This window comes from Rhodanobacter sp. G1 (assembly GCF_055397855.1).
In genome coordinates this window covers 1,637,137-1,748,887 of sequence record NZ_AP039674.1, presented here as the reverse complement: position 1 = coordinate 1,748,887, position 111,751 = coordinate 1,637,137, and the positions used below count along the sequence as shown (strand labels likewise).

Here is a 111,751-nt window from a genome sequence, read left to right as displayed (position 1 = left end):
AGGTCGAGGTAATGGTCGATCTCGGCGTCGGTGACGATGGTGCTGGCGTTGATGGCGTCCGGCAGCGCCTGCGTGGCCAGCGAGGCACGCACGTCGTCCTGGAACATCTCGGGCGTCTTGCGCTGCTCGGCCAGCAGGGTGCGGTAGGTGGCCGGATCGAACTGGCCGTTGACCTGGAACGCCGGGATCGCCGCGATGTAGTCGCGTACGGCCTGGTCGGGCACACGCATGCCCCAGTCCTCGTTGGCCTTCAGCAGCAGTTGCTGGTCGATCATGCCGTCCAGCACCTTGAGCTTCATCTCGGGCTTCTCGAACGCGTCCGCGTCGAAGTTGTCGCCCTGCTCGGCCTGCATCTGCTGGCGCAGCTGGTTCATGCGGGTCTGGAAGTCCTGCTGGCTGATCTCGTGCTTGCCCACCTTCGCCACGTAGGTGTCGGCGCGGGACGCGATGTAGCCCTCGATGCCGAAGAACGACATCGCGAAGGTGGCCAGGCCGAGAAGGACGGCGGCGGGCCACCCGTGCATCTTGTTACGCATTGCCTGCAGCATTGCCTACCTTCCTGCCTCTGTTGATCGGCGCGCGCGGCGCACGTTGCATGAACCCTTGGACGGCTGCCGCCGAGGCGGTGCCGAAACGACAAGGGCGCCGCTGGGGCGCCCTTGCGAACCGTGGCGGAGCGGACGGGACTCGAACCCGCGACCTCCGGCGTGACAGGCCAGCATTCTAACCGACTGAACTACCGCTCCACAGTTTTCTGGTGGGTGCTGTAGGGATCGAACCTACGACCATCGCCTTGTAAGGGCGGCGCTCTACCGCTGAGCTAAGCACCCGAAACCGAGCGTGAAGCCGCTCAGTTTAGGGCGTCCTTGAGCGTCTTGCCAGCCTTGAAGGCAGGAACCTTCGAAGCCTTGATCTTGATCGTCTCGTTGGTGCGCGGGTTGCGGCCGGTACGGGCGGCGCGCTTGCGCACGGTGAAGGTACCGAAACCCACCACCGACACGTCTTCGCCCTTCTTGAGCGACTTCTGCACGACTTCGACGAACGCATCGAACGCACGGCCGGCATCGGCCTTGGTCAGTTCGGCCTTGTCGGCGATGGCATTGATCAGATCGGTTTTATTCATTGAGAACTCCCTAGTACGTTTTGCGGCAGGCCCGCCCCGTGGCATGGGCGCGCGCAACCGCCGTGGATGGTTGGTACCCGCTGGGCGCCGTAACGCAACCCCGCATCGCGGACACGCACAGCCGGCGCCGGGATTGCGGTTCGGCCTTTATACCAGTGCGTTGCCAGGCATCGCAATACAAGGCGCAGCAAGGATTTAGGGCCATGTACGGCGGCCAACGAAACTTTTGCATCGCGCGAAGCACCGGCGGCACTTGCGGATTCCGCCGCAGCATGAAATGCAAGGCGCCGCGAACCGGCTCGCGGCTCGCGGCGCCTCGTCGCGCACCGGGTTCAGTGCGGGCGGATGTGCGACTCGGCGTCCTCGGCGCCGGCCTGATCCTCGTGCGTGGCATGCGTTTCCGGCTTCGCCTCGTTCGGCTGCAGCGGGCGTTCCAGCGCAATGTCCAGCACCTCGTCGATCCAGCGCACCGGATGGATCTCCAGCGACGAGGTGATGTTGGCCGGCATGTCGGCCAGATCCTTCTTGTTGTCCTCGGGGATGATCACCGTGGTGATGCCGCCACGATGCGCCGCCAGCAGCTTCTCCTTCAGGCCGCCGATCGGCAGCACGCGGCCGCGCAGTGTGATCTCGCCGGTCATCGCCACTTCCGAACGCACCGGCACCTTGGTCAGCGCGGACACCAGCGCGGTGCACATGCCGATGCCGGCGCTGGGGCCGTCCTTGGGCGTGGCGCCCTCGGGCACGTGCACGTGGATGTCGAACTTCTTGTGGAACTCGGGATCGATGCCCAGCCGATCGACGCGCGCGCGCACTACCGACAGCGCGGCCTGGATGGACTCCTTCATCACGTCGCCGAGCTGGCCGGTGTGCACCAGTTGCCCCTTGCCGGGCACCACGGACGCCTCGATGCTGAGCAGCTCGCCGCCCACCTGCGTCCACGCGAGGCCGGTGACCAGGCCCACTTCGTTCTGCTGCTCCTTGCGGCCGAAATCGAAGCGACGCACGCCGAGATAGTGGTCGAGGTTGGCCGAGTCCACCGCGATGCCCGCCGCGGCCTTCGCCTTGCCCTTCGCGACCTTTGCCGCCGCCGGCTTCGCCTTGCCCTTGGCCTTGCGCACTTCGCCCAGCATGAGCTCCTTCACCACCTTGCGGCAGATCTTGGAAATCTCGCGCTCCAGGTTGCGCACGCCGGATTCGCGCGTGTAGTAGCGCACGATGTCGCGCACGGCCTCGGCGTCCACGCTCAGTTCTTCCGGCTTCAGGCCGTTCGCCTTGAGTTGCTTGGGCAGCAGGTATTTCTGCGCGATGTTGAGCTTCTCGTCCTCGGTGTAGCCCTGGATGCGGATCACTTCCATGCGGTCGAGCAGCGGGCCGGGGATGTTCAGCGAGTTCGCGGTGGCGATCCACATCACTTCGGAGAGGTCGAGGTCGACTTCGAGGTAATGGTCGTTGAAGGCGTGGTTCTGCTCGGGGTCGAGCACCTCCAGCAGCGCCGAGGACGGGTCGCCGCGGAAGTCCATCGACATCTTGTCGATCTCGTCCAGCACGAACAGCGGGTTCTTGCTGCCGGTCTTGTTGAGGTTCTGCACGATGCGGCCCGGCATCGAACCGATGTAGGTACGCCGATGGCCGCGGATCTCCGCCTCGTCGCGCACACCACCCAGCGACATGCGGACGAACTTGCGGTTGGTGGCCTTGGCGATGGACTGGCCGAGCGAGGTCTTGCCCACGCCGGGCGGCCCCACTAGGCACAGGATCGGCCCCTTCATGGTGTTCACGCGCTGCTGCACGGCGAGGTATTCGAGGATGCGCTCCTTGACCTTCTCCAGGCCGAAGTGGTCGGCGTCCAGCACCTCCTGCGCCAGCGCGAGATCCTTGCGCACCTTGCTGCGCTTCTTCCACGGCACGCCGATCAGCCAGTCCAGGTAGTTGCGCACCACCGTGGCCTCGGCCGACATCGGCGACATCTGGCGCAGCTTGCCGAATTCGGCGCGCGCCTTGGCCAGCACCGCCTTGGGCATGCCGGCGTTCTCGATCTTCTTCTGCAGTTCCTCGATTTCGTTCGGGCCGTCCTCGCCCTCGCCCAGTTCCTTCTGGATCGCCTTCATCTGTTCGTTGAGGTAGTACTCGCGCTGGCTCTTCTCCATCTGCGACTTCACGCGGCCACGGATGCGCTTCTCCACCTGCTGCAGATCCATCTCGCCGTCGACCAGGCCGATCAGCAGCTCCAGCCGCTCGCCCACGTCGGCGATTTCCAGCACTTTCTGCTTGTCGGCCATGCGCACCGACAGGTGCGCGGCGATGGAATCGGCCACGCGCGAGGGATCCTCGATGCCGGACAGGCTGGCCAGCACCTCGGGCGGCAGCTTGCGGCTCTGCTTCACCAGTTGCTCGAACAGCGAGACCAGCGTGCGCGAGACCACGTCCAGCTCGCGCTCCTTGGCGCCGTAGACCGGCTCGATCACGCGCGAGCGCGCCACCAGCATGCCGCCGTCCTCGCGGCAGCCTTCGATGGTCACACGCGACTGGCCCTCGACCAGCACCTTCACCGTGCCGTCGGGCAGCTTCAGCAGTTGCAGCACGCCGGCCAGCGTGCCGACCTGGTGCAGGTCTTCCACTGCCGGATCGTCGATGTCCGGGCTCTTCTGCGCCACCAGCAGGATCTTCCGCTCGCCCTCCATCGCGCGCTCCAGCGCCCGCATGGACTTGTCGCGGCCCACGAACAGCGGGATGACCATGTGCGGATAGACCACCACGTCGCGCAGCGGCAGCACCGGCAGCGCATCGAGCATGGGGGATTTGGGGGCATTCTTGGCCATTGGGGGTTCTCGCGGGAATCCTATGGGACGGCCCGACACTGCGCCGGGCCGCATGACACGTCAAGTGGAGGCGAAACCGGGATTACTCAACCTGTGGCTGTACCTTTGCGATCGTCCATGATCGCGAGGATCAAACGGGCAGCCATCCATGGCTGCACTTTCAAATATCCTTTGCAATCGTCCACGGTCGCGAAAGTCGAACGGGCAGCCATCCATGGCTGCACTTTCAAAGTGCCCTTTGCGATCGTCCATGATCGCGAAAGTCGAATGGACGGCATCCATGGCCACGCTCCCGACAAAGCAAAACGGCTCCGGCGCGGACGCCGGAGCCGTGCTTGCGAAGCCTGCGGCGATCAGGCGGCGTTGCCGCCCTCGCCCGCCGCATGCTGCTGCAGGTTGCCGCGGTAGATCAGGTAGGGCTCGGCCTGGCCTTCGATCACCGCGTCGTCCACCACCACCTTGCTGACGTGCTCCAGCGAAGGCAGCTCGTACATGGTGTCGAGCAGCACCTGCTCCAGGATGGTGCGCAGGCCGCGGGCGCCGGTCTTGCGCTTGAGCGCCTTCTTGGCGATCGCCTGCAGCGCTTCGGGGCGGAACTCCAGCTCCACTTCCTCCATCTCGAACAGCTTCTTGAACTGCTTGGTGACGGCGTTCTTCGGCTCGGTGAGGATCTTCACCAGCGCCGGCTCGTCCAGTTCTTCCAGCGTGGCGATCACCGGCAGGCGGCCGACGAATTCGGGGATCAGGCCGAAGCGCACCAGATCCGCCGGCTCCACGTCGGCCAGCATCTTGCCGAGGTTCTGCGTGCGTTCCTTGCTGCGCACTTCGGCGCCGAAACCGATGCCGGTGGTCTCCGAACGCTGCTGGATCACCTTCTCCAGCCCCGCGAACGCGCCGCCGCAGATGAACAGGATGTTCTTGGTGTCCACCTGCAGGAATTCCTGCTGCGGATGCTTGCGCCCGCCCTGCGGCGGCACCGAGGCCAAGGTGCCTTCAATCAGCTTCAGCAGCGCCTGCTGCACGCCTTCGCCCGACACGTCGCGGGTAATCGACGGGTTCTCGCTCTTGCGCGAGATCTTGTCGATCTCGTCGATGTAGACGATGCCCGACTGCGCCTTCTCGACGTCGTAGTCGCACTTCTGCAGCAGCTTCTGGATGATGTTCTCGACGTCCTCGCCCACGTAGCCCGCTTCGGTCAGCGTGGTGGCGTCGGCGATGGTGAACGGCACGTTGAGCAGGCGCGCCAGCGTCTCGGCCAACAGGGTCTTGCCCGAGCCGGTGGGGCCGATCAGCAGGATGTTGGACTTGCCCAGTTCGACGTCGTCGCCCTTCTGGCGCGACTCCATGCGCTTGTAGTGGTTGTACACCGCCACCGCCAGCGCCTTCTTGGCGCGCGCCTGGCCCACCACGTACTGATCCAGCGATTCGCGGATTTCCTTGGGCTTGGGCAACTGGGTGCGACCGGAGGCGGCCTTCTCTTCCAGCTCCTCGCGGATGATGTCGTTGCACAGCTCGACGCATTCGTCGCAGATGAACACGGACGGACCCGCGATCAGCTTGCGCACCTCATGCTGGCTCTTGCCGCAGAAGGAGCAGTAAAGAATCTTGCCGCTGTCGCCGGCACGCCCCTGTCGGTCGTCGCTCATACTTTCGATTCCGCTGGTGAAACTAGTGGGTTATTCAGGTTGCGGCCCGAGAATAGCACAGGGCTCCGCGCCGGCTGGCGGACGCGGAAACCCATGGGCACAAATCATTGATGAGTGCGGCCATGGATGGCCGCCCGTTTGACTCTCGCGATCAGGATGATCGCAAGATCAGGCCGACTTGACCGTCTCGACGGCGCGACGATCCAGCACCGAATCGATCAGGCCGTACTCGCGGGCCGCCTCGGCGCTCATGAAGCGGTCGCGCTCCATGTCGCGCTCGATCCGGTCGAGCGGCTGGCCGGTGTGCTGCACGTAGATGTCGTTGAGGCGCCGACGCAGGTAGAGGATTTCCTGGGCCTGGATCTCGATGTCGGTGGCCTGGCCGCGGGCGCCGCCCGAGGGCTGGTGGATCATCACGCGCGAGTTCGGCAGCGAGAAACGCTTGCCCTTGGCGCCGGCCATCAGCAGCAACGACGCGGCGCTGCAGGCCTGGCCGATGCACATGGTGCTGACGTCGGGCTTGATGTACTGCATGGTGTCGTAGATCGCCAGACCCGCGGTGACCGCGCCGCCCGGGCTGTTGATGTACAGGTGGATGTCCTTGTCCGGATTTTCCGATTCGAGGAACAGCATCTGCGCGACCAGCAGGTTCGCCACCTGGTCGTTCACTTCGCCGACCAGGAAGATCACGCGCTCCTTCAGCAGGCGCGAATAGATGTCGTAGGAGCGCTCGCCGCGGGCGGTCTGCTCGACGACCATCGGCACCAAGTTGAGGTTCTGGATCGGTTCCATGGTCTGTGCGCTCTCTGGTTGATGTGCCTGGAGTATGCCATCGGGCCCGGCCTGCGCCAGGCCCGACGGGTGGACGCCTGTATCAGGCGCCCGCGGGGCGCATCACCTCGTCGAAACTCAGATCCTGCACGGTGGTGTTGGCGTGATCCGCCACCCACTCGGCCACCTGGTCTTCCATCACGCGGTTCTGCAGCCCAGACATCAACTGGGGGTCGCCGTTGTAGAGTTCAATGACCTTTTCCGGCTCCTCGTAGGTCGAGGCGATCGCAGCCAATTGCTCGGCCACGCGCGTACGGTCGATCTTCAGCTCCTGCTTGCGGGCGATCTCGCCCATCAGCAGGCCGGCGATCACGCGCTTGCGCGCCATCGGCAGCGCGGCCTCGACCAACTGCGGCGGCGGCTGCTGGCCGCGCGGCACGCTGCCTGCGGCCATCGCCCGCGCCTCGGACTGCACCAGCATGTTCGGCACGTCCAGCGAGGCGTGCGCGTCGGACAGCTTCTCGGCCACCTCGGACTTCAGGCGCCCCATCAGCGCGGCCTTCAGCTCACGCTCGAGGTTGGCGCGCACTTCCTTGCGGAAGTGCTCCAGGTCGCCGTCGGCGATGCCGAACAGCTTGGCGAACTCGGCGTCGATCTCCGGCAGCTTGGGCTCCTGCACCTTGACGATCTTGAAGCTCACCCTGGCACTCTTGCCGGCCAGGTTCTCGTTGCGGAAATCCGCCGGGAACTCGACGTCGGCCTCGTAGCTGTCGTCCGCCTTGCGGCCGGCCAGCGCCTCGTCCAGCGCCTTGAACAGGTTGCCCGCGCCCAGCACGCTGCCCGCGCGTTCCAGCCCTTCCGCCGGGAAGCGGTAGTCGCCGGCCTGCGCGGCGTACTCGAACATCACGAAATCGCCCTCGGCCGAGGCGCGCTCGACCTGCTCGAAGCTGCGGCGCTGCTGGCGCAGCGTCTCCAGCATCTTCTCCACGTCGGCATCGCTCACCGTCGCCAGCGGACGCTTGATCTCGAGCGCGGCGACGTCGACCGCCGGGAACTCCGGCATCACCTCGAAGGTGGCGGTATAGGCGATCTCGCCGTTCTCCGGCTTGCCGGTGGTGTCGATGGCGGGGTTGGCGACCGGCTGCAGCTTCTCCTGCGTCACCGCTTCGCGCAGCGTGCTGCCGATCAGGTCGGACAGCACTTCGCCGCGCACCTGCTCGCCGAAACGCTGCTTGATGACGGCCACCGGCACCTTGCCCGGGCGAAAACCCTTCAGGCGCACGGTGCGGCCCAGTTCCGCGATGCGCGCGCCTACCTGCGTCTCGTAACGCTCGGCGGGAAACTTCACCGTGAGCTTGCGCTCGAGAGTGCCGATGTTTTCAACCGAAACCTGCATGTCGTCTCCTGGAACCCGATGGTTGTGGCGCCCGGCAGGGCGCCCTGGCTGCAATTCCGCAGCACGGAGGAATCATCGCGACAGTGGTGCGAAAGGCGGGACTCGAACCCGCACGGGGGTTACCCGCCAGAACCTAAATCTGGTGCGTCTACCAGTTCCGCCACTTTCGCTTGTCGTGTCCGGCTCTCAAGGCAGAACCATGCCTATGCAGCCAGCGCCTAAGTCGATGATTACCCTGCGCTAAAGCGGTTCATTGTACGGGCGTGCCAAGCCGCAGCACAAGCACGCGACGCGCGCCCGTTTCGTCATCGCCACAAAGCGAAACGCCGACCACGAGGGTCGGCGTTTCGGTGTTGGTGGGCCGTGTAAGATTCGAACTTACGACCAATTGATTAAGAGTCAACTGCTCTACCAACTGAGCTAACGGCCCTGAAACTTGAATTTTGGGGTGAACGATGGGACTCGAACCCACGACGACCGGAATCACAATCCGGGACTCTACCAGCTGAGCTACGTCCACCATGAAAAGCGTTTAGTGGTGCGCCCGACAGGACTCGAACCTGCAACCGTCGGCTTAGAAGGCCGATGCTCTATCCGGTTGAGCTACAGGCGCGGACGCCGATTGCAGAACAGGCAGTGGTCGGGGCAGAGGGATTCGAACCCCCGACTTTTGCGTCCCAAACGCAACGCTCTACCAGACTGAGCTATACCCCGAACGAGCCCGCAACAGCCTTCATCAACGGAACCTTGGAATGCTACGGTCGACCCTGCCATCCGTCAAACCACGAGCATTGCCCAAGACACCTTGCCCACCATTCCCCGGATCGGTCACTGCCCGTTCCGGAGATGCAGAGCGAAGCGCGGATGCTTCGCCTTGCAGTACAAAATGGCGCGCCCGGAGAGATTCGAACTCCCGACCACCTAGTTCGTAGCCAGGTACTCTATCCAACTGAGCTACGGGCGCGCACTGAACTTGCCGTTTCGCCGGCCGGTTTCCCGAACCGCCGAAGCGAGGAGCGGAATTATTCAGGGTAGCGCATCGAAGGTCAACACCTTTTCATGAATTTTTTTCACGACGTCGCCGGCACCCTGTCCATCCCTCGTTCCGCCGCGCGTCGAACCCGCCCCTTCCGCCTCCTGCAAACGGCGAAGGGAGCGACCATGACCGCCCCCTTCGCATCATCCCGTGTTTGGACGTCTAGACGTCTAAATCAGGCGTCCAGCCCGGAGCGGCTCTGCGTGGCAGGATTGCCCACCGTGGAATCCTCGCTCTTGGGCGGCGGTGGCGGCGGCGTGGAGCTGCCGCCTGCGGCATTGCGGTTCCAGTCGGCGGGCGGCCCCGGCTGGCGGCCGGCCATGATGTCGTCGATCTGGCGCGCATCGATGGTTTCGTATTGCAGCAACGCTTCCGCCATCGTGTGCAGCTTGTCGATGTTGTCGGTCAGCAGTTGCGTGCTGCGCGCATAGGCACGATCCAGAATGCCGCGCACCACGCCGTCGATCTTGCTGGCGGTTTCGTTGGAGATGCTCTTGTGCTGGGTCACCGAGCGGCCGAGGAACACCTCGTCCTCGTCCTCGCCGTAGGTGATCGGGCCGAGCTCGTCGGACAGGCCCCACTTGGTGGCCATGTTGCGCGCCATCTTGGTGGCGCGCTCGATATCGTTGGAGGCGCCGGTGGTGACCTTGTCGGTGCCGAAGATCAGCTCCTCCGCCACGCGGCCGCCGTACAGCGAGCACAGCTGCGACTCGATCGCCACGCGGTTCATGCTGTAGCGGTCGCCTTCCGGCAGGTACATGGTGACACCCAGCGCTCGGCCGCGCGGGATGATGGTGACCTTGTAGACCGGGTCGTGCTCGGGCACCAGGCGGCCGACGATGGCGTGGCCCGCCTCGTGGTAGGCGGTGAGCTTCTTCTCGTCCTCGCTCATCGCCATCGAGCGGCGTTCGGCGCCCATCAGGATCTTGTCGCGCGCCTTGTCCAGATGAACCATGCGCACCTCGCGCGCGTTCTCGCGCGCGGCGAACAGCGCCGCCTCGTTGACCAGGTTGGCGAGGTCGGCGCCGGAGAAGCCCGGCGTACCGCGCGCGATGGTCATCGCGTCGACGTCGGCGGCCACCGGCACCTTGCGCAGGTGCACCTTGAGGATCTGCTCGCGGCCCTTCACGTCGGGCAGGCCCACCACCACCTGGCGGTCGAAGCGGCCCGGGCGCAGCAGCGCGGGGTCGAGCACGTCGGGGCGGTTGGTCGCGGCGATCACGATGATGCCTTCGGTGCCCTCGAAGCCGTCCATCTCGACCAGCAACTGGTTGAGCGTCTGCTCGCGCTCGTCGTGGCCGCCGCCGAGGCCGGCGCCGCGGTGGCGGCCCACCGCGTCGATCTCGTCGATGAAGATGATGCACGGCGCATGCTTCTTGGCCTGCTCGAACATGTCGCGCACGCGGCTGGCGCCCACGCCGACGAACATCTCCACGAAATCGGAACCCGAGATCGAGAAGAACGGCACCTTGGCCTCGCCCGCGATGGCCTTGGCCAGCAGGGTCTTGCCGGTGCCGGGCGGGCCCACCATCAGCACGCCGCGCGGGATCTTGCCGCCCAGCTTCTGGAACTTGCCGGGATCGCGCAGGAACTCGACCAGCTCGCCAACCTCTTCCTTGGCCTCGTCGCAACCGGCCACGTCGCTGAAGTTGACCTTGATCTGGTCTTCGCCCTGCAGCTTGGCGCGCGAACGGCCGAAGCTCATCGCGCCGCGTCCGCCGCCGCCGGACTGCATCTGGCGCATGAACCAGATCAGCACGCCCGCGAACACCAGGATCGGCAGCCAGCTCACCAGCAGGCCGACCAGCGAGAAGCTCTCGGCCGGATCCTGGCGCACTTCCACGCCTTTGTCCTGCATCTGCTTCACCACCGCATTGGTGGAGAAGCCCAGGATCGGCGCGACGGTGCGGTAGCTGGAACCGTCCTTCAGCTTGCCGCTGATGGTGGCCGGCTGGTCGGCGCTGATCACGGCGCTGGACACGTTGCCGTTGTCCACGCTCTGCGCGAAGGCGCTGTAGGCCATGTTGGACGACCCGCCACCGTGCGGGTTGAAGCTCTGGAACACGGTGAACAACACCACCGCGATGATCACCCAGAGCAACACTTGTTTTGCTGTTTCGTTCATGCGCGGTTCCCGCCCGGTTGCGCCGCGGCGGCCTTGCGGCCGGTCGCCAGCGCGTACACCTCGCGCGAACGTGCGCGCGAGGCCTTTGGTTTACGCATCGTCACGCGCGAGAAGTCCGCGCGCAAGCTGCGCAGGTAATCGTCGAAGCCCGCGCCCTGGAAAAGCTTGATCAGGAACGCGCCCCCCGGTTTCAGCCACTGCCGGGAGAAATCCAGCGCCAGTTCGGCCAGCGCCATCGCCCGGATCTGGTCGGCCAGGGCCACACCACTCATATTGGGGGCCATGTCGGACAGCACAAGATCCAGCTTCTGTCCCTCCAGCCGCGCCTCCAGCGCCTGCACCACGCTTTCCTCGCGGAAGTCGCCCTGCAGGAAATCCACGCCGGCGATGCCCTGCATCGGCAGGATGTCCAGCGCGAACACCTTGCCGCCCTCGCCCAGCCGCTGGCGCACCAGCTGCGACCAGCCGCCCGGCGCGGCGCCCAGATCCACCACGGCCATGCCCGGCTTGAGCAGGCGGTCGCGGTCGATCAGCTCCTCCAGCTTGTACACCGCGCGCGAACGCACGCCCTCGGCCTGCGCCTTCTTCACGTAGACGTCGTTGAAGTGTTCGCGCAGCCAGCCGGCGCTGCTCTTGCTGCGGCTCATGGGACGACATCGCTACAGGGGAATGGCGTGCATGATACCCTTTGACGCTCACTCACCGCGAATCGAAACCGCCGCATGGCCCTCTCCCCCTCGCAGATCCGCTACCTGCGCAGCCTTTCCCACGGCCTGAACCCGGTCATCCTGCTCGGCAACAAGGGGGCCAGCGAAGCCGTGGTCAAGGAACTGGGCTCGGCGCTGGAGATCCACGAACTGGTCAAGGTGAAGCTCTCCGGCGGCGACAAGGAAGAGCGCCAGGCGCAGCTCGACACCCTGCTGGCCGGCACCGGCGCCGAAGCGGTGCAGCAGATCGGCCACGTCGCCGTGCTGTTCCGCCGCAATGCGGACGAACCGAAGATCGCGCTGCCCCGCTGATGGACTTGTCGCTCGACCGGCCCGAGGGTTACCTGTTCGTGCGCCGCGTCGGCGAGGACGGCATCACCTTGATCGACCGCGAACTCACCGACAGCTTCCTGCTGGCGCCCGATCGCGCAATCGAGCATTGGCCGGTGCACGACGCCGCCACGCTGGGCGCCGAACACGTCGAAGCCCTGCTCGCCCTGCAACCGGAGCTGGTGCTGCTGGGCACCGGCGCGCGCCAGGTGTTCCCGCCCGCCGCCTTCATGGCCGGCTTCCTGCGCAAGGGCGTCGGCGTCGAGGCGATGGACAACGCCGCCGCCGCGCGCACCTACAACCTGCTGGCCAGCGAAGGGCGGCGCGTGGTGGCGGGGTTCGTGTTGCCGGCAGGTTGACGACAGCGAGCTTCAAACGCTGCGCCACGATCGACCCGAAGAGCCGTGTCTGATGCCCGGGAAGTGCTGTCCTGCACTTCCCGAGCTCGCCAAATCGGGCAAGCCCGCTTTGGCTCCGTCCGCCAATCACGAAGTGATTGACGGACGAGCGATCCATCCATGGATCGTTATTTCGCTGGCAGATAGCTCAGCGGGTCGACCGGATTGCCGTCCTTGCGGATCTGGAAGCCCAGTTCCACGCGCGATGCGCCGCTGGATCCCATCTGCGCGATCACCTGGCCGGCGCTGACGCGCTGGCCTTCCGTCACCAGGCGCTTGCTGTTGTGGCCGTAGGCCGACAGCAGGCTGTCGCTGTGCTTGATGATGACCAGTTCGCCGTAGCCGACCAGGCCGTTGCCGCTGTACACCACCACGCCGTCGGCCGCCGCGCGCACCGGGTCGCCGGCCTTGCCGGCGATCTCGATACCCGGCACCGCATCGCCGGGCGTGAAGCGCTTGATGATCTGCCCGTCGGCCGGCCAGCGCCACGTCACTCCGCCCGCTGCGTGCGAGCTGCCGCCCGCCGCCACGGGCGTCGGAGCCGGCGGCGGCGCGACGGGCTTGGCCACGCCAGCCACCGGCACCACGGTGCTCGCGGGCACGGCCGGCGCGGCAGTCGACGCCGTGACCGTTGCCGCGTGCGATGGCGCATGCGTCGTCGCAACGGCGCTCGCGGCCGAAGCCGGCGCCTCCGCAGGCACACTTTCGAATACCGGCGCGGACGCTGCCGGCGCAGCGGAAACAGGCGCGGGATTCGCCCGGGCAACCGCGACCGCCGCCCGCTGGGCCGACGCGCCACCGCTCGGCGGCGCCAGGCGCAGCTTCTGTCCCGGCCAGATCGTGTAAGGCGCGGCGATGCCGTTCCACTTCGCCAGGTCGCGGTAATCCACGCTGTTGCGGAAGGCGATCGAATACATGGTGTCGCCCTTCGCCACCGTGTAGCTGCCGCCCGGAACCGGCGTACGCGCCGCGGCAGTCGTGTGTGCGGCAGGCCCCCGGTAGCTCTGCTGTCCCGGAGCCGGCTCCACCACCACGGTGCTGCAGGCGGAAAGCAGCACGACGGCGAGCGCGAGCGGGAGTGCAAGGTATCGGTTCATGCGCGCCAGCATAGCGAGGCCTCCCTGTATTTTCATGCGGCGCTCAATGCCGCCAGATCCACCACGCCAGCAACACTCCGAGCAGCACCAGCACGATCCAGCCGATCCACTCGATGTACCGGTGCAGAACCTGCTCGGCGCGTTCGCCGAACAGCCGGATCAGCAGCGCCAGCAGCCATACGCGCTTGCCGCGGCCCAGCGCGACGCAACCGAGGAAGGGCAGCACCGGCACGCCCACGATGCCCGAGGCCCAGGTCACGAACTTCATCGGCACCACCGGCTGCAGGGCCGCGAGAATCAGCACGCCGAACAGGCCCCAGCGATGCTGCGCCATCTGCGTGCGCAGGCTCTGCACGCCCTGCTCGATGGGCGCCAGCAGGTGCAAGGTGCCGAGCAGCGGCTTCAGCGCCTCGAACGCCCAATGCCCCAGCATGTAGCCGACCAGTGCGCCAAGCAGCGAGAAAGCCAGGCTGATGTTCGCGTAGAAGAACGCCTTGTGCCGCTTGCCCAGCATCATCGGCGCCAGCATCACTTCCGGCATGATCGGGAAGATGAAGGCTTCGACGAAACTGAGCGCGCACAGGTAACGGATGGCGTGCGGGTGGCGCGCCCACGTCAATGCGCGGGCGTAGAGCTTGCCGAACAGGCGCATCAGCCGATGCCTCCGAGCAGCGGCACGAAGCTGACCGGGCCAAGCTCCTCCTGCACGAAATCGCCCTGCCCGTCGCCGCGCAGGCGGATCAGCACCTGGCTGCTGGGCGAGCCTACCGGGGCCACCAGCACGCCGGTGGGACTGAGTTGTTCGAGGATGCGGCTGGGGATGCTGTCGCCCGCGGCGGTGAGGATCACCGCATCGAACGGCGCCTCGTCGGCCCAGCCCAGCTTGCCGTCGTCGTGGCGCGAGCGGATGTTGGCGATGCCGAGCTGGCGGAAGCGCCGCCGCGCCTGGCGCAGCAGCTCCTCGATGCGCTCCACCGTGTAGACCTGCTCCACCAGCGCGGCCAGCACCACCGCCTGGTAGCCGGAGCCGGTGCCGATCTCCAGCACGCGGCCGGGCTTTTCCTTGCGCTCGTCGAAATGCTCGAGCAGCGCCTCGGTCATCCGCGCCACCACCCAGGGCTGGGAGATGGTCTGGCCGTGGCCGATGGGCAGCGCGGTGTTCTCGTAGGCGCGCGCATGCAGCGCCTGGTCGATGAAATGATGGCGCGGCAGGTTGCGGATCACGTCGATCACCCGCGCGTCGCGCACGCCGCTTTCCTTGAGCTGCGCGACGAGCCGGTCGCGCGCGCGCTGCGAGGTCATGCCCTCGCCTTTCAGTGCCGATGGCGGCAACGTGTGCATGTTCATCGCTCAAGCCGCCTTGTGGCCGGGCGCGGCCACGTCGGTGCCCAGCGACTGCACCCAACTGCTCACCTTTTCCAATGCCTGGTAGCGGGTGAGGTCGACGTGGATCGGCGTCACCGAGACATAACCGCGGCGCACCGCATCGAAGTCCGTGCCGGGGCCGGCGTCGTCCACCTCGCCCGCCGGGCCGATCCACCAGATCGGGCGGCCGCGCGGATCGGTCTGCGCGATGCACGGCTCCGCGCGATGGCGGCGCCCCAGCCGCGTGACCTCGAAGCCATGGATCTCCGCCCACGGCCGATCCGGCACGTTGACGTTGAGGATGGTGTCGGCCGGCAGCGGATCGACCAGCAGCCGGCGCATCAGCAGCAGCACCGCGTTCGCCGCCGAGTCGTAATGCACGCCGGCATGGTCGCGGCTGACCAGCGATACCGCGATGGCCGGCAGGCCGAGGAAACGCCCCTCCATCGCCGCCGACACCGTACCGGAATAGATCACGTCGTCGCCGAGGTTGGCCGAGTTGTTGATGCCGGACACCACGATGTCCGGCTCGTGCTCCAGCAGGCCGGACAGCGCCAGGTGCACGCAATCGGTGGGCGTGCCCGCCACGCGGTAGCGGCCGTCCTCCATGCGCAGCACGCGCAGCGGCGCGTCCAGGGTCAGCGAATTGCTGGCGCCGGAGCGGTCGCGGTCGGGCGCCACCACCGTCACCTCGCCCACTTCGCGCAGGCGCGCGGCAAGCACGTGGATGCCCCGCGCATCCACGCCATCGTCGTTGCTGACAAGAACTCGCATGCTGATCCGTGTTGTGTCGACCGCAGCGCACCGTCAAGCGACGTGCGCACCTTGCAACCTCCCGAGTTTACCGGAGCGACCCCATGGTTTCACGGATCGTCACGTGCATTGCATGCGAGCCGCCGCTTGCTAGCATCGGTACATGAAACGCCGCCCGCCAACCGCGATCAGCGAAGACGATGCCCGCCTGTTCCGCGAGGCCATCGGCGAGGTGCGCCACATCGACGCGCCAGTCGCACCGCCAGCGGCGCCCAAGCCTGCGCCGCGACCGCGCATGTTCGAGGCCGACGAGGCCGCCGTGCCGGGCGAGCTGCTGGAGATGGCCTTCGACCCGGCCACGCTGGAAGTGGGCGAGGAACTGGCCTACCTGCGCGACGGCTACCCGCCGAAGCTGCTGCGCCAGTTGAAGCGCGGCCAGTACAGCGTGCAGGACGAGATCGACTTGCACCAGATGAACGCCGCCGCCGCGCAGACCACCATCGCCGCTTTCCTCGCCGAAGCGAAACAGCGCGGCCTGCATTGCGTGCGCATCATCCACGGCAAGGGCCTGCGCTCGAAAGCCGCTGGCCCGGTACTGAAGGCGCTCACCGACCGCCTGCTGCGACGGCGTGACGACGTGGTGGCATTCGCCTCGGCGCGGCCCGCGCAGGGCGGTACCGGCGCGGTGATCGTGCTGCTGCGAGGGTGACGGGGCAACTTGGGCCATGGATGGCCCAACGTCTGGCAGGCGCATCGCGCCTGCCTGACGGAGCCCTGCGCAAGCGCAGGGCGAATCCCCGAAGTGCAGGATACACTTCGGGGATCAATCAAGCATGGCGCTGTTGCTCTCGCCTGACGGATGCCATCAAGCGAACTAAGGCGCAGCCGCCACCTCCCGCGCCACCACCGTGGCATACGCCCCTGCCGGCAACTCGAACGACAACTCCAGCGCATCGTCGGCCAGCCAATGCCAGCGCAGGTCTTTCGGCAGCAAGCGCAGCGGGCGGCGCTCCTGATCCATGCGCGCGGCGGCAAGGCCTTGCGCGAGATCGTCGTGCGCCGCGGCGATTTCGCGTTCCAGCGCACCGACCTCGCCCGTGGCAGGCGGCTCGCCCTGCCCCCATAGCGGGCCCGAGGGATGAATGTCGCCGCGCGCCAGGCGCTCGGCCAGCACGTCGCCGTACGGCTCCGGCCCGAACCACGAGCGCGAGCCGGCCAGCGACCAGATCTCGCCGTCCAGCGGCGCATCCCAGGTGCCACGCTCGACGCGCGCCGCGAGCACGCTGTTGAAGATCTGCGAGCGCGCGGCGGAAAGCAGGAAACCGCGCTTGTCGCGATCCACCCGGCGCCCCGCGAACATCGCACGCGCCTGATCCAGGTTGCCGCCTTCGCGACCGAAACGCTGCTCGCCGAAGTAGTTGGGCACGCCGCGCGCGGCGATGGCGGCCAGCACCTGCCCGGCGCGTTCGCGCTCGCCCTGCACCTCGCGCAGCACCAGCACGAAGCGGTTGCCGCGCAAGGCGCCGCGCTTGAGCTTGCGGCCATGACGGGTGGCGGCCAGCACTTTCACGTTCTCGTGCGGGAAGGCCGACCAGTCGGGATCGGGCTTACCGGCGAGTTGCACGGTGAAGGCCTGGCGGGTGACCGCGTGGCGATCCTTCAGGCCCGCATAGCCCACGGCCAGCGGCGGCACACCGGCGAATTTCGCCAGCTCCCGCGCCAGCCAGTCGGTGTTGGCGCCACGCTTCTCCACCCACAGCAACGCGTGCTCGCCGCTGCCGTCGGCGTCGTAGCCCAGGATTTCCTCGACGAGGAAATCCTCATGGGCAAGTCGAAGGCGCCCCGTCAAAGGCGGTGCCGCACCATGGGCAAAGGGAAGTTCGAAATCGGACATGGTTGCCTCGAAATGCAAAGTTGTCATCCCGGCGCAGGCCGGGATCCAGCAGCGATCATGCTTGCTCAAGCCGCACAGCAACTGGATTCCGGCCTGCGCCGGAATGACGAGCAAAAGCGCGGCCACGAATGTTCAAAATTATTCCGGACAACAGTGGGCCTGCGCCGGGATGACGAGCAAAAGCTAGCGACGTTCCAGCAACACGCAGGCCTGGGCGGCGATGCCTTCGCCGCGGCCGGTAAAGCCGAGTTTTTCGGTGGTGGTGGCCTTGACGCTGACCTGGTCGAGCCGGCAGCCGAGGTCGGCGGCCAGATTCTCGCGCATGGCCTGCGCGTGCGGGCCGACCTTGGGCGATTCGCAGATCACGGTGACGTCGGCGTTGCCCAGTGCGTAGCCGTGCTGCGCCATCAGCGCCGCGGCGTGGCGCAGGAACTGGCGGCTGTCGGCGTTGCGCCAGCGTTCGTCGGAGGGCGGAAAGTGCTTGCCGATGTCGCCCAGCGCCAGCGCGCCGAAGATGGCGTCGCACAGCGCATGGATCGCCACGTCGCCGTCGGAGTGCGCGACCAGCCCGCGCGCATGGGGAATACGCACGCCGCCCAGGGTGACGTGGTCGCCTTCGCCGAAGGCGTGCACGTCGAAGCCGTTGCCTATGCGCATGCTCATGCCGTCCTCGCCAGCAGGAATTCGGCCAGCGCGAGATCCGCCGCCGTGGTGACCTTGATGTTGTCCTCGGCGCCTTCGACCAGCAGCGGCCGGAAGCCGGCCAGTTCCATCGCCATCGCCTCGTCGCTGACCGCGCGGCCGTCGCGCGCCACGGCACGCAGCGCGGCAACCAGTTCGCCGCGACGGAACATCTGCGGCGTGAATGCGCGCCAGCGCTGCTCGCGCGGTTCGGTGGCGAGGCTGCAGCCGCCTTCGCCGGCGCGCTTCAGCGTGTCGCGCAACGGCGCGCCCAGCAGGCCGCCATCCGCCTCGGAAGCGCGTTCGATCAGGCGCGCGATGTCGTTCGCGCGCACGCAGGGGCGTGCGGCGTCGTGCACCAGCACGAAATCGGCGTTGCCCACGTCAGAAGGCAAGGCCTCGATCCCGGCCAGCACCGAATCGCTGCGCTCGGCGCCGCCGATGGCGATGCGCACCGGCTTGCCATGCAGGCTGGTAATGCCGGGCCAGAGTTCGTCCCGCGCGCCCAGTACCACCATCAGCCCGGCGATGCGCGGATGCGCCGCCAGCCGCTCCAGCGTATGTGCGATCAGCGGCTTGCCGGCCAGCGGCAGATACTGCTTGGGGCAATCGGCGCCCATGCGCGTGCCGCGGCCAGCGGCAGGCACCACGCACCACAAGGCTGCGTTCATCTGACGACGCCGCCAGTCACGACGCCAACGGGACGGGCAGGCGGCGGCAGGGGCAAGCTGCTGCTTGCGCCTGCCGGCTGGTTGTCCACCTGGTAGAACACCTCGCCGGGCTTGATCAGGCCCAGCCCGGTGCGCGCGCGCGCCTCGATGGCCTGGTTGCCGTTCTTCAGGTCGGCCACGTCGGCGGCCAGCGCCTGGTTGCGCTGCTGCAGGCGATCGTTCTCGTCCGCCTGCTTCTTGATGGCCACGCGCAAGGCATCCACCTCGTGCACGCCGCCGTGCGCGGACCACAGTTTCACCTGCAGTCCGATCAACAACAGCACCAGGACGAGGGCGATCCAGCGCAGCATGGACGGTGCGCGCTTCCGTCAGCCCGGCAGATGCGCGAGGTTCGGGAAGGCGTTGCGGCCGGCGTAGACCGCCGACGCGCCCAGCGCTTCCTCGATGCGCAGCAGCTGGTTGTACTTGGCCACGCGGTCGGTGCGGCACAGCGAGCCGGTCTTGATCTGCGTCGCCGTGGTGGCCACCGCGATGTCGGCGATGGTGGTGTCCTCGGTCTCGCCCGAGCGGTGCGAGATGATCGCCGCGTACTTCGCCGCGTCGGCCATGGCGATGGCTTCCAGCGTCTCGGACAGCGTGCCGATCTGGTTGACCTTGATCAGGATCGCGTTGGCGATGCCCTTGTCGATGCCTTCCTTGAAGATCGCCGGGTTGGTGACGAACAGGTCGTCGCCCACCACCTGGGTGGTCTTGCCGATGGCGTCGGTGAGCAGCTTCCAGCCGGCCCAGTCGCCTTCGGCCATGCCGTCCTCGATGGTGACGATGGGGTACTGCCTGGCCCAGCTGGCCAACACGTCCACCCACTGCTCGGGGGTATAGACCTTGCCCTCGCCTTCCAGGTCGTACTTGCCGTCCTTGAAGAACTCCGAGCTGGCCGCGTCGAGGCCGAGCAGGATCTCGCTGCCCACCTTGTAGCCGGCCTTGTTCACCGCTTCGAGGATGGTATCGATCGCCTCCACGTTGGAGCGCAGGTTCGGCGCGAAGCCGCCCTCGTCGCCCACCGCGGTGTTGAGGCCCTTGCCCTTCAGCACGCTCTTCAGCGCGTGGAAGATCTCCGCGCCGGCGCGCAGCGCCTCGGCGAAGCTGGGTACGCCCACCGGCAGCACCATGAACTCCTGCACGTCGACGTTGTTGTCGGCATGCGCGCCGCCGTTGATGATGTTCATCATCGGCACCGGCAACGCACCGGGCTTGCCGGTGGTGCCGTTGATCTCAGCGAGGTACCGCCACAGCGCCTGCTTGCGCTGCGCCGCCACGGCGTGCGCGGCGGCCATCGACACGCCGAGGATCGCATTGGCGCCCAGTTTGCCCTTGTTCGGAGTGCCGTCGAGCTGGATCAGCTTGGCGTCCAGCCCGCCCTGGTTGGCGGCGTCGAAGCCCTTCAGCTCGCTGGCGATGGAGTTGTTGACGTTGGCCACGGCGTTCTTCACGCCCTTGCCGCCGTAGCGCGACTTGTCGCCGTCGCGTAGCTCCACCGCCTCGCGCGTGCCGGTGCTGGCGCCGCTGGGTACCGCGGCGCGACCGAAGCCGCCGCCCGCCAGGGTGACCTCGGCCTCCAGCGTGGGGTTGCCGCGCGAGTCGAGGATTTCACGGGCGTGGATGCGGGTGATGTCGGTACTCATGCGGCGGCAATCCTTCAGCAGTGGGGAGGGGCAACGCGGATTTACAGGGTGTTTTCGAGAAAACCGTGGCGCTTGGTCACGGCATCCAGTTCAAGCAGGGTTTCCAGCAAGGCTTCCATCTTGCCCAACGGCCAGGCGTTGGGGCCGTCGCTGAGCGCCTTGGAGGGGTCGGGATGCGTCTCGGCGAACAGGCCGGCCACGCCCGCCGCCACCGCCGCGCGCGCCAGCACCGGCACGAACTCGCGCTGGCCGCCGGAGCTGGTGCCCTGCCCGCCAGGCAACTGCACCGAGTGCGTGGCGTCGAACACCACCGGGCAGCCGGTGTCGCGCATCGCGCTCAGGCTGCGCATGTCGGAGACGAGGTTGTTGTAGCCGAAGCTGGCGCCGCGCTCGCAGACCATGATGGCGTCGTTGCCGACGGCCTTGGCCTTGTCGACCACGTTCTTCATGTCCCACGGCGCGAGAAACTGGCCCTTCTTGATGTTCACCGGCTTGCCGGCGCGGGCCACCGCCTGGATGAAATCGGTCTGCCGGCACAGGAAGGCCGGCGTTTGCAGCACGTCCACCACCGACGCGACCTCGGCGAACGGGGTGTATTCGTGCACGTCGGTGAGCACCGGCACGCCGACCTGGCGCTTCACCTCGCCAAGGATGCGCAGGCCCTCTTCCATGCCCGGCCCGCGGAAGCTGGTGCCGGAGGAGCGGTTGGCCTTGTCGAAGCTGGACTTGAAGATGAAGTGGATGCCGAGCCTGTTGGTGATTTCCTTCAGCGTGCCGGCAGTGTCCAGCTGCAGCTGCTCGGACTCGACCACGCAGGGGCCGGCGATCAGGAACAGCGGCTTGTCCAGGCCGACCTCGAAGCCGCACAGCCTCATGCGACGTGCTCCTTCGCCAGCTTTGCGCCGTCGCGCACGGCCTTGTACTCGCGCGCGGCGTGCACGAAGCCGATGAACAGCGGGTGGCCGTCGCGCGGCGTGGAGGTGAATTCCGGATGCGCCTGACAACCGAGGAACCACGGGTGCTTCTGCTGCGGCAGCTCGACGATCTCCACCAGCAGGTCGTCCATCGACTTGCCGGAGATCACCAGGCCACGATCCTCGAAGCTCTGGCGGTAGCGGTTGTTGAATTCGTAGCGGTGGCGATGGCGCTCGCGCACCACGTCCTGGCCGTACATCTCGCGCGCCAGCGTGCCGGCCTTGAGGCGGCATTCCTGCGCGCCCAGGCGCATGGTGCCGCCGAGGTCGGAGCGCTCGCTGCGCTGCTCGACTTCGCCGGCGGCCGTGGTCCACTCGGTGATCAGCGCGATCACCGGGTTCGGCGTGTTGCGGTCGTTCTCGCTGGAATCGGCGTCGGCCAGCCCGGCCACGTGGCGGGCGAAATCCACCACCGCCGCGTGCATGCCGTAGCAGATGCCGAAGTACGGTACGCCGTGCTCACGGGCGTACTTCGCCGACAGCACCTTGCCCTCGAAGCCGCGCTTGCCGAAGCCGCCGGGCACCAGGATCGCGTCCGCGCCGCCCAGCACCTTGGCGGCGCCTTCGGCCTCGACCTGCTCGGAATCGATCCACTGCAGGTTCACGCGCGTCTGCTGCTTGATGCCGCCGTGGCGCAGCGCTTCGCCCAGCGACTTGTAGGCGTCCTTGTGTTCAACGTACTTGCCGACGATGGCCACGGTGACCTCGTCCTTCGGGTGCACCACGGCATCCACCGTGCGCTGCCAGCCGGAGAGGTCGGCCGGCTTCGCATCCAGAGCGAGCCGCTTCACCACGATCTCGTCCAGGCCCTGCTGGTGCAGCCACAGCGGGGTCTTGTAGATCACGTCCACGTCCACCGCGCTGATCACGGCGTTCTCGGGCACGTTGGTGAACAGGGCGATCTTGCGGCGCTCGCCCTCGGGCAGCGGCTGCTCGCTGCGGCACAGCAGGATGTCCGGCTGGATGCCGATGGAGCGCAGCTCCTTCACCGAGTGCTGGGTCGGCTTGGTCTTGATTTCGCCGGCGGCCTTGATGAAGGGCACCAGGGTGAGGTGCATGAACAGGCACTTCTCCGGGCCGTGCTCGATGCGCAACTGGCGGATCGCCTCCAGGAACGGCAGCGACTCGATGTCGCCCACCGTGCCGCCGATCTCCACCAGCGCCACGTCGAAGCCGCGGGTGGCCTCGTGGATGCAGTGCTTGATCTCGTCGGTGATGTGCGGGATCACCTGCACGGTGGCGCCCAGGTAGTCGCCGCGGCGCTCCTTGCGGATCACCGACTCGTAGATCTTGCCGGTGGTGATCGAGTTCTTGCCGGTGAGCCGGGTATGGACGAAGCGCTCGTAGTGGCCCAGGTCAAGGTCGGTCTCGGCGCCGTCGTCGGTCACGTACACCTCGCCGTGCTGGAACGGGCTCATGGTGCCCGGGTCGACGTTGATGTAGGGGTCGAGCTTCATCATGGTGACCGAAAGGCCACGCGCTTCCAGGATGGAAGCCAGCGACGCCGCGGCGATGCCCTTGCCAAGCGAGGACACCACACCGCCGGTGACGAAAATCAGGGGGGTCATGGGATGCAGCCGTGCTGGAAAGTCGCATTTTAGCGGCAGACGGCTCTCACCGCGAGATGCAGGCGCCGGAAGATTCATCGGGAATTGCGATTGCCACCACCCGCCCCGCTCCAGCCGACGAAAACAGGGGCCAGTGAAGCGCCGCTCCGCTCAATCGGCGACTCCCAGCGCGAAACCGCAACCGTTGGCCAACGCCATGAAACCCGGGAACGAGGTGGCCACGTGGCGGCAGTCGTTGATGCGCACCGGCGCCTGTGCCACCAGCCCGGCCACCGCGAAGCTCATCGCAATGCGGTGGTCGGTGAGGCTTTCCACCGCGCCGCCGGCGAGCGTGCCACCGTGGATAGTGGCGCCGTCCGGCATCTCGTCCACCGTGATGCCCAGCGCGCGCAGGCCGGTCGCCATGGTGGCGAGGCGGTCGGACTCCTTGACGCGCAGCTCGGCGGCGCCGCGGATCAGGGTGTGGCCCTCGGCCACCGCCGCTGCGACGAACAGCGCGGGGAATTCGTCGATCATGTCCGGCACCAGCGCCTCGGGCAGCTCGACGCCGTGCAGCGGCGCGTGGCGAACCAGCAGGTCGCCCACCGGCTCGCCGCCGCTGGTTTTCTCGTTCTCGATGCGGATGTCCGCGCCCATCAGGCGCAGTGCTTCCAGCAGGCCGGTGCGGCGCGGGTTGAGACCCACCGCCGGCAGGCGCAGTTCGGAGCCGGGCACGATGCTGGCGGCAACCAGGAAGAACGCGGCCGAGGAGAAATCCGCCGGCACGTCCACGTCGGTGGCGCGCAGCGCGTGGCCGCCGGACAGCTTCGCCCGTCCCGGCTCGAACGCGATCGGCCAGCCGAACGCGGCCAGCATGCGCTCGGTGTAGTCGCGCGTGGGATGCGGCTCGATGACTTCGGTCTCGCCTTCCGCATACAGGCCGGCCAGCAACAGCGCGGACTTCACCTGCGCGCTAGCCACCGGCAGCTCATAGCGGATGCCGTGCAGGCGCTGGCCGCCGCGCACATGCAGCGGCGGCAGGCCGGTTTGCGTGTCGATGCGCGCGCCCATCGCGGCCAGCGGCTCGGTGACGCGGCGCATCGGCCGCTTCGACAACGAGGCGTCGCCGACAAGGGTGCTGTCGAATGCCTGCCCGGCCAGCAGGCCAGCCAGCAGGCGCATGCCGGTACCGGCGTTGCCGCAATCCAGTTCATGCGCGCTGGCGCGCAGACCGTGCAGGCCCACGCCGTGCACCATGCGCTCGCCCTCGGCCGGCGTCTCGATGCGCACGCCGAGCTGTTGCAACACGGCGGCGGTAGCGCGGGTGTCCTCGCCTTCGAGGAAACCGCGGATGCGCGACGTGCCTTCGGCCAGCGCGCCGAACATCAATGCACGATGCGAAACCGACTTGTCACCCGGTACGCCCACGCTGCCGCGCAGCGGCCCGCCGGCGCGGCTGCTCCAATCCAGCCGCGCGCTCAAGGCAGCGCCACCGGGTAGGAACCGAGCACGCGCAACTGCGCCACCGATTGTTCGATCTCCTTCACCGCCGCCTGCAAGGCCTCGTCCTGGATGTGGCCGGAGACGTCGATGAAGAACGCGTACTGCCACTTGCCCGAGTGCGCGGGGCGCGACTCGATGCGGTTGAGGCTCACGCCGTGCGCGGCGAACGGGCTGAGCACGTGGTACAGCGCGCCGGGCTGGTCGTTCACCGTGATCAGCAGCGAGGTGCGATCGTTGCCCGACGGCGGGAACAGCGAGCGACCGATGACCAGGAAGCGCGTGGTGTTGTCGGCGCGATCCTCGATGCCGGTGGCCAGCGTCCTCAGGCCGTACACCTTGCCGGCCGTCTCGCCGGCGATGGCGCCGGCGTCGTCGGCATGGCGTGCCAGCCGCGCGGCCTCGGCATTGCTGCCCACCGCCTCGCAGGTCACATTCGGAAGGTTCATGCGCAGCCAAGTCTTGCACTGCTGCAGCGACTGCGCGTGCGCATACACGCGCTTGATCGATTCCAGGTCGGGCGCCATCGAATGCAGGCACTGGTGCACGCGCAGCTCCACCTCGCCGCAGATGCGCGCGTCGGAGGTGAGGAACATGTCCAGCGTCACCTGGATCATGCCCTGCCCCGAATTCTCCACCGGCACCACGCCGAAGTCGGCATGGCCGGCTGCCACTTCCTGGAACACCTCCTCGATGCTGCCCAGCGGCAGGCCGTAGGCGGCGTGGCCGAAGTGCTTGCGTACCGCCTGCTCGCTGAAGGTGCCTTCCGGGCCGAGGTAGCCGATCTTCAGCGGGTCTTCCTGCGCCAGGCAGGAGGACATGATCTCGCGGAACAGCCGCACCATCTCGGCGTCCGACAGCGGCCCCTGGTTGCGGTCGACCACCATGCGCAGCACGTGCGCCTCGCGCTCGGGGCGGTAGTAGTCGATGGCGGACAGACCCTCGCCCTTGACCCGCGCCACTTCCTGTGCCCGCTTCGCGCGCTCGGAGATCAGCTCCTGGATCTGCCGGTCGATGCTGTCGATGCGCTCGCGCACTCCGGACAGCGAGGTCTTGCTTTCGGTCATGATGGATGTCTGGACGGATGGAAGGCCAAATGCATGATGCCTGAAAGGCTCAACCGTGTCGCGCCGCGAAGTCGCGCATGAAGGCGACCAGCGCATCCACCGCCTCCGGCGGCACGGCGTTGTAGAGCGAGGCGCGCATGCCGCCCAGCGCCTTGTGGCCCTTCAGCGCGACCAGGCCGGCGGCCTCGGACTCGGCCAGGAACGGCGCGTCCAGCGCGCTGTCATGCAGTGTGAACGGCACGTTCATGCGCGAGCGCGCGGCGGGATCGATCGCGTTGCGGTAATAGCCGCCGGAGCCGTCGATGGCCGCGTACAGCCGCTCGGCCTTGCCGCGGTTGCGCTCGCCCATCGCGGCGAGGCCGCCCTGTTCCTTCAGCCACTGGAAGGTGAGCCCGGCGAGGTACCAGCCCCAGGTGTTGGGCGTGTTGAGCATGGAATCGGCGGCGGCATGCTCGGCGTAGCGGAAGATCTTCGCCATCGGCCGCGCGGCGCGCGCCAGCAGGTCGCGGCGCGCGATCATCAGCACCAGGCCGGAGGGGCCGATGTTCTTCTGCGCGCCGGCGTAGATCAGCCCGTGGCGGCGCACGTCGATGGGCGCCGAGAGGATGTCGGAGGACATGTCCGCCACCAGCGGCACGTCGCCGGTGTCGGGCGCCTCGTGGAACTGCACGCCGTGGATGGTTTCGTTCGGCGTGTAGTGCACGTAGGCAGCGCGCGGGTCGAACTGCCACTCCGCGCGCGGCGGCAGGCGGCGGTAGCCTTCGCCCTTGCTGCTGGCGGCCACGTTCACGCGCACGTAGGGCGCGGCTTCGTTCGCGGCCTTCTCGCCCCAGTGGCCGTTGACGATGTAGTCGGCGCTGTCGCCCTCGCCCGCCAGGTTCATCGGGATCTGCGCGAAATGCTGGGTGGCGCCGCCCTGCAGGAACAGCACGGCGTAGTCGTCCGGGATCGCGGCCAGTTCGCGCAGGTCGGCCTCCACCTGCGCCGCCATCGCGATGAAGCGCTTGCCGCGGTGCGACTGCTCCATCACCGACATGCCGCTGCCGTTCCAGTCCAGCAACTCGCGCTGCGCGCGCTCGAGCACCTCGCGCGGCAGCGCCGCCGGACCCGCACTGAAATTCCACACCTGGCTCACCAATGGCTCCCCGTGACTGCAATCACCGCATTATGGCGCGCCGCAGCATGGAGCCGTCAATGGGAGCCACATTGAACAATACGGCCAGGAATGGCCGCCCATTTGATTCCCGCGACCATGGTGATTGCAGGGCTTGAGCAGTGCGGCCAGGGATGGCCGCCCGTTTGACTTTCGCGATCATGGACGATCGCAGGAATCACGCATCAAAAACGGATCCACAGCACCAGTGCGATGCCCAGCGCCAGCACCGCGGCGGTGACGATCAGCCACCACACTTCGCCGCGCGGGCCGGCGGCGTCTTCAGGCAGGGCTGGCAGGGCCGGCCCGGGCGCCGCGACCACGGGCTCGGCCTCCATGCCCGGCGCATCGAGCACGAAACGGTGGGGCCCGAGGCTGATCTGGTCGCCGGGCCGCAGCGCCACGCGCTGCATCGTCGCGCCGTTCACGCGCAGCGGCCAGGCGGCGGAGGCTTGCGCCACCTCGAGCACCAGGCAGTCGTCCTGCCAGTCCAGTTTCAGGCTGGCTGTTTCGCCCTGCGGCAGTTCCAGCGGAAGGCGGCCATAAGGCCCGAGTTCCAGGCCTTCGCCCACAGGCAACACGCGCCCGGACAAGGTGCCGGCCAGCGCACGCAACGCCGCGGTGCCACGCGCCTGCGCCGGCGCCACCATTGTTTCACGCCGTTCCGGCGACACGTCGTCGCGCAACAGCATGCGGCAATCGCCCACGCTCAGCATGTCGCCGGGGCGCAACAAGGCGCGCTCGCGCACCGGTCGCGCGTTCACGTACACGCGCGTGGCCGAGGGCAGCACCGCCAGCACCCAGCCACGCTGATCCTGTTCGATGCGCAGGTGCCGCGGCGCAGCCTGTCTGGCCGACAAGACCAGGTCGTTGTCAGCCGCGCTGCCTATCCGCAGTTGGGGTGCCGTCCACGGGAAATCCTCGCGGGCGGAGTGGAGAAACTCGATGCGCATCGCCGTACCAATCCATCGACCGCGGCACTCTAGCATGCGGTTCCTGAGCGCCAGCCCCGCACTTGCATGCCGCGCGCATGGCTTATCATGCCCGTCTCCCCCGGAGCCCAGCGCATGCCCAGCATCGACATCCAACGCCCCCACAACCTGCCGCTGCCGGAAGCGCGCGCCGTGGTCGAGAAGGTGGCTGCGCGCATGCACGAGAAGTTCGACATCGCGGGCCGCTGGGAGGGCGACACCCTGCATTTCTCCCGCCCCGGCGTGAACGGCCAGATCGCGGTGGGCGGCGACGCGATCCGCGTGCGCGCCGAGCTGGGCCTGCTGCTGTCGCCGCTCAAGGGCATGGTCGAGCAGGAGATCCGGCGCAAGCTGGACGAGCACTTCGCCTGAGCGATCCGGCGATCCTCGGCGGCCAATTTTGACCAGGCGCGTTGCCGTGGCATAATCGCCGGCTTGTGCGGCCACCGAGGCCGCTCTCCGACCCGGAACACATGGCCAAAGACGACGTCATCGAAATGGAAGGCACGGTTCTCGAAACCCTGCCCAACACCATGTTCCGCGTGCAACTGGAGAACGGGCACGTTGTCATCGCCCACATCTCCGGGCGCATGCGCAAGCATTACATCCGCATCCTCACGGGCGACAAGGTCAAGATCGAGATGACCCCGTACGACCTGAGCAAGGGGCGGATCACCTACCGCATGAAGTAAGGCGGCAGCCGCACCGGATGAAAAGTGCAGCCATGGATGGCTGCCCGTGTGACTTTCGCGATCAGGGATGATCGCAAAATGATGTGGAAAGGCCGCGCATCGCGCGGCCTTTTGTGTTGCCTGAAACCCGCGATCACTCGACGACGGCGGGCACCTTCTCGGCTTCTTCGCAATCCACCGCGAGCTCGCCGTCCTTCACGCCCAGCGTGACCTTGCCGCCTTCGGCCAGCTTGCCGAACAGCAGCTCGTCGGCCAGCGCGCGCTTCACCTTCTCCTGGATCACCCGCGCCATCGGGCGGGCGCCCATCTGGGCGTCGAAGCCGTGCTCGGCCAGCCAGCGGCGGGCCTCGGCGTCCACGTCCAGGCTGACGCGCTTGTCGGCCAGCTGCGCCTCCAGCTCGATCAGGAACTTGTCCACCACGCGCAGGATGTGCTCGAAGTCCAGCGCGTTGAACTGGATGATCGCATCGAGGCGGTTGCGGAACTCCGGCGTGAACGCGCGGCGGATCACCTCCATCGAGTCGGTGCGGTGGCTCTGCTCCACGAAGCCGATGCTGCGCCGCGCCGCCTGCGCCGCGCCGGCGTTGGTGGTCATCACCAGGATCACGTTCTTGAAGTTGGCCTCGCGCCCGTTGGTGTCGGTGAGCACGCCGCGATCCATCACCTGCAGCAGGATGTTGTAGACGTCCGGGTGCGCCTTCTCGATCTCGTCCAGCAGCAGCACCGCGTGCGGGTGCTTGGTCACCGCCTCGGTCAGCAGGCCGCCCTGGTCGAAGCCCACGTAGCCCGGGGGCGCGCCAACCAGGCGCGACACCGAGTGCGCCTCCATGTACTCGGACATGTCGAAGCGGATCATCTCGATGCCCAGCTGCATGGCGAGCTGGCGGGTGACCTCGGTCTTGCCCACGCCGGTGGGGCCGGCTAGCAGGAAGCTGCCGATCGGCTTGGCCGGGTCGGCCAGGCCGGAGCGCGCCATCTTGATCGAGGCGGCCAGCGCCTCGATCGCCGCGTCCTGGCCGAACACCACCATCTTGAGGTTGCGCTCCAGGTTCTTCAGCACGTCGCGGTCGGAGGCCGACACCTGCTTGGCCGGGATGCGCGCCATCTTGGCGACGATGTATTCCACCTCGGGCACGTCCACCTTGCCGGTGCGCTGATCCACGGGCAGCAGGCGCTGGCGGGCGCCGGCCTCGTCGATCACGTCGATCGCCTTGTCCGGCAGCAGGCGGTCGGGGATGTGCTTCACCGACAGATCCACCGCCGCCTTCAGCGACTCGTTGGTGTAGATGACGTTGTGGTGCTCCTCGAAGCGCGAGCGCAGGCCCTTGAGGATCTCGATACTGTCGGCCACCGAGGGCTCGACCACGTCGATCTTCTGGAAGCGGCGGGCCAGCGCGCGGTCCTTCTCGAACACGCCGCGGTATTCCTGGAACGTGGTCGAGCCGATGCAGCGCAGCTCGCCGGAGGCCAGCAGCGGCTTGATCAGGTTGCTGGCGTCCATGGTGCCGCCCGAGGCGGAGCCAGCGCCGATGATGGTGTGAATCTCGTCGATGAACAGGATCGCGCCCGGCTGCTTCTTGAGCTGGGCGATCACGCCCTTCAGGCGTTTCTCGAAGTCGCCGCGGTACTTGGTGCCGGCCACCAGCGCGCCCAGGTCGAGCGACCAGATCGTGGCGCTTTCCAGCACCTCGGGCACCTCGCCGTCCACGATGCGCTTGGCCAGTCCCTCGGCCAGCGCAGTCTTGCCCACGCCGGCGTCGCCCACGTAGAGCGGGTTGTTCTTGCGTCGGCGGCACAGCACCTGGATGGTGCGCTCGATCTCGTCGGCGCGGCCGATCAGCGGGTCGATCTTGCCTTCCAGCGCGCGCTCGTTGAGGTTGCTGGCGAACTCGGCGAGCGGATTGCCCTTGGACTCGCCGCCCTCCTCGCCTTCGCGCTCGCCGCCGGACGTGCCCGCGGCCGGCTCCTCGCCCACCTTGGCGATGCCGTGCGAGATGTAGTTGACCACGTCCAGCCGGGTGATCTCCTGCTGGTGCAGGAAATACACGGCGTGGGAATCCTTCTCGCCGAAGATCGCCACCAGCACGTTGGCGCCGGTGACCTCCTTCCGCCCGGAGGACTGCACGTGGTAGACCGCGCGCTGCAGCACGCGCTGGAAGCCCAGCGTGGGCTGGGTGTCGCGCTCGTCGCCGTGCGGCAGCACCGGCACGGTTTCGGCGATGACCTTCTCCAGCTCGTGGGTCAGTCGCGGCAGATCCACGCCGCAGGCGCGCAGCGCGCCCAGCGCGGACTGGTTGACGGTGAGCGCGAGCAGCAGGTGCTCCACGGTCATGTACTCGTGGCGCTGCTCGCGGGCCTGCTTGTAGCACTGGCCGATGGTGACTTCGAGATCCTTGCTGAACATCCGGACCGTCTCCGTTGCAATGGCTGGGCGGCGTAACCGCGTTGGCTACGAAATGGGGTCGCTCAGAGCTTTTCCATAGTGCACAACAGTGGATGCTGATGCGAGCGTGAATATTCGTTGACCTGGGTGACCTTGGTCTCGGCCACCTCGCGGGTAAACACGCCGCACACGCCCTTGCCGCGGGTATGCACGTGGAGCATCACCTGCACCGCGCGCTCCTGATCCAGCCCGAAGAAGCTGCGCAGCACCTCGACCACGAAGTCCATCGGCGTGAAATCGTCGTTCAGCAGCACCACCTGGAACAGCGGCGGTCGCGCCACCTCGGGCTTGGCGGTGCGCAGCGCCAGGCCGTGGCCGTTTTCTTGTTCGTTTTCGTGTTCGTTGGCCATGTTGACGATGTTCGTTCGACGGTTGCAAGTATACGCCGCGCCACTTCCCGGCCCCGCGGCGACCGCACGGGGATGTAGTGGCACAATGTCGCCTTTTCCAGTCCCCAGCCCCCGATGCCGCCTGTCTCCACCAACGACGCCGTCTGGCGCCCGCACGTCACCGTGGCCTGCGTGGTGGCCGACGGCGCGCGCTACTTGATGGTCGAGGAGGAGGTGAACGGCCGTCTGGCGTACAACCAGCCCGCCGGACATCTCGAAGACCGCGAGCGGCTGGTCGACGCCGCCGTGCGCGAGACGCTGGAGGAAACCGGCTGGACGGTGCAGCCCACCCACCTGATCGGCGTGCATCAGTGGCGCAGCACCGAGCACGGCGAGGGCGTGATCCGCTTCAGCTTCGCCGCGCGCCCCGTCGGCCACGATCCGTCGCGGCCGCTGGACGCCGGCATCCGCCGCGCGCTGTGGCTGGATCGCGCCGGGATCGCCGCGCTGGGCGAGCGCCTGCGCAGTCCGCTGGTGCTGGAAAGCATCGACGCCTGGCTGGCCGGCGCCCGTTTCCCGCTGGACGTGCTGCACGCCTGGCCGCACGGCGCCACGCCATGAGGGTGATGCTGGGCATTTCCGGCGGCGTCGACTCCTCGGTGGCGGCGCTGCTGCTCAAGCAGGCCGGCCATGCGGTCGATGGCATGTTCATGCAGAACTGGGAAGAGGACGACCGCTCCGGCCCCTGCACCGCCGACGCCGACCGCAAGGACGCCGTGGCGGTGTGCGGCCGGCTGGGCATTCCCTTCCACGCGCGCAACTTCGCCGCCGAATACTGGGACGGGGTGTTCGAGCACTTCCTCGCCGAATACCGCGCGGGCCGCACGCCCAACCCCGACGTGCTGTGCAACCGCGAGATCAAGTTCAAGACCTTCCTGGACGAGGCGCATGCGCTGGGTGCGGAGAAGATCGCCACCGGCCACTACGCCCGCGTAGGCTGCGTGGACGGCGAATACCGCCTGCTGCGCGCGGTGGACGCGGCCAAGGATCAGACCTACTTCCTGCACGCGCTGGGCCAGGCGCAGCTCGCCGCCACGCTGTTCCCGGTGGGCGAGATCGAGAAGTCGCGGGTGCGCGAGCTGGCGCTGGCCGCCGACCTGCCAACCCACGCGAAGAAGGATTCCACCGGCATCTGCTTCATCGGCGAGCGCGACTTCCGCAGCTTCCTCGCGCAATACATTCCGGGCCGTCCCGGCGAGATGCGCACGCCCGACGGCGAGCTGGTCGGCGAACACCAGGGCGCGATGTACTACACGCTGGGCCAGCGCAACGGCTTAGGGATAGGCGGCCGCCACGGCGCCAGCGGCGAACCGTGGTACGTGGTGGGCAAGGACGTGGCGGCCAACGTGCTCTACGTGGCGCAGGGCAACGCCAACCGCTGGCTGGACTCACGCACGCTGCACAGCGAGGCGCCGACCTGGGTGGCCGGCCGCGCACCGGCCGAACGTTTCCGCTGCACCGCCAAGACCCGCTATCGCCAGGCCGACCAGGGCTGCGAGGTGCGCGTGCTGGACGACGGCCTCGAAGTCCGCTTCGACGTCCCCCAGCGCGCGGTGACGCCCGGCCAGTCGGTGGTGCTCTACGACGGCGAAGCCTGCCTCGGCGGCGCGGTGATCGCCGCCACCGACGCCCCCTTCGGCGGTTTGCCCCCTATCCGAAACGAGAACTGACGGTGCTTGACGCTTTTGCGATGAACGAGGAACGCGTGCTGGCGCTGGCCGGCCTCTACCAGGCCTGCGCGCTGGCGCAGCAGCTGGCCAACCAGGGCCGCTGCGACGAAACCGCGATGGATGCGGGCATCGCCAGCGTGTTCCGCATCGACGCGCCTTCGGTGGTCGGCGTGTACGGCAACATCGCCAGCGTGCGGCTGGGCCTGCGCACCCTGGTGTCCCAGCTCGACGAAAGCAGCGACGACATGGCGGTGACGCGCATGGCGATGACCGTGATGCGGCTGGAACGCAACCTGTCCGGCCGGCCGGAGCTGCTCGACCGCCTGCAGCAGGGCATCCGCGCCGCGCAACGGCAGGCCGAACATTTCGGCCAGGGTTCCAGCCAGGTCACCGCGCGGCTGGCCGAACTGTACGCCTCCACGTTGTCCACCCTGCGTCCGCGCGTGATGGTCAACGGCAACCCGCAGCACCTGCAGCAGCCGGCCGTCGTCGAGAAGGTGCGCAGCAACTTGCTCGCGGCAGTGCGCTCGGCGGTGCTGTGGCGCCAGCTCGGTGGCCGCCAATGGCAACTGCTGCTGTTCCGCAAGCAGTGCAGCATGCTGGCACGCGGCCTGCTCACGGGTTCCACGCTGGGCGGTCGATAGCCGCCTTTCCCTTCTCCCTCCGGGAGACAAATCGGCAGGAATGCCGATTTGCACGGCGGAGCCGCCCGAAGGGTGAGGCACAAGGAAGTGCCGAATGAAGGTGGCGCGCAGCGCCGGATGAGGGTACGGGCAAGGCGCGGTGATGAACCTTGCAGCAAGACTCGCTGGCACGTTCCAGCCGTACCCTCACCCCAACCCCTCTCCCGCAGGGAGAGGGGCCAGACAGCGGCACGGCAGACGCTGTTCCGACCCGCTAGCCGAGCAGTTTCAACCCCGGCAACTGCTTCGCCAGGGCGCGCAGCAGCTTGGCGAAGGCCGCAAGGTCGGCGCCCCACGGCGTAGCTTCGCGCCAATACAGCGCGATCTCGCGGCCCTGCGCCTGCCCCTTGATCTTCGCCAGCACGATGTCGGGCTTGGAGGCCAGCCGTTCGTGCGCCAGCGCGGGCACCAGTGCGTGCCCGCCGCGCAGACTGACCAGGGCGGCCAGGCTTTCCAGGCTCACGTCCTGCACGTGACCGTCGCCGTCGGCGTGGCTCTCGGCCATCAGGATCGCATCCGCCTTTTCCAACTGCTCCAGCGCCACGCTGCGGCGGCCGGCCAGCGGGTGGTCGGCGCGCAGCATCGCCTCCCACGGCTCGAAGAACAGCGGCTGCATGGCGATGCCGCTGGCCAGCGGTGCCAGCGGCGCCAGCACGGCGTCCAGTTCCGCCTCGTGCAGGCGGCGCAGCAGGCCGCGCGGCTTGCCCTCTGAAATGCCAAGCCGCACGCCCGGGAAATGCTGCGGGAACGGCGCGATCAGGTGCGGCAGCAGGTACGGCCCCAGCGAGGCCGGCACGCCCAGCCGCAACTCGCCGCCAAAGGCCACGGCGCCGGCGCGGGCGGTCTGCTGCAGCAATTCTGCCGTGGCGATCACGGCGTCGATGCGCTCCAGCAGCCGGTGGCCGCCCGCCGTCGGCACCACCTTGCGCCCGCCGCGCTCGAACAGCGGCGCGCCCAGCGCCTGCTCCACCTTCTGCACCTGGTGCGACAGCCCGGACGGGCTGATGTGCATGGCCCGCGCCGCGCTGTTGAAGCTGCCGTGGCGATGCACCGCCTGCACCATCATCAGGTCGCGCAGCGAGATCGCCGAAATGTGCGAAGAGATCATCCGTGCGCCCGTGGTTGCCGCCATGGGCGAAGCATAAACGACGAAGCCCGGCGCGCGGCCGGGCTTCGTCTGGATTCAAGCCCCTCTCCCGCCGGGAGAGGGGTTGGGGTGAGGGTACGGTCGAAGCGCGTATTGCAGGCTTGCGGGAAAACTCCGCGCACGCTTCGCAGGAGCCCTCTCCCCCGCCCCTCTCCCGCAAGCGGGAGAGGGGATAGGCAGGCTTACGCCGCGACGGTATCCGCGACTTCCTTGTAGTCCTGGATCTTGTCGAAGTTCATGTAGCGGTAGATCTTCTCGCCGTTGGCGTTGATGACGCCGATGTCGGCCATGTACTCGTCCTTGGTCGGGATGCGGCCGAGGCGCGAGCAGATCGCGGCGAGTTCGGCCGAGCCCAGGTACACGTTGGAGTTCTTGCCGAGGCGGTTGGGGAAATTGCGGGTGGAGGTGGAGAACACCGTGGCGCCCTCGCGCACCTGCGCCTGGTTGCCCATGCACAGCGAGCAGCCCGGCATCTCCATGCGCGCGCCGGCAGTGCCGAAGGTGCCGTAGACGCCTTCGTTGGTCAGCTCGCTGGCGTCCATCTTGGTCGGCGGGGCCACCCACAGCTTGGTCGGGATGTCGCGCTTGCCTTCCAGCAGCTTGGCCGCCGCGCGGAAGTGACCGATGTTCGTCATGCACGAGCCGATGAACACTTCGTCAATGGTGGCACCGGCCACGTCGCTCAGCGTCTTCACGTCGTCCGGGTCGTTCGGGCAGGCCACGATGGGCTCGTGCACGTCGGCCAGGTCGATCTCGATGACGGCGGCGTATTCGGCGTCGGCATCGCGCTCCAGCAGTTGCGGGTTGGCCAGCCACGCTTCCATCGCCTTGATGCGGCGCTCCAGGCTGCGCGGATCCTTGTAGCCCTGGGCGATCATCACCTTGAGCAGGGTGATGTTGCTGTTGATGTATTCGATGATCGGCGCCTTGTCCAGGTGCACCGTGCAGCCGGCCGCCGAGCGCTCGGCCGAGGCATCGGACAGCTCGAACGCCTGCTCCACCTTCAGGTTCGGTAGGCCCTCGATCTCCAGGATGCGGCCCGAGAAGATGTTCTTCTTGCCCTGCTTGGCGACGGTCAGCAAGCCCTGCTTGATCGCATACAGCGGGATGGCGTTGACCAGGTCACGCAGGGTGACGCCCGGCTGCAGCTCGCCCTTGAAGCGCACCAGTACCGATTCCGGCATGTCCAGTGGCATCACGCCGGTGGCGGCGGCAAAGGCCACCAGGCCCGAGCCAGCGGGGAACGAGATACCGATCGGGAAGCGCGTGTGGCTGTCGCCGCCGGTGCCGACGGTGTCGGGCAGCAGCATGCGGTTGAGCCAGCTGTGGATCACGCCGTCACCCGGGCGCAGCGAGATGCCGCCGCGGGTGCTGATGAATTCCGGCAGCGTGTGGTGGGTCTTCACGTCCACCGGCTTCGGGTAGGCGGCGGTGTGGCAGAACGACTGCATCACCAGGTCGGCCGAGAAGCCCAGGCAGGCCAGATCCTTCAGCTCATCGCGGGTCATCGGGCCGGTGGTGTCCTGCGAACCCACCGAGGTCATCTTCGGCTCGCAGTAGGTGCCCGGGCGCACGCCCTGGCCTTCCGGCAGGCCGACCGCACGACCCACCATCTTCTGCGCCAGCGTGAAACCCTTGCCGGTATCGGCCGGCTGCTGCGGCAGGCGGAACAGGGTGGACACCGGCAGGCCCAGCGCTTCGCGCGCCTTGGCGGTGAGGCCGCGACCGATGATCAGCGGAATGCGGCCGCCGGCGCGCACTTCGTCGAACAGCACGTCGGACTTCACCTTGAATTCGGCGATCACTTCGCCGTTCTTCAGCGCCTTGCCGTCGTAGGGTCGCAGCTCGACGACGTCGCCCATCTCCATCTTGGAAACGTCGAGCTCGATCGGCAGCGCACCGGCGTCTTCCATCGTGTTGTAGAAGATCGGGGCGATCTTGCTGCCCAGGCACACGCCACCGAAACGCTTGTTCGGGATGAAGGGAATGTCCTCGCCCGTCCACCACAGCACGGAGTTGGTGGCGGACTTGCGGCTGGAGCCGGTGCCGACTACGTCACCCACGTAGGCCACCAGGTGACCCTGCTTGGCGAGATCCTGGATCAGCTGGATCGGGCCGCGCTTGCCATCTTCTTCCGGCTGGAACGGGGCGCCGTCGCGCTTGTTCTTCAGCATGGCCAGCGCGTGCATCGGGATGTCCGGGCGCGTGGTGGCGTCGGGTGCGGGCGACAGGTCGTCGGTGTTGGTTTCGCCTGGCACCTTGAACACGGTGATGGTGAGGCTCGCGGGCACTTCCGGCTTGCTGGTGAACCACTCGGCGTCGGCCCAGCTCTGCAGCACGGCCTTGGCGTTGGCGTTGCCCTGGTCGGCCTTTTCCTTCACGTCGTGGAAGGCGTCGAACATCAGCAGGGTGTGCTTGAGCGCGTTGGCGGCCACGGTGCCGACCTGCGCGTCGTCGAGCAGTTCGATCAGCGGATGGATGTTGTAGCCGCCCAGCATGGTGCCCAGCAGCTCGGTGGCCTTCTCGCGCGAAATCAGAGCGCACTGCTCGGTGCCGAACGCCACCGCCGCCAGGTAGGAAGCCTTGACCTTGGCCGCGTCGTCCACGCCGGCCGGCACGCGGTTGGCGATCAGGTCGACGAGGAAAGCCTCTTCGCCAGCCGGCGGGTTCTTCAGCAGTTCGACCAGCTCGGCGGTCTGCTGGGCCGACAACGGCAGCGGCGGGATACCCAGCGCGGCGCGCTCGGCAGCATGTTGGCGATAGGCGGTAAGCATGTGGCTCGTCCTGTGGCGGGGATTGGCGGCTCTCCTGCGTGCAGGGGAGCGAATGGCGGCGACTGGCTTCATGTCCGTCATTCCTGCGCAGGCAGGAATCCAGTGACGCTGCACTCGATGACCCGAAGGCACTGGATCCCGGCCTTCGCCGGGATGACGAGCAGGATCAGAAGCTCATCAGCCGCCAATTTTGCCAGCCGCCCCGCATGAGCGGCAACGGAAACCTGTTTCCGGCTGCGTTCGATATCGTGCAAGGCGGCCTTGCAATACCGCTCACGTTCGGTGGCGTAGGATTCCAAGGATTACCAACCGCCAGATTTCGAACCCCCGGAGTCAAGCCATGCAGGATTCATTCGCAACCCGCGACACCCTCGCCGTCAACGGCAAGCAGTACCGGATCGCCAGCCTCGCCAGGCTGGGCCAGCGCTTCGACATCAAGCGCCTGCCCTACTCGATGAAGATCCTGCTGGAGAACCTGCTGCGCCATGAGGACGGCGTCAACGTCACCGCGAAGGAGATCGAGGCGGTGGCGAAGTGGGACGCGAAGAAGGAGCCGGACACCGAGATCGCCTTCATGCCCGCGCGCGTGGTGCTGCAGGATTTCACCGGCGTGCCCTGCGTGGTCGACCTGGCCGCGATGCGCGACGCGGTGGTGAAGCTGGGCGGCGACGCCAAGCAGATCAACCCGCTGGCGCCGGCCGAGCTGGTCATCGACCACTCGGTGCAGGTGGACGTCTACGGCTCGGAATCCGCGCTGGAGAAAAACGTCGAGATCGAGTTCCAGCGCAACCAGGAGCGCTACGGCTTCCTGCGCTGGGGCCAGAAGGCCTTCGACAACTTCAAGGTGGTGCCGCCGCGCACCGGCATCGTGCACCAGGTGAACCTGGAGCACCTGGCACGCGTTGTGTTCACTGGCGACATCGATGGCGAAAGCTGGGCCTACCCCGACACCGTGTTCGGCACCGACAGCCACACCACGATGGTCAACGGCATCGGCGTGCTGGGCTGGGGCGTGGGCGGCATCGAGGCCGAGGCCGCGATGCTGGGCCAGCCTTCGTCCATGCTGATCCCGCAGGTGGTGGGCTTCAAGCTGACAGGCAAGCTGGGCGAAGGCGTCACCGCCACCGACCTCGTGCTCACCGTCACCCAGATGCTGCGCAAGCTGGGCGTGGTGGGTAAGTTCGTGGAGTTCTTCGGCGACGGCCTCAGGCACCTGGCGCTGGCCGACCGCGCCACCATCGGCAACATGGCGCCGGAATACGGCGCGACCTGCGGCATCTTTCCTGTCGATCAAGAAGCGCTGAACTACCTGCGCCTGTCCGGCCGCGGCGAGGAACAGATCGCGCTGGTGGAAGCCTATGCAAAGGCGCAGGGCCTGTGGCACGACGAGCACACGCCGCACGCCGAATTCACCACCACGCTGGAGCTGGATCTGGCCGACGTGAAGCCCTCGATGGCTGGCCCCAAGCGCCCGCAGGATCGCGTGCTGCTGGGCGACGTGCGCAAGAGCTTCAAGGACGCACTGGTCGGTCTCACCACCTCGCGCAAGCCGCTGGCCACCACGATCGAGCGCTTCGCCGGCGAAGGCGGCGACACCGCGGTGGGCCATGAAGAGAGTGCATTCGGCCAGGGCGAGCATGTCGAGTTGAACGGCGACAAATTCAAGCTGGGCGATGGCGCCGTGGTGATCGCCGCGATCACCTCCTGCACCAACACCTCCAACCCCGCGGTGATGCTGGGCGCCGGCCTGCTGGCGAAGAAGGCCGCGGCGAAGGGTCTGAAGGCCAAGCCGTGGGTGAAGACCTCGATCGGCCCGGGCTCGAAGGTGGTTTCCGACTACCTCGAGCAGACCGGCCTGCTGAAGGAGCTGGAAAAAGTCGGCTTCTACATCGTCGGCTACGGCTGCACCACCTGCATCGGCAACTCCGGCCCGCTGCCGGTCGAGATCAGCAAGGGCATCGCCGACGGCGACCTCGCGGTTGCCTCGGTGCTCTCCGGCAACCGCAACTTCGAGGGCCGCGTGCATCCGGAAGTGAAGATGAACTACCTGGCCTCGCCGCCGCTGGTGGTCGCCTACGCGCTGGCAGGCACGCTGGACATCGACCTGACCCGCGAACCGCTCGGCAAGGACGCGGACGGCAAGGACGTGTTCCTCAAGGACATCTGGCCGACCAACCAGGAAATCTCCGACACCATCGCCGGCGCGATCAACCCGGAGATGTTCAAGAAGAACTACGCCGACGTATTCAAGGGCGACAGCCGCTGGAACAAGATCGCCTCGCCGGACGGCGCGGTGTACGCGTGGGACGACTCCACCTACATCAAGAATCCGCCCTACTTCGAAGGCATGACGATGGCCTTGAACAAGGTGGAGGACATCCACGGCGCCCGCGTGCTGGGCCTGTTCGGCGACTCCATCACCACCGACCACATCTCGCCGGCCGGCTCGATCAAGAAGGACAGCCCGGCGGGCCGCTTCCTGATCTCCAGAGGCGTCGAGCCGAAGGACTTCAACTCCTACGGCTCGCGCCGCGGCAACGACGACGTGATGGTGCGCGGCACCTTCGCCAACATCCGCATCAAGAACCTGATGCTGGACGGCGTCGAGGGCGGCTACACCAAACACGTGCCGTCGGGCGAGCAGATGGCGATCTACGACGCGGCGATGAAGTACAAGGAAGAGAAGACCCCGCTGATCGTGCTGGCCGGCAAGGAATACGGCACCGGCTCCAGCCGCGACTGGGCGGCCAAGGGCACCCTGCTGCTGGGCGTGCAGGCGGTGATCGCCGAGAGCTTCGAGCGCATCCACCGCTCCAACCTGGTCGGCATGGGCGTGCTGCCGCTGCAGTTCAAGGACGGCGAAAGCGCCAAGTCGCTGGGCCTCGACGGCTACGAGAGCTTCGACGTCACCGGCCTGGAAGGCGGCGAGTCCAAGGAGGCCAAGGTGGTCGCCACGGACAAGGACGGCAAGAAGAAGGAGTTCGCCGTGAAGGTGCTGCTGCTCACCCCGAAGGAGCGCGAGTTCTTCCGCCACGGCGGCATCCTGCAGTACGTGCTGCGCCAGCTGGCCGGCAAGAAGGCCGCCTGAGCACAGCCTCAAGCCAGTTGAACCATGGCCGCCCCGATCCGCGTCGGGGCGGCTTTCCATGTGCCCCGCCGCGCCTTGCCGCATACGCCCGCGCATGCTCCAATGCCGCGAGGGGATATCGCCACCGCCTTGGCGATCACGATTCAGGAGTCGAGCAAGCACATGAGCAACGAGCGTCCGTGGCTGGATCACTATCCGCAAGGCGTGCCCGCCGAGATCGACCTCAACGCCTACGCCTCGGTCGCCGCCGTGCTGGAAGAAGCCTTCCAGCGCTTCCGTGACCGCCCGGCCTTCGCCAACTTCGGCAAGCAGCTCAGCTACGGCCAGATCGACCAGCTCAGCCGCCAGTTCGCGGGTTACCTCACCGGCACGCTCGGGCTGGCCAAGGGCGATCGCGTCGCGATCATGATGCCCAACGTGCTGCAGTACCCCATCGCCCTGTTCGGCGCGCTGCGTGCCGGCCTGGTGGTGGTCAACACCAACCCGATGTACACCGCGCGCGAGCTCAGGCACCAGCTCGAGGACTCCGGCGCGAAGGCCATCGTGGTGCTGGACAACTTCGCCGCCACCCTGCAGCAGGTGGTGGCGGAAACCCAGGTGCAGCACATCGTCACCACCGGCATCGGCGACCTGCTTGGCTTTCCCAAGGGCGCGCTGGTCAACTTCGTGCTCAAGCACGTGAAGAAGATGGTGCCGGCCTACAGCCTGCCGCAGGCGGTGCGCTTCAGGGACGCGCTGGCGCAGGGCGCCGCGCACGAGCTGCCCAAGGTGGCGCTGAACCACGGCGACATCGCCTTCCTGCAGTACACCGGCGGCACCACCGGAGTGGCCAAAGGCGCCATGCTCAGCCACGGCAACATGGTCGCCAACATGCTGCAGGCGGGCGCGTGGATCGGCCAGAACGCCAAGCAGGGCGAGGAGATCATCATCACCGCCCTGCCCCTGTACCACATCTTCTCGCTGTGCGCGAACGGCCTGGTGTTCATGCGGCTGGGCGGGCTCAACTGGCTGATCACCAACCCGCGCGACATGCCCGGCTTCGTCAAGGAGCTGAAAGCCTCCCGCTTCACCGCGCTCACCGGCGTCAACACGCTGTTCAACGGCCTGCTCAACACGCCCGGCTTCGCCGAACTGGATTTCTCGCGCCTGCACCTGACGCTGGGCGGCGGCATGGCCGTGCAGCGCGCGGTGGCCGAGCGCTGGAAGAAGGTCACCGGCTGCCCGCTGGTCGAGGCCTACGGCCTCACCGAAACCTCGCCGGCGGCCTGCATCAACCCGCTCGACCTCAAGGACTACAACGGCTCCATCGGCCTGCCCGTGCCCTCCACCGACGTGGCGATCTGGTCGGAGGACAACCAGCCGCTGCCGCTCGGCGAAGTGGGCGAGCTGATGGTGAAGGGGCCGCAGGTGATGCAGGGCTACTGGAATCGCCCCGACGAGACCGCCAAGGTGCTGGGCGCCGACGGCTGGCTGCACACCGGCGACATCGCGAAGATGGACGGGAACGGCTACTTCTACATCGTCGACCGCAAGAAGGACATGATCCTGGTGTCCGGCTTCAACGTGTACCCGAACGAAGTGGAGGACGCGGTGATGCAGCACCCAGGCGTGGCCGAGGTGGCCGCGGTAGGCGTGCCGGACGAGCACTCCGGCGAAGTGGTGAAGCTGTTCGTGGTGCGCAAGGATCCAACCCTCACCGAGGAAGCGCTAAAGCAGTTCTGCCGCGACAACCTCACCGGCTACAAGCGGCCCAAGTTCATCGAATTCCGCGACGCCCTGCCCAAGAGCAACGTGGGCAAGATCCTGCGCCGCGAACTGCGCGACGAGAAGAAAGCCGCAGCCGGCGCCCATTGAAACGACGAAGGCCCCGCCGATGGCGGGGCCTTCGGTTCAACCGGTTCCGCGGAGAAGCGGTCAGTCCTTCCAGGACTCCAGGATGTCGGCGTAGCCGCCCAGCAGGTTCCACAAGGGCACCTGCTTGTCTTCCGGAATGCACACGTAGGAAAAGCCGATGTGATGGTCGGCCACGCGCGCCACCTGCGCCTCCAGGTGGATGTGCAGGTCGCTGCCGAAGATCATGTCCAGCAGCCAGCTCTGTCCCACTTCGCCGTCCCAGCCCAGCGGACGGCGCAGCAGCGCGCCGGTGGCGGAGATGTCCACCAGTTCGGTGGGATGCGACTCGACGCCGCGGCTCATCAGCACGGTCGTCTCGATCTGCATGCGCGCCGGGCGCAGATGTTCGTTCTCGCCGCCGAGCATTTCGTTGACGTCCTTCACCATGTGAGCTCCTCGATTGTCGCATCCGGTCGCCATGGCGACTCCCCGCAGATCGCACAGCAAGCAAGTGTGTCCGCGATCACATTCAAGCAAGCTGTATGCCATCAATGAAAACGGCTATGCCATGCGGTTTGCGCCGCATCCCGGCCGATGCGACTGACACATGCCGTCGTGTCGGACACGCAGTGTCACACTGCGACTTGCCCAACCAGCCACGCCTCGGCGAACCGATCACGAAGTGTTCCACAAGCGCAGCGCGCGGGGTAGCCGCCGATCCATCGCACGCGCTGGACTTGTCGCCTGGCAATCGCTACCCTGTAACGCACGCGTGGCGCCATGGCCCGATGCCGACCGGTCGTTCCGGCCACAATGGCGCCCACCCGATGCCCCAGGCAGATCGTCCGACTTGTCGGTGACGTTCCACCCGTCGCCACTTCGCCGTGCCTTCGCCCGACGCGAACCGCGTTCCGGCGAGGCAAGCGTTCCGCCCTGATGTTCCAGACGCATTGCTGGCCGCCGTGCGGCCCAACGACAGGCATTGATGAGCACCGAGCCAGTCGGGCCGCAGGGCCCGGACGCATCGCAGGACAACTTGCGGGACAACCAGGCGGCGCATCCCCAGCAGCAGGAAATGCCGCTGGCGATCGTGCGCGGCGAGCCGGTGCTGCAGATGCCGCAGGATCTGTACATCCCGCCGGATGCGCTGGAGGTTTTCCTCGAGGCGTTCGAGGGTCCGCTGGATCTGCTGCTGTACCTGATCCGCCGGCAGAACCTGGACATCCTGGACATACCGATTGCCGAGATCACCCGGCAATACATGGAATACATCGACATGATGCGGGAGACGATGCGGCTGGAGCTGGCCGCGGAGTATCTGCTGATGGCGGCGATCCTGGGCGAGATCAAGTCGCGCCTGCTGCTGCCGCGGCCGCCCACCGAGGAGGGCCTGGAGGAAGACCCGCGCGCCGAGCTGGTGCGCCGCCTGCAGGAGTACGAACGTTTCAAGAAAGCCGCCGAGGACATCGACACCCTGCCCCGGATGGAACGCGACACCGCGCCGGCGCAGGCCGACACCGGCGAGCGCAACGTGATCAAGCTGCCGCCGCCGCTGGATCTCAAGGAAATGCTGCTGGCGCTCAAGGACGTGCTGCATCGCGCGGAGCTGTTCGGCCACCACGCGATCAAGCGCGAGGCGCTCAGCGTGCGCCAGCGCATGGGCGAGCTGCTGGGCAAGCTGGAAGGCCAGGCCTTCCAGCGTTTCGAGACGCTGTTCGATGTCGGCGAAGGCCGTCTCGGCGTGGTGGTTACCTTCCTGGCCATGCTGGAGCTGGCCAAGGAAATGCTCATCGAAATCGTGCAGGAAGCCCCGCTGGCGCCGATCTACCTGAAGGCGCGCGCGGGCGGCGAGCATGCCCTCGCCGACGCGATGGAGCAGGACGACGCGAACGACCCGGCCGCCGAGGAATCGGCGTTCGAGACACCGGACACCGCCGGCAACGGCACGCACTGAATCGGCATCGGGAACCATGCAGATCGAGCAACTCAAACCCATCGTGGAAGCGGCCCTGCTCGCCGCCAGCCAGCCGATGACCGTCGCCCAGCTCGGCGACCTGTTCGGCGAGGCCGACGAAGTCGGCCACGAGCAGATCGCCCGCGCGCTGGAAGCGCTGGCCGCCGACTGCGAGGGCCGCGGCGTGGAGCTGAAGGAGATCGCCTCCGGCTTCCGCTACCAGGTGCGCCAGGAAGTGCACCCCTGGATCTCCCGCATGTGGACGGAGAAGCCCAGCCGCTACTCGCGCGCCCTGCTGGAGACGCTGGCGCTGATCGCCTACCGCCAACCGATCACCCGCCCGGAGATCGAGCAGATCCGCGGCGTGGTGGTGTCCAGCAACATCATCAAGACGCTGGAGGAACGCGAATGGATCCGCGTGGTCGGCCACCGCGACGTGCCCGGCCGGCCGGCGCTGTTCGGCACCACCCGCGCCTTCCTCGACTACTTCAACCTGAAATCGCTGGATCAGCTGCCGCCGCTGTCCGAAATCCGCGACATGGAAGACCCGCAGATGGGCTTCGAGCAGACCCCGTTGCCCGCCCGCGTCATCAAGGATCTGCCGATCGATCCCGATGAAGAAGCGGAGGAAACGGAAACCGGCGAGCACGAACATGGCCAAGCGGAGGACGAGGCACCCGCCGAATCCGCCGCGCAAGCCACCGAAGACACCGCCGAACCCGGCGAAACCGAACCTGCCACTGCCGACGAGGCAGCGGCCCCCGCGGACGCCGAAGACGGCGAAACCGCACTGAACTCCTGAGGAGCCACGCGCATGACTGCGCCGAAAAAATCCACCCTTTCCCTCAAGCGCGCGCCGGTCGGCGAGAGCGCACCGCTGGAAGAGCGCCTGCACAAGGTGCTCGCCAACGCCGGCCTCGGCTCGCGCCGCATGCTGGAACAGCGCATCCAGGCCGGCGAGGTCGAACTCAACGGCCAGCCCGCCACCATCGGCACCAGCGTGCACGCGGGCGACCGCGTGGTGATCGACGGCAAGCAGTTCGTGGTCGCCACCGACAACCGCGGCGACACCGAGGTGCTGATCTACCACAAGCCCGAAGGCGTGCTCACCACGCGCGACGACCCCGAGGGCCGCCCCACCGTGTTCGAGCAGCTGCCGCGCCTCAAGGGCGCGCGCTGGGTCGCCGTGGGCCGCCTCGACATCAACACCACCGGCCTGCTGCTGCTCACCACCGACGGCGAGCTGGCCAACGCGCTGATGCACCCCAAGAGCGGCATCGAGCGCGAATACCTCTGCCGCGTGCACGGCGAGGTACCCGACGAGGTGATCGAGAAGCTCAAGGCCGGCGTGGAGCTGGAAGACGGCCCCGCCCGCTTCGACGAGATTGCCGTGATCAGCCGCGGCGGCAGCCATAGCTGGTTCCGCGTGGTGATCCGCGAAGGCCGCAACCGCGAGGTGCGCCGCCTGTGGGACTCGCAGGGCTTCCTGGTCAGCCGGCTCAAGCGCATCCGCTACGGCAACGTCGAACTGCCGCGCACCCTGCGCCGCGACGACAGCGCCACGCTGGACGAAGAGGCCGTGCAGCAGTTGCGCCAGACCGCCGGCCTCGGCGCGCCGCAACCCGTGCTCACCCTGAGCCCGGTGCTGCACCAGCGCCGCGCCAACCGCAACGTCACCGAATACCGGCCCGAGAGCGGCTCCGCCGGCGGCTGGAGCAGCGGCCACCAGGACGAGGCGCGCGAACTGCGCGCCTACGACCGCATCCGCGAGGAACCCGCGCGCGGCCGCCAGCAGAAAGCGCGGCGCCCCGGCAAGGAAGTGAACGGCAACGTCGCCCGCCCGGAACGCCCCGCCGGCAGCGGCTTCCAGCGCAAGAACAAGCGCGGCATCGCGCCCGGCCAGGAACTGCCCTCGGTGCGCACCTGGTTCGCCGGCGACAGCCGCGACGGCGGCGCACGCCCGGCCGGCGGCGGCCAGGGCAACAAGCGCCGCGGCAAGCCCGGCGGCGGTGCCGGTGGCGCCCGCGGCGGCGCAAGCCAGGGCGGCTTCGGCAACGCCAATCCCTATGGCACCAGCTTCGGCGGCGGCCATGGCGGGCACGGCGGCGGCGGTGGCGGGCACAGCGGCGACGGCCGCCCCGCCGGCAACCGCCAGGGTGGCCGCGGCCGCCCGCAGGGCCAGGGCGGCAATCGCCCGCCGCACGGCGGCGCCCGCCCCGGCGGCAACCGTCCGCATGGCCGTGGCGGCAGCGGCGGCGGCCGTTCCGGCAACCGCTGATCGGCGGCGATGATCCGCATCTACCACAACAACCGCTGCAGCAAGTCACGCGCCACGCTGGCGCTGCTGGAAGGCCGCGATGTCGAGGTGGTGAACTACCTCGACACGCCGCCCGACGCCGCCGAGCTGAAGCGCCTGCTCAAGCTGCTGGGCATTCCCGCACGCCAGCTGCTGCGCAGCGGCGAGGCCGTCTACAAGGAACTCGGCCTCGCCGATCCCGCGCTGGACGACGAAGCGCTGGTCGCCGCGATGGTCGCGCATCCGATCCTGATCGAACGCCCCATCGTGGTCGCCGACGGCAAGGCCGCGATCGGCCGGCCGCCGGAGGCGGTGCTGGCGATACTCTGACTACCTTGCCGGGAGCGGACGCACGCGCAGCTCTCGGCTGCAGCCTTCCTCCGTTCAGCCGCCGTCCGCCGTCACGCGAGTCCCCGTGACGGTGCCCTGGACTTGCTGCCCGAGCCGGGTCTTTCCGTCAGGGGCGTACTGGGTCAGCGTGAAAACGCCGGAATACCTGCTCGCGTCGCGGTTCAGCCGTATGGATTCGCGAATATTGGCCGGGCCGATGAAGGTCTTGCCGGTGGGATCCCAGCTCAGCGCCCAATGGTTGAGCCGATAGGTCTGCGGCCCGGTACGCGTCCAGGCGCCCATGCAGAAGCTCTGCGTCGCCGGTGCACGGCCTGAATTCATGATCTCGGTGCCGTCGGCATGCCAAGTGGCGAAGCCCTGATCCAGCACGGTGCCGTCGGATATGCCCTGGTCGCCCTTGGCGGTGAAGGTGAAGCGGTACAGGCCCGTGATCGGTTCCTGCTGCTGCAGGGGATTGGCCATGCCCGGCACATGCTGGCCGGCTTCGAAAGCGCCCATGACCATGGCGCCTGCTGCGCCGGCCGGCAGCAGCGATGCCGGCCCACTGGCCATGACGGACGCGCCGCAGGCCTTTGCGCCGTGACAGCAAACCATCGACAAGCCGATCGCGGTCAGCGCGACGAACGTGTGCGTGCGAGTGTTCATGGTGTCCCCTCCTGATGGTCGGGCGCCCCCCGCGGTGCGTCCTGGGGATAAACTGCGCGTCGACAGGGGCAAGAGTCATGATGGTTGGATGAGGAAGTCGCGAGGATTGCGGTTCCCGCGATCACGGCGGCTTGACCAGCGCAGCGCTCTACGACATGGAAAACGACAGCATCCGGGCGCCGCGGGAAGCGCCCGCCCGATTCGCCTTTGCGAACGTCGTCGTCGACGCGGTCGCCCACCGCCTGCTGCGCGACGGACGCGAAGTCGCGGTCGAGCCGAAGGCCTTCGCCGTGCTGCTGGAGTTCCTTGCGCGCCCGGGCCAATTGCGCAGTCGCGACGACCTGCTCGACGCCGTCTGGGGGCACACCTGCGTCACGCCCGGCACGCTCAACCGCCTCGTCGCGCAATTGCGGCGCGCGCTGGGCGACGACAGCGGCAACCCGCGCTGCATCCAGACCGTGCATGGCCTCGGCTACCGCTTCATCGCGCCCGTGGAAACTCCAGGTGCGTCCGGCCAACCCGCATTGCGCTTCACCCCGCCCGCACAGGCTCGCCTGCCGGAGCGGGCCGGCTCGCTGATCGGGCGCGAACGCGACATTGAAGAACTCGCGCAGGCGCTGCGCGAGCATCGGCTGTTGACGGTTGCCGGCCCCGGCGGCATCGGCAAGACCCAGGCGGCGCTGGAAACCGCGCGGCTCTGCGCGGCGGATTTCCCCGATGGCGTCTGGCTGTTCGATTGCACGCCGCTGGCCGGAGGCGACGCGCTCGTGCAACGGGTGACCGGCACGTTCGACATCCGCGGCGCCGCCGACGCGGACGAATCGACCGCGCGGCTCTGCGAACTGCTGCAGCGGCGCAAGGCGATGCTGTTGTTCGACAACGCCGAGCGAATTACCGAACCGCTCGCGGCGCTGGTTGCCGCCCTGCTGGCCTCATGCGCGTCGCTGCATGTGCTGGTGACCAGCCAGCGGCGCCTGAATTGCGCTGGCGAACGGCTGCATTGGCTGGAGCCGCTGGCGATTCCGCCGCCGGGCGAATGGAACACGTGCGACGAAGTCGCCGAATTGATGCGCGTGCCGGCCGTGCAGTTGCTGCTGTTGCGGTTGCGTGCGGTCGCGTCGCCGGGTTTTGCGCTGACGCCGTCGAACGCCCCGGCGGTCGCGGAGATCTGCCGCCGCCTCGACGGCTTGCCGCTGGCACTGGAACTGGCCGCGGCGCGCTTGCGCATGCTGAGCCCCGAGCAACTCCTGTCGCGCCTGGACGACCACCTGCTCAGCCTTGCCGAAGCCAGCCCGAGCCGGCCTGCCCGCCATCAAACCCTGCACGCGCTGATCGAATGGAGCTTCGCGCTGCTTTCCGGGGACGAGCAATCCCTGTTGCGCGGCCTGGGCGTCTTTGCCGGCGGCTGCACGCTGGGAGGCGCGCATGCCATCGGCACGGCGTTCGGACTGGGCGACGCGCAGACGCTCGACCTGCTCGGCGGCCTGATCGACAAATCCCTGCTCGGCTTCGACGCAGGCGCCAATCCGCCGCGTTACGTGTTGCTCGACAGCGTGCGGTTGTTCGCGCTGGAGCGGCTTGCCGAAAGCGGCGAGGAAACGCGTGCGCGCGATGCGCACCTGGCGCATTTCGTCGACTTCACCGAGCGCGTGAACGCCGGGATCCTGGGCGATCTCCAGAAACTCTGGGCCGAGCGCGTCAGGCGCGAAGGCGCCAACCTGCACAGCGCCCTCGGCTACGCGCTGGCGCGATCCGACCGGGCCGGGGATGCGCTCGCGCTGGTCAGCAATCTATGCTGGTACTTCCGAGGCGGCGCGGATTACCTGCAACCCGCGCAATGGCTGGAAATGGCGTTGCAGGCGAATCATTCGCCCACGCTGCATCGTGCGCGCGCATTGATCGCCGCCGGCATGGTGCTGCACCAGACGCTGGATCACGAACGCGCGGGAACGCGCCTGCGCGAGGGCATCACGATGGCCTCCGGCCTGGGCGATGCGTTCCTGGCGGGCGCCGGCCAGGCCATCCTGGCTTTCGAACTCGCGACGTGCGGGGATTTCGCGGGCGCCGAAGACTGCGTGCAGGCGGCACTGGCTACCGCCGAAGCGCACAACGATGCCTGGCTGAAGTCGAATGCCTTGCTCAGCCGCGGCGTCGTGCACTCCTTGAACGATCGCCATCGCGAAGCGGAAGCCGACATGAGCGAGGCCGTGGATTGCCTGCCCGCGCAGGGCGATTATTTCCAGCGGGGTTACGCGCTGATCAATCGCGCCCTGCAGCGTTTCCATCTCGGCGACGCAGCGGGCGCAGCGCAGGATTGGCTATACGACCTGGGCGTGTTCATCTCGCTGCAGAACTGGCGCGGCGCGGCGGGTTGCGTGGAAGGCACGGCCTATCTTGCCGCCGGATCCGGCGGATTCGATACGGCCGCGCGATTCCTGGCGGCCGCGGCGCGGGTGCGCGACTGGACCGGTGCGCCACTGATGCCGCAATGGCGGAAAGCGCAACAGGTCGCGGTGCGGGAGGCACGGCAGGCACTGGGCGCGGCGGAATTCGAGCGCACACAACAGGCGGGCGCTGCGGCGCGCTTCGAGGAAGTCGTGGCCGAGGCGCGCGTGCTGCTGTCGCAGATCGCGGCGGCTCAAGCGCCGCGCAACGGGGCGAGCAGTCCTTCCGGGTCGTAAAGCGCGCGCAGCGCGGAAAGCCTCATGCGTGCGCCGGAATTGTGCGTGCGTCCATCCAGGTCGGCCGTTTCATTGGTGAAGTTCGGCTGCATGTCCGGTCGTGCATGGGGCTCAAGAGCCGTGCGCAACTCGCGCGTCCAGTCGCGGACGGCGGCGAAACGCTCCGATGCGCCGGCGTGCCCGATCACGTTGACGAAAAACGGCGAGTCACGGTGCGTGAACGCGGTGGCCTCGTTCGCGATCCGCGCGACCGCGCCGCCGAGATGATGCACATGGACTTCGCTGGCGGGATCGGCCGGCGCCGCGGCAAGCGGAACCAGCGCATCGATCAGCGCGTCGTCGAGCGCGTCGAACTGCGACGTCGTCCAGTAGTAATGGTCGCCAGGCGGCGCGGCAGGGTCGAAAGTCTGTTGCCAGGCCGCGTACGGTGCCGCGCCTTCGTGGCGGCCCAGCGGCTCGGCCCGCCCCGAAATCGGTGCTGCGACCTGCGCGCCTTGCGCGGGATCGCCGCTCCAGCAATAGGCGAGCGCCACCACGCGCTTGCCGTGCGCGCTGGCGGGCAGGAACGGCAGCGGCGGCGCGGTGGTGAAGACCAGCATCGCGGTGAACGCATCCGGCGCGGTCGGCGTATACGCGCGGAATGCGCGCAGCAGCACCGGAGCCGCCTCGAGCGGATAGAACACGGCGCCGGCACCCACCTCGCCCACCGGGTGCAGCCGGTAGGTGAAGCGCGTGACTACGCCAAGGCCGCCCGTGCCGCCGCGCAGGCCCCAGAACAGGTCGGCGTGTTCGTGTTCGCTGGCGACAACGCGGCGGCCGTCGGCCAGCACCACATCGGCCTCGACCAGGTTGTCCACGGCCAGGCCGCAACGGCGCATCAGCCAGCCCACGCCGCCGCCCAGCGTGTAGCCCCCGACGCCGGTGGTCGAGACGAAGCCGCCGGTAGTAGCCAGACCGTGCGGCGACGTCGCCGCATCCACCTCGCGCCACAGGGCCCCGCCCCCGACGCGAACGATGCGCGCCTGCGGATCCACTTCGACGCGGTTCATCGCGCCCAGATCCAGCATCAATGCATCGTCGCGCACCGCCAGCCCGGCCACGTTGTGGCCGCCGCCGCGCACCGTCATCGGCAGGCGTGCGGCAGCGGCGAACTTGACCGCGGCAACGACGTCATCGGCGTCCGCGCACTGGGCGACGGCCAGCGGATGCCGGTCGATCGCGCCGTTCCACACGCGGCGGCGCGACTCGTAACCGGCGTCGCCCCGCTGCAACAACCTGCCCCGCAACGCCGCGGCCAGATCCTGCCAGGCGAGCGCACTCGTGCGACCAGACTCGACGAACATGCTTCCCCCTTTCCGTGATGGGCTGCGGGCGCATCAACGGGCGCCCGACCGAGCGACATCATGCACCCGATCGGCGCCCCCGGTCGTGATGGAAGCGTTGGGCTTCGATGAGGCCACCGGCCAGCAGGCCGGCCGGCTCAGTCCACGGCCAGCGTGAAGGCGTCGGCGTCCATCCATGCCGGGAAGCGCTCGCGATGGGCGAGCAGCGGCGCGGGATCGAGGGTGACGGTGGCGACCTGCTCCAGCGCGCCGCATTCCACCAGCGGCTCGCCCACCGGGTCGATCACCGCGCTGTCGCCGGCATAGGGCAGGTCGTTGCCGTCCACGCCCACCCGGTTCACGCCGATCACGCAGGCCAGGTTCTCGATCGCGCGGGCGCGCAGCAGGGTGCGCCAGGGCTGGCGGCGCGGCGCCGGCCAGTTGGCCACGAAGATCGCGAGGTCGTAGTCCATGCCGCCCGCGGCGCTTTCCAGCCGGCGGTTGCGCAGCCACACCGGGAAGCGCAGGTCGTAGCAGACCTGCGGCAGGATGCGCCAGCCTTTCAGCTCCACGATCAGGCGTTGGTTGCCGCCACCGTAGCGGGTGTGTTCGCCGGCCATGCGGAACAGGTGACGCTTGTCGTATTGCTCGAAGCTGCCGTCCGGGCGCATCCACAACAGGCGGTTGTAGACCGTGCCGCCTTCGCGGATCGCGAGGCTGCCGCAGACCACCGCATCCACCTCGGCGGCCAACGCGCGCAGCCAGGCCACGCCCTCGCCGTCCATGGTGTCGGCGCTGGCAACCGTGTCGTTGCTGAAGCCGGAGAGCAGGGTTTCCGGCAGCACGATCAGGTCGCTGCCGCGCGCGCGGCGCACCAGCGCGCCGTAGTAGTCGCGGTTGGCGGGGGCGTCGTGCCAGCGGGTGGCGCCCTGCACCAGCGACACAGTCAGCGGCTGCAGACTCACAGCTTGCACAGCCGCTCGGCGGCCGCCTCCATGGTGGCGTCGCTCTTGGCGAAGCACAGGCGCAGCAGGCGCGTGCCCGGCGCGGTCTCGCAGAACGGCGTCAGCGGGATCGCCGCCACCCCGCCCTGCTCCACCAGCCAGCGGCTGAAGGCCAGGTCGTCCTCGTCGCGGATCGCGGAGTAGTCCACCAGCTGGAAATAGCCGCCCGGCACATCGAGCAGCTTGAAGCGCGAGGGCGCCAGCAGCGCGCGGAAACGGTCGCGCTTGGCCTGGTAGAACGCGGGCAGCTCCAGGTAATGCTGCGGATCGCTGGCGAGGAACTCGGCGAACGCGGCCTGCGCGGGATGGAAGCTGCAGAACGTGAGGTACTGGTGCACCTTGCGGAATTCCGCGGTGAGCGCCCTCGGCGCCACCGCATAGCCCAGCTTCCAGCCGGTGCAGTGGTAGGTCTTGCCGAACGAGGAGATCACGATGCTGCGCGCGGCCAGCTCCGGATGGCGCAGCACGCTCTCGTGCTGCCTGCCGTCGTAGACGATGTGCTCGTACACCTCGTCGGATAGCACCACGATGCCGGTGTCGCGCACGATCGCCGCCAGCTCCTCGAGGTCGGCCGCCGACAGCACCGCTCCGGACGGGTTGTGCGGACTGTTGATCAGGATCATGCGCGTGCGCGGCGTCACTGCGTCGCGCACGCGTTGCCAGTCCACGGAGAAGGCCGGGGCGACCAGCGGGATGTGCACCGCCTTCGCGCCCTGCAGCTCGATCGCCGGCTCGTAGCTGTCGTAGGCGGGATCGAACACGATCACCTCCTCGCCCGTACGCACCACCGCAGCGATCGCCGCGAACAGCGCCTCGGTGGCGCCGGAGGTGACGGTGATCTCGGCGTCCACATCGGGGCGATGGCCGTACATGCGTTCGGTCTTGGCCGCGATCTGCTCGCGCAGTGGCGCGGTGCCATGCATCGGCGCGTACTGGTCCTTGCCCTCGTCCATCGCACGCGCAAGCGCGTCGCGCAAACCCTGCGGCGGCTCGAAATCCGGAAAGCCCTGCCCCAGGTTCACCGCCTTGTGCTCCAGCGCGAGCTGGCTCATCACGCTGAAGATGGTGGTGCCGACCTTGGGGAGCTTGGTGTCGATCTTCATGGTATTGCCGTATGGAAGTCCAAACGGAAGCCTAGCATGCGCATGCGCCGGCTCAGTCGGGCAAGCTGCGCCGCTTGCACTGTTCGTGCTTCTGCAGGGTGGCTGCGGGCAGCCGCTCGGCAAGGAAATCCACCAATGCGCGCACGCCCGGCAACATGCCGCGGCGGCTGGGATAGATGAAGTGCATGGTGCCTTCGGGCGCGCTCCACTCCGGCAGCAGCACCTCCAGTTCGCCGCGGGTCACGGCTGGCGCACAGACGAACTCCGGCAGCAGGGCCACGCCCAGTCCGCGGCGCGCGGCCTCCAGCAGCACGGCGAAATCGCCGCAGATCAATCGCGCATTCACTTCCACGTTCGTGCGCTCGCCCGACGCGTCGATCAGCTCCCAGGTCTGCGGGCCTTCATGCTCCTGCATCGACAGCGCGGGGAATTTCGCCAGCTCGCCGGGATGCGTTGGCCGCCCCAACGCGTCGAGCAGCTTCGGGCTGGCCACCGGCAGCACGCGCGACTGGCCGAAGCTGCGCACCACCATGTTGGCGTCGGTGTCGAGCTTGCTGCGCACGCGGATCGCGAGGTCATAGCCTTCGCCGAGCAGATCCACGCGCCGGTTGCTGGAAAGCACGCGCACCTGCAGGCGCGGGTACTGCGCCATGAAATCCGGCAGCACGTGGGCGAGCACGGTCTGGGTGATCGACACCGGGCAACTCAACCGCACGACGCCGCGCGGTTCGGCACGCAATTCGTCCACCGCATCCTGCGCGGCGCGCGCTTCCTCCAGCAACGCGCGGCAATGCGCGTAGAAGCGTTCGCCTATTTCGGTGACCACGAAGCGGCGCGTAGTCCGTTGCAGCAGGCGCACGCCCAAACGATCCTCCAGTTGCGCCACCCGCTTGCTGAGCCGCGACTTGGGCATGCCCAGCGCCCGTCCGGCCGCCGAGAAACCGCCGTGCTCGACCACCGCGGCAAAAAAGTACAGGTCGTTGAGATCCTGCAGGGTGCCGCTCAATTGCGTCATGGCTGTTTCCTGTTCCGAACGACGGATCCGATCTGCGCAAGATTATTGCCGGATTGTTCCGGGTTCACCGTCCAGGCGCTCTTTCACCCTGGTGGAGAGCCCCCCCTGCCATCAGTCATGTTGCCAAATCGGCAGATGGTGCTTGACGGCCTCATTTTCAGTGTTATAGTTCACTACAACACCACTCAACGAGTTCACCAGAGGAGCAATGCCATGAACGCGAAGCTCAACTCCAACAACCCGGCCGTCGCCACCCACGACGTTTTCACGAGCACCCTGATCCCCGCACGCCGCTGGATCGCCTCCGCCGCCGCGGTGGTGATGACCAGCCTGACGCTGGCGGTGGTCAGCCTGCCGACGACCCGCACGCCTGCAGTGACCTGGATCAACGGCGTCCACGTGACCAACCTGGCGCCGGTCGAAGTCACCCCCACGGCCGCCGATCTCAAGGCCGCCTCCCTGCTGGAGCACGCTGCGGTAGGTGTCGCTGGCGGCGCCGCCGCGCAACTCGGGGCGCAGTTGGCCATGCCCTACTATTCCTTCGGCACCACGAGCACCAGCAGCAAGGAATGATCCATGACCATCACCTGGAACGACAGCATCCCGATCTATCGCCAACTGCACCAACGCGTGGTGGCGATGATCCTGGATGGCGCCTTGAACGAGGGCGACCCGCTGCCGTCGGTGCGCCAGGTGGCCGCGGATTTCCAGATCAATCCGCTGACCGTATCGAAGGCGTACCAGGAGCTGGTCGATGAACGCTTGGTTGAGAAAAGGAGGGGCCTGGGCATGTTTGTGATCGAAGGCGCACGCGAGGAACTGTTGAAGTCCGAACGCGAACGTTTCCTGCGCGAGGAATGGCCCACGCTGTACGCCCGCCTGCAGCGGCTGGGCCTGGATCTGAAGACCCTGCTGCGCGAAGCGCCGTCCGAGCCGGAGAAGCACGCATGAACGCCGCCGCCAATGCCGTCGTCTCCGCCCGCGGGCTGGGCAAGCGCTACAAGAACGCCGCCGCGCTGGACAACGCGAGCTTCGAGATCCAGCCCGGCCGCATCGTGGGCCTGATCGGCCCGAACGGCGCCGGCAAGACCACCGCGCTGAAGGCCATCCTCGGCCTCACCGATTTCCAGGGCGAGCTCTCCGTGCTCGGCCTCGACCCGCGCAAGCAGCGCGGCAAGCTGATGGAACAGGTCTGCTTCATCGCCGACGTGGCGGTGCTGCCGCGCTGGATCCGCGTGAGCGAGGCGGTGGACTTCGTCGCCAACACGCACCCGCGCTTCGACCGCAAGAAGTGCGAGGCCTTCCTCGCCCGCACCAAGCTGACGCCCAACCTGCGCGTGAAGCAGATGTCCAAGGGCATGATCGTGCAGTTGCACCTGGCGCTGGTGATGGCCATCGACGCACGCCTGCTGGTGCTGGACGAGCCCACGCTGGGCCTGGACATCCTCTACCGCAAGCAGTTCTACCAGAGCCTGCTGGAAGACTACTTCGACGAGAACAAGACCATCATCGTCACCACCCACCAGGTGGAGGAAGTCGAGCACATCCTCACCGACCTGATGTTCATCCGCGACGGCCGGATCGTGCTGGACGCCGACATGGACGCCGTGGGCGAGCGCTTCGCCGAGGTGCTGGTGGGCGCCGAACGCGCCGCCGAGGCCCGTGCGCTGAAACCCATCGACGAGCGCCAGGTGTTCGGCAAGAGCATCTTCCTGTTCGACGGCGTGGCACGCGCGCAACTGGAGGCGCTGGGCGAAGTGCGCCGCCCCTCCGTCAGCGACCTGTTCGTCGCCACCATGAAAGGAACCTACGCATGAAAACCCCGGTTCTGAACGAAATGTATTGGCTGGTGAAGCGCGAGTTCTGGGAACATCGCGGCGGCTTCCTGTGGACGCCGGTGATCGTCGGCGGCGTGTTCCTTCTGCTGAACCTGATGGGCATCGTCGGCGGCGAGGTGATCGGCGCGCGGCACGGCTTCCACTTCATGTTCGACAACAACAGCCTGCTCAACCATCCGCTGAGCGCCGACGACATGGCCAAGGCCGGCATGATGATGGATGTGGTGATGTATTCCACCTCCTTCATCATCAGCATCGTGCTGGGCTTCGTGGTGTTCTTCTACTACCTCGGCGCGCTGTACGACGACCGCCGCGACCGCAGCCTGCTGTTCTGGAAATCGCTGCCGCTGTCGGATACGGCCACCGTGCTCTCCAAGGTGGTGGCCGGCACCGTGCTGGCGCCGTTCATCGCCGCGGTCTGCGGCGTGGTCACCGGCATCGCGATGCTGCTGCTGTTCGCCGTCACCCTGTCCTTCCACGGCGTGGGCGTGTGGCACCTGCTGGCCTATGCGCATCCGTTCCGGGTCATCGCCAACCTCGTCGGCATCATCCCGCTCTACGCGCTGTGGGCGCTGCCGGCCACCGGCTGGCTGCTGCTCTGCTCCGCCTGGGCGCGCAGCAAGCCCTTCCTGTGGGCCGCGGTATTGCCGATGGCGGTGGGCTTGATGCTGGGCTGGTTCAACCTGATCGGCACGAACATCGCCGGCGGCAGCTGGTACTGGAAAGACGTGGTTGCCCGCATCCTGCTCAGCGTGTTCCCGGGCAGCTGGCTGGGCTCGAGCAACTACCAGGGCGTGAGCAGCGGCGCGGAACACTCCCTGGATGCGCTGAACCTCGGCAACGCCTACGGCGTGATGGCTTCGCCCAGCTTCTGGATCGGCGCCATCGCGGGCCTCGCCCTGCTGGCCGGAGCCATCTGGCTGCGCCGCTGGCGCGACGACAGCTGATATCCCATCGAATCCATACGGGGAGAGATTCACCATGAAAAGCATCGCGACCACCGGCAGCATCCTTGCGCTGGCCCTGCTGTTGCCGCTGACGGCCTGCAGCCAATCGGCCGGCAACGGCTCCGGCAGCGACGTGGCGCAGGCCATGAAGGAAGCGCAACAGCAGACCTCGTCGTCGGCCATCGCCGCGGAAGTCCGCAAAGGCATGGCCCAGGCCAAGCAGGAGCTGCTCACGCAGGACATCGACGTCGGCAACGTGCACTTCAACGACAAGGACGGGCACGACGCCGACAACAACGAAAGCAAGCTGCCCAAGGCCGTCATCACCCCGCAGGGCAACCTGGTGATCGCCGGCAAGCCGGTGGACGCCACGCCCGAGCAGCACGCCATGCTGGTGGATTACCGCCAGCAGGTCATCGGCATCGCCGAGGCCGGCATGGACATCGGCGCCAACGGCGCCGACCTCGGCGTGAGCGCCGCGAAGGAAGCGATCTTCGGCGCGCTCACCGGCAAGAGCGACAAGCAGATCGAGGCCAGCATCAAGCCGCAGACCGACAAGATCGAGGCCGCCGCCATGCAGCTATGCAAGCGCGTGCCCGGCCTGCTGGCCTCGCAGCAGAAGCTCGCCGCCGCCATGCCAGCGTTCAAGCCCTACGCCACGATGACGCAGAAGGACGTGGACGACTGCGGCAAGGAAATGACCGACAGCAACGGCAAGAAGGGTTTTGCCGTGTTCTCCGACTGAGCCCGCCGCAGGCACCGACGCTCCCTCCAACCCGCACAGGATCCGCCATGAAAGCCATCGTCCGACCGCTGCTTGCCGCCGCGCTGGCATGCGCCCTCGCCGCTTGCCACATCCCCGACACCACCATGGAAAACGGCGCGATCAAGATGTACGGCGACGTGGTGACCCTGCACGTCGACGGCGCGCCGGAAGCGGACATCGCCTCCGACGGCGGCTTCACCATCGGCGGCAAGGCCGTGGCCACCACGCCTGCCGAACGCGAACTGCTGGCGCAATACAACCGCAGCGTGCGCTCCGTGCACGAAACCGGACTGGCCATGGGCAAGGCCGGCATCGAGACAGCGGCCAGGGCCATCGCCGCCAAGGCCTCGTCCACGCCGGGCAAGGCCGACACTGCCGCTGAAACCGGCGCCAGCAAGCTGCAGAACCTGACCCTCGACATCTGCAAGGCCACCGCTGCCATCAAGCTCGCGCAGGATCAGCTCGCGACGCAATTGACGGCCTTCAAGCCCTACGCGGCCATCGTCGGTGCCGACGACGCGGCGGATTGCGTGAAGGACGCGAAAAACTGAAGCGCAGCCGCCGCGCGCGCCATTCCATCCATCGAATCACCAAGGAAGCATTCGCATGCGAACCCTGATCCTGTTCGGCGCCCTCGCCGCCGCGGCCGTTGTTGCGCTGCCGGCGCAAGCCGATGGCTACCTGAAAATCCACGGCACCCGCGACAGCCTGGCCTGGCATGACAGCAACGATCGCGCACTCGACCTCGCTTCGCCCGAGGGCAAGGGGGCCCGCATCAACCGCATCGAACCAGCCGGCCGTGATGGTTTGCGGCAAGGCGACGTGATCGTCGCGGTCGACGGCCAACCCGTAGCGCACGTGGTCGATCTGACGATCTTTGCGAACGCGCACCTGCAGGCTGCCAGCAGGCTGACCGTGCAAAGAGGCTCGGGCAATGCGCAGGTTGCCTTGCCCGCAGGCGAGTTGGCCGCACTGGTGCACCCCAGCCCCTGAGCAGGATCGTCGCCCAGCATTTCATGAACATCCCTCGCAAGGAGCACACATGAGCCCAAGGAATCGAGCCGCACGACTGGCCGGCCTGCTTTACCTGCTGGTGGTGCTGATCGCGCCGTATCGCCTGATCTACGTGCCTTCCACGTTGTTCGTGGACGGCAACGCGGCCGCCACCGTCGCGAACATCGCGTCCCACGAAATGCTGTTCCGGTTCGGCCTCGCCGCCGACCTGGCCTGCGGCGCACTGCAAGCCGCCCTGGCGCTGGCGCTCTTTCATCTGCTTGGCGATGTGAACCGCCGGCACGGCATCGCGATGCTGTTGCTGGGCGGCGCACTGGTGCCGGCGCTGTACTTCTTCAACGTGCTCAACGATGCCGCCGTCCTGCTGCTGGCGCATGGCTCGAATGCACTGGCCGCGTTCGAGCCGGCGCAGCGCACGGCGCTCGCCGTACTGTTCCTTCACATGCACGGGCAGACGGTCAGTGCCGCCGAAACCCTGTGGGGGCTGTGGCTGTTTCCGCTGGCGCTGCTGGTGCTGCGTTCGGGTTTCCTGCCGCGCCTGTTCGGCTACGGGCTGATCCTCAACGGCCTGGCCTACGTGATCCAGAGCCTTGCGTGGGCGCTGCTGCCGGGATGGCAGGACACGCTATCCAGCCTGCTCGGCCCGCTGCAGTTCGTGGAGGTGCTGTTCATGCTCTGGCTGCTGGTGCTGGGCGCACGGCCCGGCTTCCGGCGAGCGCAAACCGCATCCGCCAAGCCAACGCCCTTTCCACCGCATGCAGGAGGTTTGCCTTGAACACGACCGCCAAACGGCCGCTCGAACACTGGCGCACACCCGTTCAACTGAAGCTGGCCGCGCTGTGGACGTCGGTGATGTTCTGCTACATCTACGGCGATTTTCTCGGGCTTTACCGGCCCGGGGATATCAAGGGGATTCTGGCCGGAGAGGGGCTGCTTGGGCCGACCAGCCAGGGCTCGCTGCTTGCCGTGGCGATCCTGATTGCCGTGCCCGCCGTGATGATCTTCCTGTCGCTGGCGCTGCCGCCCAGGCTGACTCGCTGGCTGAATATCCTCGTGGGCGTGCTGTTGACCGCCATCGTGCTGATGACCATCCCCGGATCATGGGCGTTCTACGTTTTCCTCAGCGTCATCGAAGTGGTGCTGCAGTCGCTGGCCGTCTGGTACGCGTGGCGTTGGCCGCGCAAGGCCTCCGCTTCTTCCTGAACCAGGCACTGCGCGCGTACCGGCTGAAACCTGCGGGCATTTTCAGGCTGACGCAGCAGCATCCCGTCACCGGATACATGCCGAACGCGGCGCGGAAGCGCCCGCCGGCGTCTTTCCGCGACCATTCACGACCAGGGAGTCAACGCATGTCCGCCACTTCGGAAAATGCCGCGCAAATGCGCTACGCGCGCATCGCCGGCTTCGTCTACCTGCTGCTGATCGTGTTGTTCATGGGTGGCCAGTTCCTGATCGGCCACGTCACCGGCAGCGGGACTTTCGCCGAGCGCACCGCGCATATCGTCACTGGCTTGCCGATCTATCGCGCCGCACTCGTGGTGCAATTCCTGGCATCGGTATTCACGGTGCTGCTTGCGTATTCGCTCTACGTGGTGCTCAAGCCCGTGGATGAACACCTCGCGCGGCTGGCCCTGTATTTCAGGCTGGGCGAAGCCTTCGGCGGCTTGACCGCGTTCGTCACGTTTGCCGCGCTAGCGCTGCGCACGGAGCCGGAATTCGCGCAATCCCTGGGCGCCACGCAGGTGAAGGCGCTGGTGGATCTGGCCCGCGCCGCGGACTTCGCATCCTTCAACATCGGCATCGTGTTCTTCAGCTTCGGCTCGACGCTGTTCTACCGGCTGTTCCTGCGCACGCCGTATCTGCCGCGCGCGCTCTCCGCGTTCGGCATGTTCGCCTCGGCGCTTACGTTCGTGGTGGCAGTCACCGGCCTGGTGATGCCGGCGTGGGGCAACGCTTCGCAGGTCGGCTGGATACCGATCTTCATCGCCGAAATCGCGACCGGCATCCTGCTGATGGTTCGCGGTGCGCGGCCGGCGCCGGCCACCGCGATCGCCGGGTAGCCGAGCCGGCGCACGTCGCCGGGTCATTGCCCGTGGATGCCGCCCTTGGTCAGCGCCAGCGGATCGAGCAGCTTCTGCAATTCGGCCTTGGACAAGCCCGTGGTCTCCAGCGCCACGTCCAAGATCGGTCGATGCTGCTTGTACGCCTGCTTGGCGGTGGCCGCGCCCTTCTCGTAGCCGATCACCGGATTGAGCGCGGTGACCAGGATCGGGTTCATCGCCAGCGCCTGGTTCACCCGCGCCTTGTTGACGTTGAAGCCGGCGATGGCCTTGTCGGCGAGCAGGCGCGAGACGTTGGCCAGGATGCCCAGCGATTCGAGCAGGTTGTAGGCGATCAGCGGCAACATCACGTTGAGCTGGAAGTTGCCGGACTGACCGGCGATGGCGATGGCCGCGTCGTTGCCGATCACCTGCGCGGCCACCATCGCCGCGGCTTCCGGGATCACCGGGTTCACCTTGCCGGGCATGATCGAGGAGCCGGGCTGCAGCGCGGGCAGCTCGATCTCGCCCAGACCGGCGAGCGGGCCGGAGTTCATCCAGCGCAGGTCGTTGGCGATCTTCATCAGCGCCACGGCCAATGCCTTGAGCTGGCCGGAAAGCTCCACCGCGTCGTCCTGCGCGGCCATGCCCTCGAACGGGTTTTCCATCGCCTCGAAGCGCACGCCGGTGAGCTTCTTCAGCTCGCGCGCCACCGCCGCGCCAAACTTCGGATCGGCGTTGATGCCGGTGCCCACCGCCGTGCCGCCCTGCGGCAGGCGGCGCATGCGCTTCAGCGCATCCTCGATGCGCGCAATGGCCGAGCCGACCTGCGCGGCCCAGCCGGACAGCTCCTGGCCGAAGGTCACCGGCATCGCGTCCATCAGGTGGGTGCGGCCGGTCTTGGCTACGTTCTTCAACTGGCGCGCACGCTGCTCGATGGTCTTCTTCAGGTGCTTGAGCGCCGGCAGCAGCCGCTCATGCGCGACCAGGGTGGCGCTGACGTGGATCGCAGTGGGGATCACGTCATTGGAACTCTGCCCGTAATTGACGTGGTCGTTCGGATGCACCTTGGCGCCGCCGCGCGCGGCCAGGTGGGCGATCACCTCGTTCGCGTTCATGTTGGTGCTGGTGCCCGAGCCGGTCTGGAACACGTCGATGGGGAACTGCGCGTCGTATTCGCCGCCCGCCACCGCCAGCGCGGCCTTGCGGATCGCCGCGGCCTGACCCTTCTTCAGGTAACCCAGCGCCAGGTTCGCCTCGGCGGCGGCGGCCTTGATCAGGCCCAGCGCGCGGATGAATTCGCGCGGCAGCGCCAAGCCGGAGATCGGGAAGTTGTCGATGGCGCGCTGGGTCTGTGCACCGTACAGCGCGTCGCTGGGCACCTTCAGTTCGCCCATGCTGTCGTGTTCGATGCGGAAGTTGGTCATGGTCGGTTCTCGCGAGAATGGGTTGTTTGTTCGTCATTCCGGCGCAGGCCGGAATCCAGTGACTTCAACGCTTGCACAGACATAGTCGCTGCTGGATCCCGGCCTACGCCGGGATGACAGCCAGAGGCCACTATAGGCGCCCGGGCATTGACTCGCCGTCAATGTAAAATGGGCGTTTCCTCGTGCCGGAACGCCCCGATGTCGAACGATGCCCTCACCGCCCTGTCGCCGCTGGACGGCCGCTACGCCAGCAAGGTCGAGCCGCTGCGCCCGATCTTCAGCGAGTTCGGCCTGATGCACCGGCGCGTGCACGTGGAGATCGAGTGGCTGCTGGCGCTGGCCGCCGAAGCCGGCATCGCGGAACTGCCGCCGTTCACGCCGGCGCAGGTGTCGCAGTTGCGCGCCATCGCCAGCGGTTTCGCGGTCGAGGACGGCGCGCGCATCAAGGCCATCGAAGCCACCACCAACCATGACGTGAAGGCGGTGGAGTACTTCATCAAGGAGCGCATCGGCAATGACGCCGCGCTGGCCCAGGCCAAGGAGTTCGTGCACTTCGCCTGCACCAGCGAGGACATCAACAACCTCTCCTACGCGCTGATGCTGCGCGATGCGCGCCAGCAGGTGCTGCTGCCGGCCTTCGACGGCATCATCGCCAGGCTGCGCGAGCTGGCGCACGCCAACGCCGCGCTGCCGATGTTGTCGCGCACCCACGGCCAGACCGCCTCGCCCAGCACGCTGGGCAAGGAACTGGCGAACGTGGTGGCGCGGCTGGAACGCCAGCGCAGGCAGCTCGCCGCGCTGGAAGTCCCCGGCAAGATCAACGGTGCGGTGGGCAACTACAACGCCCACGCCATCACCTACCCGGAGATCGACTGGCGCGCGTTCTCGCAGCGCTTCGTGGAAAGCCTGGGCCTGGACTACAACCCCTACACCACGCAGATCGAGCCGCACGACGGCGTGGCCGAATACTGCGACGCGGTGCGCCGCGCCAACACCATCCTGATCGACCTGGCGCGCGACGTGTGGGGCTACATCTCGCTGGGCTACTTCAAGCAGAAGCTCAAGGAGGGCGAGGTGGGCTCGTCCACCATGCCGCACAAGGTCAACCCGATCGACTTCGAGAACGCCGAGGGCAACTTCGGCCTCGCCAACGCGCTGCTGGGGCATTTCGCGGAAAAATTGCCGATCAGCCGCTGGCAGCGCGACCTCACCGACTCCACCGTGCTGCGCGCGCTGGGCACCGCGTTCGGCCACACCTTGGTGGCGCTGGAATCGCTGCAGAAGGGCCTGGGCAAGCTCACCGTCAACGCCGAACGCCTCGCCGCCGACCTCGATGCGAGCTGGGAAGTGCTGGCCGAAGCCGTGCAGACCGTGATGCGCCGCTACGGCCTGCCGCAGCCCTACGAGCAGCTCAAGGCGCTGACTCGCGGCCAGGGCATCACCCGCGACTCCATGCGCGAGTTCATCGGCAAGCTGGAGCTGCCCGCCGAAGCGAAGCAGCGGCTGCTGGATCTCACGCCGGGTGGCTACATCGGCTTGGCTGAAGGTTTGGCTCGGGAGATCTGATCCAGTCAACGCTGCATGGCTGTCATTCCGGCGAAGGCCGGAATCCAGTTAGATGACTCGTGCGCAGCACGCAAACCTGTTCTGTGTGCTTCGCACGCAAACTTCACTGGATTCCGGCCTTCGCCGGAATGACGAGCAATAAAAATTATCGGGCCGCGCGTCATCACGCGCGGCCCGATCCGCATCAGGCATGGGCCTTCTTCGCCAACCCTTCCGCCTCCAGCGCCGCACGCACCGCCGGGCGCTCGCCCACGCGCTGCTGGAAGGCCAGCAGCGCCTGGAAGGCCGACAGATCCAGCTCCACATGCTTCGCCCAGTTGGTCACGGTGAACAGGTAGGCATCGGCCGCGGTGAACTTGTCGCCCAGCAGGAACGGCTGCTTCGCCAGCACGTTCTCGATGAACTGGTAGCGGCGCTTCAGGTACTCCTTGCGCTCGGCGCGGGTGGCCTCGGGCGTGTCCGGCTTGAACAGCGGGCTGTAGCTCTTGTGGATCTCGGAGTTGATGTAGCCCAGCATCTCCTGCAGGTGGTAGCGCGGCAGCGTGCCGTTGGCCGGCGCAAGACCACTGTCGGGCTTCTGGTCGGCCAGGTACTGCACGATCGCCGGGCCTTCGGTCAGCACTTCGCCGCTATCCAGCTCCAGCACCGGCACGTAGCCCTTGGGATTGACCAGCCAGAAATCCGCACCGCTCTCGGTACGCTTGGCCTTGCCGTCGACCTTCTCCAACTGCAGCTTGATGCCTGCCTCAAGCGCCACGATGTGCGGGGAAAGCGAACAGGCGCCGGGGGAGTAGTAGAGCTTCATGCGGTGACTCCTGGTGGGGACGGGGAAACGGAAGCGCAGCGGACAAAGCCACGCTTCCGAATCCCGCATGCTACGCCGCCATGGTTACCATTGGATACCATCTATTCACCGGTCAGCCGCAGAATGCGGTAACCCCGCGGTTACCACCGCCCACGCCAGCATCGAGCCATCCCATGGGTCTTCCTGTACGCAAGAGCAAGGTGATACCGCCGCCCGCCTGCCCGCTCACCGAAAGCCTGGCGCTGCTGCGCGGCGCCTGGGCGCCCAACGTGATCTGGTACCTGAGCGGCGAACCGCGCCGCTTCGGCGAACTGCGCCACGACATCCCACGCATCTCCGCGCGCGTGCTCAGCGCCCGTCTGCGCGAACTGGAATCGCGTGGGCTGGTGAGCCGCCGCATGCTGGCTACTTCCCCGCCCTCCGCCGAATACGCGCTGACCGAGCTGGGCCGCGAACTGCTGCCCGCAATCAATGCGCTGGCGCGGGTGGGGCAGAAGCTGATCGCGGAGTGGAATTCACGGGCTTCGCTGGCGAAGAAGGTACGGGTGGTAGGTTAGGCTGCGCACTTGCCCGCGAAGCCGGCCCATGGAACGATGCCAAGGCTGTTGCTTACGTTGCCGGACGATGCGTGTTTAAGCGGCAAGGCTAGCCGCTGATGGAGGGGAATGTGCGATTCGCTGGACGAATCACTGACTGGGATGATGAGAGAGGATTTGGCTTTGTTATGCCAAACGGTGGCGGCGAGCGCGCCTTCGTACACATCAACGAGTTTCAACGCGGATCGCGTCGTCCTGTCTCCGGTGACCTTATCTCGTATTTGCCCATTCAAGACTCCCGTGGCCGGCTTCAGGCACGTGAGATCAGGCATGCGGGCCAGAAGATTCAACCACAGCGTCAACCTTCACAGTTTCCCAGAGCAGCCGTTGGTATCGGGGCACTGATCGCTACGATAGCTGCCGCAGCATTGGGCGTGATTCCTGTCCTTCTGGCCGGTGTGTACTTCGTCCTCAGTGGTATTTCTTATCTGATGTACGGTTCTGACAAAGCCGCAGCGAAGAGCGATGCCCGTCGCACACCAGAGAACAGCTTGCACATGGCTGCCCTCCTTGGCGGCTGGCCTGGCGCACTGATTGCTCAACAGCAGTTCCGCCACAAGACCATAAAACAGCCCTTCCAGTTTGTATTCTGGGTAACGGTCGCCCTCAACCTTTTCGGTGCGTGGTGGCTGGTTACATCAGGCATTGCTTCCAAATTGGCACAGTCATTCGGCGGTTGAATTCAGCGCTAGGTCGCAAAACGGGGACAGGGATCACTCCCTGTCCCCGCAATAACGCATCCGATATCGGTCGCCCGACCGGACGCGGCTATTTCCGCCGTTCACTCCACCTCGTCCGACCCCTCATTCACCCCCTCGAACAGGAAGGTCGACAGGTAGCGCTCGCCGGTATCCGGCAGCATCGCCAGCAGCACCGAGCCTTCGGGCGCGGCCTGGGCCACCTGCAGCGCGGCGGCCAGGGTGGCGCCGGAGGAGAGGCCGGTGAAGATGCCCTCCTTCTGCGCCAGTGCGCGCGAGGTGTCGCGGGCCACGATGTCGTCCACCGGCACCAGTTGGTCGACCACCTTGGTGTTGAGCACGGCAGGCACGAAGTCGGGCGTCCAGCCCTGGATCTTGTGCGGCTGCCACTCCTTGCCGCCAAGCAGGGATGCACCCGCCGGCTCGGCGCCGATCACCTTCACTTCCGGGCGCGCCACCTTGAGCACCTCGCCCACGCCGGTGAGCGTGCCGCCGGTGCCCCAGCCGCTGACGAAATAGTCGAGGCGGCGGCCGGCGAAGTCGCTCAGGATCTCCGGCGCCGTGGTCTGCCGGTGGTAGGCCGGGTTGGCCGGGTTGTCGAACTGGCTGGCGAGGAACCAGCCGTGCTTGTCGGCCAGCTCCTGCGCCTTCGCCGATGCGCCGCTGCCACGCAGCGCCGCCGGAGTGAGCAGCACCTTGCCGCCGTAGGCGCGGATCAGCTTGCGCCGTTCGATGGAGAAGGAGTCCGGCAACACCGCCACGAAGGGATAGCCTCGCGCCGCGCACACGGCAGCCAGCGCCACGCCAGTGTTGCCCGAGGTGGACTCCACCACGGTCTGCCCCGGCTTGAGCGCGCCGCGCTGCTCGGCGTCGAGGATGATGGCGAGCGCGAGGCGATCCTTCACCGAGCCGGCGGGGTTGAACGCCTCCACCTTCACGTACAGCTCGACGTGCTTCGGGGCGAGCCGATGCAGGCGGACGATGGGGGTTCTGCCGATGGTGTCGAGGATGCTGTCGTAGATCATGGAAGCGGCTCCGGGTGATGTCTGCGCGCGATCATGCGCGCGGGGTTGCGAGGTTTTCGTCAAGCGCGGCGGCGGGCGGGTTCGCGGGCAAACTGCATCGCACGCACCGGCTGCAGCCGTGGCGGCGACGCGTCCATCCCGCCCAGCGGCGGCGCGCCGAACCATGCGAGGCGTTCCGCCAGCGCGGCCACCTCGCCGAGGATCAGCAGCGCAGGCGAACGCACCGCATGCGCCACCGCGCGCTCGGGCAACTCGGCCAGCGTGCCGGTGACCACGCGCTGGTTGGCGCGCGAGCCGTTCTCGATCAGGGCGAACGGGGTGGAAGATGCGCGACCGTGCGCCAGAAGCTGCTGCTGCAGGCGGTCGAGGCCAGCCACGCCCATGTAGACCGCGAGCGTCTGGCGCTCCTGCGCCAGCGCGCGCCAATCCAGGGTGTCCAACGATTCGCGGCAGTGCGCGGTGACGAAGCGCACCGATTGCGCGTAATCGCGATGGGTGAGCGGCACGCCGGCATGCGCGGCGCAGGCCAGTGCGGCGGTGACGCCTGGCACCACCTCGTAGGCAATGCCATGGCCACGCAGGAATTCCAGCTCCTCGCCACCGCGGCCGAACACGAAGGGATCGCCACCCTTCAGGCGCACTACGCGGCGCCCCGCCCCCGCGTGTTCGAGCAGCAGCGCGTGGATCTCGTCCTGGGTGGCGTGATGATTGCCGGCCTGCTTGCCGACTTCGATGCGTTCGGCATCGCGGCGCGCCAGTTCCAACACCTCGGCGCTGACCAGCCGGTCGTGCAGGATCACGTCGGCCTCATTCAGGGCACGCAATCCGCGCAGGGTCAGCAGGCCGGCATCGCCGGGGCCGGCGCCCACCAGCACCACCGCACCGGCCTGCACGGCGGGTACGTCGCGCAGCGCCTGCTCGGCGGCGGCGGCGGCCTGCGCCGGCTGCCCCTTGCGCAACAGCGCGGCCACCGGCCCGGTGAACAGTTCCGTGTAGAAGCGGCGCCGCGCCGCGAGGTCGGGATGGCGGCGGCGAATGCGCTTGCGCAGGCGCGCGGCCAACTGGGCCAGCGGGCCCAGCGAGTGATCGAGCCGGGTCTCCAGCCGCTCGCGCACCAGCCGCGCCAGCATCGGCGCCGCGCCGCCGCTGGAGATCGCCACCACCAGCGGCGAGCGGTCGATCACCGCCGGCACGTGGAAGCTGGACAGCTCTGCGTCGTCCACCACGTTGACGAACACGCGTCGCAGCCCGGCCAGTTCGGCGACGCGGGCATTGAGCGCGCGGTCGCCGGTGGCGGCGATCACCAGCCACGCGTAGTCGATCCAGCCCGGCTCGAACTCGCCGGCACGATGCGCGATGCGCCCCTGCCGCGCCCAGCGCTGCAGTTGCGGCGTCAGCTCCGGCGCGCCCACGGTGACCTGGGCGCCCGCCGCCAGCAGGGCCGCCGCCTTGCGCTCCGCCACGGCACCGCCGCCCACCACCAGCACGGCGCGTCGGGAAAGATCGGCGAAGAGCGGATAAAGCTTCATGCAGGCGGGTTCGGCACCATGTGGATGGAGCCGACGACCCTACGCACCGGGCCACACGGGCGGAAATGACTTTGGCGGCGGGGCATATGCCGGCGCGGCATGACATGCCCGGCGGCGGCATCCGTGCCGCCCTTCGGCGGGGCGCCGGCAAGACAAGCCACCCATGCAAACCCGTCGTATCGTGTTTGAACGTTTATACGTATAGACGTCCGAACAAAAAAGCATATAGACTCGGCGCCATGGCCATCATCCAAGCCGCCAAAGCGGCACCCATTGACCGCCGACGACGCGTGCGACTCATGCGATGTATGCGCGCAAAGCACGCTGCTTCCGCCGCATCCCCCATCGCCAAGACATCTGGATCGCCATGACTCTCACCCAGCTCCGCTACCTCGTCGCCATCGCCGACTGCCGCCTCAACATCACCGCCGCCGCCGAGCGCGTGCATGCCACCCAGCCCGGCGTGAGCAAGCAGCTCAAGCAGCTGGAGGACGAACTCGGCCTGCTGCTGTTCATCCGCAAGGGCAAGAGCCTGGACTCGGTCACCGACGCCGGCGCGCGGGTGATCGAGCGCGCGCGCATCATCCTCGCCGAGGCGCTGAACATCCGTTCCATCGCGGCCAACCTGCGCAACGAGGCGCACGGCGAGCTGCGCATCGCCACCACGCACACGCAGGCGCGCTTCGCCCTGCCCGCCTCCATCGCCGCGCTCAACCGCAGCTACCCGCAGGTGAGCGTGCACCTGCAGCCCAGCGGCGACGCCGAGGTGCTGGATCTGCTGGAAAGCGGCCGCGTCGACCTGGCCGTGGTGAGCACCTCGGGCGCCGCGCCGACCGGTGGCATCGCCTTCCCCGCGTACCGCTGGAGCCGCGTGGTGCTGGCGCCGCAGGATCACCCGCTGGCCAAGCCGGGCCGCACGCCCACGCTGGCCGAGCTGGCGGCGCTGCCGCTGGTGAGCTACGACTCCTCCAAGCGGCCGGAATCCTCGCTGCGCCGCGCCTTCGCCTCGGCCGGGCTGGCGCCGCAGATCGCGATGACCGCGGCCGACGCCGACCTCATCAAGACCTACGTGCGCGCCGGCATGGGCGTGGGCGTGCTGGCCGAGATGGCGCTGCAGCCGGGCGAGGACGCCGACCTGCGCGCGATCCAGGCCGACGCGCTGCTGCCGCTGTGCACCACCTGGATCGTGCTGCGCAAGGACAGCGTGCTGCGCGACTACACGCTGGAATGGATCGCGCAGTTCGCCCCGCACCTCGACCGCAACGACGTACGCCGCCAGCTCACGCTGGGCATCGCGCCGGAGAAGCCGCCGCGCGTGCCGCACTGGCGCGAACGGCTGGCGGTCACGCCGATCACGGCATCTCGTGCAGTCCGCATTCGCGCTTGAGGCCGAAGAAGCGGGTGTCCTCGGCATCCATGCCCGGCTCCCAGCGCTTCGTGGTGTGGGTGTCGCCGATGGAGACGTAGCCCTGCTCCCATAGCGGGTGGTAGGGCAAGCCGTGCTTCTGCAGGTAGCGGCCCACGTCGCGATCCGTCCAGTCGGCGATGGGGTGCAGCTTCCAGCGGCTTTGCCGCCATTCCACGAAGTCGATGGCGCGACGGCTGCGCGACTGGTCGCGGCGCAAGCCGGCGAACCAGCCTTGCACGCCCAGCTCGGCCAGCGCACGCTGCATCGGTTCGATCTTGCGGATGCGGTTGTAGCGATCCAGCCCCTCGACGCCCTGCTCCCACTGCTTGCCGTAGCGCGCCTCGGCCCAGGCACGGCCGATCGCCGGGCGGTACACCTTGAGGTTGAGCGACAGCCGCTCGGTCAGCGTGTCGACGAACTGGTAGGTCTCCGGGAACAGGTAGCCGGTGTCGATCAGGATCACCGGGATGTCCGGCTGCTGGCTGCTCAGCAGGTGCAGCGACACCGCCGCCTGCGCACCGAAGCTGGACGACAGCGCATGCGCGCCCGGCACGTGCTCCAGCATCCAGCGCACGCGCGCCTCGGCGTCCAGCCGCCCCAGCCAGTGGTTGAGCGCGAGCAATGCGTCGACGTCGCCGCCGTCCGCGGGGAGGTTCGGCGTACTCATGCCGTCACCTCGGCCGCGATCTTGCGCGAAGCCAGCACGCCGCTGCGCAGCAGGAAGTCGCCGAAGTGCTCGCACGGCTCGCGCTCGGCGGCATAGCGCGCGAACAGGGCATCCAGCGCTTCGAGCAGGGTCGCCTCGTCCACGTTCTCGCGATGGATCTGGTTGAGCCGCTGCCCGCTGAAATCCGCGGCCAGGCGCAGGTCGTAGCGGCCGGGTGCGCGTCCCACCAGCGCGATCTCGCCGAGGTAGGGCCGCGAGCAGCCGTTCGGGCAGCCGGACAGGCGCAGCAGGATGGGCGCGGACAGCAGGCCGTGGCGATCCAGCGAGGCCTCCAGCTTCGGCAGCAGTTGCGGCAGGTAGCGCTCGCTCTCGGCCATCGCCAGCCCGCAGGTGGGCAGCGCCACGCAGGCGATGGCGTGGCGGCGGATGCCGCTGTGGCGGCGGTAGCCGTCCATGCCGTGCGCGGCGACGATGGCGTCGATGCGCCCGCGATCCGCCGCGGCCACGTTGGCGACGATCAGGTTCTGGTTGCAGGTGAGCCGGATGTCGCCCGTGTGCACGCGCGCGATCTCGCGCATGCCGGTGAGCCAGCGCGCCTCGTCGCCGTCCAGCAGACGGCCGGATTCCACCTGCAGGGTGAGATGCCAGCGGCCTTCGTGGCCCTCGATCCAGCCGTAGCGGTCGCCGTTGTGGTCGAAGCGGAACGGCCGTGTCGGCTCCAGCGCGAAGCCCGCGCGTTGTTCGATCTCCGCCTTCACCTTGTCCAGGCCATGCGTGTCGATGGTGTACTTGAAGCGCGCGTGCTTGCGCTCCTCGCGGTCGCCCCAGTCGCGCTGCACGGCGATGATGGCTTCGGACAGTTCCAGCAGGCGCTCGGGCTGGACGAAGCCGATCGTGCTGGCGAGCCGCGGATAGGTCGTCGGGTCGCCATGCGTGGCGCCCATGCCGCCGCCGATGACCACGTTGAAGCCGAGCAGCTCGCCGCCTTCGACGATGGCGACCAGGCCGAGATCCTGCGCGAACACGTCGACGTCGTTGAGCGGTGGGATCGCCACGCCGATCTTGAACTTGCGCGGCAGGTAGGTGGGGCCATACAGCGGCTCGTGCTCCGCCTCGGCGGCCTCGCCCACCAGCTTCTCGCCGTCCAGCCAGAGCTCGTGGTAGGCGCGCGTCTTCGGCTTCAGGTGCTCGGACAGCTGCGCCGCCCAGGCGTAGGCCGCCGCATGCGCGCGCGACTCCACCGGGTTGGTGTTGCACACCACGTTGCGATTGACGTCGCCGCAGGCGGCGATGGTGCTGGCCAGCGCGGCGTCGATGGCGGCAATGGTGGGCTTGAGGTTGCGCTTGATGATGCCGTGCCACTGGAAGGTCTGCCGTGTGGTGATGCGCAGGCCGCTGGAGGCGTAGTCGCTGGCGATCCGGTCGAAGGCCAGCCACTGCACCGGCGTCATCACTCCGCCCGGCAAACGCGCGCGCACCATGAAGGCGTAGGCCGGCTCCAGCTTCTGCCTGCGGCGCTCCTCGCGGATGTCGCGGTCGTCCTGCATGTAGCTGCCGTGGAACTTCAGCAGCTTGTCGTCGTCCTCGCTGATCGCGCCGGTGACCGGGTCGGCCAGCCCTTCGGCGATGGTGCCGCGCAGGAAGCGGCTGGCGGCCTTGATGTGTTCGAGATGGGAGGGCATGGGGGTTTCTTATGCTTTTCTTGCGGGAGGTTCGGAACAACCGGCTTCCGGTTCGTCATCCCGGTGCCGGCCCACTGCTGTCCGGAATAATCTGGGGACGGTGTCGAAGGATGAAGGCCCGCGCCGCTTGCACGAAGCATTGCGAGAAGGCGACTTCATTTCCGATAACGACCACCTATCCAGACTGTCATCCCGGCGAAGGCCGGGATCCAGTAGCGACCATGTTCGCTCAGGCCGCACGGCCACTGGATGACTCGCTTCGCTCGCCCCTTCGGGGCCGCCCTGCGGGCGTTCTGCGCGCTTCGCGCTTGTCCGGCCTGCGCCGGAATGACGAGAAAGACCGCGGCCACGAATGTTCAAAATTATTCCGGACAGTAGTGGGCGAAGGCAGGAATGACGAACAAGAATCAGGGCTTCCCTAGTACACATCACGGGCGTAGCGTCCTTCCTGCAGCAGCTCGTTCAACCAGGCGCGGGCGTCCTCGGCGGGGAGGCCGCCATGGGTCACGGCCACCTCCACCAGCGCCTCGTGCACGTCCTTCGCCATGTGCGTGGCGTCGCCGCAGACGTAGAGATGGGCGCCATCGCGCAGCCACGCGTACAGCTCTCGGCCGTGTTCGCGCAATCGATGCTGGACGTAGGTCTTGGAAGAGGTATCGCGCGAGAACGCAAGATCGAGTCGACTGAGCGCGCCGTCCTTGAGCGCCTGCTGCCATTCGACCTGGTAGAGGAAGTCCTGCGCGAAATGGCGGTTGCCGAAGAACAGCCAGTTGCGACCCGTGGCACCCACCGCCTGGCGCTCCTGCACGAAGGCGCGGAACGGCGCCACGCCGGTGCCGGGGCCGATCATGATGACGTCGCGGCTGCCGTCGGCCGGCAGGCGGAAGCGCTCGTTCGCCTCCACGAACACCGGCACGTGCGCGTCGTCGCCGGCGGCGGCGAGGAAGGCCGAGGCCGCGCCGAAGTGCTCGCTGCCGTGCGCGTGGTAGTTCACCACCGCGACGGTGACATGCACCTCGTCCTCGCCCACCGCCTTCGGGCTGGAGGCGATGGAATACAGGCGCGGCGTGAGCGGGCGCAGCGCGGCCACCAGTTGCTCCGCGTTCCAGTCCACCGGATGGCGGCGCAGCAGGTCGATGGGCTGGTGCGTGTCGAGCAGGCGGGCCAGCGCCTCGCGCTGCTCCGGCTCCAGCACGCGCGACAGTTCCGCGTCGCCGCTGGCGGCGGCATGCGCGGCGAGCAACGGGCGGCTCAACTTGGTCAGCTCGCGCTCCTGCGTCAGCCAGCGCGACAGCGTCAGGCGGCGGCCGTCGTGCGCCACTTCCTGTTCGCCGTCGAGGCGCAGCAGGCTCAGGTAGTCCTCCACCAGCGCGGGCGGATTACGCGGCCACACGCCCAGCGCGTCGCCAGGCTCGTAGCGCAGGCCGGAACCCTGCAGCGAGAGTTCGAGGTGGCGCACTTCGCGGTCGCTATCGCGCGAGACGATGCGCTGGTTGTCCAGCACCTCGGCGGCATACGGCTTCTCGCGGCCGTGCTGCGCGCTGTCCACCGCGTGCAGGGCCACCGCCCGCAGGTTCGCCGCGGGTACCGCCGACGAAGTGCCCAGCGTCTCGCGCGCCTTCTCCAGCACGCCGTCGCTCCAGCTTGCGCTGGGTGCCTCGAAATCCACGTCGGCCTCGCCCAGCTCGGCGAAGCGCTGCGCGCCCAGTTCGGCGAAGCGCGCGTCCAGCCGGCGGCTCACCGCGCAGTACTGCGGGTAGCTGGAATCGCCCAGCCCCATCACTGCGAACTTCAGCTGCGGCAGCCTGGGCGCGCGCTTGCCGGCGAGGAACTCGACGAAGCCGATGGCGTCGTCCGGCGGATCGCCGTCGCCCTGGCTGCTGATGACCAGCGCGAGGTGGCGCTCCTGCGCCAGTTCGCGCACGGGATAGGCACCGGTGCGCAGCAGCCGCACGTTCAGCCCCGCCGCGGTGGCGCGCTCGGCCAGCCGCTCGGCCACGCGGCGAGAATTGCCGGTCTGGCTGCCGTAGAGCACGGTGAGCCGCTCGGCGGCCTCCGCGTTGGCCGCTCCAGCCGGCGCGGCGGCGGGCAATACGACGCGTGCGGTTTGCGCCGCCAGCGCGGCCGTCCATGCCGAGATCCAGTACAGGTCGGCCGGTGGCAGCCCTTCGGTCAGCCGGTTCAGCAGCGCCAGCCGTTCCGCGGCAAGCGTCGGCGTCGGCAGGATCGGTCGGGTGGCAGCGCTCACGTCGTTTTCCTTTTGGACGTCCAGACGTCTTGCGCCCATGCTAGGCACCCGGATGCTCAGCAAGAAAACACTTGTGGGCATGTACTTATGCGGGCGGCTCATTTCCGGCGCATTGGCGCGCGTGCTGACATGCGCCAGCCGCCCTGCTGCGAGTACCGATGAGCCACCTGCCGGAATTCCTCGTGTTCGCCCTCGTGGGCGCCGCCGCGCAACTGGTGGACGGCGCGCTGGGCATGGCCTACGGCGTGACCTCGGCCGGCCTGCTGCTGGGGCTGGGCATGCCGCCGGTGATGGCCAGCGCCAGCGTGCATTACGCGGAAACCTTCACCTGCGGCGCCTCGGGCCTGAGCCACCTGCTGGCGGGCAACGTGCGGCGGCGGCTGTTCCTCGCGCTGGCGATTCCCGGCGCGCTCAGCGCCCTGCTCGGCGTGTGGCTGGCCGTGCACCTGCCCGCGTCATGGCTGCGCATCGCCTTGACGCCCTACCTGCTGGGCATGGGCCTGTTCCTGCTGCTGCGCGGCGCAAGGCGTCCTGGCGAGCGTACCGAACCGCCGCGCGGAACCCCGTTGCTGGGCGCCGCCGCCGGCTTCGTGGACGCGGTCGGTGGCGGCGGCTGGAGCGCGCTCACCGCCACCACCCTGCTCGCCCGCGGGCTGCAGCCGCGCACGGTGATCGGCAGCGTGCACCTCGCCAAGTGCGTGGTGAGCCTCGTCGCCAGCGCCGGCTTCCTGTTCGGCATCGGCGCCGGCCACGTGACGGCGGTGCTGGGGCTGATCGCGGGCGGCATGCTCGCCGCGCCGTTCGGGGCGTACTTCATCCGGCGCATCCCGGCGCGGGCGGCCACGGTGCTGGCCGGGCTGGCGGTGCTGGCGCTGGGCGTCAACAACGCGGTACGCATGCTGCACTGAGAGCGCGCCCTCTCCCCCGGCCCCTCTCCCGCAAGCGGGCGAGGGGAGAACGCAACGCCGCACCCCCACTACAATGCGCGGATGAAACGCGCCCTCTCCCCCCGCAAGACCATGCCGCCCATCGAAGTGCGCGGCTCCGCCCGCCAGCCGCTGGGCATGCCGCCCGCGCAGTTCCTGCGCGACTACTGGCAGAAGCTCCCGCTGCTGGTGCGCAACGCCTTCCCCGGTTTCGTGCCGCCGATCCAGCCCGAGGATCTGGCCGGACTGGCCTGCGAGGACGGCGCGCTGTCGCGGCTGATCCGCCACGACGAGGCGCGCGAGCGCTGGCAGGTGAAGACCGGCCCGCTGACCGAGGCCGACTTCGCCAAGACCGGCGACGCGAACTGGACCTTGCTGGTGCAGGACGTGGACAAGTGGGACGCCGACGTGGCGGCCCTGCTGGAGTCCTTCGCCTTCCTGCCCAGTTGGCGGGTGGACGACATCATGATTTCCTACGCCGAGCCCGGCGGCGGCGTGGGCGCGCACATCGACCAGTACGACGTGTTCCTGCTGCAGGGGCTGGGCCAGCGGCACTGGGCGATCAGCACCGATCCCGCGGCACCCAGGGATTTCCGCGACGACGTGGAGCTGAAGCAGCTGCGCGAGTTCGAGCCCACCCACGAATGGCTGCTCGAACCCGGCGACATGCTTTATCTGCCGCCCGGCGTGCCACACGACGGCGTGGCCTTCGGCGGCCCGTGCATGACCTTCTCGGTGGGCATGCGCGCGCCCTCGCAGGCGGAGCTGACCGGCGACCTCGCCGACTACCTCGCCGAGCGGTTGCACGAGGATCAACGCTACGCCGACCCGGATCTGGCGCCGGCCAAGGCGCCCGGCGAGATCGACGCCGCCGCGCTGGCCCGTCTGCGCCAGGCGCTGCCGTTCGCCGCCGCGCTGGACGAGGACACCTTGCGCGACTGGTTCGGCCGCTTCATCACCCGCTACCGCAACGCGCAGGCGCCAGCCCTGCCCGACCGTGCGCTGGACGAGGCCGCGCTGCGCAAGCGGCTCGCCGCCGGCGTGCGCCTGCTGCGCCACCCGTGGTCGCGCATGGCGTGGAGCCGCGGCCAGTCCGGCTGCACGCTGTACGCGAACGGCAACGCATGGCCCGCGCCGCCCGCGCTGGCGAAGCAGCTTTGCGCGCAGCGCGAGATCGTGCCGGACGCCGCGCCGTCGGCGGCAGCGCTCGCCCTGCTGCTGGCGCTGGTCAACGACGGCCACCTGGTGCCGGGCAAGGCGCGCCGGCGGTGAACGCCACGACGGAAAGCGCACCGGACGGCGGACGCCGCGCCATCGACGGGCACGAGGCGCTGGCCGCCGCGCGCCTGCAGCTGCTGGCCGCCACGCGCCACCGGCTGGTGCTGCACCTGCCCCTGCTCACCCACGACGACTACGGCAACGACGCCGAAGTGGCCGAACTCAAGCGCATCGCCACCTCCGGCCGGCGCGCGGACATCCGCATCCTGCTGCACGACCCGGCCGCCGCGCTGCGCGACGGCCACCGGCTGATCCTGCTGTTCCAGCGCCTCTCCAGCGCCATCGCCATCCGCACGCCGGTGGAGGAAGTGGATCGCCAGAACACCGGCGCCTGGCTGGTCAACGACACCGGCGGCTACCTCTACCTGCCCGACGCCAGCCAGCCGCAGGGCCGCATGGCGCTAGCCGACCGCCCCGCGCAAGCGCCGCTGCAGCAGCAGTTCGACGAGATCTGGGAGCGTGCCGTCCGCGCCGGCGAGTTGCACAAGCTGGATCTGTAGCGTTCGCTGAACGCCCGGCCCGCATCCCTTCGCCAATGGTCGCAATAGCGCAATCCGGGCCATTCCCGGGTTGCCGCGTCGCAGCAGCCCCGGTCTATAATTAACGGGATTTTTCGCCGACGATCCGCGCTGTCCAGGGATCGCCGCAAGCCTCCCTTCCCCTGCCGGTGGTGACGTGAGTACAAACCTGATCCGCGAGTTCTTCGAATCTTCCCAACTCGCTGGCGGCAACGCCGATTACGTCGAGTCCCTGTACGACGCCTGGCTCACCGATCCCGCGTCGGTGCCCGCCGAATGGAGCAAGTATTTCGAGACGTTCAAGGGCCGCGAGGCCGGCGACGTCCCGCACGGCAACGCCATCGCCCGCATCGAGGCGGCGCAGAAGCAGCGCCACGTCGCGGCGGCCGTCCCGGCCAGCGACGCACACGCGCGCAAGCAGGCCGGCGTGCTGCGCATCCTGACCGCCTACCGCTCGCGCGGCCACCTCGCCGCCAACCTCGATCCGCTGGGCCTGGCGCACAAGATGGAGGCGCCGGATCTCGGCCTGGCCTTCCACGGCCTCTCCGATGCCGATCTCGACACCGAGTTCGACTGCGGCAACTTCGCCGGCGGCGGCCAGCGCATGAAGCTGCGCGAACTGCTGGCGCGCCTGAAGAAGGTGTACGCCGGCACGGTGGGCACGGAGTTCATGCACATCTCCGACCACGCGCAGCGCAACTGGATCTACTCGCGCCTGGAGCAGGCCAACGGCAGCGCGGGCCTGGACAAGGCCGGCAAGCAGCGCATCCTCGACGGCCTCACCGCCGCCGAGGGCCTGGAGCGCTACCTCCACACCAAGTACGTCGGCCAGAAGCGCTTCTCGCTGGAAGGCGGCGACAGCCTGATCCCGATGATCGACGACGTGGTGCGCGCCGCCGGCGACAACGGCATCAAGGACGTGGTGATCGGCATGGCCCACCGCGGCCGCCTCAACGTGCTGGTGAACATCCTCGGCAAGCCGCCGAAGACCCTGTTCAACGAGTTCGAGGGCAAGTTCGAGCACCACGACCACGACGATGGCGCCCATTCCGGCGACGTGAAGTACCACATGGGCTTCTCCGCCGACGTGCGCACGCCGCAGGGCGGCACCCACGTGGCGCTGGCGTTCAACCCCTCGCACCTGGAAATCGTCAACCCGGTGGTGGCCGGCTCGGTGCATGCGCGCCAGGTGCGCCGCAAGGACGGCAACCGCACCACCGCCTTCCCCGTGCTGATCCACGGCGATGCGGCGATGGCCGGTCAGGGCGTGAACATGGAACTGTTCAACATGTCGCAGGCCCGCGGCTTCAAGGTCGGCGGCACCCTGCACATCGTGGTGAACAACCAGGTGGGCTTCACCACCTCCAACCCGCAGGACGCGCGCTCCACGCTGTACTGCACCGACTTGGCCAAGATGGTCAACGCGCCGGTGTGGCACGTGAACGGCGACGATCCAGAGGCGGTGATCCAGGTCACCCGCCTCGCCTACGACTTCCGCAAGCAGTTCCGCAAGGACGTGGTGATCGACCTGGTGTGCTACCGCCGCCACGGCCACAACGAGGCGGACGAACCCTCCGCCACGCAGCCGGTGATGTACCAGGTCATCAAGAAGCTGCCGACCACCCGCGAGCTGTACGCGCGCGCTCTGGTGCAGCAGGGCGTGCTGGCCGACGGCGATGCGCAGAAGCAGTTCGACGCCTACCGCGACCGCCTCGAGGCCGGCTCGGCGATGACCGAGCTGCATCCCTCGCTGACCAAGGACGTGGAGGTGGACTGGAGCCGCTTCCTCGGCAACAAGCTCTCCACCCCGGCCGACACCAGCGTGCCGAAGGCCAAGCTGGTCGAGCTGGCCAAGCGCATCCTGGACGTCCCCAAGGACATCACGCTGCAGTCGCGCGTCGCCAAGATCTACGACGACCGCCGCAAGATGGCCGCCGGCGAGCAGCCGGGCGACTGGGGCTTCGCCGAGAACCTCGCCTACGCCAGCCTGATCGACGAAGGCCACAACCTGCGCCTGGTCGGCCAGGACGCCGGCCGCGGCACCTTCTTCCACCGCCACGCGGTGCTGCACGACCAGAAGGACGGCCACACCTTCATGCCGCTGGCCACGCTGCGCGCCGACGCCGACGTGGAAGTGATCGACTCGCTGCTCAGCGAAGAGGCCGTGATGGCCTTCGAATACGGCCACGCCACCACCGACCCGCACACGCTCAACATCTGGGAAGCGCAGTTCGGCGACTTCGCCAACGGCGCGCAGGTGGTGATCGACCAGTTCATCAGCTCCGGCGAAGCCAAGTGGGATCGCCTGTGCGGCCTGGCGCTGTACCTGCCGCACGGCTACGAAGGCCAGGGCCCGGAGCATTCTTCCGCCCGCCTCGAACGCTTCCTGCAGCTGTGCGCGATGGAGAACATGCAGGTCTGCGTGCCCACCACGCCGGCGCAGGATTTCCACATGATCCGCCGCCAGATGCTGCGCCCGGTGCGCAAGCCGCTGATCGTGATGACGCCGAAGTCGCTGCTGCGCCACAAGCTGGCCGTCTCCACGCTGGACGAGCTGGCCAACGGCAGCTTCCAGCTGGTGATCGGCGAGCACCGCGAGCTGGCGGCCAAGAAGGTCAAGCGCGTGGTGCTGTGCGCCGGCAAGGTCTACTACGACCTGCTGGAAGAGGCCGAGAAGCGCGGCGTCAACGACGTCGCCATCGTGCGCGTGGAGCAGCTCTACCCGTTCCCGCGCGCCGAGGTCGTGGCCGAACTGGAGAAATACCCTTCCGCCAAGGAAGTGGTGTGGTGCCAGGAAGAGCCGATGAACCAGGGCGCCTGGTTCCAGATCCGCCACCACCTGCAGGCCTGCGTGGGCGCCAAGCAGAGCCTCTCCTATGCCGGCCGCGCCCGTTCGGCCGCGCCGGCCGCGGGCCACCTCAACGACCACGTGGCCGAACAGGCCGCCCTGGTCGAGCAGGCGCTGGTCGCACCGGTCGGCACCGACCACTCGGCAGAATAAGAAATCAAGGACGAATCATGGGCTGGGATGTCACCTACCATCCAATCGCTGCGGACGAGGTGGAGTCCATCTACTTCCGCGGCATGAAGGAGCCGGAGCATTTTCAGGCCTTGGCTCGGCAGTTCGGTGTCCACGAGTTCTACGTCGAACAAATGCGCCTCCGTTTTGAAGAGGCGCGCGGCATAGATGACGAGGTTCCATTCAACAAGGGGCACGCGTACTACGTCGCCATCATCTCCGGCTTTCTACGCAAATATCATTACATTCGCGGCGGCGCGTTCTCGTTTCTCCTCAATGATCCAGCCTTCGCCGGCTATATCAGTGACTGGAAAACTCTAGTTCCTTCACGCTATCAACATCTACGCTTCGACAACTGCTTGACTGAGAATTACTGTGCGGGAGTCTTCATTTCCAACGCCAACTTGAAGCGCCTGCGCAGCAACTATGCTTCCAATCCATCTGTTCAAGCAGCGCTAGATAAGGTTTTTTCGCATGGTCGACTGGAGGTTTTCTGGAAAGCTGTCGATGATGCCATTGCCAACGACCTCTGCTTGTTGGAAGCAAGCGAAGTGACCGAACCGAACCCGCTCGACCTCAACAAAAGTCGTTGCCGCAGCAATCTGTTCAACTGTTACCCCGACGGGGCTTTGTTGTATACCGAGGCGGTAGGGCAACAGCTCGCAGAAGCCAGGATCAAATCCAAGAACAACACCCCACCAGCACCCGATGATCCACCGCCTAAAAAGGGCTTGTTTGCTCGACTACTAGGCAAATAATTCTCAGATCATCGCTGATTTTTCTTGATCTACACACTCTTACTTGTTTCACAGGATGCCTACTCCATGAGCACCGAAGTCAAAGTCCCCGTTCTGCCCGAGTCGGTCTCCGACGCCACCATCGCCACTTGGCACAAGAAGGCCGGCGACGCGGTGAAGCGCGACGAGAACCTGGTCGACCTGGAAACCGACAAGGTGGTGCTGGAAGTGCCGGCCCCGGTCGACGGCGTGCTCAAGGAAATCAAGTTCGAGAGCGGCGCGACGGTGAACAGCCAGCAGGTGATCGCGGTGATCGAGGAAGGCGCCGCGGCGGCCGCGCCGGCGCCTGCCCCTGCGGCCGCCGCACCCGCGCCTGCCGCCGCTGCGCCGGCTCCTGCCGCGCCGAAGGCCGCCGCTGCCGAGCTTTCGCCCGCCGCGCAGCGCGTCGCCACCGAGAACAAGGTCGACACCTCCGCCATCGCCGGCACCGGCCGCGACGGCCGCATCATCAAGGAAGACGTGGTCAACGCCGGCTCGCGTCCGGCCGCTGCGCCAACGGCCGCCACCCCGGGCGCCCGCCCGGAAGAGCGCGTGCCGATGACCCGCATGCGCGCCAAGATCGCCGAGCGCCTGATGCAGTCGAAGAACTCGATCGCCATGCTCACCTCGTTCAACGAGGTGAACCTGGCCGCGGTCAGCAAGATGCGCAAGGATCTCGGCGATCAGTTCCAGAAGGAACACGGCGTCAAGCTCGGCTTCATGAGCTTCTTCGTCAAGGCGACGGCCGAGGCGCTGAAGCGCCACACTATCGTCAACGCCTCGGTGGACGGCAACGACATCATCTACCACGGCTACCAGGACATCTCCATCGCGGTGTCCACCGACAAGGGTCTGGTCACCCCGGTGCTGCGCGACGCGCAGAACATGAGCTTCGCCGACATCGAGAAGGCCATCGCCGACTACGCGGTCAAGGCGCGCGCCGGCAAGCTCACGCTGGAAGACCTGCAGGGCGGCACCTTCACCATCACCAACGGCGGCACCTTCGGCTCGCTGCTCTCCACGCCCATCGTGAACCCGCCGCAGAGCGCCATCCTCGGCATGCACACGATCAAGGAGCGCGCCGTCGTCGAGAACGGCCAGGTGATCGCCGCGCCGATGATGTACCTCGCGATCAGCTACGACCACCGCATCATCGACGGCAAGGACGCGGTGCTGTTCCTGGTCGACATCAAGAACCAGCTCGAGAACCCGCACAAGATGCTGCTCGGTCTTTGAGTGTCCCACTCAAAGACCAAATAGGTAACGAGGCTCTGGCGGCGAGACGTACGATTCCATCCACACTCGCCGCATACATTCTTTGACGTCCGCTTAGCGACGTCACGCAGCAAGGAACAACCATGAGCGACAAATTCGACGTCATCGTCATCGGCGCCGGCCCGGCCGGCTACGTGGCCGCGATCCGCGCCGCGCAGCTGGGCCTGAAGACCGCGTGCGTGGATGCCTTCACCGGCAAGGACGGCAAGCAGGCGCTGGGCGGCACCTGCCTCAACGTGGGCTGCATCCCGTCCAAGGCGCTGCTGGATTCCTCGCGCCAGTACTGGAACATCGCGCACAACCTGCCGGTGCACGGCATCAGCGTGAAGGACGCCAAGGTCGACATGGCCACCTTCATCGGCCGCAAGGACAAGATCGTCAAGCAGTTCACCGGCGGCATCGGCCAGCTGTTCAAGGCCAACAAGGTCACCCCGTTCTTCGGCACCGGCAAGCTGCTGAAGGGCAACAATGTCGAGATCACCGCCGCCGATGGCAGCAAGCAGACCATCAGCGCCACCAACGTGATTCTCGCCTCGGGCTCGGTGCCGATCGAGCTGCCGTTCGCCAAGTTCGACGGCAAGAACATCGTCGACAACGCCGGCGCGCTGGACTTCACCGAAGTGCCGAAGCGCCTGGGCGTGATCGGCGCCGGCGTGATCGGCCTCGAGCTGGGCAGCGTGTGGCGCCGCATGGGCTCCGAGGTCACCATCATCGAGGCACTGCCGGACTTCCTCTCGGTGGCCGACGCCGACATCGCCAAGCTCGCCGCCAAGGAATTCGCCAAGCAGGGCCTGGACATCAAGCTCGACGCCAAGCTCAACAAGGCCGAGGTGAAGAAGGACGGCGTGCACCTCACCTACACCGACAAGAGCGGCGAGCAGTCGCTGGTGGTCGACAAGCTGCTGGTGGCCGTGGGCCGCCGCGCCTACAGCACCGGCCTCTTGGCCGACGACTGCGGCGTGAAGCTGGACGAGCGCGGCCGCATCGTGGTCGACGAGCACTGCCACACCGGCGTGGACGGCGTGTGGGCGATCGGCGACGCGGTGCGCGGCCCGATGCTGGCGCACAAGGGTTCCGAGGAAGGCGTGGCGGTGGCCGAGTGGATCGCCGGCAAGGCCGGCCACGTCAACTACGACACCATCCCCTTCGTGATCTACACCGAGCCGGAAGTGGCCTGGGCCGGCAAGACCGAGAAGGAACTGAAGGACGCCGGCGTGCCGTACAAGGTCGGCACCTTCCCGTTCGCCGCCATCGGCCGCGCCGTGGCGATGAACGAGGCCGTGGGCCAGGTGAAGATGATCGCCCACGCCGACACCGACCGCATCCTCGGCGTGCACATGGTGGGCCCGGGCGTGTCCGAGCTGATCGCCGAGTGCGTGGTGGCGATGGAGTTCAAGGGCTCCTCCGAGGATCTCGCCCGCATCGTCCACGCCCACCCGACGCTGTCGGAGGCCGTGCACGAGGCGGCGCTGTCGGTGGACAAGCGCGCCATCCACAAGGGCAATTGAGGTCAGGATGACCTCATCCCGTGCAGGCCATGGATGGCCGGTGACACGGGATCCAGCGGCTAACCGGACAACGCATGGACATGCGTTGATCCGGGATCCACGCGGCCTGCTCGTGGTGACATGGGCGGGCCGTGTCGTTTGAACTCTCCACAACCTTCACCGCCGTCATTCCGGCGAAGGCCGGAATCTAGTGAAGTTTGCGTGCGAAGCACACAGAACAGGTTTTGCGTGCTGCGCACGAGTTACCCGACTGGATTCCGGCCTTCGCCGGAATGACGAACGAAAAGCGAGCCCTTCGACATGCCCCAACCCACCGCCCTCTGCGTCTACTGCGGCTCCAGCTCCGGCAAGCATCTGGAATACACCGAGCAGGCGCGCGCCTTCGGCGCCGAGATGGCGAAGCGCGGCATCGCCCTGGTCTATGGCGGCGGCAACGTGGGCCTGATGGGCGTCGTGGCCGACGCTGTGCTGGCCGGCGGCGGCAAGGTCGTCGGCGTGATCCCGCGCCAGCTGGTCGAGCGCGAGGTGGCGCACAAGGGCCTCACCGAACTGGTGGTGGTGGACACCATGCACCAGCGCAAGACGCGCATGTTCGAGCTGTCCGACGCCTTCGTCGCCCTGCCCGGCGGCTTCGGCACCATGGACGAGATGTTCGAGATGCTGACCTGGGCCCAGCTCGGCCTGCACCGCTATCCCTGCGCCTTCCTCGACGTGCACGGCTACTACCGCGACCTGCGCGCGATGGTGGATCACATGGTCGCCGAACGCTTCGTGCGCCCCGAGCAGCGCGACAGCGTGTGGTTCGGCGAGGAGATCGGCGCGCTGTTCGACTGGATGCGCGACTACGAAGGCGGCTACCAGCCGAAGTGGCTGGATCCCGGCAGCGTGCAGGCATGATGATGGTGCCGCGCCGCCTCGCCATCCTCGCCGTGGCCATGTTGCTCGCCGCCTGCGCCAACCAGCCGCCCCGCACCTCCGTCTGCCCCCTGCTCGCTCCCGGCATGAGCTACCCCCAGGTAAGCCAGCTGCTTGGCATGTCCACCGACGACAGCACCGCCAGCGGCGCCCCCGGCAACCGCACCACCACGCACAACCGGATCGTGGCCGACGGTTCGGCCAGCCTCACGACCACCACTCGCCACGGCCCGTTTGCCAGCCAGCGGCGCACGATCACCGTGCATGCCCGCTTCAAGGACGATCGCCTGGTCAAGCTGGACAGCTGCAGCGACTCGGCGGCCCCCGCCGCCGCAGCCACCGACACGGGAGCATGAAACCGTGAATCCGCCCGACCGCTTCCGCGCCTTCCGCATCAACCACGACGACGCCGGCCATCGCGCCGGCATCGAAGAGATGGACACCGACACGCTGACGCCCGGCGAGGTGCTGGTCAAGGTCGCCTACTCCTCGGTCAACTACAAGGACGCGCTGGCCGGCACCGGCAAGGGCCGCATCCTGCGCACGTACCCGCTGAACGGCGGCATCGACGTGGCCGGTTGCGTGGCCGCCTCCACCGATCCGCGTTTCAAGGAAGGCGACGCCGTGCTGTGCACCGGCAGCGGCCTCTCGGAAACGCGCGACGGCGGCTACGCCGAGTACGCACGACTGGACGCGCGCTGGGCGATCCCGTTGCCCGCGGGCCTGACGTTGCGCGAGAGCATGATTCTGGGCACCGCCGGCTTCACCGCCGCGCTGGCGCTGGCGCACATGCTGGACAACGGCCAGGTGCCTTCGCTCGGCCCGATCGCCGTCACCGGCGCCAGCGGCGGCGTGGGCCAGCTCGCCATCGACATCTACAGCCGCGCCGGCTACGAGGTGCATGCGATCAGCGGCAAGGCCGGGCACTTCGATTTCCTGCGCTCGCTGGGCGCGGCCGAGTGCATCGACCGCCACGCGCTCGCCTTCAGCGGCAAGCCGATGGACTCGTCCCGCTTCGGCGGCGCGCTGGACAACGTGGGCGGCGCAATGCTGGCCGGCCTGCTGCCGCTGATCGCGCCCTACGGCAACGTGGCGATCTGCGGCAACGCCGGCGGCATCGCCTTCGACGCCACCGTGATGCCCTTCATCATCCGCGGCGTGAACCTGCTGGGCGTGGCCTCGGCCGGCACCGCGCGCCCCATGCGCGAGCGCGTCTGGCGGCAACTGGCCGGCGACTGGAAACCGCGCCAGCTGGAGCGCATCGCCACCCTCGAGGTCGGCCTGGACGAGCTGCCCGGCGTGTTCGGGCGCATGCTGGCTGGCGAGTCCTTCGGCCGCACCCTGGTGCGGGTCGGCAACGATTGACGCCAGGCGACTTGGAAGCACGGCGGCACAGGCATAGAATCCACCGAACCGCTAACAAGGGGACAACAGGCATATGGCACGCATCCTGATCGTCGACGACTCGCCCTCGCAGTTGCTGGGCCTGAAGCGCATCGTCGAAAAGCTCGGTCACGAGACCCTCACCGCCGAGGACGGCGCCGCGGGCGTCGAAGTGGCCAAGCGCGAGATCCCCGACCTGATCCTGATGGACGTGGTGATGCCCAACCTCAACGGTTTCCAAGCCACCCGCACGATCAGCAAGGATGCCGCCACCGCGCACATCCCGGTGGTGCTGGTGACCACCAAGGATCAGGAAACCGACCGCGTGTGGGGCATGCGCCAAGGCGCCAGGGCCTACGTCACCAAGCCGATCAAGGAGGAGGAACTGGTGGCCACGCTGAAGGATCTGCTGCCGGCCTGAGCCGCGTTTGGCCATCCATGAAGAACGGCGCCGTGCGGCGCCGTTTTCGTTTCCGTCCGGCAAGCACGCGGCGCCGGAACGTCAGCGCCGCGGATCGTAGTCCGGATACTGCTTGCGCAGCGCCTCCCAGGCCGCGCGCTGCTTGTCGGTTTCCGCCGACGGGGCGCGGATCGACAGCTCCACCAGTTGGTCGCCGGGCTGCGCGCCCGGCAGGCCGCGCCCCTTCAGGCGCAGCTTGCGTCCCGACTGCGAGCCGGCCGGGACGCGCAGCTCCACCGTGCCGGCCAGGGTCAGCACCGGCACCGTGGCGCCCAGCGCCGCCTCCCACGGACTGACCGGCAACACGTGCAGCACGTCGCGACCATCCAGCCTGAAGCGCGCGTCGTCGCGGATGCCCACCTCCAGCAGCAGATCGCCGTTCGATCCACCGCCGTGGCCGGGATGGCCCTGCCCCGCCAGACGGATCACCTGCCCCGGCTGGATGCCGGCGGGAATCTTCACCTCCAGCACGCGCTCCTCGCCGCGGCCGTCATGCAGGGATACCCGCGTGCGGCCGCCGTCGAAGGCGGTCTGCAGGTCGATCTCCACCCGCGCCTGCACGTCCTGCCCGCGTCGCGCGCGCGGCTGGCCCCGCTGACCACCACGGCCGCCGAACAGACTCTCGAAGAAGTCGCTGAAGTCGCCACCCTCGTCGCCGAAATCGAACGACTGGCCCTGTCCTTGGCCCCAGCCCGGCGGCGGCCGGAACTGTTCGCCGCCGCGGTAGCCGTTGGCGCGCAACTGGTCGTAGGCGCGGCGCTTCTCCTTGTCGTGCAGCACCTCGTGGGCCTCGTTGACGGCCTTGAACTTCTCCTCGGCGCCGGCTTCCTTGTTCTTGTCCGGGTGGTACTGGCGCGCCAGCTTGCGATAGGCGGTCTTGATCTCCGCCTCGCTCGCCCCCGGCTTCACACCAAGGGTCTCGTAATAGTCTTTGAACTCCACCGCCACTCCCTCGTATCGGACGCATCGATGCCAAGCGGCCCACGGCGGATCATCGTCCGGCGCGGGCCGCACCTGCAAGCTGCGGATGGTTTCTGGATGGCGGCGCGTCGCCGCCTGTCCTTGGAGATGAGTGCGATGCGACGGGATTCAAGCGCGGCCCGCCTGGAAACCATCAGCAGGCTCTAACATCCGGGCTTCATCCATTCTCCGGCTCCCCCAGGAAGACCCTCATGATCATCCAGATCGGCCAGCCGCTGCCCGACGTCGCCATCAAGGCCATCGTCGACGGCCGCATCGAAGCAGACAGCACCGGCGCGCTGTACGCCGGCCGCAAGGTGGTGCTGTTCGCCGTGCCCGGCGCGTTCACGCCCACCTGCTCGGAAAAGCACCTGCCCGGCTACGTCCAACGGTACGAGGCATTCCGCGCACGCGACATCGCCGTGCATTGCCTTGCCGTCAACGACGCCTACGTGATGCAGGCCTGGGCCGCCGCGCAGAAGGTGCCGCCCGGACTGGTGCTGCTCGCCGACGGCAACGCCGAGTTCACCCGCGCGCTGGGCCTGGAACTGGACGGCAGCGCCTATGGCATGGGCCTGCGCGCGCGCCGCTTCGCGCTGTACGCGGAAGACGGCGTGGTGCGCCAGTTGCACGTGGAAGCACCGGGCGAATTCCGCGTATCGGGCGCCGAGGCGATGCTGGCGGCGCTCGGCGGCTGATCGCCGCGCCCATGCTAGAGTCCGTGCGATACCGTTGCCTTGGAGCCCCGTTCGCGATCTCTCCACGGCGCCCGGCGCGGATCATGGGGAGATCGTGAACAGGCGCTTGGATCCGCCGCGCAATCCATCCGCCAACGAAGGGGGTCGCCATGCGATACACCTTGCTCGACAACCACCGGGACACGCTGCTCCTGCTGGCCCGCATCCTGCTGATGGCGCTGTTCGTGCTGTTCGGCTTCAGCAAGCTCACCGACTACGCCGGCACCACCGCCTACATGGTGGCCGAAGGGCTGCCGCTGCCCGCGCTGGCCGCGGCCGTGGTCATCGCGATGGAGTTCTTCGTCGGCCTGGCCATCGTGCTCGGCTTCTGGACGCGGCCGCTGGCGCTGCTGCTGGCCCTGTACACGCTGGGCACGGCGCTGATCGGGCACCACTACTGGACGATGGCCGGCGCCGAGCGCATGGCCAACATGATCAACTTCTACAAGAACCTCTCGATCATCGGCGGCCTGTTGCTGCTGTGCCTCACCGGCCCCGGCAGGTATTCGGTCGATCGCCGTTAGGGCCTGTCCGATATCTCCGCATCGCCTGCGCCGATCGGGCAGGTTCTCCGGGCCGCTCAGAAATCCCGGCTGCCGCTCAACAGCACGCTGCGCCCGCGATGCAGCGGCACGTAGTTCTCGTTGAAGTCGACGTCGAGCAGGTCACGGTCAAAAAGGTTGCGCACGCCCAGCGCGATGCCCCAGTGCGCGCCCTGCCACGACACGTTCGCGTCCACGCGGGCCTGCCCCGGTATGGCGAAGTACGCCGAGCCGTCCGACAGCCGGCCGCGGCTCGCGCTGCGCGCCAGCACGCCGCCTGCCACGCCCCAGCCGCGCCATGCGCCGCTCCTGATGCGGTAGCCGGCCCACAGGTTGAAGCGCTGGCGCGGCGTGCCGGTGGGTGGCGTGCCGTCGTCGTTGTGCACCATCGAGTTGCTGTACGCGGCGCTCAAATCCAGCCCCGGCACGGGTCTGCCGTTGAACTCCAATTCGACGCCGTGGTTGATCTGGCCGGGGCCGAGGGTGCCGTAGTACGGCGGCCTCGGCGAGGCCAGGTCGGTGCTGTGATCCAGCCAGGTGCGGTAGGCGGCCATGCTCAGCATGGCGCGCTGGTCGAACAGCATCAGCTTCGCCCCCAGTTCCTGCTGGCGCGAGTGCGCAGGCAGCAGGGGGCTGCCGTCCTTGCCCAGCACCGCGTCCGCCTGGAACCCGCTGGTGACGCTGGCGTACAGCGACAGTAGCGGCGTGAGCTTGTACAGCAGCCCGGCATTTGGCACCCACTGCGACTTGTGCGAGGCCAGCAGGCTGGTGCCGCTGGGGGTCAGCGTGAGGAGCTCGTAGGTGGTGCGCCGAACGGCCAGCAAGGCGTTCCAATGCTCGCCCAGGGTCAGCTGATCCTGCAGGAACAACGCATGGTCGGTGATCCACGGATCGCCCAGCGCATGCACGGTCACGCTGTTGTCCGGCGCGATCGTCGCCGCGACGGACGGCAGCGGCGCGCTGCTGTACAGGTTGTAGCTGGATAGTTGCGGAAAGCCGAACACGTCGTCCGCGCTGCCGGGCAAGGCGCGCGAATAATCGAAGCCGGCGACCAGCACGTGGCTGACCGAGCCGCTGTCGAAACGTCCCACCGCGTCGTTCTGCACGGTGCAGAACGCATCGCGATAGCGATAGCGTTCGGCGGCCATCAAACCGACATCGCCGTTCGGCGAGAATTCGACCAGATCCCACTCCTCCACGTGCGAATCCTGGCGCACGTACTGGCCGCGGCTGCGGAAAGTCCAGGTGTCGTTGAAGCGGTGCTCGAACGCATACGACAGGCGCGTGGTGCGGAACAGCGAATGGTCGTCCGGACTGCCTATCAGCAGGCCCGGCGGAGTTGCGCTGGACAAGCTGCCGGTCAGCAGCACCGCGTAGTCGGGTATCGGCTCGTGCCGCACGATGCGCTCGGCGGAGACCACCAGCCGGCTCGATTCGTCGTGCCAGCCGATGGATGGCGCCAGATAGCCGCTGCGCTGGCCGCGATGCCCTTGCCGCGTGCGGTCGGCGTAGCCGGCGGAAGCGACCAGGCGGTACGTCCAGCGGCCGCGCTTGTCCAGCGGGCCGCCGAGATCGACGCCAAGCTGGCTGTCGCCGTACTGGCCCAGTGTGAATTCCAGCTTGCGCACCGGCGTCGCGGTGGGCTGCTTCATCACCAGGTTGATGAGGCCGCCGAAATTGTTGGTGACCGAGGTGTCGCCGATGATCGCCTGCGGCCCTTTCAGCACTTCCACGCGGTCGATGCCGATCAACGGCGGGAAATCGCCATAGGACGCGATGCTGTTGGGCAGGCCGTCGATCATGCCGTTGCCGACCTGGAAGCTGCGCACCAGGAACACCGGCAACGCGTCCGCGCCGTCCAGGTACTGCACTCCGGCCACGTTGCGCACGGCATCGGCCACGTTGCGCGCCTGCTGCGAATCGAGCAGGTCGTGCGGCACTTCGCTCACCGCGGCCGGCAGTTCGAGCAGGTCGGTGTCCACGCGCGTGGCGCCGCTGCCGACGTCTACCAGGTAGCCGCCCGCATCGACCGATCCGGTGGTGAACACCGGCGCCAGTTGGCGCACGTCGACCATCGCGCCGGGCTTGGGCGCCGCGGCCGACTTCGGCGTCACCACCACCGTGCCGGCATCGACGAAACGATAGGCGAGATCCGTGCCTTGCAGCAGGCGATCAAGCGCCGCGGCGGGCGTGCCGGTGCCCGCAAAGCCGCGCGAGCGCACCGCCGCCACGCTGCCGCCCGCCGTGAGCACCTGCACGTTCGCCTGCCGGCCAAACGCGATCAGTGCGGTGGAAAGCGCCTGCGGCGGTATCGCGAAATGCAGCGCGGCCGCGACGGCCGCGGCCTGGCACGGCACGGCCATGGCGGCGAGCGCAGCCATCGTTGGCAGCAAGCCGAACCGGCTCATGTCCCCTACTTGCCCCTGATGAAAGCGGCAAGTTTGGCATGGATCAACGCCGCTGCGCAGTCACCCCGTCCGCGGAGAGCGTCACCGCGTGTTCATCCGTCCGCACCCGCAGCGGGAACACCTGCGGCAGGGCGCGCAGCCAGCTGTCGATCTCGTCGGTGCGCACCGTGCCGGTGAAGCCGAGGCCGGCCACGGCGGCGCCATCCAGCCGCACCGGCTTGGCGCTGTAGCGGTTGACGCTGGCGATCACCACGGCCAGCGGCTCGTTCACGAATTCCAGCCGCTGCTGGCGCCAGCCGGCGGCCTGCTCCAGGGTGGTGGTGCCCAGGCGCAGCGTATGCGTGGCCGAGTTCCAGGCCACGCGCTGCTCGGCGCCGGCATCCAGCGTGCGCGAGGCATCGTCCGCCACGGCCACCCGCACCTGGCCCTCGGTCACCGCCACCGCCACGTCGCCGCCGTCGCGGCGCACGTCGAAGGCGGTGCCGATGTCGCGCACCGTGATGCCGCCCGCAGCCACCTCGAACGGGCGCTGCGCGTCGTGCACCACCTGGAAATACGCCTCGCCCGCTTCCAGCGTCACCTGGCGTTCGTTGCCGGCGAAGCGCACGCTCAGGCGGCTGGCGCCGCCCAGCGTGACCTTGCTGCCGTCCGGCAGCACGATGTCGCGGTTCTGCCCGGTGGCGCTGGCATAAGTCGCCAGCGTCATGGTGCTGCTGCCCATGGAACCCCACAACAGCGCTCCGCCACCGATGACCAGCGCCAGCACGGCCGCTGCGGCAGCGGTCGGCCACCAGTGCCGGCGCGGTGCGGCCACGGGCGCCTGCACCGGAGCGGGCGGTGGTGCAAACTCGGCCAACAGGCGGTGGCGCATGGCGGCATCCATCGTGCCCAGGCGCTCGCCGAACGCACTGACGCACTCGAAGGCCGGCAGATGGCGTTCGTCCAGCATCGTCCAGTCCAGCCACTGCTCCAGGCTTGCCTCCGCGCCGTGCGGGTCGCGCAGGCGCGTCCACCAGTCGGCCGCAGTCAGCAGCAGGTGTTCGTCGAAATGTTGAGCGGTGTCCACTACGGCATCTCCCGTTCTTCCGCTCGTGCGCGGCAATGCGCCAACGCGCGGGTAACGTGGTAGCGCACCATGCGTGCGCTCAGTTTCATGGTTTGCGCGATCGCCTCGAAATCGCGCCCTTCGATCGCATGCAGCACGAAAGCCTGGCTGGTCTTGGGCGGCAGTTCGCGCAGCGCCTCCTGCAGGTCGCGCCATTGCGCGGACGCCGCCACGTGGCGCTCGGGCATCGGCGCCAGGTGCAACTCAGGCGGCGGCTCTGGCGCCTCGTCGAGCGGCAACGCGTCGCGCAGCTTGCGCATGCGCTGGCGATCGACCGCAAGGTTGGCCGCGATGCGGAACAGGAAGGCCCGCGGCGAATCGACCTGCTCGGGGCGCTCCAGCGCAAGCATCCGCAGCCAGGTTTCCTGCGCCAGCTCCTGCGCGTCGGCCAGCGAACCGAGCCGGCACTGCAGGAACGCGACCAGCGCACGGCCGTGCTCGCGGAACAGCGCCTCGACGCTGGCCGCCTGCGGTATCGCAGTGTCGGTGACGATTTGCGGATGGCTCATGACGCTTCCACGCGGATTCCATCGGACAGGTGCCGGCAACTTTCATGCACATCAGCCGCCGCCGGCAGCCTTGCCGGCGGCGATCATGCGCATGGTAATCCGCCGCGACACGGCGGCCATTCACCTGAAAGACGTTTGCGCCGCGAAAAATGGAAACGGCGGCGCGAATCCGTGCCACTTCATGCGAAAAACCCAGGGGTACCGGGGCTTTTCGCACCAATGACGCGAATCAGGTTCCGTCCGTACCCGCCTCCGGCGCGCTGCCGTCGGACGCGGGTTCTTCGCCGTTGTCCTCCTCGGCCGCCAGCCGCACCACGCTGACCAGCGATTCCTCGGCCGGCAGGCGGATCAGGGTGACGCCCTGGGTATTGCGGCTGAGCTGCGACACCTCGGCCACGCGGGTGCGCACCAGGGTGCCCTGGTTGGAGATCAGCATCAGCTCGTGCGCCTCGGTGGCCTGCACTGCGGCGACCAGCGCGCCGTTGCGCTCGGAGCACTGGATGCCGATCACGCCCTGGGTGCCGCGGCCCTTCTTCGGGAACTCGTCGAGCTGGGTGCGCTTGCCGTAGCCGCGTGCGGTGGCGGTGAGGATGTCGCCCTCGGCGGCCACGATCAGCGAGACCACTTCCTCGCCCTCGGCCAGGCGCATGCCGCGCACGCCGGTGGCGGTGCGGCCCATCGAGCGCACGGTGTTCTCGTCGAAGCGCACCGTCTTGCCGTTGGAGGCGAACAGCAGGATGTCGCTGTTGCCGTCGGTGAGCTCCACGTTGACCAGCGCGTCGCCCTCGTCGAGCTTGATCGCCTGCTTGCCCTTCTGCAGTTGGAAGGCGAACTCGGTGAGCGGGGTCTTCTTCACCGTACCGTGCTTGGTGGCGAAGAACACGTAACGGTCTTCGCCGTATTCGCGCACCGGCAGCACGGCCTGCACCTTCTCGCCCGCGGCCAGCGGCAGCAGGTTGATGATCGGCTTGCCGCGCGCGCCCGGGCCCGCTTCCGGCATCTGGTAGACCTTGAGCCAGTACACGCGGCCGGTCGAGGTGAAGGTGAGCAGGGTGTCGTGGGTGTTGACCACCCACAACTGCTCGACCACGTCCTCGTCCTTCAGCGCCGAGGCCGAGCGGCCCTTGCCGCCACGCTTCTGTGCGCGGTACGTACTGGCCGGCTGGCGCTTGATGTAGCCGGTGTGCGACAGGGTGACCACCATGTCTTCCGGCGCGATCAGGTCGAGGACGTTCAAGTCCTCCTGCGAGTGCTGGATCTCGGTGCGGCGCGCGTCGCCGAACTCGTTCTTGACCGTCTCCAGTTCCTCGCGGATCACCGCGAGCAGGCGTTCCGGATTTTCGAGAATTTCGATCAGGCCGCGGATGGTTTCCAGGATTTCGCGGTATTCGTCGGAGAGCTTCTCCTGCTCCAGGCCGGTCAGGCGATGCAGGCGCATCGCCAGGATTTCCTGTGCCTGCACCTCGGAGAGCTGATAGCCCTCGGCCTTCAGGCCGTCGCGCGGATCCATGTCCTCCGGCCGCGACGCCTCGGCGCCGGCGGCGGCGAGCAGCGCGCCCACCACGCCCGGCTGCCACTTGCGCGCCAGCATGCGTTCGCGTGCCTCGGCTGGCGAGGCCGAGGTCTTGATCAGCTCGATCATCTCGTCGATGTTCGCGAGCGCGACGGTGAGGCCTTCCAGGATGTGGGCGCGGGCGCGCGCCTTGCGCAGCTCGAAGATGGTGCGGCGGGTGACCACCTCGCGGCGGTGGCGGATGAAAGCCTCGAGGATGTCCTTGAGGTTCAAGAGCCGCGGCTGGCCGTCCAGCAGCGCCACCATATTGATGCCGAAGGTCACCTGCAACTGCGTCTGCTGGAACAGGTTGTTCAGCACCACGTCGGCCATCGCATCCTTGCGGATCTCGATGACGACGCGCATGCCGTCCTTGTCGGACTCGTCGCGCAGTTCGCTGATGCCCTCGAGCTTCTTTTCCTTGACCAGCTCGGCGATCTTCTCGATCAGCCGCGCCTTGTTCACCTGGTAAGGAAGCTCGTGGACGAGGATGGTCTCGCGGCCGTTGCTCTCGGTCTCGATCTCGGTCTTGGCGCGCACCAGGATGCGGCCGCGGCCGGTACGGTAGGCCTCGACGATGCCGGAGGAGCCGTTGATGATGCCGGCCGTCGGAAAATCCGGGCCGGGAACGTAGTGCATCAAGTCGTCGACCGACAGCGTCGGCTCGTCGATCAGCGCGATGGTCGCGGCGATGACCTCGTTCAAGTTGTGCGGCGGCACGTTGGTGGCCATGCCCACCGCGATGCCCGCCGAGCCGTTCACCAGCAGGTTCGGCACGCGGGTGGGCAGCACCAGCGGCTCGTGCTCGCTCTCGTCGTAGTTGGGGCCGAAATCGACGGTTTCCTTGTCGATGTCGGCGAGCAACTCGTGGGTGAGGCGCGACATGCGCACCTCGGTGTAACGCATCGCCGCCGCGTTGTCGCCATCCACCGAGCCGAAGTTGCCCTGGCCGTCGACCAGCATGTAGCGCAGCGAGAACGGCTGCGCCATGCGCACGATGGCGTCGTAGACCGAGGCATCGCCATGCGGGTGGTATTTACCGATCACGTCGCCGACCACGCGGGCCGACTTCTTGTAGGGTTTGTTCCAGGCGTTGCCCAGTTCGTTCATCGCGAACAGCACGCGGCGGTGCACCGGCTTCAGGCCGTCGCGCACGTCCGGTAGCGCACGACCCACGATCACGCTCATCGCGTAGTCGAGATAGCTCTGGCGCATCTCGTCTTCGATGTTGACGCGGATGACTTCTTTGGCGAGTTCTGCCATCAATCGGCTTCCCTGATGAGCGAAAAGGAACGCAGCGCGCCGCGCTTGCGGGCACGATGGAAAACAACCCATCGAGTGTAGCACGAACCCACTTCTCACGCCCACCGAAAGTCGAAAACTAAGCCTTGTGTTTCAATGCCTTGCGCCGCGATTTCACACTCGCGGCAAGGCGTCGCGACGCGCGGCTTCGCCGGCGCGTCGCACAGGCCGTTTTCAGGCGCCGAACAGCGCCCGCATCGCCGTTTCGCCCGGCCGCTCGATCACGCCGCGCTCGGTGACGATGGCGTCGATCAGGCTGGCCGGCGTGACGTCGAACACCGGGTTCCAGGCCTCGGCACCCTCCACCGCCATGCGCCTGCCGCCGACGGCGAGCAGCTCCGCGGGATCGCGCAATTCGATCTCGATGTGCTCGCCCGAAGCCGTGGCCATGTCCACCGTGGAGGACGGTGCAACCACCATGAACTTCAAGCCGTGATGCTTCGCCGCGATGGCCAGCTGATAGGTGCCGATCTTGTTCGCGGTGTCGCCGTTCGCGGCAATGCGGTCGGCGCCCACGATCACCCATTGCACCGCGCCGGACTTCATCAGGTGCGCGGCGGCCGAATCCGCGATCAACTGCGCGGGGATGCCGTCGCGCACCAGTTCGTACATGGTGAGCCGCGTGCCCTGCTGCCAGGGCCGTGTCTCGCCCGCGAACACGCGGGCGATGCGGCCCTGCGCCACGCCGGCGCGGATCACGCCCAGCGCGGTGCCGAAACCCGCGGTGGCCAGCGAGCCCGTATTGCAATGGGTGAGCACACCCGAACCCGGCGTGATCAACGCGGCGCCCAGCTCGCCCATGTGGCGATTGGCGGCCAAGTCTTCGTCCTGGATCGCCCGCGCCTCGCGCTCCAGCGCCTGCGCATCGGCGCCCGCGGCGATGCGCGCCTTCATGCGATCCAACGCCCACATCAGGTTCACCGCGGTGGGGCGCGCCGCACGCAATTGCGCCAACGCGGCATCCAGCGGTCCGCCCTGCTGCGCGGCCAGAACCACGCCCCATGCGGCGGCGATGCCGATGGCCGGCGCACCGCGTACGGCGAGATCCTTGATGGCCTGCGTCACCGCGGCAGTGTCGCGGCAATCGATCCAGCGTTCCTCCTGCGGCAGCAGGCGCTGGTCGAGCAAACGGAGGTGATCGCCGCGCCATTGCACGGCGCGGACGCGGTCGTAGCGGTCGTAATCCATGGAGAACTTCGTGTGTTGGAACGGAAGAGTCAGGGCGATTCCGGCATCACCAGCCACAGGATCAGGTAGATCAGGATGCCCGAGCCGCCCAGCAGGGTGAGGATGATCCACGCCACTCGCACCAGGGTCGGATCCCAGCCGAGGTATTCGGCGATGCCGCCGCAGACGCCAGCCAACTGGCGGTTCTGGCGGGAACGTTGGAGGCGTTTTTCCATGTTGCGGATTCCTGTCGGTGAGGTCAGTCGCGCGCGCGCAACCACTGGTGGATCGCCGGCGGCACTTCGCGTTGCGCTCGGCCGGACACGTAGATGCCGATGTGGCCGCCCTTGAACGCGAGTTCGGTGTAGTCGGTGGTTCCCACGCGACGCTTGAGCGCGCGGGATGCGTCGGGCGGCACCAGGTGGTCCTGCTCGGCGTAGATGTTCAGCACCGGCTGGCTCACCATGCCCAGATCCACTTCGCGGCCACCGATGACCAGGCCGCCCTTCACCAGCTTGTTGCCCTGGTAGAAGTCCTTGATGAACTGGCGGAAGGCCTCGCCGGCCTGGTCGGGCGAATCGAAGATCCAGCGCTCCATGCGCAGGAAGTTCTCCAGCTCCGCGGGCTTGTCGAGGATGTCGACCAGACCTACGTATTTCTGCTGGTTCAGTCGCACCGGCTTCAGCGTGAGGTAGACCCAGTTCATCAGGCCAGCCGGCACGTTGCCCAGCGTGTCGACGAACAGGTCGGCATCCATCGCGCGGCACCAGTGCGAGAGCATGTTGTCCGGCGTCTGGAAATCCACCGGCGTGACCATGGTGACGAGGTTCTTCACCTTGTCCGGGTGCATCGCGGAATAGCAAAGCGAGAACGCGCCGCCCTGGCAGATGCCGAGCAGGTTGACCGCGTCCAGGCCGTGGCGCCCGCGCAGCGCATCCACGCAGCGGTCGAGGTAGCCGTTCAAGTAATCGTCCAGCGTCAGCCAGCGGTCGGCTCCGTCGGGGTAGCCCCAGTCGATCAGGTAAACGTCCTCGCCCTGCGCGAGCAGGTTGCGCACCAGCGAGCGGTCGGCCTGCAGATCGGTCATCCACACCGTGTTGACCAGCGCGTAGACGATCAGCGTGGGCGTGCGCGCCGTGGGTGCGCGGTCGCCCTTCATGTGCCACAGCTTCAGCTTGTCCTCGGCGTAAACCAGTTCGCGCGGCGTGTTGGCGTAGCCGGGTTCGCTCATGCCGCGCAGATGGCCCATGCCAGCGCTGAGCTTGCGCTGGAACGTGCCGATTTCCTGCATCAGGCGCGCGGGATCGAGATGGAGCGGAGTATCCATGGAGGCTCTCCCGGTCAGCGCTTGCGCGAACGGCTGGTGGAAACGGCGGCCCTGGCGCGCGCTGTCGCCTTCTTCTTCGCGGCGACAGCGGCACGCTTGGCGGCGGTCTTGGCCGGGGTAGCCTTCGCACGCACGGGCTTGGCCGCCGCCTCTTCGCGACGCGCGGGCTTGCCTGCTATCACTTGCGCGCGTGCCGGCCGGCCGGCCAGCTCCGCCAACTCGCGACGCAGTGCCGTCACTTCGCGGCGCAGCGTAAGGATTTCATTGCTAGCCTCGCCATCGCCCTGCTTGCGCAGGTCACGGCGCAACTGCTGCACCCGCTCGCCCAGCGACGAGACCTCCTCGCGCGTGGGCAGGCCCAGTTCGCGGCACAGCTGGCCGGTCTGGCGCTGCTGCAACTGGCGCACGCGCATCTGGCTGTTGACCATCTCGCCGTAGGCCACGCGGAATTCGTCGGACAGCGCGATCTCGGCGTAGGCGTCCTCGGCGGCATCCACCCACAGGTCGTACAGCGCCTTCAGCGATTCGACCGGCGGACTGGCCGCGTCGCGCTGCGCCAGTTTCGCCTGCAGGCGCTCCAGCCCCTGCGTGTTCGCGCGCTGGATCAGTTCCTGGTAGCGCGCGTTCGCCTCCAGCGCCGACTGGATCGCGGCGGCCAGCTCCTGCTGCTGCATCAACTGCTCGCGATGCAGGCCGAAGCCCGGCACCGGGCCGTCCGCTGCGCCCGGCATGGCGAAGCCATGCGTCTGCACCGACTGCAGCCAAGCCTGCCACTGCTGCACGAAGCCCTGCGCGGCGGCGTTGTCGATGCCGTTGAAGGCCTGCGTGAAAGGCTGGTTGCCGGAACCGGCCCAGGCCTTCAGCAGGGTCTGCCAGTCCGCGCCAGGCTGGCTGGCGCCGGCCGCGGCCACGCCCTGCATCCAGTCGAAGCAGCCCTTGAGGCCGGCCAGCGTGCGCTCCAGCGCCTCGTTGCCGGGCGGCGGCGGCGCGACGACGGGCGAAGGCTGCAACTGGCGCAGCCACGTATCCCAGGATTGCTGCGCCAGCACCTGCCAGTCCTTGATGAAATCGCCTGTCTGTCCGCTCATCGCGCATCCTCGTCGGCAACATCCGCATCCTAGCAAATGCGTGTTGCACTGGTGCCCACAGATCGCGCAATCATCTTTCCCGTTCGCCCTGAGCGTAGGCGCATGGCGCCGAAGCGAAAGGCATGGCGGCATGACGCTTCGACTCCGCCTGCTGTCGCAGGCTACGCTCAGCGCGAACGGGATCGAGAACCGGAATTCGGCGCGCCAATCAGCCCTTCGATTGCACGAATCGATCGAGCCGCCTTCGATGACGGTGCTGCCCATAACGAACGAGGCCCGGCAAAGCCGGGCCTCGTTCTGCTGCATTCGAGTCGCGGAGGCTGGATCAGCCCTCGCCCTCGGCCACCGCCTTCATGGACAGGCGGATACGGCCCTGCTTGTCCACTTCCAGCACCTTGACCTTGACGATGTCGCCCTCCTTGAGCTTGTCGGACACCTTCTCGACGCGCTCGTTGGAGATCTGCGACACGTGCACCAGGCCGTCCTTGCCCGGCATGATGGTGACGAACGCGCCGAAGTCCATCAGCTTGGCGACCTTGCCCTCGTAGATGCGGCCCGGCTCGACGTCGGAGACGATCTGCTCGATGCGCTTCTTCGCCGCCTCGCCCGCGTCGCGGTTGACCGAGGCGATGATCACGGTGCCGTCGTCGTTGATGTCGATGGTGGCGCCGGTTTCCTCGGTGATCGAGCGGATGGTGGCGCCACCCTTGCCGATGACCTCGCGGATCTTGTCCGGATGGATCTTGATGGTGATCAGGCGCGGCGCGTACTCGCTCATCTCGGTGCGCGCGGTGCTGATGGCCTTGGCCATCTCGCCGAGGATGTGCAGGCGACCGCGCTTGGCCTGGGCCAGCGCCACCTTCATGATCTCCTCGGTGATGCCGTCGATCTTGATGTCCATCTGCAGGGCGCTGATGCCCTCGGACGAACCGGCCACCTTGAAGTCCATGTCGCCGAGGTGATCCTCGTCGCCCAGAATGTCGGACAGCACGACGAAGTCGTCGCCTTCCTTCACCAGGCCCATCGCGATGCCGGCCACCGGCGCCTTCAGCGGCACGCCCGCGTCCATCATCGCCAGCGAGGAGCCGCACACCGAGGCCATCGACGAGGAGCCGTTGGATTCGGTGATTTCCGACACCACGCGCAGCACGTAGGGGAATTGCTCCAGCGACGGCTTCACCGCCTGCACGCCGCGCTTGGCGAGGCGGCCGTGGCCGATCTCGCGGCGCTTCGGCGCGCCGAAGCGGCCGGCCTCGCCCACCGAGAACGGCGGGAAGTTGTAGTGGAACAGGAACGGATCCTTCGACTCGCCGGCTGGCGCGTCGATGATCTGCGCGTCGCGCGTGGTGCCCAGGGTGACCACCACCAGCGCCTGCGTCTCGCCGCGGGTGAACAGCGCCGAGCCGTGGGTGCGCGGCAGCACGCCCACGCGGGCGGTGATCGCGCGCACGTCGTCGAGCTGGCGGCCGTCGATGCGCACCTTGGTCTTCAGCACGCTGTCGCGCAGGGTGCGGTACTCGAGCTCGCCGAATTCCTTGGCGAGTTCGGCCTTGTCCCAGCCCTTGGCTTCGGCGTCGTCCTTCAGCGAGGCCAGCACGTCGGCCTTGATCGCGGCGATCGCGTCGCGGCGCTGCAGCTTGTCGCGCACCTGGAAGGCGGCTTCCAGCTTGTCGCCCACGGCGCCCTTGAGCGCGGCGACCAGCGACTCGTTGCGCGCCGGCGCCTGCCAGTCCATCGACGGACGGGCGGCCTCGGTGGCCAACTCGGCGATCGCGCGGATCGCGACCTGCATCTGCTGGTGGCCGAACACCACCGCGCCGAGCATCACGTCCTCGGACAGCAGTTCAGCCTCGGACTCCACCATCAGCACCGCGCCGGCGGTACCGGCGACGACCAGATCCAACTGCGAACCGGCCAGTTCGCTGGCGGTGGGGTTGAGCAGGTACTGGCCGTTGGCGTAGCCGACGCGGGCGGCGCCGATCGGGCCCTTGAACGGGATGCCGGCCAGACTCAGCGCGGCGGAGGCGCCGAGCAGCGCCGGGATGTCGCCGTCGATCTCGGGATCGAGCGAAACGACCTGGGCGATCACCTGCACTTCGTTCTTGAATTCTTCCGGGAACAGCGGACGCACCGGACGATCGATCAGGCGCGAGGTCAGCGTCTCCTTCTCGGTCGGACGGCCTTCACGCTTGAAGAAGCCACCCGGGATGCGACCGGCGGAGTAGAACTTTTCGACGTAGTCGACGGTGAGCGGGAAGAAGTCCTGACCTTCCTTCGCCTTGGCCGCGGCCACCGCGGTGACCAGCACCACGGTGCCGCCCATGCTGACCATCACCGCACCGGACGCCTGGCGGGCGATTTCGCCCGTCTCCAGCGTGACTTGGTGCTTACCGTACTGGAATGACTTGGTTACTTTCGCCATGTGGGCTTGTCCTTGTCAGATCAACGACGCAAACCGAGGCGTTCGATCAGGCTCTGGTAACGAGCCAGGTCGTGATCCTTCAAGTAGGCGAGCAGGCTCTTGCGACGGTTCACCAGCTTCAGCAGGCCGCGGCGGGAATGGTGATCCTGCTTGTGCGACTTGAAGTGGTCGGTGAGGTGGTCGATGCGGGCGGACAGCAGCGCCACCTGCACTTCGGTGGAACCGGTGTCGTTCGGCACGCGGCCGAAGTCAGCGATGATCTTGCCGGTCTGTTCTGCGGTAAGGGACATGGTGATACCTGTTTCCTTGAAAAGGCGATGCGAAGCTTGCGTTTGCACCACCGCAATGGCGCAAACGCAAGCTTCGACTATGGATGAAAGTGTCGGAATAACCTGCTTATTCTAGCGGCTGCTCGGTCTTGTCAACAAGGGTGATGTGGAGTACCAGGTTCACGGCGGCGGCAGGTTGAAACCGCGCAGGATGCGGCTGCGCCCGTCCGCATCCAGTTCCAGCAACGCCAGCAGGGCGCCGTCGCTGGCGAACGCGGCATGCGGCCCGCTGGCTCCGGCCACCACGATGGGCTGGCCGCGCGCGATGGCCTGGCTCTGCACCTCGTCCAGTTGCAGCCTTGGCCACTCCTCCAGCCCCGCCTCCACCGGCAGCAGCCAGGCCAGCAAGGCTTCGTCGCCCTGCCCCGCCGCCTGCTCCAGTTCGGCCAGCGTGACCATGCGCGGGGCGCGGAATGGCTCAACCCATAGCCGGCGCAGGGCGGTGAGATGGGCGCCGCAACCCAGCGCCTCGCCCAGATCCACGGCCAGCGAGCGCACGTAGGTACCCGAGCCGCATTCCACCTCGAACACCAGGGTATCCGCGGTACGCGACAGCAACTCCAGCCGGTGGACATCGACCTCGCGCGGCGGCGCTTCCACGGCCTCGCCGCGGCGCGCCTTGAGGTACAGCCGCTCGCCGCCCTGCTTCAGCGCCGAATAGGCCGGCGGCACCTGCACGATGCGGCCACGCAGCGGCGCCAGCGCCGCCTCGACGGCCGCGTCGTCCAGCGCGGGCACCGGCCGTTCGTGCAGCACCTCGCCTTCGCGGTCGGCGGTGGTCGTGGCGATGCCCAGCCGGCACTCGGCGCGATAGGCCTTGCGCGCGCCCAGCAGGTTGCCGGCCAGCTTGGTGGCCTCGCCGAAGCACAGCGGCAACAGGCCGGTGGCCATGGGATCAAGCGCGCCGGTATGACCGCCCTTGGCGGCGCGGAACAGCCGGCGCGTTGCCTGCAGGGCTTCGTTGGAGCTCAGGCCTTCAGGCTTGTCGAGCAGCACGATGCCGTGCAGGTCGCGCCAGGCGATGCGGGGGAGCTTGCGTTCGCGGGGCATGAAGCTCGGATTACGGTTCGCCGTCCGACGGTGCGGCATCGCCTGCATCGCGCAGCAGCGCATCGATGCGTTCGCCCTTGTCCACCGAGTCGTCGTACTTGAAGCGCAGCTCCGGCACGCGGCGCAGCCGCATGCTGCGCGACAGCGCGCGGCGGAACTCGCCGGCCAGCGTGTTCAGCGCCTTCACCGCCGCGGCCGATTGCTCGGGCAGCAGCGCGGTCACCCACACGGCGGCAAAGTCGAGGTCGCGGCTCACCTCCACGTCCGACACGCTGCACGACGGCAGGCCATGATCGCGCACCGCGGCATGCACCAGCATGCCGAGTTCGCGCCGCAATTCGGCGCCTACGCGGTCGGTACGTTTGAAGTCGCGGGAGGGCATGGGGTGCTCCAGTCAAATAGCGCAGCTGCCGCGCTGCGGCAGCCTCGTTGTCACCTCTCCCCTCCGGGGAGAGGACGGGTGAGGGGCGGGGCTTGCCTCGCCCTGCATTCACTGGGGCCAGGCCGGCCCCTCACCCCAACCCTCTCCCCGGAGGGGAGAGGGAGCAGGTGCTTACAACGTGCGGGCCACCTCAATACGCTCGAAGCACTCGATCTGGTCGCCGACCTTGACGTCGTTGTACTGCTTCACGGCGATGCCGCACTCCATGCCGTTGCGCACTTCGTCCACCAGATCCTTGAAGCGGCGCAGCGATTCCAGTTCGCCCTCGAACACCACTGTGTTGTCGCGCAGCACGCGGATCGGCTTGCTGCGCTTGACGTGGCCTTCGGTGACCATGCAGCCGGCGACCGCGCCGAACTTGGAGCTGCGGAACACCTCGCGCACCTGGGCGATGCCGATGATCTCCTCGCGGATCTCCACGCCCAGCAGGCCGGATGCCGCCTGCTTCACCTGGTCGATCACGTCGTAGATGATCGAGAAGTAGCGCACGTCGAGGCCGGCGGTGTCGATCACCTTGCGCGCCGAGGCATCGGCACGCACGTTGAAGCCGATCACCAGCGCCTTGGACGCGGCAGCCAGCGTGGCGTCGGACTCGGTGATGCCGCCGACGCCGGCGGCGATCACGTTGACCTTGACGTTCTCGTTGCCGATCGCGCTGAGCGATTCGCGCAGCGCCTCGACCGAACCCTGCACGTCGGCCTTGACCAGGATGTTGAGCGTCTGCTGGCCGGTGCCCTGGCCCATCTGCGCCATGATGTCCTCGAGGCGGTTGGCCTTGCTGACCATGCGCGTCTCGCGGCGCTTGAGCTGGCGCTCGGCAGCCACCTGCTTGGCCAGCTTCTCGTCGGCCACCACCACGAAGTCGTCGCCCGCCTCCGGCACGCCGGAGAGGCCCAGCACCTGCACCGGGATCGACGGGCCGGCTTCCTGCACGGTCTTGCCGGTCTCGTCGACCAGCGCGCGCATGCGGCCGTACTCGATGCCGCAGACCACGAAGTCGCCGCGCTTCAGCGTGCCCTGCTGCACCAGCACCGTGGCCACCGGGCCGCGGCCCTTGTCCAGGCTGGACTCGATCACCACGCCCGAAGCCGCGCCATCGACCACCGCGGTGAGTTCCATCACCTCGGCCTGCACCGAGATCGCGTCGAGCAGGGCGTCGATGCCCATGCCGGTCTTGGCCGACACCGGCACGAACGGCGTGTCGCCGCCCCACTCTTCCGGAATCACTTCCAGGTTGCCGAGGCCCTGCTTGACGTGATCCGGATTGGCGTCGGCCTTGTCCATCTTGTTCAGCGCCACGATCAGCGGCACCTTGGCCGCCTGCGCATGCTTCACGGCTTCGGCAGTCTGCGGCATCACGCCGTCGTCGGCGGCCACCACCAGCACCACGATGTCGGTGGACTGCGCGCCGCGGGCGCGCATCGCGGTGAACGCGGCGTGGCCGGGGGTGTCGAGGAAGGTGATCACGCCCTTCGGCGTTTCCACGTGGTAGGCGCCGATGTGCTGGGTGATGCCGCCGGCTTCGCCCGAGGCGACCTTGGTGCGGCGGATGTAGTCCAGCAGCGAGGTCTTGCCGTGGTCGACGTGGCCCATGATGGTGACCACCGGCGGGCGCGGCTGCTTCTCGCCTTCCAGCTCCACGCTCTGCGTGTGCGCGGCCAGCGCGGCCTCGGCGTTGTTGGCGTTGGCCTCGACCACCTTGTGGCCAAGCTCCTCCACCACCAGCATCGCGGTGTCGCGGTCGATGGTCTGGTTGATGGTGGCCATCACGCCCATCTTGAACAGCGCCTTGACCACCTCGGAACCCTTGACCGCCATCTTCTGCGCCAGCTCGGCGACCACGTTGGCGTCGCCCACCACCACGTCGCGCACGACGGCAGCGGTGGGACGGGTGAAGCCGTGCGCACCGCCGGCCGGCGCACCGCCGCGCATGGCTTCGCGCGCGGAGCCTTTCACCGGCTTGCCGCGCTTGCCGCTGGAACGGCGGGCACGGTCAGCGTCGCTCAGATGCAGTTCGCCGGCGGCGAAACGCTTGCCGCCGGCCACGTCGTCGCGCTCGCGCCCGCCGTGGCGGGCCTTGCCGCGCGCATCGCCCGGCGCTGCCGCAGCAGGCGCAGCGGCGCGCGCCGGAGCCGGCGCAGGAGCGGGTGCAGGCGCCGGCTTGACCAGCTTCTCGCGCTTGCGCGGCTCGTGCACCTGCGGAACGATCATGCCGAGGCCGCGCGTGTCGAGGCGCTGCACCACAGGCTGCGCCGGTTCGGCGGCATCGTTGGCGACCACCGGTGCGTCCGCTTCCGGCGCGGGCTCGGGCGTGTCGTCCGCAGGCTCGTCGACCGGCTCGGCTTCAGTGACGCTGGCAGCCTCGGCTTCGGCCTCGCGACGGCGCTCCTCGGCCTGTTCCTGCGCGCGGCGACGCTCTTCCTGCTCGCGCTGCAGGGCTTCCTGCTTGCGCTGCTCGGCCTCGCGGCGATCCTGTTCCTCCTGCGCGCGCTGCTCGCGGGACTCGGCCAGCTTGCGCACGGCCTCCTCGCGCTCGGGCTCGGCGCTCGCCTCTTCCGCGATCACGCTGCGCTTGACGTAGGTGCGCTTGGCGCGCACTTCGATGTTCACCGTCTTGGCGGTGGCCGCGGCGCCGCGGCCGCCCGGCGTGGAAACCTTCAGTTCGCCCACCACGCGGCGCTTCAGCGTGATCTGGCGCGGCGCGCTGTCGGCGGCTTCAGCCGTCGGCTCGCCCTTGCCGTGGGTGCGGCGCAGGAAGCCCAGCAGCTTCATGCGCTCGGTGGTGCTGATCAACTGATCGGGCTTGGAGAAGTTCATGCCGGCTTCGGCAAGCTGCGCCAGCAGCTTGTCCATCGGCATTTTCACCTGCTCGGCAAGTTGTTTGATTGTGATGTCCGACATCGTGTTGTTTCTCCACCTTTCCCGCGCTTGTCGCCCGTGCGGCCTGCGCCGCGCGAACACCGCCGTCCATGGTGGAAGGCCTTCGGCCTTCCTCGGCGCGCCCGTCCGGGGCGCGGCCGTTCGCGGTTAGCCGCCCTTCTCCAGCTGCGCGATCATCGGCGCGCGCGCGGCCATGATCAACGCCGCGGCACGCTCTTCGGTCATGCCTTCGATGTCGATCAGGTCGTCCACCGCCTGGTCGGCGAGGTCGTCCACCGTGGCCACGCCGCGGGCGGCCAGCGCATAGGCGACCTCTTCGTCCATGCCGTCGAGCGCCAGCAGCTCCTCGCTGGGCTGGTGCTCGTCGAGGTTCTCCTCGACGGCCAGCGCCTCGGTGAGCAATGCGTCGCGGGCACGGGCGCGCAACTCCTCGACGATGTCCTCGTCGAAGCCCTCCACCGCCAGCAGCTCGGCGCTGGGCACGTAGGCGATTTCCTCGACGCTGGAGAAGCCTTCCTGCACGAGGATGTTGGCGATCTCCTGATCCACTTCGAGCTTTTCCATGAACAGGTTGCGCGCGGCTTCCTGTTCGGCCTCGCTCTTGGCGGCGACCTGATCCTGCGTCATCACATTGAGCTGCCAGCCGGTGAGCTTGCTGGCGAGGCGCACGTTCTGGCCGCCGCGGCCGATCGCCTGGGACAGCTTGTCCTCGGCCACCGCGATGTCCATCGAGTGCTTGTCCTCGTCCATGATGATGGACTGCACCTCGGCCGGCGCCATCGCGTTGATGACGTACTGGGCCTGGTTCTCGTGCCACAGGATGATGTCCACGCGCTCGCCGTTGAGGTCGTTGGACACCGCCTGCACGCGCGAGCCGCGCATGCCGATGCACGCGCCGATCGGGTCGGTGCGGGTGTCGTGGGCCAGTACGGCGATCTTGGCGCGGTCGCCCGGATCGCGGGCGCAGCCCTTGATCTCGACCAAGCCCTGGCCGACTTCCGGCACTTCCAGCTTGAACAGCTCGATCATGAACTCCGGCGCCGCGCGCGACACGAACAGCTGCGGACCGCGCACTTCGGACTTCACTTCGAACAGGTAGCCGCGCACGCGGTCGCCCACGCGCACCGATTCGCGCGGAATGGTCTTGTCGCGCGGGATGAAGGCCTCGGCGTTGCCGCCCAGGTCGAGATAGATGTTGCCGCGCTCCACGCGCTTGACGATGCCGGTGATCAGTTCGCCCACGCGATCCTTGTAGGCGTCCACCACCTGCTGGCGCTCGGCCTCGCGCACGCGCTGCACGATCACCTGCTTGGCGGCCTGCGCGGCGATGCGGCCGAACTCGGCGTTCTCGATCTGCGTCTCGATGTACTCGCCCACCTGGGCGTCGGCGCGCTCGTCCACCGCGTCCATCAGGCGCAGCTGGTAGAACGGCGACTCCATCTCGCCGTCGTCGGCGATGACTTCCCAGCGGCGGAAGGTTTCGTAGTCGCCGGTGTCGTGGTCGATGGCCACGCGGATGTCCGGCTCTTCCTCGGGGTAGCGCTTCTTGGCGGCCGAGGCCAGCGCGGCTTCCATCGCCTCGAAGATCACTTCGCGCGGCACGCCCTTCTCGTTCGCGACCGCGTCGACCACCAGCAAAAGTTCTTTGCTCATTGCTGCAACTCCATGGGCGCCCCGATGGCGGCCAGTAAATTTCTGCATTCGTCCATGAGTACGAAGATCAAGAAGCGATCGTCCATGGTCGCACTATTCGGCATTCATTTTTGCGCTCATCCATGATCGCGAAGATCAAACGAGCGGCCATCCGTGGCCGCACTCTTCAATACAGCTTCAATCGACCTTTTTCTTGCTCGGGCCCTTGCCGGGCTTGGGCTTGGGCGCGTAGCCCAGCTCCACCCAGTCGGGCACCACGCGGGCGCTTTCCACCTGCGCGTGATCGAAGGCGAACACTTTGCCCTCCGCCTCCAGCGAAAGGCGTTCGCCTTCCACCGACAGCAACTTGCCGCGCAGGCGGCGACGGCCTTCCAGCGGCGCGCGCAGCAGCAGCTTCACTTCCTGTCCGGTCACGCGCGCGAACTGCGCGGCAGTGAACAGCGGGCGGTCGATACCGGGCGAGGAAACCTCCAGCACGTAGTGGCCGGGAATCGGATCCTCCACGTCCAGCAGCGCGGAAAGCTCGCGGCTGGCGGCCTCGCAATCCTCGATGCCCACCTCGCGGCGCTCGCCATCCGCGGCAGCGGCGCCCTCGGGAATATCCAGGTACACGCGCAGGGTACTCTGCCCTTGCGAGGGCAGGAATTCCACGCCGATGCACTCCAGGCCGAGATCGGCCAGGACGGTGCTGAAGCGTTGTGCCAGTGCGTTCGTATCCATCATGCGTTTCCAAATCGCGAAAACAAAAAATGGGCTCGACGGCCCATTCCCTGCTCCTTGCCGGAGCGTCCTCGCCGATGTACCGACTCCAGGCGGCTCCTCCGGCGCTTGCCCGCAACCAGCCTCGGCAAGCGCGGCGCCATCCTGGCGCCCAACAAAAAAGCCTCACGAGGAGGCTTTCTTGTTCCAAGAAAGTATCTGGTAGCGGGGGCAGGATTCGAACCTGCGACCTTCGGGTTATGAGCCCGACGAGCTGCCAGACTGCTCCACCCCGCATCAGAGTCCGAAGATTCTAGCGAGACTTGCCATTCACCGCAAGCCTCGCCGAAGAACTTTCCATCAAATTCTTCGATCAGCCGAGGCCGAACGAATGGCGGCACCAGCCCAGCAGCGGGCCCCAGTACACACCCAGCACCAGCAGCGCCAGCGCGTTGATCGACAGCACCACGCGCAGCGAGGTATCGGCCTGCGGCTGATCGGCGCCGCCCTCTTCCGGCTTGTCGAAGTACATCACCTTGACCACGTGCAGGTAGTAGTACAGGCCGACGATGGCGAACACCGCGCCGACGATGGCCAGCCACAGCATGTGCGCGTCGATCGCCGCCTGCAGCACCAGGTACTTCGCGTAGAAGCCGAACAGCGGCGGCACGCCGGCCAGCGAGAACAGCGCCAGCGCCATCAGCGCGGCAAACCACGGCGAGCGCTGGTTCAGGCCCTTGAGGTCGGCGATCTCCTCGCACTCGAAACCCGCGCGGGACAGCGCCAGGATCACACCGAACGACACCGTGCTCATCAGCGCGTAGCTGATCGCGTAGAACATCGCGGCGGAATAGCCTTCCGGCCCCGCGTTGACCAGGCCCAGCATCAGGTAGCCCATGTGCGAGATGGTCGAATAGGCCAGCATGCGCTTGAGGTTGGTCTGCACGATGGCGACCAGGTTGCCGATCGCCATCGACAGCACCGCGATCGCGGCCAGCATCGGCTGCCAGTGCTGCGACAGCCCGCCCAGACCCGTCTCCAGCAGGCGCCACGCCATGCCGAACGCTGCCAGCTTGGAAGTGGAGGCGATGAAGGTGGTGACCGGCGTGGAGGCACCCTGGTACACGTCCGGGATCCACATGTGGAACGGCGCCGCGCCGAGCTTGAAGGCGACGCCCACCAGCATGAAGATCAGGCCGAACACCAGCAGGTTCGGCATCGCGCTCTGCGTCGCCACGGTGTGCAGCTGGGCCAGATCCAGCGAACCGGTGGCGCCATACACCATCGACATGCCATACAGCAGCATGCCGGAGGACAACGCGCCCAGCACGAAGTACTTGATCGCGGCCTCGGACGACAACGGGGAATCGCGGTTCAGCGCCACCAGCGCATAGGACGACAGCGTCAGCAGCTCCAGGCCCAGGTAGACCATCACCAGGTTGCCGGCCGACACCAGCAGCATCACGCCGATCACCGCGAAGATCATCAGCGTGTAGAACTCGCCGATGAACTGCTTGCGCTCGATCAGGTACGGCCGCGCGTAGATGAACACCAGGATCGTGCTCAGCAGCGCGAACACCTTGAGGATTTCCGAGACCTGGTCGCGCACGAACATGCCGCCGAAGGCGGTCACGGTGACGTCGGGCTGGCCGGCCACCACCATGTAGGCGGCCACCAGCAGCACCGCGATGGAAATCCAGTGCAGCGCGCCGCGCTGCTCCGGCTTCATGAACGCGTCCAGCAGCAGCAGCAAGCACGCCACCGCCACCAGGTAGAACTCCGGCAGCAAGACCAGGATGTCGTTGAAGGTAGGCATGTTCTATCCCGATCAGATCTTGTGGATGGCCAGCTGCTGCACCACCTGCGTCACCGAGCTGTCCATCAGGTGGATCAGCGGCTCCGGCCAGACGCCCAGCGCCACCGTCAGCGCGGCGAAGGTCAGCAGCACGAAGGTTTCACGGCCGTTGATGTCCTTCATCTCGGCCACGTGCGGGTTGTGGATGTCGCCCCACAGCACGCGCTTGACCAGCCACAGCGTGTAGGCCGCGCCGATGATCAGGGTGAACGCGGCGAAGAACGCGATCCACGGGTTGGCCTTGAAGCTGGCCAGCACCACCATGAACTCGCCCACGAAACCGCTGGTGCCCGGCAGGCCGCAGTTGGCCATCGCGAACAGCACGTAGAAGAAGCCGAACCAGGGCATCACGTTGATGACGCCGCCGTAGTCCTTGATCAGGCGGGTGTGCAGGCGGTCGTACATCACGCCGATGCAGGTGAACATCGCGCCGGAGACGAAGCCGTGCGAGATCATCTGCACCATCGCGCCCTGCATGCCCAGCCGCGCCGTGTCGACATCGCCGAGCTGGCGCGCCAGCATGAAGGCGATGAAGATGCCCAGCGTGACGAAGCCCATGTGCGCCACGGACGAGTACGCCACCAGCTTCTTCATGTCCTCCTGCACCAGCGC

General features: G+C 67.7%; 103 protein-coding genes and 9 tRNA genes (2 of these 112 running past the window's edge). 43 read left to right on the top strand and 69 right to left on the bottom strand.

Annotated features, from left to right (window positions below; genetic code table 11):
- From ACZ5Z2_RS07920 to rlmE, 17 genes are all read right to left on the bottom strand, one after another.
- Positions 1-548 carry the 5' portion of a SurA N-terminal domain-containing protein gene (locus ACZ5Z2_RS07920; protein WP_464761402.1) on the bottom strand. Its footprint begins 1,357 nt before the window's first position, so the window shows 548 of its 1,905 coding nt (coding positions 1-548); its start codon is at positions 546-548; its stop codon lies beyond the left edge, outside the window.
- Between the two features lie 121 nt (positions 549-669).
- Positions 670-746: transfer RNA gene (locus ACZ5Z2_RS07915), tRNA-Asp, on the bottom strand.
- Positions 747-755: 9 nt separating this feature from the next.
- A tRNA-Val gene (locus ACZ5Z2_RS07910) sits at positions 756-830 on the bottom strand.
- A gap of 20 nt (positions 831-850) precedes the next feature.
- On the bottom strand, positions 851-1,123 hold the full coding sequence (locus ACZ5Z2_RS07905) for an HU family DNA-binding protein (protein ID WP_192106112.1): 273 nt from the start codon (positions 1,121-1,123) through the stop codon (positions 851-853).
- A 332-nt stretch (positions 1,124-1,455) separates the two neighbouring features.
- A complete protein-coding gene (gene lon / locus ACZ5Z2_RS07900; protein ID WP_464761401.1) occupies positions 1,456-3,945 on the bottom strand; it encodes an endopeptidase La in 2,490 nt (829 codons plus the stop codon).
- 60 nt (positions 3,946-4,005) lie between these two features.
- Positions 4,006-4,227, bottom strand: coding sequence for a hypothetical protein (locus tag ACZ5Z2_RS07895; protein WP_464761400.1), 222 nt, complete (start codon positions 4,225-4,227; stop codon positions 4,006-4,008).
- Positions 4,228-4,298: 71 nt separating this feature from the next.
- Entirely contained in the window at positions 4,299-5,591 is a 1,293-nt protein-coding gene (gene clpX / locus ACZ5Z2_RS07890; protein WP_464761399.1) for an ATP-dependent Clp protease ATP-binding subunit ClpX, read from the bottom strand.
- A 168-nt stretch (positions 5,592-5,759) separates the two neighbouring features.
- Positions 5,760-6,383, bottom strand: coding sequence for an ATP-dependent Clp endopeptidase proteolytic subunit ClpP (clpP, locus tag ACZ5Z2_RS07885; RefSeq protein ID WP_464761398.1), 624 nt, complete (start codon positions 6,381-6,383; stop codon positions 5,760-5,762).
- A gap of 82 nt (positions 6,384-6,465) precedes the next feature.
- Positions 6,466-7,758, bottom strand: a complete 1,293-nt coding sequence (tig, locus tag ACZ5Z2_RS07880) for a trigger factor (protein ID WP_464761397.1) — start codon at positions 7,756-7,758, stop codon at positions 6,466-6,468.
- 84 nt (positions 7,759-7,842) lie between these two features.
- Positions 7,843-7,928 (bottom strand) — tRNA-Leu (locus tag ACZ5Z2_RS07875).
- A gap of 184 nt (positions 7,929-8,112) precedes the next feature.
- A tRNA-Lys gene (locus ACZ5Z2_RS07870) sits at positions 8,113-8,188 on the bottom strand.
- Positions 8,189-8,202: 14 nt separating this feature from the next.
- Positions 8,203-8,278, bottom strand: a tRNA-His gene (locus tag ACZ5Z2_RS07865).
- A gap of 16 nt (positions 8,279-8,294) precedes the next feature.
- Positions 8,295-8,371, bottom strand: a tRNA-Arg gene (locus ACZ5Z2_RS07860).
- Between the two features lie 24 nt (positions 8,372-8,395).
- Positions 8,396-8,472, bottom strand: a tRNA-Pro gene (locus ACZ5Z2_RS07855).
- A gap of 173 nt (positions 8,473-8,645) precedes the next feature.
- Positions 8,646-8,722, bottom strand: a tRNA-Arg gene (locus tag ACZ5Z2_RS07850).
- Positions 8,723-8,969: 247 nt separating this feature from the next.
- Positions 8,970-10,919, bottom strand: coding sequence for an ATP-dependent zinc metalloprotease FtsH (gene ftsH, locus ACZ5Z2_RS07845; protein WP_464761396.1), 1,950 nt, complete (start codon positions 10,917-10,919; stop codon positions 8,970-8,972).
- A complete protein-coding gene (gene rlmE, locus ACZ5Z2_RS07840) occupies positions 10,916-11,566 on the bottom strand; it encodes a 23S rRNA (uridine(2552)-2'-O)-methyltransferase RlmE (protein WP_464761395.1) in 651 nt (216 codons plus the stop codon). The genes ftsH and rlmE overlap by 4 nt, the downstream gene beginning before the upstream one ends.
- 75 nt (positions 11,567-11,641) lie before the next feature.
- Between rlmE and yhbY the strand changes: the two genes are divergently transcribed.
- Together yhbY and ACZ5Z2_RS07830 are read left to right on the top strand one after the other, a co-directional pair.
- Positions 11,642-11,938: a ribosome assembly RNA-binding protein YhbY gene (gene yhbY / locus ACZ5Z2_RS07835; protein WP_464761394.1), complete on the top strand. Its 297-nt coding sequence runs from the start codon at positions 11,642-11,644 to the stop codon at positions 11,936-11,938.
- A complete protein-coding gene (locus ACZ5Z2_RS07830; RefSeq protein WP_464761393.1) occupies positions 11,938-12,315 on the top strand; it encodes an Mth938-like domain-containing protein in 378 nt (125 codons plus the stop codon). Before yhbY ends, ACZ5Z2_RS07830 begins: the two co-directional genes overlap by 1 nt.
- A gap of 167 nt (positions 12,316-12,482) precedes the next feature.
- Here the strand turns inward: ACZ5Z2_RS07830 and ACZ5Z2_RS07825 are convergent, their stop codons facing one another.
- Genes ACZ5Z2_RS07825 through surE form a run of 4 tightly spaced genes read right to left on the bottom strand, consistent with a single transcriptional unit; the run spans position 12,483 to position 15,590 of the window.
- Positions 12,483-13,451: a peptidoglycan DD-metalloendopeptidase family protein gene (locus ACZ5Z2_RS07825; RefSeq protein WP_464761392.1), complete on the bottom strand. Its 969-nt coding sequence runs from the start codon at positions 13,449-13,451 to the stop codon at positions 12,483-12,485.
- Between the two features lie 43 nt (positions 13,452-13,494).
- Positions 13,495-14,103 (bottom strand): YqaA family protein, encoded by a 609-nt coding sequence (locus ACZ5Z2_RS07820; protein ID WP_464761391.1) that lies wholly within the window; start codon positions 14,101-14,103, stop codon positions 13,495-13,497.
- Positions 14,103-14,798, bottom strand: a complete 696-nt coding sequence (locus tag ACZ5Z2_RS07815) for a protein-L-isoaspartate(D-aspartate) O-methyltransferase (RefSeq protein WP_464761390.1) — start codon at positions 14,796-14,798, stop codon at positions 14,103-14,105. Before ACZ5Z2_RS07815 ends, ACZ5Z2_RS07820 begins: the two co-directional genes overlap by 1 nt.
- A gap of 3 nt (positions 14,799-14,801) precedes the next feature.
- Positions 14,802-15,590: a 5'/3'-nucleotidase SurE gene (gene surE / locus ACZ5Z2_RS07810; protein WP_464761389.1), complete on the bottom strand. Its 789-nt coding sequence runs from the start codon at positions 15,588-15,590 to the stop codon at positions 14,802-14,804.
- Positions 15,591-15,732: 142 nt separating this feature from the next.
- On the opposite strand from surE, the gene ACZ5Z2_RS07805 reads away from it, so the two are divergent.
- Positions 15,733-16,278, top strand: coding sequence for a Smr/MutS family protein (locus ACZ5Z2_RS07805; RefSeq protein WP_464761388.1), 546 nt, complete (start codon positions 15,733-15,735; stop codon positions 16,276-16,278).
- 165 nt (positions 16,279-16,443) lie between these two features.
- On the opposite strand, the gene truD is transcribed toward ACZ5Z2_RS07805, so the two are convergent.
- From truD to ACZ5Z2_RS07750, 11 genes are all read right to left on the bottom strand, one after another.
- The gene (gene truD / locus ACZ5Z2_RS07800) at positions 16,444-17,463 is read right to left on the bottom strand and encodes a tRNA pseudouridine(13) synthase TruD (RefSeq protein ID WP_464761387.1); all 1,020 of its coding nucleotides are present in this window, start codon (positions 17,461-17,463) and stop codon (positions 16,444-16,446) included.
- A gap of 183 nt (positions 17,464-17,646) precedes the next feature.
- The gene (ispF, locus tag ACZ5Z2_RS07795; RefSeq protein ID WP_464761681.1) at positions 17,647-18,120 is read right to left on the bottom strand and encodes a 2-C-methyl-D-erythritol 2,4-cyclodiphosphate synthase; all 474 of its coding nucleotides are present in this window, start codon (positions 18,118-18,120) and stop codon (positions 17,647-17,649) included.
- 2 nt (positions 18,121-18,122) lie between these two features.
- Entirely contained in the window at positions 18,123-18,815 is a 693-nt protein-coding gene (gene ispD / locus ACZ5Z2_RS07790; protein WP_464761386.1) for a 2-C-methyl-D-erythritol 4-phosphate cytidylyltransferase, read from the bottom strand.
- A complete protein-coding gene (ftsB, locus tag ACZ5Z2_RS07785; protein ID WP_464761385.1) occupies positions 18,812-19,165 on the bottom strand; it encodes a cell division protein FtsB in 354 nt (117 codons plus the stop codon). Before ftsB ends, ispD begins: the two co-directional genes overlap by 4 nt.
- An 18-nt stretch (positions 19,166-19,183) precedes the next feature.
- The gene (gene eno / locus ACZ5Z2_RS07780; RefSeq protein WP_464761384.1) at positions 19,184-20,497 is read right to left on the bottom strand and encodes a phosphopyruvate hydratase; all 1,314 of its coding nucleotides are present in this window, start codon (positions 20,495-20,497) and stop codon (positions 19,184-19,186) included.
- A 41-nt stretch (positions 20,498-20,538) separates the two neighbouring features.
- A complete protein-coding gene (gene kdsA / locus ACZ5Z2_RS07775; RefSeq protein WP_464761383.1) occupies positions 20,539-21,372 on the bottom strand; it encodes a 3-deoxy-8-phosphooctulonate synthase in 834 nt (277 codons plus the stop codon).
- Positions 21,369-23,039: a CTP synthase gene (locus ACZ5Z2_RS07770; protein WP_464761382.1), complete on the bottom strand. Its 1,671-nt coding sequence runs from the start codon at positions 23,037-23,039 to the stop codon at positions 21,369-21,371. The genes kdsA and ACZ5Z2_RS07770 overlap by 4 nt, the downstream gene beginning before the upstream one ends.
- Positions 23,040-23,189: 150 nt before the next feature.
- On the bottom strand, positions 23,190-24,500 hold the full coding sequence (gene aroA / locus ACZ5Z2_RS07765) for a 3-phosphoshikimate 1-carboxyvinyltransferase (protein WP_464761381.1): 1,311 nt from the start codon (positions 24,498-24,500) through the stop codon (positions 23,190-23,192).
- Positions 24,497-25,585: a prephenate dehydratase gene (gene pheA / locus ACZ5Z2_RS07760; RefSeq protein ID WP_464761380.1), complete on the bottom strand. Its 1,089-nt coding sequence runs from the start codon at positions 25,583-25,585 to the stop codon at positions 24,497-24,499. Before pheA ends, aroA begins: the two co-directional genes overlap by 4 nt.
- A gap of 49 nt (positions 25,586-25,634) precedes the next feature.
- On the bottom strand, positions 25,635-26,720 hold the full coding sequence (gene serC / locus ACZ5Z2_RS07755) for a 3-phosphoserine/phosphohydroxythreonine transaminase (protein WP_464761379.1): 1,086 nt from the start codon (positions 26,718-26,720) through the stop codon (positions 25,635-25,637).
- Positions 26,721-26,923: 203 nt separating this feature from the next.
- A complete protein-coding gene (locus tag ACZ5Z2_RS07750; RefSeq protein WP_464761378.1) occupies positions 26,924-27,691 on the bottom strand; it encodes an FHA domain-containing protein in 768 nt (255 codons plus the stop codon).
- Positions 27,692-27,805: 114 nt separating this feature from the next.
- Here ACZ5Z2_RS07750 and ACZ5Z2_RS07745 point away from each other — a divergent pair, with 114 nt between their 5' ends.
- Together ACZ5Z2_RS07745 and infA are read left to right on the top strand one after the other, a co-directional pair.
- Positions 27,806-28,081: a polyhydroxyalkanoic acid system family protein gene (locus ACZ5Z2_RS07745; protein WP_464761377.1), complete on the top strand. Its 276-nt coding sequence runs from the start codon at positions 27,806-27,808 to the stop codon at positions 28,079-28,081.
- A gap of 101 nt (positions 28,082-28,182) precedes the next feature.
- Complete coding sequence (infA, locus tag ACZ5Z2_RS07740) at positions 28,183-28,401, top strand: translation initiation factor IF-1 (protein WP_077485337.1); 219 nt, start codon at positions 28,183-28,185, stop codon at positions 28,399-28,401.
- 133 nt (positions 28,402-28,534) lie between these two features.
- On the opposite strand, the gene clpA is transcribed toward infA, so the two are convergent.
- Positions 28,535-30,805: an ATP-dependent Clp protease ATP-binding subunit ClpA gene (gene clpA, locus ACZ5Z2_RS07735; protein WP_464761376.1), complete on the bottom strand. Its 2,271-nt coding sequence runs from the start codon at positions 30,803-30,805 to the stop codon at positions 28,535-28,537.
- A 62-nt stretch (positions 30,806-30,867) separates the two neighbouring features.
- A complete protein-coding gene (clpS, locus tag ACZ5Z2_RS07730; RefSeq protein WP_464761374.1) occupies positions 30,868-31,194 on the bottom strand; it encodes an ATP-dependent Clp protease adapter ClpS in 327 nt (108 codons plus the stop codon).
- A 114-nt stretch (positions 31,195-31,308) separates the two neighbouring features.
- Here clpS and ACZ5Z2_RS07725 point away from each other — a divergent pair, with 114 nt between their 5' ends.
- The 3 genes from ACZ5Z2_RS07725 to hflD are packed head-to-tail and all read left to right on the top strand — an operon-like array spanning position 31,309 to position 33,547.
- Positions 31,309-31,794 carry an NUDIX hydrolase gene (locus tag ACZ5Z2_RS07725; RefSeq protein ID WP_464761373.1) on the top strand — a complete coding sequence of 162 codons (486 nt, stop codon included), beginning with the start codon at positions 31,309-31,311 and terminating at the stop codon, positions 31,792-31,794.
- On the top strand, positions 31,791-32,903 hold the full coding sequence (gene mnmA, locus ACZ5Z2_RS07720; RefSeq protein ID WP_464761372.1) for a tRNA 2-thiouridine(34) synthase MnmA: 1,113 nt from the start codon (positions 31,791-31,793) through the stop codon (positions 32,901-32,903). Before ACZ5Z2_RS07725 ends, mnmA begins: the two co-directional genes overlap by 4 nt.
- Positions 32,904-32,923: 20 nt before the next feature.
- Positions 32,924-33,547, top strand: coding sequence for a high frequency lysogenization protein HflD (gene hflD, locus ACZ5Z2_RS07715; protein WP_464761679.1), 624 nt, complete (start codon positions 32,924-32,926; stop codon positions 33,545-33,547).
- Positions 33,548-33,800: 253 nt separating this feature from the next.
- On the opposite strand, the gene ACZ5Z2_RS07710 is transcribed toward hflD, so the two are convergent.
- From ACZ5Z2_RS07710 to ACZ5Z2_RS07700, 3 genes are all read right to left on the bottom strand, one after another.
- A complete protein-coding gene (locus ACZ5Z2_RS07710; protein WP_464761371.1) occupies positions 33,801-34,694 on the bottom strand; it encodes a LysR family transcriptional regulator in 894 nt (297 codons plus the stop codon).
- Positions 34,695-34,915: 221 nt separating this feature from the next.
- Positions 34,916-37,507 carry a bifunctional aconitate hydratase 2/2-methylisocitrate dehydratase gene (locus ACZ5Z2_RS07705; RefSeq protein ID WP_464761370.1) on the bottom strand — a complete coding sequence of 864 codons (2,592 nt, stop codon included), beginning with the start codon at positions 37,505-37,507 and terminating at the stop codon, positions 34,916-34,918.
- A 77-nt stretch (positions 37,508-37,584) separates the two neighbouring features.
- Positions 37,585-37,806, bottom strand: coding sequence for a hypothetical protein (locus ACZ5Z2_RS07700; protein WP_464761369.1), 222 nt, complete (start codon positions 37,804-37,806; stop codon positions 37,585-37,587).
- 41 nt (positions 37,807-37,847) lie between these two features.
- Between ACZ5Z2_RS07700 and acnA the strand changes: the two genes are divergently transcribed.
- Positions 37,848-40,595 (top strand): aconitate hydratase AcnA, encoded by a 2,748-nt coding sequence (gene acnA, locus ACZ5Z2_RS07695; RefSeq protein ID WP_464761368.1) that lies wholly within the window; start codon positions 37,848-37,850, stop codon positions 40,593-40,595.
- A gap of 162 nt (positions 40,596-40,757) precedes the next feature.
- Positions 40,758-42,449, top strand: a complete 1,692-nt coding sequence (locus ACZ5Z2_RS07690) for a long-chain-fatty-acid--CoA ligase (protein WP_464761366.1) — start codon at positions 40,758-40,760, stop codon at positions 42,447-42,449.
- Between the two features lie 60 nt (positions 42,450-42,509).
- On the opposite strand, the gene ACZ5Z2_RS07685 is transcribed toward ACZ5Z2_RS07690, so the two are convergent.
- The gene (locus ACZ5Z2_RS07685) at positions 42,510-42,875 is read right to left on the bottom strand and encodes a PilZ domain-containing protein (protein ID WP_464761365.1); all 366 of its coding nucleotides are present in this window, start codon (positions 42,873-42,875) and stop codon (positions 42,510-42,512) included.
- Between the two features lie 628 nt (positions 42,876-43,503).
- Here ACZ5Z2_RS07685 and ACZ5Z2_RS07680 point away from each other — a divergent pair.
- Genes ACZ5Z2_RS07680 through arsC form a run of 4 tightly spaced genes read left to right on the top strand, consistent with a single transcriptional unit; the run spans position 43,504 to position 47,008 of the window.
- Entirely contained in the window at positions 43,504-44,382 is an 879-nt protein-coding gene (locus ACZ5Z2_RS07680; protein WP_464761678.1) for a segregation and condensation protein A, read from the top strand.
- Positions 44,383-44,398: 16 nt separating this feature from the next.
- Positions 44,399-45,184: an SMC-Scp complex subunit ScpB gene (scpB, locus tag ACZ5Z2_RS07675; protein ID WP_464761364.1), complete on the top strand. Its 786-nt coding sequence runs from the start codon at positions 44,399-44,401 to the stop codon at positions 45,182-45,184.
- 12 nt (positions 45,185-45,196) lie between these two features.
- Positions 45,197-46,660: a pseudouridine synthase gene (locus ACZ5Z2_RS07670; RefSeq protein WP_464761363.1), complete on the top strand. Its 1,464-nt coding sequence runs from the start codon at positions 45,197-45,199 to the stop codon at positions 46,658-46,660.
- Between the two features lie 9 nt (positions 46,661-46,669).
- Positions 46,670-47,008: an arsenate reductase (glutaredoxin) gene (gene arsC, locus ACZ5Z2_RS07665; RefSeq protein ID WP_464761362.1), complete on the top strand. Its 339-nt coding sequence runs from the start codon at positions 46,670-46,672 to the stop codon at positions 47,006-47,008.
- Positions 47,009-47,062: 54 nt separating this feature from the next.
- On the opposite strand, the gene ACZ5Z2_RS07660 is transcribed toward arsC, so the two are convergent.
- Positions 47,063-47,674, bottom strand: a complete 612-nt coding sequence (locus ACZ5Z2_RS07660; protein WP_464761361.1) for a hypothetical protein — start codon at positions 47,672-47,674, stop codon at positions 47,063-47,065.
- A 131-nt stretch (positions 47,675-47,805) separates the two neighbouring features.
- Here ACZ5Z2_RS07660 and ACZ5Z2_RS07655 point away from each other — a divergent pair, with 131 nt between their 5' ends.
- Entirely contained in the window at positions 47,806-50,355 is a 2,550-nt protein-coding gene (locus tag ACZ5Z2_RS07655; protein ID WP_464761360.1) for an ATP-binding protein, read from the top strand.
- Here the strand turns inward: ACZ5Z2_RS07655 and ACZ5Z2_RS07650 are convergent.
- The 4 genes from ACZ5Z2_RS07650 to ACZ5Z2_RS07635 all read right to left on the bottom strand — a co-directional run bounded on the left by ACZ5Z2_RS07650 (position 50,313) and on the right by ACZ5Z2_RS07635 (position 54,799).
- Positions 50,313-51,698: an FAD-binding oxidoreductase gene (locus tag ACZ5Z2_RS07650; RefSeq protein ID WP_464761359.1), complete on the bottom strand. Its 1,386-nt coding sequence runs from the start codon at positions 51,696-51,698 to the stop codon at positions 50,313-50,315. The genes ACZ5Z2_RS07655 and ACZ5Z2_RS07650 overlap by 43 nt on opposite strands.
- 137 nt (positions 51,699-51,835) lie before the next feature.
- Positions 51,836-52,651 carry an amidohydrolase gene (locus tag ACZ5Z2_RS07645; protein WP_464761358.1) on the bottom strand — a complete coding sequence of 272 codons (816 nt, stop codon included), beginning with the start codon at positions 52,649-52,651 and terminating at the stop codon, positions 51,836-51,838.
- Complete coding sequence (locus ACZ5Z2_RS07640; RefSeq protein ID WP_464761357.1) at positions 52,639-53,784, bottom strand: pyridoxal phosphate-dependent aminotransferase; 1,146 nt, start codon at positions 53,782-53,784, stop codon at positions 52,639-52,641. The genes ACZ5Z2_RS07645 and ACZ5Z2_RS07640 overlap by 13 nt, the downstream gene beginning before the upstream one ends.
- A 52-nt stretch (positions 53,785-53,836) precedes the next feature.
- Positions 53,837-54,799: a LysR substrate-binding domain-containing protein gene (locus ACZ5Z2_RS07635; protein WP_464761356.1), complete on the bottom strand. Its 963-nt coding sequence runs from the start codon at positions 54,797-54,799 to the stop codon at positions 53,837-53,839.
- 213 nt (positions 54,800-55,012) lie between these two features.
- Here ACZ5Z2_RS07635 and ACZ5Z2_RS07630 point away from each other — a divergent pair, with 213 nt between their 5' ends.
- From ACZ5Z2_RS07630 to ACZ5Z2_RS07585, 10 genes are all read left to right on the top strand, one after another.
- Positions 55,013-55,372, top strand: coding sequence for a hypothetical protein (locus ACZ5Z2_RS07630; RefSeq protein WP_464761355.1), 360 nt, complete (start codon positions 55,013-55,015; stop codon positions 55,370-55,372).
- A 3-nt stretch (positions 55,373-55,375) separates the two neighbouring features.
- Positions 55,376-55,750 carry a GntR family transcriptional regulator gene (locus ACZ5Z2_RS07625; RefSeq protein ID WP_464761354.1) on the top strand — a complete coding sequence of 125 codons (375 nt, stop codon included), beginning with the start codon at positions 55,376-55,378 and terminating at the stop codon, positions 55,748-55,750.
- Positions 55,747-56,616, top strand: a complete 870-nt coding sequence (locus ACZ5Z2_RS07620; RefSeq protein WP_464761353.1) for an ABC transporter ATP-binding protein — start codon at positions 55,747-55,749, stop codon at positions 56,614-56,616. The genes ACZ5Z2_RS07625 and ACZ5Z2_RS07620 overlap by 4 nt, the downstream gene beginning before the upstream one ends.
- Positions 56,613-57,584 carry a hypothetical protein gene (locus ACZ5Z2_RS07615; protein ID WP_464761352.1) on the top strand — a complete coding sequence of 324 codons (972 nt, stop codon included), beginning with the start codon at positions 56,613-56,615 and terminating at the stop codon, positions 57,582-57,584. Before ACZ5Z2_RS07620 ends, ACZ5Z2_RS07615 begins: the two co-directional genes overlap by 4 nt.
- 34 nt (positions 57,585-57,618) lie before the next feature.
- On the top strand, positions 57,619-58,329 hold the full coding sequence (locus tag ACZ5Z2_RS07610) for a YggN family protein (RefSeq protein WP_464761351.1): 711 nt from the start codon (positions 57,619-57,621) through the stop codon (positions 58,327-58,329).
- A 47-nt stretch (positions 58,330-58,376) separates the two neighbouring features.
- Positions 58,377-58,901 carry a hypothetical protein gene (locus ACZ5Z2_RS07605; RefSeq protein ID WP_464761350.1) on the top strand — a complete coding sequence of 175 codons (525 nt, stop codon included), beginning with the start codon at positions 58,377-58,379 and terminating at the stop codon, positions 58,899-58,901.
- 55 nt (positions 58,902-58,956) lie between these two features.
- The gene (locus ACZ5Z2_RS07600) at positions 58,957-59,343 is read left to right on the top strand and encodes a hypothetical protein (RefSeq protein WP_464761349.1); all 387 of its coding nucleotides are present in this window, start codon (positions 58,957-58,959) and stop codon (positions 59,341-59,343) included.
- Between the two features lie 49 nt (positions 59,344-59,392).
- On the top strand, positions 59,393-60,139 hold the full coding sequence (locus tag ACZ5Z2_RS07595; RefSeq protein ID WP_464761348.1) for a DUF4386 domain-containing protein: 747 nt from the start codon (positions 59,393-59,395) through the stop codon (positions 60,137-60,139).
- Positions 60,136-60,567, top strand: coding sequence for a DUF6326 family protein (locus ACZ5Z2_RS07590; RefSeq protein ID WP_464761347.1), 432 nt, complete (start codon positions 60,136-60,138; stop codon positions 60,565-60,567). Before ACZ5Z2_RS07595 ends, ACZ5Z2_RS07590 begins: the two co-directional genes overlap by 4 nt.
- A gap of 146 nt (positions 60,568-60,713) precedes the next feature.
- Complete coding sequence (locus ACZ5Z2_RS07585; RefSeq protein WP_464761346.1) at positions 60,714-61,424, top strand: DUF4386 domain-containing protein; 711 nt, start codon at positions 60,714-60,716, stop codon at positions 61,422-61,424.
- A gap of 23 nt (positions 61,425-61,447) precedes the next feature.
- Here the strand turns inward: ACZ5Z2_RS07585 and ACZ5Z2_RS07580 are convergent, their stop codons facing one another.
- Positions 61,448-62,830, bottom strand: a complete 1,383-nt coding sequence (locus tag ACZ5Z2_RS07580) for a class II fumarate hydratase (RefSeq protein ID WP_464761345.1) — start codon at positions 62,828-62,830, stop codon at positions 61,448-61,450.
- 198 nt (positions 62,831-63,028) lie between these two features.
- On the opposite strand from ACZ5Z2_RS07580, the gene purB reads away from it, so the two are divergent.
- On the top strand, positions 63,029-64,396 hold the full coding sequence (purB, locus tag ACZ5Z2_RS07575) for an adenylosuccinate lyase (RefSeq protein WP_464761344.1): 1,368 nt from the start codon (positions 63,029-63,031) through the stop codon (positions 64,394-64,396).
- 184 nt (positions 64,397-64,580) lie between these two features.
- Here purB and gstA read toward each other — a convergent pair whose 3' ends face one another.
- The gene (gene gstA / locus ACZ5Z2_RS07570) at positions 64,581-65,201 is read right to left on the bottom strand and encodes a glutathione transferase GstA (RefSeq protein WP_464761343.1); all 621 of its coding nucleotides are present in this window, start codon (positions 65,199-65,201) and stop codon (positions 64,581-64,583) included.
- A 173-nt stretch (positions 65,202-65,374) separates the two neighbouring features.
- On the opposite strand from gstA, the gene ACZ5Z2_RS07565 reads away from it, so the two are divergent.
- Together ACZ5Z2_RS07565 and ACZ5Z2_RS07560 are read left to right on the top strand one after the other, a co-directional pair.
- A complete protein-coding gene (locus ACZ5Z2_RS07565) occupies positions 65,375-65,758 on the top strand; it encodes a winged helix-turn-helix transcriptional regulator (protein WP_464761342.1) in 384 nt (127 codons plus the stop codon).
- 110 nt (positions 65,759-65,868) lie between these two features.
- Positions 65,869-66,477 (top strand): DUF1294 domain-containing protein, encoded by a 609-nt coding sequence (locus tag ACZ5Z2_RS07560; protein WP_464761341.1) that lies wholly within the window; start codon positions 65,869-65,871, stop codon positions 66,475-66,477.
- A 101-nt stretch (positions 66,478-66,578) separates the two neighbouring features.
- Here ACZ5Z2_RS07560 and cysK read toward each other — a convergent pair whose 3' ends face one another.
- Both cysK and cysG read right to left on the bottom strand, forming a co-directional pair.
- Positions 66,579-67,520: a cysteine synthase A gene (gene cysK, locus ACZ5Z2_RS07555; protein WP_464761340.1), complete on the bottom strand. Its 942-nt coding sequence runs from the start codon at positions 67,518-67,520 to the stop codon at positions 66,579-66,581.
- A gap of 59 nt (positions 67,521-67,579) precedes the next feature.
- Positions 67,580-69,049: a siroheme synthase CysG gene (cysG, locus tag ACZ5Z2_RS07550; RefSeq protein ID WP_464761339.1), complete on the bottom strand. Its 1,470-nt coding sequence runs from the start codon at positions 69,047-69,049 to the stop codon at positions 67,580-67,582.
- A 367-nt stretch (positions 69,050-69,416) separates the two neighbouring features.
- Between cysG and ACZ5Z2_RS07545 the strand changes: the two genes are divergently transcribed.
- The gene (locus ACZ5Z2_RS07545; RefSeq protein ID WP_464761338.1) at positions 69,417-70,436 is read left to right on the top strand and encodes a LysR substrate-binding domain-containing protein; all 1,020 of its coding nucleotides are present in this window, start codon (positions 69,417-69,419) and stop codon (positions 70,434-70,436) included.
- On the opposite strand, the gene ACZ5Z2_RS07540 is transcribed toward ACZ5Z2_RS07545, so the two are convergent.
- From ACZ5Z2_RS07540 to ACZ5Z2_RS07530, 3 genes are all read right to left on the bottom strand, one after another.
- Positions 70,402-71,124, bottom strand: a complete 723-nt coding sequence (locus ACZ5Z2_RS07540) for a phosphoadenylyl-sulfate reductase (protein WP_464761337.1) — start codon at positions 71,122-71,124, stop codon at positions 70,402-70,404. The two genes, ACZ5Z2_RS07545 and ACZ5Z2_RS07540, sit on opposite strands and share 35 nt — an antisense overlap.
- Positions 71,121-72,806, bottom strand: coding sequence for an assimilatory sulfite reductase (NADPH) hemoprotein subunit (cysI, locus tag ACZ5Z2_RS07535; RefSeq protein WP_464761336.1), 1,686 nt, complete (start codon positions 72,804-72,806; stop codon positions 71,121-71,123). The genes ACZ5Z2_RS07540 and cysI overlap by 4 nt, the downstream gene beginning before the upstream one ends.
- Before the next feature lie 418 nt (positions 72,807-73,224).
- Positions 73,225-75,093 (bottom strand): assimilatory sulfite reductase (NADPH) flavoprotein subunit, encoded by a 1,869-nt coding sequence (locus ACZ5Z2_RS07530; protein WP_464761335.1) that lies wholly within the window; start codon positions 75,091-75,093, stop codon positions 73,225-73,227.
- A gap of 119 nt (positions 75,094-75,212) precedes the next feature.
- Between ACZ5Z2_RS07530 and ACZ5Z2_RS07525 the strand changes: the two genes are divergently transcribed.
- From ACZ5Z2_RS07525 to pilH, 11 genes are all read left to right on the top strand, one after another.
- The gene (locus tag ACZ5Z2_RS07525) at positions 75,213-75,962 is read left to right on the top strand and encodes a sulfite exporter TauE/SafE family protein (protein ID WP_464761334.1); all 750 of its coding nucleotides are present in this window, start codon (positions 75,213-75,215) and stop codon (positions 75,960-75,962) included.
- A gap of 81 nt (positions 75,963-76,043) precedes the next feature.
- The gene (locus tag ACZ5Z2_RS07520) at positions 76,044-77,252 is read left to right on the top strand and encodes a JmjC domain-containing protein (RefSeq protein WP_464761333.1); all 1,209 of its coding nucleotides are present in this window, start codon (positions 76,044-76,046) and stop codon (positions 77,250-77,252) included.
- Complete coding sequence (locus ACZ5Z2_RS07515) at positions 77,249-77,758, top strand: DUF7931 domain-containing protein (RefSeq protein ID WP_464761331.1); 510 nt, start codon at positions 77,249-77,251, stop codon at positions 77,756-77,758. The genes ACZ5Z2_RS07520 and ACZ5Z2_RS07515 overlap by 4 nt, the downstream gene beginning before the upstream one ends.
- A 175-nt stretch (positions 77,759-77,933) precedes the next feature.
- Positions 77,934-80,777 (top strand): 2-oxoglutarate dehydrogenase E1 component, encoded by a 2,844-nt coding sequence (locus tag ACZ5Z2_RS07510; protein WP_464761330.1) that lies wholly within the window; start codon positions 77,934-77,936, stop codon positions 80,775-80,777.
- Positions 80,778-80,794: 17 nt separating this feature from the next.
- Positions 80,795-81,553, top strand: a complete 759-nt coding sequence (locus tag ACZ5Z2_RS07505; RefSeq protein ID WP_464761329.1) for a hypothetical protein — start codon at positions 80,795-80,797, stop codon at positions 81,551-81,553.
- A 66-nt stretch (positions 81,554-81,619) separates the two neighbouring features.
- Positions 81,620-82,807, top strand: a complete 1,188-nt coding sequence (gene odhB, locus ACZ5Z2_RS07500) for a 2-oxoglutarate dehydrogenase complex dihydrolipoyllysine-residue succinyltransferase (protein ID WP_464761328.1) — start codon at positions 81,620-81,622, stop codon at positions 82,805-82,807.
- 122 nt (positions 82,808-82,929) lie between these two features.
- Positions 82,930-84,354: a dihydrolipoyl dehydrogenase gene (lpdA, locus tag ACZ5Z2_RS07495; protein ID WP_464761326.1), complete on the top strand. Its 1,425-nt coding sequence runs from the start codon at positions 82,930-82,932 to the stop codon at positions 84,352-84,354.
- A 300-nt stretch (positions 84,355-84,654) separates the two neighbouring features.
- Positions 84,655-85,251 (top strand): LOG family protein, encoded by a 597-nt coding sequence (locus tag ACZ5Z2_RS07490; protein WP_464761325.1) that lies wholly within the window; start codon positions 84,655-84,657, stop codon positions 85,249-85,251.
- Complete coding sequence (locus tag ACZ5Z2_RS07485) at positions 85,248-85,625, top strand: hypothetical protein (protein WP_464761324.1); 378 nt, start codon at positions 85,248-85,250, stop codon at positions 85,623-85,625. Before ACZ5Z2_RS07490 ends, ACZ5Z2_RS07485 begins: the two co-directional genes overlap by 4 nt.
- Positions 85,626-85,629: 4 nt before the next feature.
- On the top strand, positions 85,630-86,634 hold the full coding sequence (locus tag ACZ5Z2_RS07480; protein WP_464761323.1) for an acrylyl-CoA reductase family protein: 1,005 nt from the start codon (positions 85,630-85,632) through the stop codon (positions 86,632-86,634).
- A 73-nt stretch (positions 86,635-86,707) separates the two neighbouring features.
- A complete protein-coding gene (gene pilH / locus ACZ5Z2_RS07475; protein WP_464761322.1) occupies positions 86,708-87,073 on the top strand; it encodes a twitching motility response regulator PilH in 366 nt (121 codons plus the stop codon).
- 81 nt (positions 87,074-87,154) lie between these two features.
- Here the strand turns inward: pilH and ACZ5Z2_RS07470 are convergent, their stop codons facing one another.
- Positions 87,155-88,054, bottom strand: coding sequence for a DnaJ C-terminal domain-containing protein (locus tag ACZ5Z2_RS07470; RefSeq protein ID WP_464761320.1), 900 nt, complete (start codon positions 88,052-88,054; stop codon positions 87,155-87,157).
- A 230-nt stretch (positions 88,055-88,284) separates the two neighbouring features.
- On the opposite strand from ACZ5Z2_RS07470, the gene ACZ5Z2_RS07465 reads away from it, so the two are divergent.
- On the top strand, positions 88,285-88,770 hold the full coding sequence (locus tag ACZ5Z2_RS07465) for a redoxin family protein (RefSeq protein WP_464761318.1): 486 nt from the start codon (positions 88,285-88,287) through the stop codon (positions 88,768-88,770).
- 149 nt (positions 88,771-88,919) lie between these two features.
- Positions 88,920-89,333: a DoxX family protein gene (locus tag ACZ5Z2_RS07460; protein WP_464761316.1), complete on the top strand. Its 414-nt coding sequence runs from the start codon at positions 88,920-88,922 to the stop codon at positions 89,331-89,333.
- 56 nt (positions 89,334-89,389) lie between these two features.
- Here the strand turns inward: ACZ5Z2_RS07460 and ACZ5Z2_RS07455 are convergent, their stop codons facing one another.
- Genes ACZ5Z2_RS07455 through ACZ5Z2_RS07445 form a run of 3 tightly spaced genes read right to left on the bottom strand, consistent with a single transcriptional unit; the run spans position 89,390 to position 93,373 of the window.
- Positions 89,390-91,759, bottom strand: coding sequence for a TonB-dependent siderophore receptor (locus ACZ5Z2_RS07455; RefSeq protein ID WP_464761315.1), 2,370 nt, complete (start codon positions 91,757-91,759; stop codon positions 89,390-89,392).
- 43 nt (positions 91,760-91,802) lie between these two features.
- Entirely contained in the window at positions 91,803-92,825 is a 1,023-nt protein-coding gene (locus ACZ5Z2_RS07450) for a FecR family protein (protein WP_464761314.1), read from the bottom strand.
- Positions 92,825-93,373: an RNA polymerase sigma factor gene (locus tag ACZ5Z2_RS07445; protein WP_464761313.1), complete on the bottom strand. Its 549-nt coding sequence runs from the start codon at positions 93,371-93,373 to the stop codon at positions 92,825-92,827. The genes ACZ5Z2_RS07450 and ACZ5Z2_RS07445 overlap by 1 nt, the downstream gene beginning before the upstream one ends.
- On the opposite strand from ACZ5Z2_RS07445, the gene ACZ5Z2_RS07440 reads away from it, so the two are divergent.
- The gene (locus tag ACZ5Z2_RS07440; RefSeq protein ID WP_464761312.1) at positions 93,372-93,596 is read left to right on the top strand and encodes a hypothetical protein; all 225 of its coding nucleotides are present in this window, start codon (positions 93,372-93,374) and stop codon (positions 93,594-93,596) included. The genes ACZ5Z2_RS07445 and ACZ5Z2_RS07440 overlap by 2 nt on opposite strands.
- Positions 93,597-93,602: 6 nt before the next feature.
- Here ACZ5Z2_RS07440 and gyrA read toward each other — a convergent pair whose 3' ends face one another.
- The 15 genes from gyrA to ACZ5Z2_RS07365 all read right to left on the bottom strand — a co-directional run.
- Positions 93,603-96,188 (bottom strand): DNA gyrase subunit A, encoded by a 2,586-nt coding sequence (gene gyrA, locus ACZ5Z2_RS07435; RefSeq protein WP_464761311.1) that lies wholly within the window; start codon positions 96,186-96,188, stop codon positions 93,603-93,605.
- 213 nt (positions 96,189-96,401) lie between these two features.
- On the bottom strand, positions 96,402-97,415 hold the full coding sequence (mtnA, locus tag ACZ5Z2_RS07430; protein WP_464761310.1) for an S-methyl-5-thioribose-1-phosphate isomerase: 1,014 nt from the start codon (positions 97,413-97,415) through the stop codon (positions 96,402-96,404).
- Between the two features lie 29 nt (positions 97,416-97,444).
- Entirely contained in the window at positions 97,445-97,630 is a 186-nt protein-coding gene (locus ACZ5Z2_RS07425) for a PspC domain-containing protein (RefSeq protein WP_464761309.1), read from the bottom strand.
- A 23-nt stretch (positions 97,631-97,653) separates the two neighbouring features.
- Positions 97,654-98,721, bottom strand: coding sequence for a class III poly(R)-hydroxyalkanoic acid synthase subunit PhaC (locus tag ACZ5Z2_RS07420; protein WP_464761308.1), 1,068 nt, complete (start codon positions 98,719-98,721; stop codon positions 97,654-97,656).
- 14 nt (positions 98,722-98,735) lie between these two features.
- Positions 98,736-99,809 carry a poly(R)-hydroxyalkanoic acid synthase subunit PhaE gene (locus ACZ5Z2_RS07415; RefSeq protein WP_464761307.1) on the bottom strand — a complete coding sequence of 358 codons (1,074 nt, stop codon included), beginning with the start codon at positions 99,807-99,809 and terminating at the stop codon, positions 98,736-98,738.
- Between the two features lie 325 nt (positions 99,810-100,134).
- Positions 100,135-102,231 carry a polyribonucleotide nucleotidyltransferase gene (pnp, locus tag ACZ5Z2_RS07410; RefSeq protein ID WP_464761306.1) on the bottom strand — a complete coding sequence of 699 codons (2,097 nt, stop codon included), beginning with the start codon at positions 102,229-102,231 and terminating at the stop codon, positions 100,135-100,137.
- Between the two features lie 20 nt (positions 102,232-102,251).
- Positions 102,252-102,521 (bottom strand): 30S ribosomal protein S15, encoded by a 270-nt coding sequence (gene rpsO, locus ACZ5Z2_RS07405; protein WP_464761305.1) that lies wholly within the window; start codon positions 102,519-102,521, stop codon positions 102,252-102,254.
- A gap of 159 nt (positions 102,522-102,680) precedes the next feature.
- A complete protein-coding gene (truB, locus tag ACZ5Z2_RS07400) occupies positions 102,681-103,610 on the bottom strand; it encodes a tRNA pseudouridine(55) synthase TruB (RefSeq protein ID WP_464761304.1) in 930 nt (309 codons plus the stop codon).
- Between the two features lie 10 nt (positions 103,611-103,620).
- A complete protein-coding gene (gene rbfA, locus ACZ5Z2_RS07395) occupies positions 103,621-103,992 on the bottom strand; it encodes a 30S ribosome-binding factor RbfA (protein WP_464761303.1) in 372 nt (123 codons plus the stop codon).
- A gap of 171 nt (positions 103,993-104,163) precedes the next feature.
- Positions 104,164-106,953, bottom strand: coding sequence for a translation initiation factor IF-2 (infB, locus tag ACZ5Z2_RS07390; protein WP_464761302.1), 2,790 nt, complete (start codon positions 106,951-106,953; stop codon positions 104,164-104,166).
- A gap of 126 nt (positions 106,954-107,079) precedes the next feature.
- On the bottom strand, positions 107,080-108,585 hold the full coding sequence (gene nusA / locus ACZ5Z2_RS07385) for a transcription termination factor NusA (protein ID WP_464761301.1): 1,506 nt from the start codon (positions 108,583-108,585) through the stop codon (positions 107,080-107,082).
- A 177-nt stretch (positions 108,586-108,762) separates the two neighbouring features.
- Positions 108,763-109,305 (bottom strand): ribosome maturation factor RimP, encoded by a 543-nt coding sequence (locus ACZ5Z2_RS07380; RefSeq protein WP_464761300.1) that lies wholly within the window; start codon positions 109,303-109,305, stop codon positions 108,763-108,765.
- Between the two features lie 199 nt (positions 109,306-109,504).
- Positions 109,505-109,581, bottom strand: a tRNA-Met gene (locus ACZ5Z2_RS07375).
- A gap of 76 nt (positions 109,582-109,657) precedes the next feature.
- On the bottom strand, positions 109,658-111,100 hold the full coding sequence (gene nuoN / locus ACZ5Z2_RS07370; RefSeq protein ID WP_464761299.1) for an NADH-quinone oxidoreductase subunit NuoN: 1,443 nt from the start codon (positions 111,098-111,100) through the stop codon (positions 109,658-109,660).
- Positions 111,101-111,112: 12 nt separating this feature from the next.
- Positions 111,113-111,751: the 3' end of an NADH-quinone oxidoreductase subunit M gene (locus ACZ5Z2_RS07365; RefSeq protein WP_464761298.1), read on the bottom strand. It continues 870 nt past the right edge of the window; only the last 639 of its 1,509 coding nucleotides appear in the window; the start codon falls outside the window, past its right edge; it ends in the stop codon at positions 111,113-111,115.

Bases quoted from the DNA above. Each gene is read 5' to 3' on its own strand.
- ACZ5Z2_RS07905 (WP_192106112.1), bottom strand. From the start codon at position 1,123: ATGAATAAAACCGATCTGATCAATGCCATCGCCGACAAGGCCGAACTG.
- lon (WP_464761401.1), bottom strand. From the start codon at position 3,945: ATGGCCAAGAATGCCCCCAAATCCCCCATGCTCGATGCGCTGCCGGTG.
- ACZ5Z2_RS07895 (WP_464761400.1), bottom strand. From the start codon at position 4,227: ATGGATGCCGTCCATTCGACTTTCGCGATCATGGACGATCGCAAAGGG.
- clpX (WP_464761399.1), bottom strand. From the start codon at position 5,591: ATGAGCGACGACCGACAGGGGCGTGCCGGCGACAGCGGCAAGATTCTT.
- clpP (WP_464761398.1), bottom strand. From the start codon at position 6,383: ATGGAACCGATCCAGAACCTCAACTTGGTGCCGATGGTCGTCGAGCAG.
- tig (WP_464761397.1), bottom strand. From the start codon at position 7,758: ATGCAGGTTTCGGTTGAAAACATCGGCACTCTCGAGCGCAAGCTCACG.
- ftsH (WP_464761396.1), bottom strand. From the start codon at position 10,919: ATGAACGAAACAGCAAAACAAGTGTTGCTCTGGGTGATCATCGCGGTG.
- rlmE (WP_464761395.1), bottom strand. From the start codon at position 11,566: ATGAGCCGCAGCAAGAGCAGCGCCGGCTGGCTGCGCGAACACTTCAAC.
- yhbY (WP_464761394.1), top strand. From the start codon at position 11,642: ATGGCCCTCTCCCCCTCGCAGATCCGCTACCTGCGCAGCCTTTCCCAC.
- ACZ5Z2_RS07830 (WP_464761393.1), top strand. From the start codon at position 11,938: ATGGACTTGTCGCTCGACCGGCCCGAGGGTTACCTGTTCGTGCGCCGC.
- ACZ5Z2_RS07825 (WP_464761392.1), bottom strand. From the start codon at position 13,451: ATGAACCGATACCTTGCACTCCCGCTCGCGCTCGCCGTCGTGCTGCTT.
- ACZ5Z2_RS07820 (WP_464761391.1), bottom strand. From the start codon at position 14,103: ATGCGCCTGTTCGGCAAGCTCTACGCCCGCGCATTGACGTGGGCGCGC.
- ACZ5Z2_RS07815 (WP_464761390.1), bottom strand. From the start codon at position 14,798: ATGAACATGCACACGTTGCCGCCATCGGCACTGAAAGGCGAGGGCATG.
- surE (WP_464761389.1), bottom strand. From the start codon at position 15,590: ATGCGAGTTCTTGTCAGCAACGACGATGGCGTGGATGCGCGGGGCATC.
- ACZ5Z2_RS07805 (WP_464761388.1), top strand. From the start codon at position 15,733: ATGAAACGCCGCCCGCCAACCGCGATCAGCGAAGACGATGCCCGCCTG.
- truD (WP_464761387.1), bottom strand. From the start codon at position 17,463: ATGTCCGATTTCGAACTTCCCTTTGCCCATGGTGCGGCACCGCCTTTG.
- ispF (WP_464761681.1), bottom strand. From the start codon at position 18,120: ATGCGCATAGGCAACGGCTTCGACGTGCACGCCTTCGGCGAAGGCGAC.
- ispD (WP_464761386.1), bottom strand. From the start codon at position 18,815: ATGAACGCAGCCTTGTGGTGCGTGGTGCCTGCCGCTGGCCGCGGCACG.
- ftsB (WP_464761385.1), bottom strand. From the start codon at position 19,165: ATGCTGCGCTGGATCGCCCTCGTCCTGGTGCTGTTGTTGATCGGACTG.
- eno (WP_464761384.1), bottom strand. From the start codon at position 20,497: ATGAGTACCGACATCACCCGCATCCACGCCCGTGAAATCCTCGACTCG.
- kdsA (WP_464761383.1), bottom strand. From the start codon at position 21,372: ATGAGGCTGTGCGGCTTCGAGGTCGGCCTGGACAAGCCGCTGTTCCTG.
- ACZ5Z2_RS07770 (WP_464761382.1), bottom strand. From the start codon at position 23,039: ATGACCCCCCTGATTTTCGTCACCGGCGGTGTGGTGTCCTCGCTTGGC.
- pheA (WP_464761380.1), bottom strand. From the start codon at position 25,585: ATGACCGAAAGCAAGACCTCGCTGTCCGGAGTGCGCGAGCGCATCGAC.
- ACZ5Z2_RS07750 (WP_464761378.1), bottom strand. From the start codon at position 27,691: ATGCGCATCGAGTTTCTCCACTCCGCCCGCGAGGATTTCCCGTGGACG.
- ACZ5Z2_RS07745 (WP_464761377.1), top strand. From the start codon at position 27,806: ATGCCCAGCATCGACATCCAACGCCCCCACAACCTGCCGCTGCCGGAA.
- infA (WP_077485337.1), top strand. From the start codon at position 28,183: ATGGCCAAAGACGACGTCATCGAAATGGAAGGCACGGTTCTCGAAACC.
- clpA (WP_464761376.1), bottom strand. From the start codon at position 30,805: ATGTTCAGCAAGGATCTCGAAGTCACCATCGGCCAGTGCTACAAGCAG.
- clpS (WP_464761374.1), bottom strand. From the start codon at position 31,194: ATGGCCAACGAACACGAAAACGAACAAGAAAACGGCCACGGCCTGGCG.
- ACZ5Z2_RS07725 (WP_464761373.1), top strand. From the start codon at position 31,309: ATGCCGCCTGTCTCCACCAACGACGCCGTCTGGCGCCCGCACGTCACC.
- mnmA (WP_464761372.1), top strand. From the start codon at position 31,791: ATGAGGGTGATGCTGGGCATTTCCGGCGGCGTCGACTCCTCGGTGGCG.
- hflD (WP_464761679.1), top strand. From the start codon at position 32,924: ATGAACGAGGAACGCGTGCTGGCGCTGGCCGGCCTCTACCAGGCCTGC.
- ACZ5Z2_RS07710 (WP_464761371.1), bottom strand. From the start codon at position 34,694: ATGATCTCTTCGCACATTTCGGCGATCTCGCTGCGCGACCTGATGATG.
- ACZ5Z2_RS07705 (WP_464761370.1), bottom strand. From the start codon at position 37,507: ATGCTTACCGCCTATCGCCAACATGCTGCCGAGCGCGCCGCGCTGGGT.
- acnA (WP_464761368.1), top strand. From the start codon at position 37,848: ATGCAGGATTCATTCGCAACCCGCGACACCCTCGCCGTCAACGGCAAG.
- ACZ5Z2_RS07690 (WP_464761366.1), top strand. From the start codon at position 40,758: ATGAGCAACGAGCGTCCGTGGCTGGATCACTATCCGCAAGGCGTGCCC.
- ACZ5Z2_RS07685 (WP_464761365.1), bottom strand. From the start codon at position 42,875: ATGGTGAAGGACGTCAACGAAATGCTCGGCGGCGAGAACGAACATCTG.
- ACZ5Z2_RS07680 (WP_464761678.1), top strand. From the start codon at position 43,504: ATGCCGCTGGCGATCGTGCGCGGCGAGCCGGTGCTGCAGATGCCGCAG.
- scpB (WP_464761364.1), top strand. From the start codon at position 44,399: ATGCAGATCGAGCAACTCAAACCCATCGTGGAAGCGGCCCTGCTCGCC.
- ACZ5Z2_RS07670 (WP_464761363.1), top strand. From the start codon at position 45,197: ATGACTGCGCCGAAAAAATCCACCCTTTCCCTCAAGCGCGCGCCGGTC.
- arsC (WP_464761362.1), top strand. From the start codon at position 46,670: ATGATCCGCATCTACCACAACAACCGCTGCAGCAAGTCACGCGCCACG.
- ACZ5Z2_RS07660 (WP_464761361.1), bottom strand. From the start codon at position 47,674: ATGAACACTCGCACGCACACGTTCGTCGCGCTGACCGCGATCGGCTTG.
- ACZ5Z2_RS07650 (WP_464761359.1), bottom strand. From the start codon at position 51,698: ATGTTCGTCGAGTCTGGTCGCACGAGTGCGCTCGCCTGGCAGGATCTG.
- ACZ5Z2_RS07640 (WP_464761357.1), bottom strand. From the start codon at position 53,784: ATGAAGATCGACACCAAGCTCCCCAAGGTCGGCACCACCATCTTCAGC.
- ACZ5Z2_RS07635 (WP_464761356.1), bottom strand. From the start codon at position 54,799: ATGACGCAATTGAGCGGCACCCTGCAGGATCTCAACGACCTGTACTTT.
- ACZ5Z2_RS07630 (WP_464761355.1), top strand. From the start codon at position 55,013: ATGAACGCGAAGCTCAACTCCAACAACCCGGCCGTCGCCACCCACGAC.
- ACZ5Z2_RS07625 (WP_464761354.1), top strand. From the start codon at position 55,376: ATGACCATCACCTGGAACGACAGCATCCCGATCTATCGCCAACTGCAC.
- ACZ5Z2_RS07620 (WP_464761353.1), top strand. From the start codon at position 55,747: ATGAACGCCGCCGCCAATGCCGTCGTCTCCGCCCGCGGGCTGGGCAAG.
- ACZ5Z2_RS07615 (WP_464761352.1), top strand. From the start codon at position 56,613: ATGAAAACCCCGGTTCTGAACGAAATGTATTGGCTGGTGAAGCGCGAG.
- ACZ5Z2_RS07610 (WP_464761351.1), top strand. From the start codon at position 57,619: ATGAAAAGCATCGCGACCACCGGCAGCATCCTTGCGCTGGCCCTGCTG.
- ACZ5Z2_RS07605 (WP_464761350.1), top strand. From the start codon at position 58,377: ATGAAAGCCATCGTCCGACCGCTGCTTGCCGCCGCGCTGGCATGCGCC.
- ACZ5Z2_RS07600 (WP_464761349.1), top strand. From the start codon at position 58,957: ATGCGAACCCTGATCCTGTTCGGCGCCCTCGCCGCCGCGGCCGTTGTT.
- ACZ5Z2_RS07595 (WP_464761348.1), top strand. From the start codon at position 59,393: ATGAGCCCAAGGAATCGAGCCGCACGACTGGCCGGCCTGCTTTACCTG.
- ACZ5Z2_RS07585 (WP_464761346.1), top strand. From the start codon at position 60,714: ATGTCCGCCACTTCGGAAAATGCCGCGCAAATGCGCTACGCGCGCATC.
- ACZ5Z2_RS07580 (WP_464761345.1), bottom strand. From the start codon at position 62,830: ATGACCAACTTCCGCATCGAACACGACAGCATGGGCGAACTGAAGGTG.
- purB (WP_464761344.1), top strand. From the start codon at position 63,029: ATGTCGAACGATGCCCTCACCGCCCTGTCGCCGCTGGACGGCCGCTAC.
- gstA (WP_464761343.1), bottom strand. From the start codon at position 65,201: ATGAAGCTCTACTACTCCCCCGGCGCCTGTTCGCTTTCCCCGCACATC.
- ACZ5Z2_RS07565 (WP_464761342.1), top strand. From the start codon at position 65,375: ATGGGTCTTCCTGTACGCAAGAGCAAGGTGATACCGCCGCCCGCCTGC.
- cysK (WP_464761340.1), bottom strand. From the start codon at position 67,520: ATGATCTACGACAGCATCCTCGACACCATCGGCAGAACCCCCATCGTC.
- cysG (WP_464761339.1), bottom strand. From the start codon at position 69,049: ATGAAGCTTTATCCGCTCTTCGCCGATCTTTCCCGACGCGCCGTGCTG.
- ACZ5Z2_RS07545 (WP_464761338.1), top strand. From the start codon at position 69,417: ATGACTCTCACCCAGCTCCGCTACCTCGTCGCCATCGCCGACTGCCGC.
- ACZ5Z2_RS07540 (WP_464761337.1), bottom strand. From the start codon at position 71,124: ATGAGTACGCCGAACCTCCCCGCGGACGGCGGCGACGTCGACGCATTG.
- cysI (WP_464761336.1), bottom strand. From the start codon at position 72,806: ATGCCCTCCCATCTCGAACACATCAAGGCCGCCAGCCGCTTCCTGCGC.
- ACZ5Z2_RS07530 (WP_464761335.1), bottom strand. From the start codon at position 75,093: ATGGGCGCAAGACGTCTGGACGTCCAAAAGGAAAACGACGTGAGCGCT.
- ACZ5Z2_RS07525 (WP_464761334.1), top strand. From the start codon at position 75,213: ATGAGCCACCTGCCGGAATTCCTCGTGTTCGCCCTCGTGGGCGCCGCC.
- ACZ5Z2_RS07520 (WP_464761333.1), top strand. From the start codon at position 76,044: ATGAAACGCGCCCTCTCCCCCCGCAAGACCATGCCGCCCATCGAAGTG.
- ACZ5Z2_RS07505 (WP_464761329.1), top strand. From the start codon at position 80,795: ATGGGCTGGGATGTCACCTACCATCCAATCGCTGCGGACGAGGTGGAG.
- odhB (WP_464761328.1), top strand. From the start codon at position 81,620: ATGAGCACCGAAGTCAAAGTCCCCGTTCTGCCCGAGTCGGTCTCCGAC.
- lpdA (WP_464761326.1), top strand. From the start codon at position 82,930: ATGAGCGACAAATTCGACGTCATCGTCATCGGCGCCGGCCCGGCCGGC.
- ACZ5Z2_RS07490 (WP_464761325.1), top strand. From the start codon at position 84,655: ATGCCCCAACCCACCGCCCTCTGCGTCTACTGCGGCTCCAGCTCCGGC.
- ACZ5Z2_RS07485 (WP_464761324.1), top strand. From the start codon at position 85,248: ATGATGATGGTGCCGCGCCGCCTCGCCATCCTCGCCGTGGCCATGTTG.
- pilH (WP_464761322.1), top strand. From the start codon at position 86,708: ATGGCACGCATCCTGATCGTCGACGACTCGCCCTCGCAGTTGCTGGGC.
- ACZ5Z2_RS07465 (WP_464761318.1), top strand. From the start codon at position 88,285: ATGATCATCCAGATCGGCCAGCCGCTGCCCGACGTCGCCATCAAGGCC.
- ACZ5Z2_RS07460 (WP_464761316.1), top strand. From the start codon at position 88,920: ATGCGATACACCTTGCTCGACAACCACCGGGACACGCTGCTCCTGCTG.
- ACZ5Z2_RS07455 (WP_464761315.1), bottom strand. From the start codon at position 91,759: ATGAGCCGGTTCGGCTTGCTGCCAACGATGGCTGCGCTCGCCGCCATG.
- ACZ5Z2_RS07440 (WP_464761312.1), top strand. From the start codon at position 93,372: ATGACGCTTCCACGCGGATTCCATCGGACAGGTGCCGGCAACTTTCAT.
- ACZ5Z2_RS07445 (WP_464761313.1), bottom strand. From the start codon at position 93,373: ATGAGCCATCCGCAAATCGTCACCGACACTGCGATACCGCAGGCGGCC.
- gyrA (WP_464761311.1), bottom strand. From the start codon at position 96,188: ATGGCAGAACTCGCCAAAGAAGTCATCCGCGTCAACATCGAAGACGAG.
- mtnA (WP_464761310.1), bottom strand. From the start codon at position 97,415: ATGGATTACGACCGCTACGACCGCGTCCGCGCCGTGCAATGGCGCGGC.
- ACZ5Z2_RS07425 (WP_464761309.1), bottom strand. From the start codon at position 97,630: ATGGAAAAACGCCTCCAACGTTCCCGCCAGAACCGCCAGTTGGCTGGC.
- ACZ5Z2_RS07420 (WP_464761308.1), bottom strand. From the start codon at position 98,721: ATGGATACTCCGCTCCATCTCGATCCCGCGCGCCTGATGCAGGAAATC.
- ACZ5Z2_RS07415 (WP_464761307.1), bottom strand. From the start codon at position 99,809: ATGAGCGGACAGACAGGCGATTTCATCAAGGACTGGCAGGTGCTGGCG.
- pnp (WP_464761306.1), bottom strand. From the start codon at position 102,231: ATGGCGAAAGTAACCAAGTCATTCCAGTACGGTAAGCACCAAGTCACG.
- rpsO (WP_464761305.1), bottom strand. From the start codon at position 102,521: ATGTCCCTTACCGCAGAACAGACCGGCAAGATCATCGCTGACTTCGGC.
- truB (WP_464761304.1), bottom strand. From the start codon at position 103,610: ATGCCCCGCGAACGCAAGCTCCCCCGCATCGCCTGGCGCGACCTGCAC.
- rbfA (WP_464761303.1), bottom strand. From the start codon at position 103,992: ATGCCCTCCCGCGACTTCAAACGTACCGACCGCGTAGGCGCCGAATTG.
- infB (WP_464761302.1), bottom strand. From the start codon at position 106,953: ATGTCGGACATCACAATCAAACAACTTGCCGAGCAGGTGAAAATGCCG.
- nusA (WP_464761301.1), bottom strand. From the start codon at position 108,585: ATGAGCAAAGAACTTTTGCTGGTGGTCGACGCGGTCGCGAACGAGAAG.
- ACZ5Z2_RS07380 (WP_464761300.1), bottom strand. From the start codon at position 109,305: ATGGATACGAACGCACTGGCACAACGCTTCAGCACCGTCCTGGCCGAT.
- nuoN (WP_464761299.1), bottom strand. From the start codon at position 111,100: ATGCCTACCTTCAACGACATCCTGGTCTTGCTGCCGGAGTTCTACCTG.